The sequence below is a fragment of the Pararhizobium sp. PWRC1-1 genome (genome assembly GCF_049897905.1).
GTDB lineage: Bacteria > Pseudomonadota > Alphaproteobacteria > Rhizobiales > Rhizobiaceae > Pararhizobium.
In genome coordinates this window covers 1-110,880 of the sequence record NZ_JAFCXE010000024.1, presented here as the reverse complement: position 1 = coordinate 110,880, position 110,880 = coordinate 1, and the positions used below count along the sequence as shown (strand labels likewise).

Below are 110,880 nucleotides of genomic sequence, written 5' to 3'. Positions count from 1 at the left end.
CCAGAGCCACGGCCACTAGCGTAGAGATTCGAGAGCGAAAGCAGCGTGCGTCGTGCCCGCCGCTTGTAGAGGAGGATAGGACACCTCTACACCGGCGAGTGCCTCGCACTCGAACACGGAGGTGATCTGTGTGGTATCTGCCCGTTTACATCACGCTGTCATTAAGGAAAGACCGGACTGCCAGGGTGTCGTTCACTAAGGGACGCTAATATCTGGCGCCGCATCGCACCGCCAACGTGGGCACAAAGCTTGCGCGCCCGCTTCTCTGCATCGTTCTTGCTATCGAACGATTTGCAACGGGGCTTCATACCTCGCCTGCGAACTTGTGCTTGCCAGCGGCCTCTGAGCTTTCTGATCGTCGCCATGCGTATCCCCAATTGGCTATTGAAGATCACGCGTAGGATGCCCCCGGAGGGGTGCCAAGGATTATCCCGCACAGACATAGTTGTTGCAACCGAAGCTGGTCACTGTCAGATAATCGCTGCTGATTTGCAGGGGGGGCAACTTGAGTAGCAACCACAGATTTCCGGAAGAGGTTTGCCAGAAGCTGAGCAACTACGTTTATCGGCTGATAGACCCCAGAAACGGCGAGACTTTCTATGTAGGAAAGGGACGCAACAACCGGGTCTTCGATCACGCCGCCGGACTTTCTGACGTTGCAGAGGATGATGATCAGAGACTTGGTCCGAAGCTCGATCGCATCCGCGCAATCAAGAATGCAGGACTTGATGTCCTCCACGTCATCCATCGCCACGAGATACCCGACAGCGCAATCTTTGAAGTCGAAGCTGCAATCATCGATGCCTATCCTGGTCTCACTAACATTCAGGGCGGGCACGCGAGCAGCGACAAGGGGCCAATGAACCACCTGGAGCTGATCGATAAATATAGCCTGCCGGAGTTTCCGTCGAACCCCGAGCATCGTCTAATCCTAATCAACGTCAACAAGCTCGAAGAACGTTTTGACCGGCGCGCCATCTATAACCTTGTCCGATATTGCTGGCGGATCTCGAAGCTGCGGGCCGAAAAGGCAGAGTATGTGCTCGCAGTCGTCCGTGGAGTCGTGGTTGGTGCCTTTCGTCCCCAACGATGGATGGCTGCCACGTCCGAGAACTTCCCAGATATCGCTTACGCTGATGGCACAGAGGCTCATCGTGTGGGATTCATCGGCCAGGAGGCACCGCCAGAGATATGGGACCTGTATGTCGGCGATAGAGGCAAGCGAGTTACGGACGATAGGCTAAGGCATGTCCAAAATCCCATCCGATTTTGGAACTGCTGAGAAATCAGAGAGCACGCGCCCTCCTTGGCTTCCGGATCGTAGCCATGTGAACTCCAACGGTGTTGAAGATCACGCGTAGGACGCTCCTGGAGGGGAGCCACGGACTATCCCGGCACAACCCAGAATAACGACCACGTGCGGAAGCTATCCAGGGTGTTCAATATGGGCCTAGCGGTGGCCAGCAAGCCTGTGCCTGCCAAATGTCCGATGAGGAACGAAGTTGGGTTTTTGGAATTTTGCCGGGCAATCAGCAAATGATCATCATCTAGCAGAACGACTAAACCGAATGATCTCTAAAATTCGGGAAGGCTGCTTCGCATAATGAGTGATGGTGCCCAGAGCCGTCAAAGAGAAGGATCCCTTTTTCTCAGCAAAGTCCCAGGTAACGAAGCACGCCAGAACAAAAGCAGCGATAACGTATCTCATGTTATTATTATATATCGAGATGCTTAAGTTAACGTAAAGGGCGGTTTGAGAGACAGGCCCACTGTTGCCAGCGTCCTCTGAGCTCCCTGATCATCGCCATCGTGATTCTCCAACGGGTGTTGTCGATCACGCGTAGAACGAACTAGGGGCGAGGGATGCCCCTGGGGGGAGCCAAGGACTATCCCGGCGCTCAAGCAAGCAAATGAAACAGGTTCCACAAGCAGCGTCAGCGGAGCGTTGAACAGCAGCTCTGGCTACCTCCTCGTCTTTGGCCTTGCGATGCAAAAGGATAACGCATTTCGATAGATCAGTTTCGTCTTGTTCTCCGCAGCATGTTCTGCGAGACAGGCTAGATAAAAACACGCAGTGAGGGAAAATGGTCCGGCAACACGCAAGTCCACTGATAATCGAGCCCGACGGTAGTCGTGTGGCCGCGGCGCAAGCCTTGACCTTCGGATCTCACGGTTTCAGCGAGAATACCATTCAAGATCTTGTTCATCGATTTCCTCAATGTCTTCCAATCGCAGAGATAGATCCGCAGTTCATTAATCCCGTTCCAATTTGCAGAGAGCTGAACACCCCAGCTGGGCCTATCGACAACTTTTTGGTTACCGCTTCAGGTCTGCCTGTCCTCGTTGAATGCAAGCTCTGGAAGAACCCAGAAAGTCGTCGGGAAGTGGTTGGCCAGATCCTGGACTATTCTAAGGAACTGACGCGTTGGACTTCGTCTGACCTGCAACGCGAAGCCAGCCGTAACCTCAAGAGGGCCGGGAACCCTTTGATCGAATTGGTCATAGCAGCCGGGTATGATGTTGATGAAATTGCATTCAACGACGCGTTGACGTTCAACCTTCGGCGCGGTCGCTTTCTGCTTCTCATCGTTGGCGACGGCATTCGCGAGGGCGTCGAGGCGATTTCTGACTATCTTCAGAGGCATGCAGGCCTCCATTTCACGTTAGGCCTTGTTGAACTTCCGATTTATGAAATGGATAGCGGCCAACGAATTATTGTGCCACGCGTCCTAGCGCGCACACAAAACATCGTCCGCACCGTCGTTGCCGCGCCGGATGGCTACGCGGTGGCAGAGCAAGACCTAGACAATGAGATCTCGGAGCTTGATGTTGATCCTGAGGCAGACAGCATGCGGCAACGCAGACGTGCAAAGCGACTGGCATTCTGGACAGACTTTCTTTCAACACTCCGTCTAGATGATCCAGACCAAATGATACCAGCTGCACCTAAAGCGGCCCACGTGGTTTTCCGATTTGGCCAGCAGCATGGGTTATGCTGGCTGTCTGTCTATCGGGCTGCGGCAAGCAATACGGTCGGAGTGTTCCTGTCATTTACCCCTGGCACAATCGGTGAGCGGGTCGTCCAACTGCTGGCGGAATCTGCTGACGAAATCCGCGCCGAGTTGCCGTCAGCCGCCATCCATTTCGACCATGCGCCTCCTATCCACGAGCGCGACGTCCTATCAGATATCGATGATCCAACATCAAGAAGTCATGCAATATCGTGGCTTCAGGATCGAACGAACGCATTTATAAATGCGCTTCGACCTCGCATAAAATCAGCACTTCACGAGCTCGGCGCAGAATAAAATTTAAAGATCCGAAAATCTTATGCGTCGATTCGACGTCCAAAGGGATTCGTGGATGTGGACTTATATGGAGGATATAATGAAAGCTGAACATCTGCCATTCAAAGGCGCAAGTTATAATCAGGGCATCAACGGCAAAAAGGTCGCAGTAGTTGGATACTCGCATTGGAGCGAAGGCGAATATCCAGACAATGAAAATTTCTCCGCTTTCACACTGGATAAGGTGATGGATGGCTCCTGGAAACCAAGGTTCCATAGCACGATCCGAAATGCTTTTGGCTTCACCAGCCACTCCGATTTTTGGAACCGAGTCCTGTTTTTCAATTATGTGCCGACAATGATCGGGACGAAATCACAACGTTTTGGAACGGCAACTGATGCCGAGGCAAAAATCGCGAATGCTCGTTTTGAGCACATTCTAGACGACCATAAACCCGAGCTGGTTTTTGTTTTTACGAAGAAGACACAGCTTGGTGCGCTTGGGCTAAATTTCGAGCCGCTTTCTGAGCCTTTGCAGGCATTTGTCCACGCTGAGCGCACAGCAAACGGGCATACCTCCAAGATTGTCCGGCTTCGGCATCCCCAGGGGGCGAACGGCCGCGCTCTGAAACAGACTATTGCGCAGGCCCTTGGGAATCCTGATCGCCGCTCGGAGGAAGCAACCTCCCCTCCGTGATCCTGGTTCGTAAGTTTGGGCATATCCTATGGAAGAAATAATCGTATACTACCGGACCAACATCGGGGATCCGGACGCATCCGGAGCGTCATTGTTATACCAGCGCGCGCTCGTAGAAGACGCCTTGGCTGGGGGTAAAAAAATTGTCGTAAAGGAATATATATCGGAGGAGCATCCTGGTGAGGAAGCCGCAGCGTGGAACTACGCAATGGCAATTTTGGAGTCGTGTGCACCAAATCTAACTACGATACTGATCCCCCTGTCATCGGTGATTGGAAATGGCAATTGGCTGGACTTGACTGCCGTTTCTTGCCCGTTCGTGCTCTGGGAACTTCGTGCTCCACCCACGCCTTTCGCTCAAGTAATCCGCGTTCCGGACCTGGCAAGCGAGGGCTTGTTTCTTTTTCAACCGCGGAATTCACCAGGTTCACGTGCCGCGATCTATCTGTGTAACCGATCTCAACACATGCGAGAGATAACGGCAATTTGCCAGTATTATGGTTGTGATTCTGATGAGCCATTAGCTGAAGAGCCCGATGTGACATTCTTCGAGCTTGAGCCGGGCTTTGCCCTACTCGTCAATACCCGCTGCACCGCCGGACCTTCGGACCTAATGGCCGTTTATCGCGTTCGTTGGACCGCAAGCGACGGCGATGAGCAGCGAGCGGTTTTCTCGGAGGAGGACATTTTCGTTCAGTTCTGCGCACGCTAGTGCCGCGGTTGTGGCCCGTCGATCACCAGGATAAGTGGCAACATTTATTGGAGCGTGCGTTTCGGGGGGAGGATGTTGCGAGGAGCGCTGGTAGCCCAGGTTCAGAATGGCGGAGAGGGTGGGATTTGAACCCACGATACCCTTGCAGGTATGCCGCATTTCGAGTGCGGTGCGTTCGACCACTCTGCCACCTCTCCGGATATGCTGGTCGGCGCCGTTAGCGCGAGGCGGTTCATAGCGGCAGTTTTCGGCAATGACAAGAGGGTGGATCAAGGAAAATCAATCGCATCCGCGTCTTTCACCTTGACAGTTTTGCCGTCTTCACGTAATTCGCGAAATCGAAGTGGTGTGGCCAGTCCTCACCGCGCCGGGTTTCTATTGTGCCCGTTCACCGGCAAGGCCGAAACGCCTTGTTATGTCCGACTGAAGAAAAAGACGGCCTCACCCTGAGTGAAGAGCCGGAACGAACATGAAAGGATAAAAAATGTTCGCAGTCATCAAAACCGGCGGTAAACAGTACCGCGTGGCAGCCAACGACGTTCTGACGATTGAAAAATTGGAAGGCGCCGCAGGCGACAAGATTGAATTCACCGAGATCCTGATGGTCGGCGTCGGCGCCGATGCAACCATCGGTGCTCCGTTTGTCGAAGGTGCCGTTGTCAGCGCCGAAGTTGTGGAACATGGCCGCGCCAAGAAGGTCATCGCCTTCAAGAAGCGCCGCCGCCAGAACTCGAAGCGCACCCGCGGTCACCGCCAGCACAACACGACTGTCCGCATTTTGGACATCGCTGCTGTTGCAGGCGCGAAGGCGAAGAAGGCTTCCAAGAAGTCCGACGACGCTGCCGCTGAAGCCGCAAACTGAGATACGGATCCAAGGTTTAAAGGAGAACATCCATGGCACATAAAAAAGCTGGCGGTTCCTCGCGCAACGGTCGCGATTCACAGTCCAAGCGCCTCGGCGTGAAGAAGTTCGGTGGCGAAGTCGTCATTCCGGGCAACATTATTCTGCGTCAGCGCGGAACCCAGTGGCATCCGGGCGCCAATGTTGGCCTCGGCAAGGACCACACCATTTTTGCACTTACGGCCGGCAATGTGAACTACCGTACGAAGGCCAATGGCCGCGTGTACGTGTCTGTAATGCCGAAAGCCGAAGCAGCGGAATAAGCCGGTAGCGCTCTTAAAACAGCCGGCGTCTCATCGACCCGGCTGACGCTTACCGTGTTCAGGCCAAGATCAAAAGGGGAGATGGGGCAATGCCCGATCTCCCCTTTTTCAAGTCTTGGAGGACTGAACATGCAAAGCGAACTGTTGAGGGAGAGCCAATCACGGTCTCCCCGGGAAGATTCCCTGGAATCTTCTCAAGAGCGGCTGCGGCCCCAACGGTCAAGGACCGATTGCCCGATATTGTTATCGCCCAGGCTCGTTTTGCGCGCCCCCCACGAAGACGATATCGACGCCCTTGCCCATCTTGCCAACAACGCCAATATCGCCACCATGGTTTCGCGCATGCCGCACCCGTACACGGTGGCCGATGCTGCGGATTTCGTACGCCGTACGAAAACGGGCACGATTGGCAAGTGCGTCTATGCGATTACCAAAGCGGATAATGGCGCATTTCTGGGTTGCTGCGGTATCGAGCCGCATCCCGACGGCAAGACGGCGGAGCTTGGTTACTGGCTGGGTGAACCGCACTGGAACAAGGGTTTTGCCACAGAAGCAGCGCAGGCGCTGACCGACATGGCCTTCCGCACCCGCGACATCGACCAAATCGATGCGCGCTGCCGGGTCATGAACGTCGCCTCGCGGCGGGTCATCCAGAAGTGCGGCTTTCAGTTCCAGGGCTCCGGCATGGTCGATAGCCTGGCGCTGGGCGGCATGATGGCCGTCGAATGGTACAGGCTCGACCGCAAGACTTGGATGTCGTTGCGCAGCTGGGGAGGTCTGAGATGACCGCTCACCTGCGTGAACGGCCGAAGGTTGCCGTTCGTCCCGATCCCGGCCCCTGCCCGGTCATCGAAACCGCACGGCTGATCTTGCGGCCGCACAAGCTGTCGGATGCCGATGCGGTGGCGCAATCGCTGGCCGACTTTCAGGTCTCGCGCATGCTGGCGCGGGTGCCCGTGCCCTATCACCGGCAGGATGCACACGACTGGCTGGTCCGCCAGGCCTCGGGGCTGATTGCCGGCTGGACGCTGGCGATCACCACCGGCGATGATGTCCATATCGGCTGCGTCGGTATCGAGCTCATGCACGGCCAATGGCATCTCGGCTACTGGCTGAACCGCTATTACTGGAACCGCGGTTACGCCAGCGAGGCGGCGTATGCGGCGATGGAGCGGTTCTTCCAGCGCATGCCCGGCACTGTCCTGCATTCCGGCGTGTTTGCCGACAATGCAGGATCGCTGAAGCTGCAGAAGAAGCTCGGCTTCGAGATCACCGGCTGCAACCAGATCTATGCACTGGCCCGCAACGGCATGGTCAGTCATATCGAGACCGGTATCACGGCGGGTGCCCTGCGCGCTCCATGAATGAAGGAAGGCCCGCGGCAACGAAGCCGTGGGCCTTTTCTCTTGGCCCTATTCCAGCTCGAAGCCGACCGGCAGGTGGTCTGAACCGGCGGCCTCGGTATCGATCCAGGCATGCCGCAATCGCGGCGTAAGACCGGCACTGAGGAAACAATAGTCGAGATGCATGCGCTTCTGATGATCGGCGGGATTGATCCAGCTATAGCTTTCGGGCGTCAGCCGGCCGAGATGCGCCAGCGCATCCACCGGGTTTTCAAGGCGCAGCGAGCGGCCGTAATAGGCGTCGCGCGCGCCGGTCATCGCGCAATATTCCGGTCCTTCCGGCTCCATGTTGAAATCGCCCATCAGCACGAAGTCTTCCGGATGCGGCAGTTCGGCAAAGCCGAAATCGCCGCCGCCGGTCATGGCGCCGCCTTCTCTCGAGTAAGAAAGCGCCTTTTCCTTCAGATAGGCGATCTGGGCGATGCGCTCGGCCGGATAAGCATGGTCGAGATGGACGGAATAGACCCGCAACGGACCGGAAGGGGTGATGATCAGCGCTTCGGTCGCGCCGCGCTGCAGGTTCATCGGCGAGATCGTCCGGGTGCGCGGCAGCGGAATGAGGCGGGTCGCGGCAATGGGGAAGCGCGACAGGATCATGTTGCCGAACTGGAAGCGCCGCTCAACGGCGCGGCCGTTCTCGACTGCCGAACCGGCATCGATCTCGCAGGCCGGCCAGAAGGTGGAAAAGTATTGCGGCATCAGGTCACTGAAAATGGCAGGAAGATCCGCATGGCCGTTGCGATGAAAATTCCGTGTCACTTCCTGCAGCGCGATCACATCGGCGCCCTCAACACTTGCGGCGATGCGTTCCGGATCGAAACTGCCATCCAGACCGACGCCGTACTGGATGTTATAGCTCAAAAACTTCACGATATTCTTTGACCTCCGGAGCACGCGCCTATATCGATGGCGACAATTGTGGCGGCAAATACACCAAACAGATGGCAGTGCGATGAAATTTCTTGACGAAACAAAAGTCTATATCCGGTCCGGCGACGGCGGAGCTGGCGCTGTGTCGTTCCGGCGCGAGAAATTCATCGAGTTCGGCGGCCCGGATGGCGGCGACGGCGGCCGTGGCGGCGACGTCTGGGTGGAGGCCGTCAACGGTCTCAACACGCTGATCGATTTCCGCTTCCAGCAGCATTTCAAAGCCGGCACCGGCATTCACGGCATGGGCCGCAACCGCACGGGCGCCGGCGGCGGTGACGTGACGCTGAAAGTTCCGGTCGGCACGCAGATCTTCGAGGAAGATTCCGAAACGATGATCGTCGACATGATCGCCGAGGGTCAGCGCTTCCGCCTGGCTGCCGGCGGCAATGGCGGTTTCGGCAACACCCATTTCAAATCCTCGACCAATCAGGCCCCGAACTGGGCCAATCCAGGCCTTGAGGGCGAGGAAAAGACCATCTGGCTGCGGCTGAAGCTGATTGCCGATGCCGGTCTGGTCGGACTGCCGAATGCCGGCAAATCGACCTTCCTGGCAACGACGACGCGCGCGCGCCCGAAGATTGCCAACTATCCGTTCACGACGCTGCACCCGAACCTCGGTGTTGCGACGATCGATGGCCGCGAGTTCATTCTGGCCGATATTCCCGGCCTGATCGAAGGCGCCCATGACGGCGTCGGCCTCGGCGACCGGTTCCTCGGCCATGTCGAGCGCACCCGCGTTCTGCTGCATCTCGTGTCCGCGCAGGAAGAAGATGTCGCCAAGGCCTACAAGACCGTCAAGCACGAGCTTGAAGCCTATGGCGGCGAGCTGCTCGACAAGCCTGAAATCGTCGCGCTGTCGCAGATCGATGTGCTTGATCCGACAGAACTGAAGAAGAAGCAGAAGGCACTGGCGAAGGCCAGCGGCCAGACACCGCTGCTGCTGTCGGCCGTGGTCGGCACCGGCATGACTGAAACATTGCGCGCGCTGCGCGATATCATCGTCGCTGCGCAGACCCAGGTGGACGAAGACTGATATGACGCCGCAACGCAAACCGCTGGAAAAATACCGCCGGATTGTGATCAAGATCGGCTCGGCCCTGCTTGTGGATCGCAAGACGGGTTTGAAGAAGCATTGGCTGAATGCCATGTGCGCCGATATCGCGGCGCTCAGAGCCAAAGGTGTCGAGGTTCTCGTCGTCTCCTCCGGGGCCATTGCGCTCGGGCGTTCGGTGCTTGATCTGGCGCCCGGTGCACTTAAGCTGGAGGAAAGCCAGGCAGCGGCGGCCGTTGGCCAGATCGCGCTTGCCCGCGCTTGGTCCGAAAGCCTGTCGGCGGACGAGATCGTTGCCGGTCAGATTCTCTTGACGCTTGGCGATACCGAGGAGCGGCGGCGTTACCTCAACGCCCGCGCCACGATCAGCCAGCTTTTGAAGATGCGGGCCGTGCCGATCATCAACGAGAACGATACCGTCGCCACCACTGAAATCCGCTATGGCGACAATGACCGTCTGGCGGCGCGCGTCGCCACCATGACCGGCGCCGACCTGCTCGTGCTTCTTTCCGATATCGATGGGCTCTACACCGCCCCGCCGCATCTTGATCCGGATGCACGTTTTCTTGAAACGATTGCCGAGATCACCCCGGAGATCGAGGCAATGGCCGGAGGCGCTGCGTCCGAGCTGTCGCGCGGCGGAATGCGTACCAAGATCGATGCCGGCAAGATTGCCACCGGCGCCGGCTGCGCCATGATCATTGCGTCGGGTAAAGTCGATCATCCGCTGTCCGCAATCGGCGAAGGTGCCCGCTCCTCCTGGTTTGCGCCATCCGGTTCGCCGGTCACAGCGCGCAAAACCTGGATTGCCGGGCAGTTGCTGCCGGCGGGCAGCCTTACCATCGATACCGGTGCCGAAACAGCACTTCGCTCCGGCAAAAGCCTGCTTCCGGCCGGTGTTCGCCAGGTGACGGGATCGTTCAGCCGCGGCGATACGATTGCCATCATCGGAGCGGAAGGCCGCGAAATTGCCCGTGGGCTGGCCGGTTACGATGCTGACGAAGCCCGCCAGATCGTTGGCAAGAAATCGGCGGAAATTGCCGTCATTCTCGGTTATGCCGGACGCGCCGCCATGGTGCATCGCGACGATATGGTGATGACCGCATCCGCCAAGCGGGAAACGGATGCAGTGAGGAGCGACGCTCATGCTTGACGATGCGCGAAAGAAAGAAATCCAGGAATTGATGGCGGTGATCGGCCGTCAGGCCCGCGCCGCCAGCCGGCCGCTCGCCACCGCGTCCGCCGAGCGCAAACATGCAGCCCTTATCAGCATGGCCAGCAATATCGTTGCCCACAAGGACGACATTCTCGCCGCCAATGCGCTCGACCTCGAGAACGCCCGCGAAACCGGCGTTGCTGCATCCTTCCTCGACCGGCTGACTTTGTCGGAAATCCGTGTCCTCGACATGGCCAATGCCATCCGCGCTATCGCCGACCTGCCCGATCCCGTCGGTGATGTCATTGCCGAGTGGGATCGCCCCAACGGCCTGCATATTGAGCGCGTGCGCACGCCGCTTGGCGTCATCGGCGTCATCTACGAAAGCCGGCCGAATGTGACGGCCGACGCGGGCGCGCTTTGCCTTAAGGCCGGCAATACCGTGATCCTGCGCGGCGGCTCGGACAGCCTGCATTCATCGCAGGCGATCCATGCCTGCATGGTGCAGGGCTTGAAGGATGCCGGACTTCCAGTGCATGCGATCCAGATGGTTCCGGTGTCTGACCGCTCGGCCGTCGGTGCCATGCTGACCGGTCTTGGCGGCTCGATCGACGTCATCGTTCCGCGTGGCGGCAAAAGCCTTGTCGCCCGAGTCCAGAATGAGGCCCGTGTACCGGTCTTTGCCCATCTGGAAGGCGTTTGCCACGTCTATGTCGATGCTTCTGCCGATCTGGAAATGGCGAAAAACATCGTCGTCAACGCCAAGATGCGCCGCACCGGTATTTGCGGTTCCGCCGAAACGCTGCTGATTGACCGCAAGGCGAAGGACAAATTCGTCGCGCCGCTGATCACTGCCCTTCGCGATGCCGGCTGCGAGGTCCGCGCCAGCGAGGATATCCGCGCCATGGTGCCGGGGTTGATTGCGGCGACCGAAGAAGATTGGGCAACGGAATATCTCGACGCGATCATTTCGGTGACGCTGGTCGATGGTATCGGGGGCGCGGTCGATCACATCTCGTCCTGGTCTTCGGCCCATACGGAAGCCGTCATTGCCGAGGACCCGGCCGTCGTCGAGCGCTTCTTTGCGGAAGTCGATTCGGCCATCCTGCTGCACAATGCTTCCACCCAGTTTGCCGATGGCGGTGAATTCGGCATGGGCGGCGAAATCGGTATCGCCACCGGCAAGATGCATGCGCGCGGGCCGGTCGGCGTCGAGCAGTTGACCTCGTTCAAATACAGGGTGCGCGGCACCGGTCAGGTCCGGCCGTAAGGTGCAGCCGGGCGACGTCGATCCGTTCTATCTGAAAATGCCCCATGTCGAGAACGGCATGACCGTCGGATTGTTCGGCGGCTCATTCAATCCGCCGCATGACGGCCATGTGCTCGTTGCCGATATCGCGCTGCGCAGGCTCGGCCTTAAACAACTCTGGTGGATGGTGACACCCGGCAATCCGCTGAAGAGCCGCAACCATCTGGCCCCGCTTGCCGAACGCATCGCGCTTAGCGAGAAAATCGCCCACGATCCGCGCATCAAGGTGACGGCCTTCGAGCAGTCGCTCGGCCAGAGCTATACGGCGCGCACGCTGGAAAAAATCCGTGAACGAAATCGCGGCATTCATTTCGTCTGGATCATGGGCGCCGACAATCTGAAGAATTTTCATCTCTGGCAGGACTGGCAAAAGATTGCCCGCACCTTCCCGATCGCCGTCATCGACCGCCCCGGCGATACCCTGTCCTATCTGTCCTCAAAGATGGCGAAAACCTTTGATTATGCCCGCGTTGACGAAGCCCATGCCGCAAGCCTCGCCTGGCGCAAGGCTCCGGCCTGGACATTCATTCACGGACCGCGTTCACCGCTGAGTTCCACGGCGCTACGAGCGAAATCTTGAGTGCATATAAGCAATGATTAACCATCATTTACTTCTCGTGTCTTGAAACCGTAGGGCATTGGTGCCTACATTTAGAGTGCGGCTCGACCGACATTCGAATCGCGCCATGCCTGTTCTGTTCACCTGGAAAGGAAAAACCCTGACAACAGTACACGCGAAGGGAAATGTCACCCGCATTTTCCCGCAAAGCCCGGAACGCAGTGACGAAGTCGCTGCCCGTGCTCTTCACCTGGTTCTCGGCAGTCTCGAGGACTCCAAGGCAGAAGATATTGTCACCATCAACATTGCCGGGAAATCGGCGTTGGGAGACTATATGGTCGTGGTCTCCGGGCGATCCAGCCGGCATGTCATGGCGATCGCCGATCACCTGATCACTGATCTCAAGGACGGTGGCCAGGGAAATGCCCGCGTTGAAGGTCTGGAGACCGGCGACTGGGTGCTGATCGACGGCGGCGACATCATCGTTCACGTGTTTCGCCCGGAAATCCGCGAGTTCTACAACATCGAAAAGATGTGGGCCGCGCCGGACATGGAAGACGGTACGTTGCACTGAGCGCACAGCGTCCGCGATTGGACGCTTGAGCAGTAAGTGACACATTTGGAGCCTGCAATGGTCGTGTAGGATAGGTTATCCGATTGCGGCCGTTTGCAGAATGAAGTCCGGCACCAGCGCTCTGCTGGGCGGGGAAGAATGTGCCTCTCGCTGCGGACCAAACGGCGACGCTCTGACCGGCGTGATGAAAATTAGGGAAATGACATGCGGGTTGGCCTCTTTGCCGTCGGGCGCCTCAAGGCTGGCCAGGAAAAGGATCTGGCGGCCCGTTATCTCGACCGTTTCGCCAAAGCCGGCCCCGCAATCGGCCTTGAACTGTCGCGGATTGCCGAAGTCGCCGAAAGCCGGGGATCAAGCGCCGATACGCGCAAGCGCGAAGAGGCGGCCCAACTCGAAAAATCATTGCCCGATGGCGGTCTTCTTATCCTTCTCGACGAACGCGGCAAGGCGCTGGATTCCGAAGGTTTCGCAGCCCTCATTGGCTCCTTCCGCGACAGTGGCAAGCGCGACCTGATGATTGCTATCGGCGGCGCCGACGGGCTTGATCCCGCCCTTCACGCCAAGGCGGACGCTGTTATTTGTCTTGGCAAGATGACCTGGCCGCATCAATTGGTGCGCATCCTGATCGCAGAACAGCTTTATCGCGCCGTCACCATCCTTTCAGGCCATCCCTATCATCGGGTTTGAACAATCGGGGTTGCGCTGCTATCCGGATGCCGCAATTGCCACGAATGGCTGTTGGCTGAACCGGCCAAATCAGCGTAGGGTTTTTTACTTAATTAGACGGCTGACAGCGAATGGCGGAATGACCAGAGGTGCGGCAAAGCAGGCACGGGAAGAGCAGCCGGGAGACGCCGGAAGGCTCTGTCTTCGTGCGAGTCTTCTGGCCATCACTCTCCTTTTCGCCACCGCCGTGCCCGCGCAAATTCCCGAGACACCGGATCGAAACCCGCAAGACGCCGCCCAACAGGCTCCGCCGCAGGCGGATCCCGCCGCAGAGCTTGCCGTAAAACGCGACAGCACCCGTAGCGAATTGGAAGCCCTGTCAAAGACCATCACCCTATCCAACGATCGCGCCGCACAATTGCAGGACGGGATCGCAGAACTGGAGAAAACCAGTGAATCGCTGCGCACAGCGCTTGTTGCCTCGGCCGACAAACGCAAGGCGCTGGAACAGCAGATCATCGACGGTGAAGCGAAGCTGACCACGTTGCGGACAAAGGAAGACGCCGTTCATGCCTCCCTGCGCGCCCGGCGCGGCGTGCTTGCTGAGGTGCTGGCGGCGCTGCAGCGGATGGGGCGCAATCCGCCACCCGCCCTGCTCGTGACGCCGGAAGATGCGCTCGCCTCCGTCCGCAGCGCCATCCTGCTCGGCGCTGTTGTTCCCGGCATTCGTCACGAGACGGAAAACCTTGCCGCTGATCTGAAAGCGCTTGCCGGCGTTCGCAAGGAAATCGTCACCCAGAAGCAGTCGCTTGGCGACGACATGACGGCGCGGCTCGAGGAAGAGCGGCGCATGAACATGCTGATCGTTGAAAAACAGAAACTCAAGCAGCGCAGCGCCACGGAACTTGCCTCCGAACGCCGCAAGGCCGAACAGCTTGCAACGCAGGCAACCAGCCTTGAGGGACTGATCGGCTCGATTGAGAGCGAAATCACTTCCGCACGCGATGCAGCTGCCGCCGCCAAGGCCGAAGAGGAAAACCGTCGGCTGATGTCGGAGGCCCAGCGCAACGAGGCCCGCGAGCTGGCAAACAGCACGACGCCCGACAAAAACCGTATTGCGCCTGCATATGCGTTTTCGGACCTGCAGAAAAAGCTCGCACTTCCGGTTGCCGGATCGATCCTGCGCAAATTCGGCGACGCCGATGGCACAGGGCATTCGCTCCAGGGCATGATGCTTGAGACCAATGCGGGGGCTTTGGTGACTGCGCCATCGGATGGCTGGATCGTTTTTGCCGGTACGTTTCGCAGTTACGGACAGATGATCATTCTCAATCCCGGTGACGGCTATCATGTCGTTCTCTCGGGTTTGGAAGGCGTGACAGTGCAGCAGGGCCAATTCGTCGTCGCAGGTGAACCGCTCGGCACGATGGGTAACAAAAGAGTGGCCAGTGCCACTGCATTGGCGCTGGAAACCGAGCGTCCGACGCTTTACATTGAATTCAGAAAAGACGGAAAACCGGTTGATTCCCGACCATGGTGGACCGCAGCAGACACCGGAAAGGCACGCAATGATTCGTAGAACGTCACTTGTTCTGGTCGGGGCACTCATGGGTGCAGCGGCCACGGGCGTTGTATACTCCTCCATCGTCCCGGCCGTCGCGGCCAACCCGTCGACCTATCGCGAACTGTCGATTTTCGGCGATGTTTTCGAACGTGTGCGTGCGCAGTACGTGACGCCGCCGCAGGACGACAAGCTGATCGAAAATGCCATCAACGGCATGCTCTCATCCCTGGATCCGCATTCGAGCTACATGAATTCGACAGATGCCGAAGACATGCGCACCCAGACCAAGGGTGAATTCGGCGGTCTCGGCATCGAAGTCACCATGGAAGACGATCTCGTCAAGGTGACGAGCCCGATCGATGATACACCGGCCGCCAAGGCTGGCGTTCTCGCTGGTGACTTCATTTCGAAGATCGATGGCGTTGACGTGCGTGGCCTCAAGCTTGAGGAAGCGGTCGATAAGATGCGCGGTGCGGTCGGCAAGCCGATCAAGCTGACGATCCTGCGCAAGGGTGCCGAAAAGCCGATCGAAATCACGATCGTTCGCGACATCATCGCGGTACGCGCCGTCAAGTTCCGCACGGAAGACGATGTCGGTTATGTCCGCGTCATTTCCTTCACGGAAAAGACCTATGACGATCTGAAGAACGCGATTGAAAAGATCAAGGCTCAGGTTCCGGCTGACAAGCTCAAGGGCTACGTGCTCGACCTGCGCCTCAATCCGGGTGGTCTGCTCGACCAGGCGATCAACGTCTCCGACGCTTTCCTGGAACGCGGCGAAGTGGTCTCCACGCGCGGTCGCAATCCCGACGAGACGCGCCGTTTCAACGCGACGCCAGGCGATCTGACCGACGGCAAGCCGGTGATCGTGCTCGTCAACGGCGGTTCGGCTTCCGCATCGGAAATCGTTGCCGGCGCCCTGCAGGACCTGAAGCGCGCCACCGTTCTCGGCACGCGTTCCTTCGGCAAGGGTTCTGTTCAGACGATCATCCCGCTCGGCGAAGCCGGCGCGCTGCGTCTGACCACCGCGCTCTATTACACGCCATCGGGCAAGTCGATCCAGGGCACCGGCATCTCGCCGGACATCAAGGTCGATCAGCCGCTGCCGCCGGAACTGCTCGGCAAGGTCGAAACCACAAGCGAATCCAGCCTGCGTGGCCATATCAAGGGCCAGAACGAAAACGACGAAGGCTCCGGCTCAGTCGCTTACGTCCCGCCGGAAACCAAGGACGACCTGCAGCTGAACTACGCGCTTGACCTTCTGCGCGGCAAGAAGACGGACCCGGCCTTCCCGGCCAATCCGGAAAAAGCTGAACTGAAGCCCTAATATCCGGTGAAAAATGCGGATCGCCTGATACACTTCGCCGCCCGGCTCCAGCTGGGCGGCGGTTTCGATTTTTAAGGGAACGCCCAAGCCAAAGGCTTCCGCCATCGCAACTCAGATCGATAGAGGCCCTCTTGGGAACAGATCTCAACGCTCCTCTTGGTCAGAACCGCAAGACGCGCTCCTCCAAAGCTGAAAAGTCCGGCCTGACATTCGGCCACCTGTCGCTTGGCGTTTGCGCCCTGGCGCTGATTGGCGTTTCCGTCTGGACCGTTCTGAAGCCGACCGGTCTGATCCTACCGCCAGAACCGCAGATCTTGGCGGATGCCGCCCAGCCAGGCGAAAAGGCGGCGACTGAGCCCAACACCACCCAGCTTAAGCAGCAGAAGACAAGCGGTGCACTTTCTGGTGCCCATGTCGAGGAAACGCTGACCGACAACGGTTCCATCGTCACCAAGTTTTCTCCCAAACAGCGCGACGGCGACGGCCCCGCCTTCATCGAGGTCGGCCGCACCAAAGGTCAGGACCCGCGCCTGGCGACCTTCCCGAATGATGACCTTTTGGAAGACAGTCCGGAGGGACGGCTGCCGATCACTGGTCCTGACGGTTTGCGGCCAATGGATCAATATGCGCGGCCATGGTCCGGCGCCCGCGGCATCCGCATCGCAATCGTTGTCGGCGGCCTCGGGCTCAGCCAAACGGGTACGCAGAATGCTCTGCGTCAGCTTTCCCCCGATGTTACGATGGCCTTTGCCGCAACCGGTAACAGCCTGCAGCGCTGGATGCAGGAAGCGCGTCGCACTGGCCATGAAATCCTTTTGCAGGTCCCCTTCGAACCCTTCGATTACCCGGAAAACAATCCCGGCCCGCACACGCTACGCGTCGGGCTGGATGCAAAAAAGAACCTGTCGGAACTGCACACTTCGCTCGCCCAGATCACCAACTATACCGGTGTCATGAATTTTCTCGGCGGGCGTTTTCTGTCGGACGCCGGCGCGCTGGAGCCGGTCATGCGCGACATTGGCAGGCGCGGACTGCTCTTCCTCGACGACTCGACATCGGCGCAGACGCTGACGGGAACGCTGGCCGAAACGATCGGCGTACCACATGGATTTGCCGATATGGTCGTCGATGACCAGATCGACCGCACAGCGATCCTGAAGAAACTCGATGAACTGGAGCGCATCGCCAGGCGCAATGGCGGCGCCATCGGCGTTGCCTCAGCCTTCGATGAAAGCGTCGCAGCCATTTCCCAGTGGATGGACGAAGCGAGTACACGCGGCATCGAATTTGTCGGCGTTTCGGCGCTCGTCAAGGATCCGCAACCACAATAGCGTATGTATTCGTTGAGCCGCGCGGATTTCATTGGTCCGGCGCGCAAGGCAGGCAAAGGGCAAGCGCATGAGCAAGGACAAATCAAAACCGGTAAAGGCGGACGATCTGCCTTATCGCCCGTGTGTCGGGATCATGGTGCTCAACCGGGAGGGTCTCGTCTGGGCCGGGCGGCGCATTCCGATCGGCAATTCCGAATATGACGGCTCGGGCCAGCTCTGGCAGATGCCGCAGGGCGGCATCGACAAGGGGGAAGACCCGGAGAAAGCGGCCTATCGCGAACTCTACGAAGAAACCGGCATGACCACCGTTTCGCTGCTTGCCGAAGCACCCGACTGGATCAACTATGACCTGCCTGCCCACCTGATCGGCATCGGCCTCAAGGGCAAGTATCGCGGCCAGACCCAGCGCTGGTTTGCCTTTCGCTTTGAAGGCGAGGAATCCGAAATCGCCATCAACCCGCCGCCCGGCGGCCACGAGCCGGAGTTCGACGAATGGGCCTGGAAGCCGATGCAGGCGCTGCCAGACCTGATCGTGGCGTTCAAACGCGGGGTCTACGAGGATGTCGTGGCGGCGTTCGAGCATCTGGCCGGCAGTGCATCGCCACGGTAGACAAAGGCGACCATCTCACGCGCAGCCCATTCACATTTCGAAATAGCGTGGCCGGTCGAGATCAGCAATCAGCCCGGGCTGCGCCGCTTGCCAGCCCAGCAATTCCCGTGTTCGCTCGCTTGAGGCCTTGTTGTCGATACCAGCGAAATGCGCAAACCAGCCAAAGTGCGCCGCCGCCGCCTCAGGAGATTGTCCGACGACCGGCACGGCAAGCCGGCGGCCAATGACCCCGGCTATGTCCCGGAACGGGATGCCTTCTTCGGCCACCGCGTGATAGCGGGCGCCGGCTGCCCCTTTTTCCAGCACAAGCCTGTAGAGCCGGGCGGCATCCAACCGGTGCACCGCTGGCCAATGGTTGAGCCCTTCGCCGATATAGGCCGAAACGCCCTTTTCCCGCGCAATGCCGATCAGGAGAGGGACAAAACCGTGATCACCATCGCCGTGCACCGATGGAGGAAGACGCACCACGGACACGCGCAGGCCTGAAGGCAGCAAGGACAATGCAGTCTGTTCGGAAACGCGCGGAACCACTGAACCCGGTGCCGTGTCCTCGGTCGCCAGCGCGCCCGGGGTCAGCAGGCCGGTCCCGGAGGTGACGATCAAGGGACGATTGCTGCCAACCAGCGCGGATCCCAGCGCTTCAATCGCGTGCCGGTCGATCTCGCAGTTCTCCTTGAATTTCGAGAAGTCGTGGATGAACCCAGCATGGATGACCGCATCCGCAGCGGCGGCTCCACTGCGCAGGCTATCCAGATCCTCAAGATGACCGCGATGCACCGCAGCACCAGCGGCTGCAAGAGACGCCGCAGCAGCATCCGAGCGGGCGAGCCCTGTGACCTGATGGCTGGCGCGGATGAGTTCCGTAACGACTGCTGAACCGACAAAGCCTGTGGCACCGGTGACAAAGGCGCGCATGACAATTCTCCTTGGCTTCTCTCGCGGCGACGGCCGCGTCCCAGCCGCGTTGACGACAAGCCAGATCATTGAGAAAATACGATCCATGCTGTAACGTCCAAATAACCTTTGCAATCGTCCCGGACAGGTTATGGATCCACTCTCCAACGTGCTGTCACTGCTAAAACCGCGTAACTATATGTCCGCCGGCTTTGACGCCGCGGGGGGACTGGTCGATCCAGTTTCCGGATCAGCAGGACAGCAGCAAATGCGGGGCGGTGGTGTCCGGTCAATGCTGGCTGTCGGTGGAGGGCGTTCCCGGTGCAGTGCAACTGAAGATGGGAGACGGCTTTCTCCTGCCAAGCGGGCGGCCGTTCCGGCTTGCCAGTGATATCGCCCTGGCGCCGATTGATGCAGCGACGGTTTTCGCGGCTGTTCGTAAGGGTAGGATCGTGACCTACAACGGCGGCGGGGACTTTTCGCTGGTCAGCAGCCGTTTCGCGCTCGCCGGCAACCATGCCGGTATCCTGTTGCAGATGCTGCCGCCCATCATTCACATTCGCGACGAGGAGGGCAGGGCGGCACTGCGCTGGTCGGTGGAACGGATGATGCAGGAACTGCGCGCGCAGCAGCCAGGCGGCTTTCTCGTCGTCCAGCACCTCGCCCATATGATGCTGGTACAGGCGCTTCGGCTACATCTGGCCGAGGGATCGAACCGTACTGTCGGCTGGCTCTTCGCCCTGGCAGACAAGCAGATGAACACCGCGATGACCGCCATGCACGGCAATCCGGCGCATCGCTGGACTTTGCAACAACTGGCAGAGCAAGCGGGCATGTCACGATCGCCTTTGCCCTGAAATTCAAGGAGACCGTCGGCACGTCGCCGATGGAATATCTGACACATTGGCGCATGGCGCTGGCAGGCGACAGGTTGGAGAATTCCAGGGATACGATCTCGGTCATAGCCCCATCGCTTGGATACAGATCGGAAGCCGCCTTCAGCACGGCCTTCAAGAGGCTCATGGGCTGTTCGCCGCGCGAATACAGCCGTCGGAAAAGCCCACTATCACCGTCACAAAGTGAGGCGAATGGCGCAAGCGATTTCCCAGGGCAGCCGCGCGAGAATGCCCAAGCCTGATGCGACGGGCAATGATAGTGACGAACCCTGCGTATCGACTTGCGTTCTTGACCCGTACAACGCCCGCCCCGAAACGCCGGTGTGGGCACCTTTTTCAAAGCCGCCATCCAGCTCAGCCGAGCTGTTTTGTACCGATCAGCGTATCGTTTCCGTCATAGCCGTAGGAGGAAACACTCTGCGCTACGCCGCGTCAAAGTTGCGTTGCTCTGCGGGCTTCGACTCCTTGCACGGTCAAAATGCATAAAAAATGCCCGCCGCGACAGCCGGGCGGGCATTTTTGCGAGTGATGGAGCCTTATTCGGCTTCGTTGGCCGGCGCTGCATTGAGCTGGCCGTATTTCTCGGCGCCAATCTTGTTGAAGAGATCGAGCTGGGTTTCGAGGAAGTCGATATGGCTTTCCTCGTCCATCAGCAGCTCTTCGAACAGCTTCATGGAAACGTAATCGCCCGCGTCATGACAGATGTCGCGGGATTTCTTGTAGGCCTTGCGGGCATCATATTCGCCGGCGAGATCGGCCTCCAGCACTTCCTTCACCGACTGGCCGATGCGAAGGGGGGCAACCGTCTGCAGATTGGGGTGGCCTTCAAGGAAGATGATGCGGGAAACCAGCTTGTCGGCGTGATGCATTTCCTCGATGGATTCGGCACGCTCTTTCTTGGCAAGCAGCGTATAGCCCCAGTCGTCGAGGAGACGATAATGGACCCAATACTGGTTGACAGCCCCGAGCTCGAGATACAGCGCTTCGTTAAGCTGCTCGATGACTTTTTTGTCGCCTTTCAAGATCCGCTCTCCTGTTTTCTTCATGGAATTGTTTGAGGCGGGTCATGAAATCAAACATCTGCTCGCCAGTCGAGGGGCGGCCGGCGTGATATTGCTCGGTGGTGCGGATAGTGATGTCGACGACGTTGGGAAAACAGCCGCAGCAACGGCCGCGTTTTTCCATCGCATGATAGACTTTTGCAGGTACGATCAGCTGCCAACAGTCCTCATCGAGCATCTCGATGATGGTGTCCTGAATGTCCTTATCGGTGATAAAATTGCAGCTACAAACCAGCATTTCCGTCTGCCCGTGATACGCAACGCACTGAATTAAAGTCATAAAGCAAAAGCGGATATTTAGTGTCAACAAAAAATGCCGCTCAACAGCCGTGGTAAATTAGCAACTCAATATTAGATCAATTCTAAACTTGATAAAAAACATCGTCTTTTCATTGGTTTAGTATTAGAGATTTCTGTCCGCTGTGACTTTTCGACCGAATTCAAGTTTTGTTGAGCGGCAAAAATCCCGTACAATTTTTGTTACAATGATGTGGAAATCGGCTTCGATAAATCCAGATCGCCGATGTCGGCTCGACAACGTGCGTCCTCGTACACTTCAATCCTCAGTGAAAATTTCGCCCTTTCGGCATGACGGCTGCGGTCTCGGCACTATCGCGGCGATGAGTCGTGTCTCCTGTCTGCGCGTCACGCGAAAATCCCTCCATCCCGCTTGACCGTCTCTTCTGCCGATGGTCGGCTGTCGGGCGAAGGACTTCGTCTGCACGCTCGCATGCGCCTAAACGGCGGGCCTCACGCTGGAGCAGACCCAGCATTGGCGTCATGTCCTCGATATGATCGGCCACCACATGGATCACCCCGCTCTCGCATTGCAACTTGCCCCTGATTTTCACCAGCCGGGCATTCATGACGACAGACCGGTACCGGTCGAATGTCTTGGTCCAGACAATGGCATTGGCAACGCCCGTTTCGTCTTCCAGCGTCATGAAGATCACGCCTTTGGCCGAGCCCGGTCTTTGGCGGACCAGCACAAGCCCCGCAATGGTGACCTTCTGTCCGTTTGGCACATTCAGAAGATTTCCGTTCGGCAATACATCCATGGTGGCAAATTCATCGCGCAGGAAGGAAACCGGGTGCGCTTTCAGCGAGAGCGAGAGATAGCGATAATCCTCGATAACCTGTTCGCCCGGCAGCATTTCCGGCAAGTGGGTTTCCGGCTCCACCCGAAGGTCGGTGCGGCCCACACGGTCGAACAAAGGCAGGCTTTCCGCCGCACTCTTGGCATCCAACCCCCGCACGGCCCAGAGTGCTTCCCGCCGCGACAACCCGATCGAGCCGAAGGCGTCGGCATCCGCCAACCGCTCGATATCGGACTTTTGCAATCCCGACCGCAGCCAGAGGTCGCGCACGGAGACGTAACGCTGGCCGCGATTGGCGACGAGGTCCTGCATATCGGTATCCGAAAGCCCCTTCACCTGCCGGAAGCCAAGCCGCACGGCTCTCTGCGTCCTGATGATCCCCCGCATCGAACCATGCCTCCGATCGATCGCGCCGGCCTCGAACTCGGCCTCTTCAAGCAGGCAATCCCATTCAGAAATATTGATATCAACCGGTCGCACCTCGACCCCGTGTTCGCGCGCATCACGAACCAGTTGCGACGGCGCATAGAACCCCATCGGTTGCGAGTTCAACAAGGCCGCGCAGAAGACGTCGGGATAATAGGCCTTGACCCAGGAGGATGCGTAGACGAGCAATGCAAAGGAGGCGGCATGACTTTCCGGAAAGCCATATTCGCCAAAACCCTCGATCTGCTTGAAACAGCGCTCCGCAAAGTGCCGCGTATACCCATTGGCCACCATGCCGTTGACCATATCGTCCCGGAATGAGTTGACCTGCCCGGAACGCTTGAACGTTGCCATCGAGCGGCGCAGACGATCCGCCTTTGCCGGCGAAAATTTCGCGGCGGTAATGGCAATCTGCATTGCCTGCTCCTGAAAGAGCGGAACACCATGTGTGCGCTTCAGAATGGGTATCATTTCATCCTTGGGGTAATCGATCTTGAAGCCGGGAAGATGGGCTCGCCCACGATTCTTGAGATAGGGATGCACCATATCTCCCTGGATGGGGCCGGGCCGAACGATCGCGACCTCGATGACTAGGTCATAAAATTCGCGCGGGCGAAGGCGCGGCAGCATGCTCATCTGCGCTCGGCTTTCGATCTGAAATACCCCGATCGTATCAGCCCGGCACATCATGTCGTAGACCGGCTTGCCGTCCTCGTGATCCTTGTTGCCGAGATCGGCGAGCGTCTTCCTCACGTCATAGTGACATTCCAGAAATTCAAAGGCTTTGCGCAGACAAGTGAGCATTCCCAAAGCCAGGATATCGACCTTCAGAATGCGAAGATTATCGAGATCGTCCTTGTCCCATTCGACCATATACCGGCCCGGCATGGCTGTGTTCATGATCGGCACCACCTCGTCGAGCCGGTCCTTGGTAATGACGAATCCGCCGACATGCTGCGTGAGATGCCGGGGAAAGCTCAGAAGCTGGGTCGCATAGTGAAGAACATTCCTGGTGACGGCGTCGGACAGATCGAGACCGGCTGCCTTTGCCTCGCGTTCAGACAGATCCTCCGCCGACCAGCCCCATACCGTGCTGGCAAGAGCCGACTGCACATCTTCCGAAAGCCCGAAGGCCTTGGCTACCTCGCGGCCGGCAGACCGCGCCCGGTAGCTCGTTACTGCCGCCGTCAGACCGGCATGTTCTTTGCGATAGGTCTTGTAGATATACTGGATGACCTCTTCCCGCCTGTCGTGCTCAAAATCCACATCGATATCCGGCGGCTCATCCCGATCCATCGACAGAAACCGGTCGAAGAGAAGCGTGCTTTTCTCCGGGTTGACCTCGGTAATCTCAAGGCAATAGCAGATGACGGAATTTGCCGCTGAACCGCGCCCCTGGCACAGGATCTTCAGTTCATAGCGGGCGTGCTGGATGATCTTGTAAACCGTCAGGAAATAGGGGGCATATTCCTTGTCGCGGATGAGTTTCAACTCGTAACCGATCTGGGTTTTGACTTTATCCGGAATGCCTTCCGGGTAGCGTTTTCGAGCGCCTTCCCAGGTCAAGCGTTCAAGCATGTCGGAAGGCGCTTCTCCTTCATCGCCTTCATCCGGATAGTTGTGTTTCAGTTCATCCAGCGAAAAGGACAGGTTTTTGAAGAACTTTTCCGTGTTGGCGATGGCCTTCGGGTAGGCGCGGAACAACCGCGACATTTCACGTGAATCCTTGAGGTACCGTTCCGCATTGGGGGCGAGCCGGAAACCCGCCTGCGTAATCGGCACGTGCTCGCGAATGGCCGTGACGATGTCTGACAGGGGGCGGCGGGATATGTGGTGATAGAGTGGCTGGTTGCTGGCGATCAGCGGCACGCGGTTTCGGGCGGCGAGCAGAGAGAGCGTGGCAAAAACCTCTGCGTCCCGCCCATCATAGGACGGCGACAGCACCAGATAGAGTTTTTCGCAAAAGCGTTCTCGCAAGCGCTCAAGACATTCCTCCAGTTTTTTTCTTTTGCCAGCATCATCCAGCAAGGACGCGGAGGGAATGAGGGCGAGCATCATCTCGTCCCCCCATTCGATAAGGTCCGCTTCGTTCAGAATGCACGAGCCCTTTTGCGTTCTGAGGTTTCCAGCACTCAGCATGCGGCAGAGATGCGCCCAACCGTTTCTGGTTTGCGGGTAGGCGAGAATATCCGGTGTGCCGTCGGAAAAGACCAGCCGTGCACCCGGCTGAAAGGGAACGGCTTCCAAACATTTCTTTCCCTCTTCTCCCTTTTGACCAAGCTCCTGATTTTCTTGAACCGCCTTTTCGTATTCCTCCCTCATCGCCCTGATCTGCGCATGAGCCCGAACCACGCCTGCGACCGAATTCCGGTCAGCGATCCCCAAGCCGGAGAGCCTCAGGATCGCCGCCTGCCACACCATTTCCCTCGGCTCAGACGCCCCTTCGAGAAAAGAGAAATTCGATCGAGCGCCAATCTCGAAAAATTGGGGTTCCGCACTCATGCGAAAAGCCCATGCATGAACCAGCGCGGTGGCGGCATCTGGCCGTAGAGACCCTCGCGATAGAGCCAGAAGCGATGACCGGTATCATCTTCAAGGCGAAAATAATCCCGAGACTGGGCGTCCGCACCATCGATCCACCATTCCATGGCAAGCCGTTCCGGTCCCTGGCTGCGAGAGACGCGATGCGTCACGCGGCGCCAATAAAAGCTTTGCGGTGGTCCCTCCGGTACTTCGGCCAGGGAGACCTCCACCAGCTCCGGCCGGCGGAAAAGCCTGAGAGGGCGCTCGCTGCGGGACCAGGGGAAAACGCTTGCGACCGGTTTCTTGCCCGGCGCAAGCGTATCGATGGCCGGGATCGCGGCCACCGCCCGTTCCGGCACATGGCTCTCGCACAACTGAAAACTCTGCAGGCAATCGGCACCGAGGCGGGCTGAGACGCGATCGACAAACCCAGCGAGAGAGACATCCTTTTGCCGGGCGCCATCAAAATCCTCCTGCGGTGTATCGAAGGCTTCATACCGCATGACGTTGAGCCGCAGGATTTCAAAACCATAGCCGGCGTCGAGATTATCATGAACGGCTTGAAGGCGTTCGGAAAAGAGCGCGGCGATCCGCTTCGGATCCCGCAATGGCTGCGAAGCGCCAGCCGCGATGCGAAAGACCCGGCCATCGACCCTAAACAGCATGAGTTCGAAAGCCCGCCCGCCCGCCCCGCGCTCTTCCAGGCTTGTTTTCAGCGACAGGGCGATCTGCCCGGTCAGATAGAGGATATCCTCCTCTGCCTGGATGGGCTCAATCAGCCGCCGTTCAGCAGAAAGGCTGGCGACGGGGCGGCGTGGGGAGACGGGCTCTTCATCGCGGCCGAGCGCCTGATCAAGCCGGAGCAGCAGTTGCGCTCCGAAACGCCGCGCCAGGGGTGCTCGCGGTGCCATGATGAGATCGCCGACCTGCTTCAATCCGAGCTTCTGCAGCGCGGCGACAGTTGTTTCCTCCAGCCGCAGCGATGCGACCGGCAAGGGCGACAACACTTCTTCGATCTGCTCGTCCAGGATGACGCCACCATTGCCCAGACGGGAGACGGCCCAGGAGAGGCCCGGCGCGGAGGATACGGCGCCACGGGCATCAATTCCCATCTGGAAAAGCCGCATGAGGATGTCTTGGAGCATGGCCTTTTCGCCACCGAAGAGATGGGAACTGCCGGTGATATCGAGAAACAACCCATCCCGGCCATCAAGCGCCACGAGGGGGGTATAACGATCACACCAGTCGGCGATGCCGTCGAGCAGGCGGCGATCGGCGGCCAGATCTTCTTCCACGACATCGAGCCTGGGACACATGGCTCGCGCTTCCGACGCGCCCTGGTTTTTCCTAAGCCCGATCGCTTCCGCCGCCTCGTCAAGCGCCGTCAACCGCATGGCGTTATTGAGCCGCCCGGAGCAGACGATCGGAGGGGCGTCAGGACGCCCGCTCAAGCGCCAGGACAGACCCCACTTCTTGCGGGCGACCCGGTCGGTTGGCAGGTGCGGGAAGGCGAGAGCCAGAATGCGCTGGGAGCTTGCGCGGAGACCGAGCATATTCTGGCTCGCGGACGGGGGAAAACTGACGGTCATGGGGATTCCACTCCAGAAGCAGGGAGACGGGAGCCGGATTTCGGCTTTTCTCGAGGGTGAGACGGAAAACCGGATTGCCGATGCTGCCGCCAAGCATCGATTGATCCGGCAAAAACCGGCTGGTTGCGGGTGCGGGCTCAACCAGAAAGCGGAAGGGCGCGCTGCTTGCCTCTTCCTCTCCGGACTGACGCAAAAGGAGGAGCGGGCGACCTGCCGCCTTTGCCCGCAGGCCCAGCCGCCGGCTTTCGGTCAGGCCGAAATGGGCGGGATTGCCTTTGACCTCCAATATGCTGACCGAAAAGGCACCACTTTCGACGGCGGTTTCGGCAAGCCAGAGCGCCTCCTCCAGTCTGCGTGGTGCGGCATGCAGGAAGCGCTCCGGCTTCACCCCGAAATCTGCAAGCCCGAGCGCATAGGGAATGCCTGTTTCCATCGATGTGACGGCGTCGCTGATCCACAGAACCGGCGAGCGATCCTCATCCGACCTACGCTGCAGCAGGGCGGCAAGCGCCAATGCAAAACCGGTTGCGGCCGTTGCATCGCGCATCAACTGCGAGCGGATTTCGGTCATGCCATTGAGGGGCAACCCGCCTTCCATGGCATGATCCAGCGCCGCTACCCCCAGCGGAACACGATGGATCTCCCTTTGCTTTGCATGGCCGCTTTCGCCGGCCAAAGCCTCCTGCCTGGCGGCGGCGATGGAATTGCCTTCCAGCCTTGCTATCTCTTCGCGGAGCGCAAAAAGACGCTCGCGCGTCATGGGCGTCTGCACCATGACGTCACTCCAATTCAAGTTGTTCCTGTTATGTTCCTATAGATTCCAGAGCTTCCCGGAAGAGTCAACGGGAATCTCTAAGAATTTATTCCTTGACGGGGACCATACAAATTCAACCCTCGAAAAACGCTGATGAAATGGCTATATCAGGGGGCAAGCAAGGAGTGCCCATGGCCCGCATAGACCAGAGCGACGATTGGCGGGAACGCCACGCGCCGACAATCAGCACATTCGAATCCCTGGCGCTGGAGGCCTACAGCCACCTGCCGGAGGAATTCCGGGCGCTGGCCACCGATCTGACCATCGAAATCAATGATTTTCCAGATGAGGACGTTTTCGAAGACATGGCGCTGGAAACGCCGTTCGATCTGCTTGGATTGTTCGAGGGGCGCGGTATTGGTGAACGCTTCACCATGGAAACCGGCGAGATGCCGAACCGGATCATTCTCTACCGCCGGCCGATCCTCGACTATTGGGCGGAGAACGAAGAGACGCTGGGCGACATCATCACCCATGTGCTGATCCACGAGATCGGCCATCATTTCGGCCTGTCGGACGACGACATGGAGCGGATCGAGGAAAGCGTCGAGCATGTGGGCGGCTGAGACGGTTGAACCGTCCCAGCAGCTTTCAGTCAATCAGGATCAGTGTTCGGACAGCTTGGTATCGGGGGTGTATTCCTTGCCCTCGACATCCTTGACCACGGCCTGGCCGCACATCATCGCCCGGGTTTCCTGGTTCCAGGCATAGGTCGGTGAACCATACAGGTCCCAGCCCTTGTTGAGGGCGGCCGTGACCTTGTGGCAGAAGGTGGCGTCGTCGATGGCGGTCAGCAGGCGGTAAAGTTTCAAGGGGTTTTTCCTTTTGTGTTGATGGCATCGGCCTTGGTGGCGAGCCGCAGGGCTTGATCGAGATGAAGACGCTCGACCATCTGGCCGTTGAGATTGATGACGGCTTTATCGGCATTTTCCGGCAGTGCAAAGGCGTCGATGATCGACCGGGCGTCGTCAAGGGCGGCATCGGCGACACCGAAGGCGCCGTTGGCTGGGCCGATCTGGGCCGGGTGGATCAGCATCTTGCCATCAAAACCCATGTCGCGGCCTTGGGCGCATTCCGCCGCAAAACCCGCATCATCCCGGAAATCGTTGAAGACGGCATCGATGATGTCGAGGCCGCAGCTGCGGGCGGCGAGCAATATCTGCATCAACCAGGCAATCAGGTAGGTGCGGCCGGGCAGGGCGGGCACGCCGGTTTCCTTGCGCAAATCATTCAGCCCCGGCACGAAACAATCAAGCCTGCCGCCGGAGGTGCGGCCGGTTTCGGCAATCGCTGCCGCGTTCAGCACTCCGCGTGGAGTCTCGATCATTGCCCAGAGACGAACGCTATCCGGCGCATCGTTTTCCGAGAGGAAATCCACGACGGCCTGGATATCCTGCGGACTTTCGACCTTGGGAAGCAGGATGGCATCGGGCGACAGCGTCAGGGCGAAGGCCAGGTCTTTCTCGCCGAAGGGGGTCTTCAGATCATTGATGCGGACGATCACTTCGATATCGCGGCGGCGCTGCCGCTGCAGATGATCGAGCAGTGTCCGGCGGGCGGCAACCTTGTTGTCGATGGAGACCGCATCCTCGAGATCGTAGATCACCGCGTCGCAGGCAAGGGTGGCGATCTTGGCAAGGGCGCGGGCATTGTCGGCGGGCACACACAGGACCGAGCGGCGCAGACGGGAAGGGTGGCGATCGTTGGGAAGATTCATGCGGCTTTTGTGCCCGGCTTTCGCCATTTTCGCAAGGCAGACATGTCATACGGAAGTAGGCCTTGCAACGCGGCGCGGGCGAACCCACATTTCAGGCAACGAAAGGTGACGACAATGCAAAGCATACGCTCTCTCCTCCTGACAATCGCAGGCATCGCGTTCACGCTGATGGCCTTCGTGTTTACCGCATCGCTCGGTCTTGCCCTGATCGGCATCGCCTCGGTCGTGATGATCGGTACGACGATTGCGGCACGGCTTGCGCCCAAGCCCGTGCGGGCCACGGTAAACCGCAATTCCACCCGCCAGCAGCGCGAACCGCGCATCTGGAACGACGGCCGCGGCACGATCATCGACCTCTAAGGGCCGCCTTGGGGCTTTCTGGCTATCGGAAACAAGATTCTCCTTCATTTCGGCATGAAATTGCTCTAAACGCTGGGCGGAAATTTTTCCGCCCCGTTGAAATCGAAGGCCATTGCCATGGACAAGTTCGTCAAGCTCACCGGCGTCGCCGCGCCGCTCCCCGTCGTCAATATCGACACGGATATGATCATTCCGAAGGATTACCTGAAGACGATCAAGCGCACCGGGCTCGGCACCGGGCTTTTCGCCGAAGCCCGCTACCATGAAGACGGCTCGGTCAACGAGGATTTCGTCCTCAACAAGCCCGCCTACCAGAATGCCAAGATCCTGGTTGCCGGCGACAATTTCGGCTGCGGCTCGTCGCGCGAACATGCCCCGTGGGCGTTGCTCGACTTCGGCATCCGCTGCGTCATCTCGACCTCGTTTGCCGACATCTTCTACAATAACTGTTTCAAGAACGGCATTCTGCCGGTCGTGGTCTCTCCCGAAGATCTGGAAAAGCTGATGGATGACGCCTCGCGCGGCTCCAACGCCATCCTGACGGTCGATCTGGAAAACCAGGAAATCACCGGTCCGGACGGTGGCAAGATCACCTTCGAACTCGACGCGTTCCGCCGCCACTGCATGCTGAACGGCCTCGACGATATCGGCCTGACGCTGGAAAAGGCAACGGCGATCGACACATTCGAAAAGGCCAATGCCGCCTCGCATCCCTGGGCCTGAAACCCGATGCCCAGCCCGCGAAAACTGATCTCTTCCGGCTCGCCGTTTGAAAAGACGGCGGGTTATTCGCGGGCTGTCGTGCAGGGTGACTGGTGCTTCGTTTCCGGCACGACCGGCTACGATTACCAGACGATGACCATGCCGGAGACGGTGGAAGATCAAACCCGCAACTGCCTGAAGACGATCGAGGCGGCGCTCACCGGCGCCGGTTTCTCGCTCAAGGATGCGGTGCGCAATCACTATTACGTCACCGATGCCGCCTTTGCCGATGTCGTCTTCCCTATCCTCGGCGAGGCCTTCGGTGATATCCGTCCGGCAGCGACGATGCTGGTCTGCGACCTGATCCGCCCGGAAATGCTGATCGAGATCGAAGTCACCGCCTTCAGGGGCTGACACGCTCACCCCTCGACGAAGGGTGGCCCCAACGGCTGGGACAAGCCGGCCCGTGCCAATTCCCGGTGAAAATAGAGAAAGATCTGACGCCGGAATAGGATCATCTCGCGTTCGTCATCCGTCTTGGCTCCGGCAAGCCTTGCGGCCACCAGTTCGGGTGTCGCCAGCTCGAAGGTATTACCGCAAAAATCAAGCATCTCCGTGATTTCGCCGCTTTCCATCGAGGCGACGCAGAAAGGAGCTCCAAACCTGTTCGTTCTTCCGAGGCAACGGCAATCGCGGCGGCAGCGGCGCACCCCGCAAGCGAGATGATTGAGCCAGAACGTTGAAGCGACACGGGCCATCACTTCGGTTGCCGGTGATATTTCGGGTTTGACATAGGGCATAATCGCTCCTTCAGGGGCGGGCAGCAAAAGCATCCCCGCGCGGTGTTCGCCGTGGTTTTGAAAAACATGCACTCAATCGGACGGGGCACTGGAAACCGCCTCTAATGAGTAAATATATTTGACGCTTTCCAGCGCCCCGTTTGGCGTTCTCTCGGGAGCTTTCCTCCCTACAGACCCCGACTGCAGATTCTCTGACCCGGGACGATCGTCGCGACATAGGGTTCCGGCCCGGCATTCAGCATCACGGTTCCGGTACGCCACGCTTCTCATCCCGGCATGCGTGCCACACAGGCACACCCGCCCCAGAAGGACAGGGGGAATCCATTTTCCGGGGGCTCTCCTTCCGGTCCGCCTGACGTTCGCAGCCTCCTCATCGGAGACCACGAGGCTTTACGTGGAGCGCCAGCCCTGCCTCGCCGCAAACGTCTTGCGGTGCATCCGTGACAGAACACCATGATCATCACACGGTTTTTAAGGGCGGGGATTTTGGGGGAAGACAATTGCGATAAAACTGTTCGATTTCAACGCGCAGACATGTAGCATCCCGTTCGAACATCCACGCAAGAAAGGGGAAAAGCGATGCTGTTGAGAATGGAAGCCAAACTCGCCGGCGTCTGCACGCCGGTTTTCACCAGCCATCCGGTCCGTTGGCTGGGGCTCCTGGCACTTTGCTCTATCTATATCCTGAGCGGCATGACCAAGCTCATGGATTTCGGCAGCGCCGTCGCCGAGATGGAGCGATACCAGCTTTTGCCGGCAAGGCCGATCGCCGCCGTGGTCATCCTTTTCCAGCTGAGCGCTTCGGTCATGGTCATCAGCGGTTTCCTGCGGTGGATCGGCGCGCTGTCTCTGGCCGTGTTTACCGTGCTTGCAACATTCATTGCCTTGCGTTTCTGGGAAATGCCGCTGGGGCAGGAACGTTTCATGACGATGAACTTCTTCTTCGAGCATCTCGGGCTGGCCGGAGCCTTTCTTCTCGTCGCCTGGTACGATCTGCACAGATGGCGCCGGGGCGACAGGGACTGGAGCTGATCAGCGATCCCTGCGCAATCGGCTTAAAACGTGTTGCGGCCGGCATGGACGACAGGCATTCTGCCGTCTTGCCTTTCACCCCGCCCCTGACAAGGAACCGCACGAATGAGCAGCATCACCACAAACGACGGAACGGAAATCTTCTACAAGGATTGGGGTGCGCGCGACGCGCAGCCAATCGTTTTCCATCACGGCTGGCCATTGAGCGCAGACGACTGGGACAACCAGATGCTCTATTTTCTGGCGCAAGGATTTCGCGTCATCGCCCATGACCGCCGCGGCCATGGGCGCTCGACGCAGACATCGACCGGCCACGAAATGGATACCTATGCCGCCGACGTTGCAGCACTCACCGACGCGCTGGACCTCAAGAACGCCTTCCATGTCGGCCATTCCACCGGCGGCGGCGAGGTCGTCCATTACGTGGCGCGCGCCAAGCCGGGACGGGTCGGCAAGGCGGTCATCGCCGGTGCCGTGCCGCCGGTCATGGTGAAATCGGACCAAAATCCAGGTGGGCTACCGATCGATGTCTTCGACGGTCTGCGCAGCGCCCTGGTGGCAAACCGCGCCCAATTCTTCATCGATGTGCCGACCGGCCCGTTCTACGGCTTCAACCGGCCCGGCGCCAAGATTTCCCAAGGGCTGATCGACAATTGGTGGCGGCAGGGAATGATGGGTGCCGCCAACGCCCATTACGAGTGTATCAAGGCTTTTTCCGAAACCGATTTTACCGAGGACCTCAAGACGATCGAGGTTCCGGTACTGGTCCTGCACGGAACCGACGACCAGATCGTTCCCTATGACGACTCGGCACCGCTTTCGGCAAAACTGCTGAAGAACGGAACTCTGAAGAGCTACGAAGGACTGCCGCACGGCATGCTCTCGACGCATCCGGAGATTCTCAATCCCGATATGCTGGCTTTTTTCAGGGGTTAACGCCTCCAAAACCCGACTGTCGATAAATCCATTTCTTGTTATCGAAAAGTCATAGGGAAACTCAGCGGCAGCCAAAACCACCGTCACTCCTGTGCTTGTCACAGGAGTCTAGCCAGCCCAAGTCTTTGGGCTGAAAGAGTCTTTTGACCCGACAGACGTCGGGTCTCTGGATCCCCGCCACGAGGGCGAGGATGACGGAGGCTGGGAGTGGCCGTGTAGCAAAGCAACAATTTCAAGGCCCATCAGCAAACCAAAAACCCGGCTGCAGGGACAGCCGGGCTCTCGGGGAGGAAGCCGGAAATGGTGAGCGCTTATTCGCAGACGCGGATCTTCTTGACGATCAGGTTGCCGTCATAATCGTAGGTTCTGACCTTCTTGACGTAGCAATAGGGCTGGCAGTCGTCGTTGTAATAGCCGGCCTGCGACGGGGCTGCGAAAGAACCGGCGGCAATGATGACAACAGCGGCGGTCAGAACGAATTTGCGCATGCGGGGGTCTCTCCTTGAGATCGCGCGGATGAGCCTCCCTCATCCAGTGACCGGACAATCCCACAGGCTAGGTGTCGGCGCTGTTCCAGATGGAACAGGATTTGTTTATTTTCGGGATTTCCATCTGCCCGCAAAGAGAAGCATGTCCAATGTGGCCACAGGATTACGGTCACAGAGCGGATGAGATTGCGCATTGGCCGTTCCATCGGCTGGGCCGGAAGAGATATCCGGCTGATGGAAGGTACTCACGCCTAGGCGGCGCCACCCGTTCCGGCGGGAACTGACGGTGCGCGCACAATTCTTTCCAAAACTGGATTTTCCTTGAACGGAAGTTGCGTTAAGAACGCGCCAACACATGACACGCCCACCCTTCGATATAAGGAATGCCCCATGACAGTGCGCAATCTTTTCCTTCTGCCCGGCGACGGCATCGGCCCGGAAGCTATGGCGGAAGTCCGCAAAATCATCGCCTATATGAACGCCGACATGGCCGGTGGTTTTACCACCGACGAAGGTCTGGTCGGCGGCTGCGCCTACGACGCGCATGGCGCGGCGATTTCCGACGCTGACATGGAAAAGGCAATGGCGGCGGACGCCGTGCTGTTCGGTGCTGTCGGCGGCCCGAAATGGGATGACGTGCCTTACGAGGTGCGCCCGGAAGCAGGCCTCCTGCGCCTGCGCAAGGACATGCAGCTGTTTGCCAACCTGCGCCCGGCGATTTGCTATCCGGCGCTCTCCGATGCTTCTTCGCTGAAGCCGGAACTGGTCGAAGGTCTCGACATCCTGATCGTGCGCGAGCTGACCGGCGGCGTCTATTTCGGCGAGCCGAAGGAGATCATCGATCTCGGCAACGGCCAGAAGCGCGGCATCGATACGCAGGTCTACGACACCTATGAGATCGAGCGCATCGCCGGCGTCGCCTTCGAACTGGCCCGCACCCGCGGCAACCGCGTCTGCTCGATGGAAAAGCGCAACGTCATGAAATCCGGCGTTCTTTGGAACCAGGTGGTGACCGCGACGCACAAGGCAAAGTATTCCGACGTCGCGCTTGACCACATGCTGGCCGATGCCGGCGGTATGCAGCTCGTTCGTGCGCCAAAGCAGTTCGACGTCATCGTCACCGACAACCTGTTCGGCGACATGCTGTCGGACGTTGCCGCGATGCTGACCGGTTCGCTCGGCATGCTGCCGTCGGCGTCGCTTGGCGCACCGGACGCCACCACCGGCAAGCGCAAGGCGCTCTATGAGCCCGTGCACGGCTCGGCCCCGGACATTGCCGGCAAGGGCATTGCCAACCCGATCGCGATGATCGCCTCGTTTGCCATGTGCCTGCGCTACTCCTTCAACCTCGTGACGGAAGCCGACAACCTGGAAAAGGCGATCGCCAACGTTCTCGACAAGGGTATCCGCACCGGCGACATCATGGCCGATGGCGCCCGCAAGGTCGGCACCGTCGACATGGGCGATGCGATCCTGGCCGAATTCAAGGCGCTTTCGGCGTAAATTTTGCCGGAATAATGTTTTGTGCGGCATCCGGGGCATCGGCCCGGATGCCGTTTTTGTTTGGGTGGGGTTGATTCCGCTCTGCAGATTCACAAGTTTCGTCCGATAGCCATTTTAGTCCCCGTCCGTCCTGTGCTTGTCACAGGAATCCAGCGACGCGGCGTCTGCCGCGTCAAGGAGTCTTTAGCGGCGCAGACGCGCCGCTGCTGTATCCCCGCCACAAGGGCGAGGATGACGGAGGAAAGAAGGGCGCCGCGCCAAGAAAGTCCTTCGTTCATGAACCGACCACTCTCCTCGTCTCTCTGGCTGCTTTTGGCGGCCGCCCTGCTGGTTGCGGCATTGCTGCCCTTCGATGGTCTGATCTCGCAGACGGCGCAGGGGCTGCCGGGCGGGGTTGTGGCCTTCAACGAAAAGATCACCGACTTCGGCACGTTCGCCTGGATGATCTACGGCTCCGGCTCGATCGTCATCGTCGCCTATATCCTGCATAGGGTGTCGCGCAGCGAAGGGTTTTCATCGAAAACGAAAACCGGCTGGCGGCTGGCTCTGTATTTTCTCGTGACGATCGGCAGCGCCAGCATCGTGGTGCACCTGGCAAAGCTGGTGATCGGCCGGGCGCGGCCTGAACTGTTCACTGAGTATGGTGCCCATAGCATCTCGTTCTTCTCCGGCCATGACTGGGTGTTCCAGAGTTTTCCGTCCGGCCATTCGGCGGCCGTCGGCTCGTTCTTCGGCGCCTTTTCAATGCTGGCACCAAGGCTGCGCATCGCCTTTGCGCTGGGGGCGCTTGCGATCGGTATCAGCCGCGTTGTCGTCGGCGCCCATTATCCAAGCGATGTGGCCGCTGGATTGCTTGTGGGATTGTGGACAGCGCTGATGACGGCGTTCTTCTTTGCCCGGCGGAACTGGTTGTTTCGGCTGGACGACAAGGGCTGGCCCCGGCCGAAAAACAGCTTCGACGCTGCGACCTGAACGCTGCGAGACTCTTTCCGCCGGCGTGATATGCTGCTCCCAGACGCCTTGCCGCGATCTGCCGGCACGGGGAGGCGGCGTACACAAACCGGCACGGGAGGAGAACATGCCTGCTACCGTTTCTCTACATCCATTGCTCGATAAAGGCGTACCAAAGGCCGCGTCCGGCTTTGCTGGCGGCGTTCTGGTCTGCGCATGTACCGACAAGCCTGTGCGGATCGAGGTCGAGGGTGACGTTGCCCATAACCATGCCTGCGGCTGTACCAAATGCTGGAAACCGGCCGGGGCGCGGTTTTCGGTGGTCGCGGTCGTTCCGCATGACAAGATTACCGTGCTCGAGAATGGCGATAAACTCGAGGTCGTTGACAAGACGGCACTGATCCAGCGGCATGCCTGCATGGGCTGCGGCGTCCATATGTATGGCCCTGTCGTGCGTGAGCATCCTTTTCAGGGGCTGGACTTCATTCATCCCGAACGCTTTGACAAGGATGGCTGGTCGCCGCCGGGTTTCGCCGCCTTCGTGTCCTCGATCATCGAAGCCGGAACGGACCCCGCCGACATGCCGGCCATCCGCGCTCGCCTGAGCGAACTCGGCCTGACACCGTCCGATTGCCTGAACAATGCGCTGATGGACTATATGGCCACCTGGATGGCGAAGAAGAGTGGTATCCTGAAATCCTGATACAGGCTTCTGCAGACGCATAAACAGGCCAGACAGAACGAAAAAGGGCGCAGCGATCGATGTCGCTGCGCCCTTGTCTATTTGGTTGGAACCGTCTGCTTACGCAGCGCCGCGCGACTTTTCGAAACGCTTGCGGTCGTTCGAGTCGAGGTACATCTTGCGCAGGCGTATGTTCTTCGGCGTCACTTCGACCAGTTCGTCGTCCTGGATCCAGGAGAGCGCGCGGTCGAGCGTCATGCGGATCGGCGGGGTCAGCTTGACGGCTTCGTCCTTGCCGGAGGCGCGCATGTTGGTCAGCTTCTTGCCCTTCAGCACGTTGACTTCGAGGTCGTTGTCACGCGTGTGGATGCCGATGATCATGCCGGCATAGACCTTCTCGCCGACGTCGATGATCATCGGGCCGCGGTCTTCCAGGTTGAACATGGCGTAGGCAACGGATTCGCCGGCGTCGTTGGAAAGCAGAACGCCCTGAACGCGGCCGCCGATATCGCCCTTGTAAGGCTGATATTCGTGGAACAAACGGTTCATGATCGCCGTGCCGCGCGTGTCGGTCATCAGTTCCGACTGGTAGCCGATCAGACCGCGGGTCGGAGCGAAGAACTTCAGGCGAACGCGGTTGCCGCCGGAGGGGCGAAGCTCGGCCATTTCAGCCTTGCGCTCGGACATCTTCTGGACGACGACGCCGGAATATTCTTCATCGACGTCGATGACGACTTCTTCGACCGGTTCCAGCATCTGGCCGGTTGCTTCATCCTTGTGCATAACGACGCGCGGACGCGAAACGGCAAGCTCGAAGCCCTCGCGGCGCATGGTTTCAATGAGAACGGCGAGCTGCAATTCGCCACGGCCGGACACGTAGAACGAATCCTTGCCTTCAGCTTCTTCGATCTTCAGCGCGACGTTGCCTTCGGCTTCCTTGAACAGGCGGTCACGAATAACGCGGCTTGTTACCTTGTCGCCTTCAGTGCCGGCAAGCGGGCTGTCGTTGACGATGAAGGACATGGTGACGGTCGGCGGGTCGATCGGCTGGGCATGCAGCGCCTCGGTGACCGACGGATCGCAGAACGTGTCGGCGACCGTGCCCTTGGACAGGCCGGCAATCGCGACGATGTCGCCCGCATGGGCTTCTTCGATCGGCGTACGCTCGATGCCGCGGAAAGCGAGGATCTTCGAGATACGGCCATTTTCGATCAGCTTGCCGTCCTGGCCAAGAACCTTGACGGCCTGGTTCGGCTTGATCGAGCCGGAATGGATGCGGCCGGTGATGATGCGGCCGAGGAAGGGGTTGGCTTCCAGGATCGTGCCGATCATGCGGAACGCGCCGTCTTCTTCGCCGACGCTCGGCTCTGGAACGTGCTTGAGAACGAGGTCGAGAAGCGGGGCAAGACCCTCTTCCTTCGGACCTTCCGGATTGATGTTCATCCAGCCATTGCGGCCCGAACCGTAGAGGATCGGGAAATCGAGCTGCTCGTCGGTCGCGTCAAGGTTTGCGAAGAGGTCGAAGACTTCGTTGATGACTTCTTCGTGGCGGCCGTCCGGACGGTCGATCTTGTTGATCGCGACGATCGGGCGAAGGCCGACCTTCAGCGCCTTGGAGACCACGAACTTGGTCTGCGGCATCGGGCCTTCCGAGCTGTCCACCAGAACGATCGCGCCGTCCACCATCGACAGGATACGCTCGACTTCACCGCCGAAGTCGGCGTGGCCGGGGGTGTCGACGATGTTGATGCGAACGCCCTTCCATTCGATCGAGGTGGCCTTGGCCAGAATGGTGATGCCACGCTCTTTTTCGAGGTCGGTGCTGTCCATCATGCGCTCGGTCGTGCGCTGGTTGTCGCGGAAAGAACCCGACTGCTTCAGAAGTTCGTCGACAAGCGTGGTTTTCCCATGGTCAACGTGTGCGATGATCGCGATGTTGCGCATTTTCATGTGTGAATACTCGGAGGTTTCGGGGCGTATGTGATGAACGCCGCATCTTCAATTGCGCGGCTCATACAGGTTTTTTTGCATTTGCGAAAGGGGGGAGGGCGGCAAAGTCTTGAGAGAGAGTGAATCCGGCGGCTGTTTCATACGGAATTGCCGATTGGGTCGAGCGTGATCTGCCAGAGTTCCTGATCGTCGCGATCCATCAGCCGGACCGTCATCTGCTCGGTCTGGCCGTTGATATCGACAAGACCGAAGAACTGCAGGCCAGCGGATGGTGGCAGGTTCTGGTCGATGCCGCTGCCGGCAGCCTTGATGAAACGCACCTCCGGTCCGAAGGTCATGTCCAGTTCCTTCGGCCCATAGGTGCCGGAATGCAGCGGGCCGGAGACGAATTCCCAGAACGGCAGGAAGTCCCTGAAGGCGGCGCGGGCAGGGTCGTAATGGTGGGCGGCGGTATAGTGCACGTCCGCCGTCAGCCAGACGGTGTTCTGGATGGCGTTGTCGCGGATGAAGGTGAGGATATCGGCGAATTCCTTTTCGCGGCCGGTGGGCTGGCCGTTGTCGCCATTGGCGATTGCATCGGAACCCTGCCTGTTGGCGAAATCGTCCCAGACGACGAGGCCGATCGGCATGTCGCAGGCAATCACCTTCCAGGTGGCTTTCGAGGCCGCCAGTTCCCGCTTCAGCCAGTCCGCCTGCCGCCAGCCGAACAGTTCGTTGCCGCCGCCCTGATTGGCTTCACGGTAGGAGCGCAAATCGACGAAGAACACGTCGAGCAGCCGGCCATAGGGGATCTTGCGGAAGATGCGGCCGGGCTGGGCGGGGATGGCGCGGATCGGCGTCATTTCCTGGAAAGCCTGCATGGCGCGGGCCGCATAGACCGAGACGTCCTTGTCCGGATAGCGATTATCGTCGCGCAGATCGGTCGAGGGCGACCAGTTGTTCAAAACCTCATGATCGTCCCACTGGTAGAAGGTGGGACAAGTAGCATTCAGCGCGCGGACGTGATCGTCGAGAAGATTGTATTTCCACTGGCCGCGATATTCGTCGAGCGTGCGCGCCACTTCGCGCTTTTCCGGCGTGACGATGCGGTTCTTCCAGATGGTGCCGTCCCGCAGCGGAATTTCGTCGGGAATGGGGTTGTCGGCATAGATCGTGTCGCCGGAATGGATGAAGAAATCCGGCTCGTGCAGCTGCATGGTCGAATAGGTCTTCATGCCGGTATCGTCGATGCCCCAGCCTTGGCCGGCGGTGTCGCCCGACCAGACGAAACGCACCGAGCGGCGGCGCAAGGGTGCTGTGCGAAACCGGCCGATGACCGGTTCGGAAACGCTGTTGCTGTCGTAGAGATCGGTTGCGGTGAAGCGGTAGAAGATGTCCTGGTCCGGCAGCAGGTTGTTCAGCGTACATTTCACTGCGTAGTCGCTACCGGGCAGCGCATCGATCGACGGCAGCCGCACCGGCGCTGAAAAGCTTTCGGTGGTCGAATATTCGACCGCGATGCGCGACGGCCGGTCGGCCCGTGTCCAGATCATCCCGGATTTAGTGTCGACATCGCCGGACTGGACACCATGCGTGAAGGATGGCCTGCCGTAGCTTCTGGAGTAAAATGGCGTGGCCAGAACGGATGTGGCGGCAAACCCGGCAGCGCCCGCTGAAAGCAGAAAGGAGCGGCGGGTCAGCGTATCCTGAATATCGACCAAATCGGCCTCCGGTACCGTCTCGGGAATCACGTGAAACCCGAGGGGGACCTTTGGCGAAAGCCATGTCAGTTCGTTTACAGTTGGATGAATCTATTCCAACGGTTTGGCGACAGTTCCGTGACGCGATGTCATTCTGTGCTGTTTATTGACAATATTCAGCACAAGTATCATCCTGACGGGCTGTAATTGGGAGATCGGCATGGCGTCGGAAAGCATTCATGTCCGGGTCACAGGCCCCTTGCAGGACCATCTCCAGCAGCAGATCGGCCAGGATGGCCTCTATGAAAACGCCAGCGAGTACATCCGCGCTCTGATCCGCCGTGATCTGCAAAGCCGGACGGAGGCCTGGGTCTGGCTGCAGAAGAAACTGGAACCTGGCTTGAGGGCTGACGAAAACGAGTTTGTCGCCGTTTCGGCAGAAGACGTCATTCGCCGCAACACAAGCCGATAGGATGGCCGGATATCTGTTTTATCCTCCAGCCGATGCCGCACAGGATCGGATTTGGAGAGATACCGTCGTGCAGTGGGGTGAAGCGCAGGCGGTTACCTATATTACAGGCCTTCACACTCATCTGCAGAAACTATCAAAGACCAAAGCCCTCTGGCGCCGGTTGCCGAGCGATCTTGCTATACCCGCCGACCTGAAAGCCCACGCCTACTTCAGCCGCTACGAGCGGCATTATCTGTTCTTTCGAGAGCTCCCGAGCGGCAAAATCGGGGTGATGGCCATCCTTCACCAGCGGATGGATATCCCCGTGCGGCTGCACGAGGATCTGACCGGTATCGCTGATAAATCCGAAGATTAATAGCGTGCTCAGGCGTCGGAGCCCGAAAGTTCCTCCGTGACCGCCAGCCCTTTCTTGGCCAGCATCGCATCCGGGCTTGGCAGCTTACCGCGGAAGGCCTTGTAGGCGTCTTCCGGATCGAGCGAGCCGCCGACGGAATAGATGTGGTCCTTGAGCTTCTTGGCCATGGCCGTATCGAACGCATCGCCGGTTTCCTCAAACGCAGCGAAGGCATCGGCGTCGAGCACTTCCGACCACATGTAGGAATAGTAGCCGGCCGAATAGCCGCCGGCGAAGATGTGCTGGAAGTGCGGCGAGGCGTGACGCATGACCAGTGATTTCGGGATGCCGAGCTCGGCCAGGATTTCCGCTTGAACCGCCATCGGATCATCGATCGGCCCGCGGGTGTGGAACTCCATGTCGACGATTGCCGAGGAGGTGAATTCCACCGTGTTGAACCCTGCATTGAAGGTGCGTGCGGCCAGAACCTTGTCGAGCAGGGATTGCGGCATCGGTTCGCCGGTTTCGACATGCACGGCATATTGCTTGAGGATATCAGGCACCATCAGCCAGTGTTCGTAGAGCTGCGAGGGCAGTTCGACGAAATCGCGGGACACTGCGGTGCCGGATACCGAAGGATAGGTGACATCCGACAGCATGCCATGCAGCGCGTGGCCGAATTCATGGAACAACGTGCGGGCATCGTCGAGCGACAGAAGCGCCGGCTTTCCTTCCGCCGGTTTGGCGAAGTTGCAGACATTGTAGATGATCGGCATTTCGCCTGTCCTGCCGTTCTTCAGTGGCAGCTTGTGCTGCGACTGGAACGCGCTCATCCAAGCACCGGACCGTTTCGAGCTGCGGGCAAAATAGTCACCGAGGAAAAGGGCGACCAGCTTGTTCTGCGCGTCGCGGATCTCGAAGACGCGCACGTCCGGGTGATAGGCGGTAATGCCTTTCTTCTCGATCGCACGAATGCCGAACAGCCGGTTGGCGACATCGAAGCAGGCCTCGATGATCTTTTCGAGCTGCAGATAGGGCTTCAGTTCGGCTTCGGAGAAATTGAATTTTTGCGCGCGGATGCGCTCGGAGTAGAAGCGCCAGTCCCAGGGCATGACGTCGTGGTTCTTGCCATCCTCGGCAATCATCCCGGCGATATCGGCTTCTTCCTCGCGGGCGCGCTTGACGGCTTTTTCCCAGACGGCGCGCAAGAGATCGTTTACCGCAGCCGGTGTCTTTGCCATGGTGTTATCGAGCTTCATTTCGGCGAAATTGCCGTAACCGAGCAGTTTGGCGACCTCGCTGCGCAGTGCCAGCGTTTCGCGGATGATGCCGCGATTGTCGGTGTCGCCCGGATTTTCGCCGCGGGCCGCCCAGGCCTTGAAAGCCTGTTCGCGCAGATCGCGGCGTTCCGAGAACGTCAGGAAAGGCTCGATGATCGAGCGCGACAGGGTGACGGCATATTTGCCGTCTTCGCCGCGTTCACAGGCGGCTGATGCCATCGCATCTTTCAGGAAATCCGGCAGGCCTTCGAGTTCCTGCCCGTCGGAGAGAATGAGCGACCAGCCCTTTTCGTCAGCCAGCACGTTCTGGCCGAACTGGGTGCTGAGGCCGGCGAGTTTTTCGTTGATCCCCGCAAGCGTTTCCTGCTCGGGCTTCGGCAGCTTGGCGCCGGATTTGACAAAACCCTTCCAGTGGCGCTCGAGAACGCGCGTTTGTTCGAGATCAAGGCCAAGAGCCTCACGTTTCTCCCAAAGCTGATCGATCCGCTGAAACAGCGCCGCATTCATGCCGATCTTCGAATAGTGCCGCGACATCTTTGGCGAGATGTCCCGCTCCAGTGCCTGGATGGCGTCATTGGTGTGGGCGCCAGCCCGGTTCCAGAACAGCGACGAAACCCGTGACAGTGCGTCACCGGCGGTCTCAAGGGCAACGATGGTGTTTTCGAAGGTGGCAGGCTGCGGATTTGCAGCGATGGCGTCGATTTCGGTTTCGTGTCCGGCAAGGGCCGCCTCGAAGGACGCTGCAAAATCGCTGTCGCTGACCGCCTCGAAGCGCGGCAGCCCATCCGGGCCGTTCCAATCGGTGATGGCAGGGTTCAGCGCGGGGTTCGACGTCATAAGGCAGTCCTTTCGCATTCCGGTATGTCCCGCCTAAAGCGGATGCTGCGTCCCGTTGTCGGCAGCGATTGTGGAAATATCAAGATTGTCAGGTGGGCGCTTGCGGGCCGCCGGTCAAGGCTTGCGCAGTCCCAACAGTCCGGGTGTTGCATGCCAGACGGCCTGCACGGCAAAGCCGATGAACAGCACGCCGGACAGCCGCACGATCGCCAGTTCATGGCGGCGGTAGAAGCGCCGCACCACCGATGCGCCGATGATGCCGATGAGAATGATATCGGCGACAAGGAAGCCGAGGAAGGAAACGGCGAGCAGCGCCGGCAGCGCATGGAAATCGAGCGCATTGGAGGAGCCGGCGAGAAGTGCCGTGAAGGTCGCCAGCGCCACCGGATAGCCCTTCGGGTTGGTGAGGCCGAAGATGAGGCCGCGGCGATACGGCCGCTCGACGGCCATCAGTGGCTGGTTTTCGCCACGTGGCTTGGCCCGAAGCGCGTTCCAGCCGATCCAGGCCAGATAAAAGCCGCAGAGCAGGCCGAGAACGTCGAAGACTGTGCTGCCGATGGTCTTTGCACCGACGATCGCGACGAGGGCCAGCGTCGACCAGAGCAGGTCACCGGCCAGATGTCCGCCCATGAACATTGCGCCCGCCTTGCGGCCTTGCCCGGCACCGATGCCGAGAAGGGCGAGAAATGCGGGTCCGGGGATGAGAACGTAAAGGAGGGCGGCCAGAAAGGCGCCGAAAAGCAGGGTCTGCGTCATGGAATCTCCTCGCGCGTGAAGAGCCATTCGACCTTGCGACGATGATTCCGTCAAGATGCAGTTGGGCGGGATGCGGGGCAGGACCAGCCAAGGCCCCGCCCGCGCGAAAAGTGGCAAAGCTTACTTGGCTTGGGTTGCCTTCATGGCGTTGTCGAGATGCATGGAGCAGTCGTCGGTCTTGCCATCTTTCATCGCCATCTTGGCGCTATCGACTTCCTTCATGGCCATCATCATGGAATCCTTCTTCATCGGATCGGTCATGCCCTTGGCCATTGCTTCTGTCTTCATGATGGACGCGTCATCGCAAGTCATCATGCCGGCGGCGAAGGCCGGAGCCGAAAGGCTGGCAATGACGGCTGTGGCGGCGAAAATTGTCTTGAACATGTTGTCTCTCCCAGTGAGGCGGGAGCATGATTGCCCCGCTGCGAACTCTGCGCCCGGGTTATGGACACGTTCAACTCACGCGTACGCGATGCACGCAGTTGTCATAACGCGTGCTTTTCATTGTTACTTTCGTGATCGATTTATTACCAATATTGCATATTTTTCCGAAACTCTTCGCGGAACTTGCCGGTTTACCTCTCGCTTGATAAGTAAAGCTTACGATAACCCAAAGGCGAGTTCCGATGCCGGTCAGATTGGAAACCGATACGATCGGCATGCTGCTCACCGATGTGTCACGGTTGCTGCGCGGCGCGTTCGATCGCCGCATCACCGCGTCGGCTCTGGGGGTGACGCCGGGAGAGGCCCGGGCCCTGATCCAGGTGGCGGCGACCGAGGGCATCAAGCAGGCCGAGATCGCCATCAAGATGGGCATCGAGCCGATGACGCTCTCCACCTATCTCGATCGTCTCGAAGGACTAGGCCTTGTCGAGCGTGTTCCCGATCCCTGCGACCGCCGGGCAAAAAATGTCGTGGTGACCGACAAGGCGGATACGCTGCTTCTCGACATTCGCAAGGAGGTTCGTGACCTGATGGATCAGGTCACGCTCGGCCTCGATGCGGAGGGCCTTGAGGCGCTCAGGGCAAGCCTGAAGGGCCTGCGCGAAAATCTCCACCAACTGGATCGCTGCGCGTCCTCTGACAAGAAAAGTGTCTCCGAATGAGCCTGCGGATGAGCGAACGCCGGACCAGCATGCTGGGCGCATTGCTGGCGACGCTTGGGCCGATCTCCATGTCGATCTACACGCCGGCCATGCCCGAACTGGTTCAGGCCTTCGCGACCACGGAATCGATGATCAAACTGACACTGTCGGTCTATTTCGGCGGTTTCTCGGTGGCGCAGCTGATCGCCGGTCCGATGTCGGACGCGTTCGGCCGCAGGAAGGCAACACTTGCCTTCGTCGGCATCAATCTTCTGGGCAGCCTCGTCTGCGCCTTTGCGCCCACCGTCGATTGGTTGCTGGCCGGGCGGCTGATCCAGGGCATCGGCGCTTCCGTCGGCATTACCGTGGCGCGCGCCATCGTGCGGGATCAGTTCACCGGGGCCGAGGCATCGCGGATCATGAACCTGATCGGCATCATGCTGGCCATCGGCCCGGCCATGGCGCCGACAATCGGCGGGCTGGCGCTGGCGGCCTTGGGCTGGCAGGCGATTTTCTTCTTGCTGGTCGGGTTCGGGCTGATCGCCATTGCCGCCGTCATCCTTTTCATGCGCGAAACCACGGTGCCGGACCGCCGCCGCACCCGGCCGGGTCCGCTCCTGTCGGCCTATGGCGAACTTATCCGCGATTCTCGCTTCGTCGCCGCTGCCATCGTGCTCGGCGGTTCGGTCGGCGCGCTCTATGCACAATCGACCATGCTGTCCTTCATCCTGATCGACAAGGTCGGAATGACACCGACAGCTTTCGGGATCGGCATGCTGATGCAGAGCGGTTGCTATTTTTCAGGTTCGGTCTGTCTCAAGCTGACGGCGGCAAAACTTGGCGGCGAAGGCTCGGTCCGCGTCGGGCTCGCTCTTTGTGCCATTGGCGGGCTGATGATCGCCCTCTCCGTCCATTTCATCGCGCCGACCTATCTCTCGGTGATGCTGCCGATAGCCTTTTCCGCCTTCGGCACCGCCTTCCTGACGCCACATATGACCACGGCGGCGCTGCATTCCTTCCCGCATATTGCCGGTTCGGCCTCAGCGATGATGGGGTTCATCCAGATGGCCGGCGGTTTTCTTGGCGGTCTTGCGGCGGCGTTTCTCGGCACACCCTTTACCGCCTTTGGCGTGATCATCCCGGCCATGCTGTTTGCCTCGGTGGCCAGCTATCTCTGGTTTCAGTATTCGACGCGGAGGCTGGTGCTGGACGTTACTGGCGAATAGCCGGCGTACGCTTCCGAAGGGCCGCGAGCTCTCACCCTCCGTCATGCTCGCCCTCGTGGCGGGCATCCAGCGACCCGACGTCCGTCGGGTCAAAGACTCTTATCGCCCAATGACGTGGGCGGCTGGATTCCTGTGACAGGCAAAGGAATGACGGAGATTTGGGTTGCCGCCCAGTTTCCCTAATGATTTGTCGAAAACAAGAAACGGAAAAGCCCGCCTCCTTGCGGAAGCGGGCTTTAGGATCGAAGGCTTTAGATATTACTTGTCGCGGTTGCGGGCGGCGAGCGTGCGCAGGCGCAGAGCGTTCAGCTTGATGAAGCCGGCGGCGTCCTTCTGGTCGTAGGCGCCCTGGTCGTCCTCGAAGGTGACCAGCTTGTCGGAATAGAGCGACTTGTTGCTTTCGCGGCCGGTGACCATGACATTTCCCTTGTAGAGCTTCAGCGTCACTTCGCCTTCGACATGCTCCTGGCTCTTGTCGATCAGCGCTTGCAGCATCTCGCGTTCCGGCGAGAACCAGAAGCCGTAATAGATCAGCTCGGCGTAGCGCGGCATGATGTCGTCCTTGAGGTGCGCTGCACCCCGGTCGAGCGTGATCGATTCGATGGCGCGGTGAGCAGCCAGAAGAATGGTGCCGCCCGGGGTCTCGTAGACGCCGCGCGACTTCATGCCGACGAAGCGGTTTTCGACGAGATCGAGCCGGCCGATGCCGTTGTCGCGGCCGAGCGCGTTGAGCGCGGTCAGGATCGAGGCCGCGCTCATTTCCTTGCCGTCGATCGAAACGGCGTCACCCTTGCGGAAGCCGACCTTGACGGTGGTCGCCACATCCGGAGCCTCTTCCGGCGAGATGGTGCGCATGTAGACATAGTTCGGGGCTTCGACGGCCGGATCTTCGAGCACCTTGCCCTCGGACGACGAGTGCAGCAGGTTGGCGTCGACCGAGAACGGCGCTTCGCCCATCTTGTCCTTGGCAACCGGGATCTGGTGCTGTTCGGCAAAGGCGAGCAGGTCGGTACGGCTCTTGAACGACCAGTCGCGCCAAGGCGCGATGATCTTGATGTCGGGGTTCAGCGCATAGGCCGAAAGCTCGAAGCGAACCTGGTCGTTGCCCTTGCCGGTAGCGCCATGGGCAATGGCATCGGCGCCGGTTTCGCGGGCGATGTCGATCAGGTGCTTGGAAATCAGCGGGCGGGCGATCGAGGTGCCGAGCAGGTAGACGCCTTCATAGACGGCATTGGCGCGGAACATCGGGAAAACAAAATCCTTGACGAACTCTTCGCGCACATCGCGGATGTAGATATCCTTGATGCCCATCATCTCGGCCTTCTTGCGGGCCGGCTCTAGCTCTTCGCCCTGGCCGAGATCGGCGGTGAAGGTGACGACTTCAGCGCCGAGTTCGGTCTGCAGCCATTTCAGGATGATCGACGTGTCGAGACCGCCGGAATAGGCGAGAACGACCTTTTTCACTTGCTTTGCCATGTTTGTCTGTCCGTCTTGTCAGAGAAAACGCGGGCTTGCCCGAGAAAATGCGGGATCGCGCCCAAGAAAAATTCTGCGGCACTTTTAGCGAGATTGCCGTGCCACGCAACCCTTTCGGCCAGAGAATAGCGCACTTGTCGCCTCGTTGAGGTTTGAGGCTCGGGCAATTCGGAGTGCCTTTCGACAACAAAGCAAAAAGCCCGCCGACCTCATGGGCAGCGGGCTTGATGGCGTTATAGCGGTGTCGAACAGCTATCGCCTAGTTGCACTGGCGGCGTGGTCCGTAATTCGGCTGGTATGTGTTGTCGGACGCCCGGTACGAGCGATACCGCGCATAGCAGGCCTGAGTGTGGGAGTTGCCATTGGAATAGCGTGGCTGCGATGCGATGGCGCCGCCGATGATCGCGCCGGCAGCCAGGCCGCCGATGATTGCAGCGGCATTGTTGTTCCGGTCGCGGCGGCGATAGTCGTCCCGGTAATAGCCACGGCGATCGTCGCGGTGGTTGCGATCCCATCTGTTATTCCGGTCACGGTCCCAGCCGTTGCCCCGGTGGTTCCTGCGAATGATCGTGGGTCCGCGGTGGTCACCCACCTGAAGGATATCGGACTGCGTAGCCTGGAGTTTCATAGGCGTGCCTGGAAAGGCATTTGCAGGGACGAAACTGGTCAGCGCTGTTACGGCTGAAATGAAGAGGACGGCTATTTTTCTCATGAATTCTTCCTTTTGTCGTGGCGGAAACGGCGGAGGCGAACATTCGTTCCGGTTGTATGCCATCACCATTTGGTGATGCGTGTATTCGGGTGTCTTTCGGCACCCGGTGGCTGGCGAAATGTCGAATTGCTTTCAGCCGCCATTTGGGACATTCAATAAGCGTGCATCGAGCGAATGCACGGCTTCACCGTCCCATAGGATTGAAAGATGGATTTCCTGCCGAGCCTGCCGACACTTCTGGCTTTCACCGCAGCGACGCTGCTTTTGGCGGCAACGCCGGGTCCCGACATGACGCTCTCAATCAGCCGGGCGCTGTCGCAGGGAAAATCCGCCGCCTTCTTCATCGTTGTCGGCACCAGCCTTGGCTGCGTCGTGCACACGCTTTTGGTCGCCTTTGGCATCTCGGCGCTGATCACCGCCTCGCCGACCGCCTTCATGATCCTAAAGACCGGCGGTGCCGCTTATCTGTTCTGGCTGGCCGTGCAGGCGATCCGCTATGGATCGACGCTGACCGTCAAGAAGGTCGATGATACGGGCGCCTCGGCACTGGCAAATATTTCGACGGGGCTGGGGGTTAATTTGCTCAATCCGAAGGTCATCATCTTCTTCATGACCTTTCTGCCGCAGTTCGTCACCGCTAACGACCCGGCCGTGACGCAGAAACTGTTGTTCCTCGGCTTCTTCTTCATCGTCGCGTCGATACCCGTCAGCGTGCTGGTCATCCTAACGGCCGACGGTCTGTCCGGCTGGCTGCAGCGGCGCAAGAGCGTCATGCGCGGCATCGACTATACGTTTGCCGGCGTGTTCTCGATTTTTGCAGTGAAGATCCTGTTTACACAGACGCGCTGAGTTAACCGGGATCAGCCAATCAACAGCGCATCGTCATCCAGCGTCTGACCGCGGATACGGCGGAACATGGCGATGAGGTCTTCGACCTGCAGTGTCTTGCGGCTGTCGCCGGAGACGTCGAGTACGACTTCGCCGCCATGCAGCATGATAGTGCGGTGACCGAAATCGAGCGCCTGGCGCATCGAGTGAGTGACCATCAGCGCCGTCAGCTTGCGTTCGGACACGATCTTCTGGGTCAGGTTCATGATGAACTCGGCCATGCCGGGATCGAGCGCTGCCGTATGCTCGTCCAGCAGCAGCACTTCCGAGCCTGCAAGCGTTGCCATCACCAGCGAGACCGCCTGCCGCTGGCCGCCCGAAAGCAGGTCCATGCGGTCCCGCATTCGGTTTTCGAGGCCGAGATTCAGTTCGGCGATGCGCGCGCGAAAATGTTCGCGGCGCTTGGGGCCAAGCGCCGGGGTCAGGCCCCGGCTTTCGCCGCGCCGTGCAGCAAGCGCCAGGTTTTCCTCGATCGACAGGGCGCCGCAGCTTCCGGCCAGCGGATCCTGAAAGACGCGGGCGACGAGGCCGGCACGGGCGGCGGTGCCCTTGCGGGTAACGTCGGTGTTGCCGATGGTTACCTGGCCTGCGGTCGGGATGACATCGCCGGCGAGCACGCCGAGTACGGTGGATTTACCGGCGCCGTTGGACCCGATGACGGTGACGAAGGTGCCTTCCTCGATGGTGAGGCTGACGCCGCTTAGCGCCTGCTTCTGCAGCGGCGTTCCCTTGCCGAAGATCACCTGGATATTGTCGAGCTTGATCATGCGGCACCTCCGCGGCGCAGGCGGGGAAGGACGAGGGCGATCGTCACGAGGGCCGCGGTGACCAGATTGAGGTCGGAGGCCTGCAGGCCGAGCATATCGGTGGAGAGCGCCAGCTGGATGGCGATACGGTAGAGGATCGAGCCCAGCACGCAGCCGATCAGGGCAATGAGGATGCCGCGCGCTCCGAGCAGGGTTTCTCCGATGATGACGGCGGCGAGGCCGACGACGATGGTGCCGACACCGGAGGTAACGTCGGCGAAGCCGTTGGTCTGGGCAAACAGCGCGCCACCAAGGGCGACCAGCGCGTTGGAGAGCGCCATGCCGAGATAGATCTGGCGGCTGGTATCCACCCCTTGAGCCCTTGCCATGCGTGCATTGGCGCCGGTGGCCCGCATCGCAAGGCCGGCGTCGCTCTCAAGGAAGCGCCAGACGGCGATAACCGCGACGACGACGAGAAGCCCAATGAACAGCGGGCGAACGTAAAAATCCCGGAGACCAAGGCCATAGAAGGGCGACAGCATCGTATCTGCATTGATCAGCGCGACATTCGGCTTGCCCATGACGCGCAGGTTGACCGAGAACAGCGCAATCATCGTCAGGATCGACGCGAGAAGATTGAGAATGCGGAAGCGGACGTTGAGGATGGCAGTGACGATGCCCGCGGCAGCGCCGGCGATCATCGCGACGCCCGAGGCGATCCATGGATTGACGCCGGCGATGATCAGCACGGCCGCAACGGCAGCACCAAGCGGAAACGAGCCGTCGACGGTCAGATCCGGGAAATCGAGCACGCGGAAGGCAAGGAATACACCGATGGCGACGAAGGCATAGACGAGCCCAAGCTCGACTGCTCCCCAGAAGGCAATTTGGCTCACCGCGGTCGGTCCTCTTCTCAAATTCGTCAAGCCTGGTCCGGCTCGGCCGGTAAAGCGAGGCTTGTTTTACAGATGAACCGCCCCCGTATGAAAGGAGGGCGGTTCAAAATCAATCAGATTGTGCAAATATAAGGCGGCTTAGTCTTATTCGATGACGCGGGTGGCGCGGCTCAGAACGCTTTCCGGGAAGGTGACGCCCATCTTGACGGCAGAACCCTTATTGATGACCAGATCGGTGCCGGCGGCAACCTTGACGGCGATATCGCCGGGGTTTTCACCCTTCAGGATGCGAACGACGATGTCGCCGGTCTGCTTGCCGACGTCATGATAGTTGAAGCCGAGAGCGGCGACGGCACCACGCGATACGGAATCCGTGTCGGCTGTGAACAGCGGCAGCTTGGCTTCGACGGCCACGGCAACAGCGCCTTCCAGCGCCGAGATGATCGTGTTGTCGGTGGGTACGTAGATGACGTCGGCACGGCCGACCAGCGCGCGGGCTGCGCCCTGCACTTCGGCCGACTTGGTGGCGGCGGATTCAACCACGGTCAGGCCGGCCTTTTCGGCTTCGGTCTTCAGGACGGCGAGCAGCGATACGGAGTTTGCCTCGCCGGAATTGTAGAGGTAGCCGATCGACTTCACGTTGGGCAGGATTTCCTTGATCAGCGCGACATGCTCGGCAACTGGCGACAGGTCGGAAAGACCGGTGACGTTGCCGCCCGGCTTGTCCATGTCCTTGATCAGCTGGGCGCCGAGCGGATCGGAAACAGCGGTGAAGACAATTGGAATGTCACGCGTCGAGGATACGACGGCCTGGGCCGACGGTGTCGAGATCGGGACGATAACATTCGGGGCTTCGCCGGCGAACTGGCGGGCGATCTGGGCTGCCGTTGCCGGGTTGCCCTGTGCGGATTCGTAGAGGAACTTGAGGTTCTCGCCTTCCTTGTAGCCGGCAGCGGCCAAGGTGTCCTTGACACCGTCACGCACGGCATCAAGTGCCGGATGTTCGACGATCGCGGTGACCGCAACCGTGACATCTTCCGCCCGGGCGGGCAGGGTGAGGGCTACGGTTGCCGCCAAGGCAATGAGAAGTGAACGCATGGGTGTCCTCCAAGACTGATTTTTAGGCAGTCTTAGGAAGGCTCGACACGTAAATCAATCCAATTGCAGACCAGCATTCATCAAATTTGCTGATCAATCCTCGCCGTGATTGGCAATCATCATCGCTTCGAACGCCATGCGATCGACCTTGCGCATGCGCTCGGAGTCCGATTTCAGCTGGCCGCAGGCGGCGAGAATGTCGCGGCCGCGCGGCGTGCGGATCGGCGAGGCATAGCCGGCCGCATTGATGAAATCGGCAAATTTCTCGATCTCTTCCCATTTCGAACACTGGTAGTTCGTGCCCGGCCAAGGGTTGAACGGGATCAGGTTGATCTTGGCCGGAATGCCCTTCAAAAGGCGCACCAGTTCCTTGGCGTCTTCCAGCGTGTCGTTGACGCCTTCGAGCATCACATATTCGAAGGTGATGCGACGGGCATTTGACAGGCCGGGATAGTTGCGGCAGGCGTCGAGCAGGTCCTTCAGCGGATACTTTTTATTGATCGGCACCAACATGTCGCGCAGATCGTCCTTCACCGCATGCAGCGAGATCGCCAGCATGACGCCGATTTCCTCGCCGGTGCGGAAGATTTCCGGAACGATGCCGGAGGTCGATAGCGTGACGCGGCGCTTCGACAGCGACAGGCCGTCGCCGTCGGTTGCGATCAGAAGTGCCGTCTTGACGTTCTCGAAATTGTAGAGCGGCTCGCCCATGCCCATCATCACCATGTTGGTGACCTTGCGGCCCTCATTGGGGACGACGGTGCCGACCGGCGTGTCGCGGTCCGGGAAATCGCCCAAGCGATCGCGGGCAAGCAGCAGCTGAGAGAGAATTTCTTCAGCCGTCAGGTTGCGCACCAGCTTCTGCGTGCCTGTATGACAGAAGGAACAGGTGAGCGTGCAGCCGACCTGGCTGGAAACGCAGAGCGTGCCGCGGCCTTCCTCGGGAATATAGACGGTTTCGATTTCGACAGGACGGCCGGCACCGCGCGGCGGGAAGCGGAGCAGCCACTTGCGGGTGCCGTCGGTGGAGATCTGCTCCTCGACGATTTCAGGCCGGGCGATGGTGAAATGCGTCTTCAGCAGCTCGCGCATGTCCTTCGACACATTGGTCATGTGGTCGAAATCGGAAACGCCCCGCACATAGAGCCAGTTCCAGAGCTGGCTGGAGCGCATCTTGACCTGCTTGAGGGGAACGCCGACCTCAGCCAGCGCCTTGCCCATGTCTTCGCGCGAAAGGCCGATCAGCGTCGGCTTTTCTGCCATCATGGCCGGGCGGACGGGCGCCTTGACGGGGCGGTCCAGATCGAGTGCTTCAGTCGCGGCCATTCTCGCCATTTCCCATGTTTGCGATACGCAAGGTCCGTTCAAGCGCTTTTGCCTGCAGCCGGTCGCGTAAATGCTGAGATCAGAGTTCGTTTGCCGCGCATCGGGAACGTCAAAGATCCGCGCAGCTATCGTTGAGCGGGCCTTTAGCACGGTTTTCGCCCGGCGTCACCCTCCGGTGCTTCACGGCAGATCTGCAAAAAGACGAAGGCCTTAACGGCGAAAGGCCGGATGAACCGGCCTTTCGAAACAGGATTGAGGTCGTGTTCTGCTTACTTGCAGTTTTCGATCTGCTTCAGCGCAGCCGAAATGCCCGAGAGCGAATAGGAATATGCCGTCGGCGTGCCCTTGCGCGACTTGGCGGCAACCGACATGGCCTTGCCGGTCTTCATCGCAGCTACGAGTGCTGGCTCTTCAGCGGCGTTCTCAACCCAGGCCGAGTTGCCCTTGGTGAACATCGTGAAGTTCTTAGCGTCAATGGTGACGACGACCTTCGAGCTTTCCTGAAGCGGATAGCCCATCATCGCCTGCGGTTCATAGGAAATGTTCTGGCCGGGGCGCTGCGACACGAGGAAAAAGACATCGCCGTGATCGACATTGGCCGGGCTCTTGTCCTTCGGAACGGAGAGCACATAGCAGACCTTGCCGGCGCCGGCCTGATAGGAATAGGCGCCCCAGGCATTGAACTGCTGAATGCGGGTCGGCGACTGGGCCGAAGCAACGCCGGCAAATGCCAGCACGAGTGCGATTGCGAGGTTGAGCTTTCTTACAAACATCTTGTCCTGCCGGTTTCTTGCTGCCAAAGCCCGATCAGCATCAGCCGGGCAACGCATGGTCATGATTTCATTGATTTTGACTTAATTCAGGTTACCAAACCGTCAACATTCCCCGAATTCGCTACCTTTCCGCTTTAATACGGAACAAAGTACGAAGCAAACTTGGCTCAAGTTTCAGGTCGGCGGTAAAGCGGCCAAATGAAACAAGCGTGGGAACGGTGCCGGCGGATATTGCCGAATTCCGTCTGCCCTGCACGTTTGGCTTGCCAGGCCACCGCCCGATCAGCCGACGCGTGCCCGGCGCCGTTTTATGTCACAAAGAATCAGGCAAGAGTTTGACCTTTGACAAAAGCGCTGTACCTGTTGTGAAATACTGCGAAAATCAGGGCCGGAGGCGATCAAAAGCGGAATGAATGTTGAAGTCAGACAGCATTTCGCCGCCCTTGCCGTGGCCGTCGCACGCAATCGTGACCAGGCCGCTTTTTCGGAGCTCTTCGACTTTTTTGCCCCCCGGCTCAAATCTTTCCTAATGCGGCAGAATGCCAGCGTTGCGGAAGCGGAGGAGGTCGTGCAGGAGGTGATGGTCATCCTTTGGCAGAAGGCCCATCTTTACGACCCGAAAAAATCCTCGCTTTCCACCTGGCTTTTCCGCATCGCTCGCAATCGCCGCATCGATGCAGCCCGCAGGCAGCGTAACGGGACGCTTGACGTGCACGAACCGCTTCTCCTGCCTGCAGCGCCGCCAGCGCCGGATGATTTGATCGAAAGTGAAGATCGCGAACAGATCGTCCGGATTGCGCTGACACAACTGCCTGCCGAACAGGTCACCCTGATCCAGATGGCGTTTTTCTTCGGTCAATCGCACTCGGAGATCTCCGCAGCCACCGGACTGCCGCTTGGAACCGTCAAGTCCCGCATCCGCCTCGCCTTCGGCAAGTTGCGAACGCTGCTCGAAGCAGGCGGTGTGGACAGTGCGTATTGATGTTGATCAGTCTGGGAGCTTGTCGCGCAAGGTCTCGTCCGCCTTAAGATAGTGCATTTCCTTGATCTGACCGCTGATGGCGGCAAAGGCGGCGGTCAAAACGGCGATGTCGTCGGAAAAGCCGACCATGGCCAGGACGTCGGGGATGAAATCGAACGGCATGACGAAATAGGCGAGTGCACCGAGCAGGATACCGCGGGTGCGCAGCGGCGTTGCCGGGTCCATGGCGCAGTAATAGGCGGCAACAACGTCACGGCTGAACGGCACCTGCCGCATCGCCCGTTTCAGGGTCGGCCAGAACCGGCGCTGCACCTTGCGGGCCTTCGCTTCCTGTTCGCTTTCCTCGCCAGGCAGCAAAATCTCGCCGATCTTGATGTCGTCCATCTTGTTTGTCCCATCCGTCATGGAAAATCATATGGTGAGTAGGGCCGGGATTTCAAATGCGCTATTTCAAATGCCCTACTTAAGATGGTCGGGCATCCGGCCCGCCGCTGCCCGGTCCATCTTTGCCGCAAGCTTGAAGTCCAGCTCGGTCAGCCCTTGCGAATCATGGGTGGTGAGCGTCACGTCCACCTTGTTGTAGACATTGAACCATTCGGGGTGATGGTTGAGCTTCTCGGCCGAGATCGCGCTTTCCGTCATGAAGCCGAAGGCTTCGACAAAGCTTTTGAAACGGAAGGCTTTCCAGATCGACAGTCCATCTTCGGCAAGCACCCAGCCCTCCATCTTCGAAAGATTTTCGGCAATGGCCTCCTTGGCGAGCTTTTCCTGTTTCATGGCGCAATCCCCTCCAGTTTTTTGATGGCGGCAACCGATATCCCAGTTCCACAACGCGGCAGCCGCAGATAGGTTCAACCTTTTCCCGGGCCTTTTGAATAGCATGAAATCTGTCAGAATTCTCTTCGTCTGTCTCGGCAATATCTGCCGCTCACCCTTGGCCGAGGGCATTTTGCGGCATGTCGCAGGCGATGGTTTGGTGGATGCCGATTCGGCCGGAACGGGCGGTTGGCATATCGGCGATCCGCCGGATCGCCGCTCGATCGCAGTTGCGCTGAAACACGGGATCGATATTGCCGGTCAGCGCTGCCGCAAGGTCCATACCGGTGATTTCGAGGCCTTCGATCTGATCTTTGCGATGGACCGCAGCAATCTTGCCCATCTGCGTGCGATGGCACCGCCGGAGGCGCAGCATAAACTACACCTCTTTCTTGATTATGCGCTGGGGACCACCCGCGATGTTCCCGACCCCTACTATGAGGGGCCGGAAGGGTTTGAGACCGTCTACAACATGCTCTTTGAGGGATGCACGTCGCTCACCGGCAGGCTCGACGAGCGCTCGTAGAGCGGGAAGACTTCTTCGGTGACATAAGGGCCGCCGCCAACCGAATCGCGCGACGACAGAAGCACGAAGCGGGAGACGGTGAAGGGGTTGGTATAGAAGCCGCCGCGGCCGGAGAGGTAGCTGACCACATCCTCGACCCGCGACGACCGCAACCGGCCAAGCGTTACATGCGGGGTGAATTTGCGCGGGTCGGCGGGCAGGCCGAGCCTTTGGCATATCCGCTCGATTTCGGCCTGGAGGGCATAGAGTTCCGGCGGATTGCTGACACCGGCCCAGACCGAATGCGGTTTCTTCGAGCCGAAGGCGCCGGTGCCGGTCAATTGCAGCTGGAATTCCGGACGTTCGATGCGGTCCAGCCGGTCGACGATCTCGTCGGCAGTGCGGTTTTCGACGTCACCGATGAAGCGAAGAGTGATGTGGTAATTCTCCACATCGATCCAACGGGCACCGGGAAGACCACCACGCAACAATGATAGGCTCATTGCGGCATTACGCGGTATCTCGAGGGCGGTGAAAAGTCTCGGCATAACGAGCTCCCCGAATCTCTTGAAGATAACCCAGCGAATCATGCTTGCCATCTGGAAGCAATTATAATTTCGCACCTGCAATATTTATCCAACGCGATTAACAGACACTGAACAAGCAAATAGTTCTGGATTGGTTAGCGTCAGCCTCCCGTTGAGATTGATTGAAGGAAACGTTCAGCTGATGGCAGCATGCGTTCGACCATGACGCCGATGCCGTCGCCGTTCGGATGCATGCCGTCCTCGATCTTCAGCTTGGCATCTTCGACAACGCCGTCGAGGAAGAACGGATAGAGTTCAAGGCCGTTGGTCTTGGCAAGTTCCGGATAGATCGGGTTGAACCGCGCGGCATAATCGGCGCCCATGTTCGGCGGCGCCATCATGCCGACCAGAAGCACGGCGATGCCGCGCGACTTCAGCTTCTCGATCATGGCGACCAGGTTCTTGCGGCTTTCCTCGGGCGCGATGCCGCGCAGGGCATCGTTGGCGCCAAGTTCGAGAATGACGCCTTTGGTGCCATCCGGAACCGACCAGTCGATCCGCGCCAGACCGCCGGAAGTCGTGTCGCCGGAGACGCCGGCATTGCTGATCGTCACGTCGTGGCCCTTTTCGCGCAGGGCCTTTTCGAGCCGGGCCGGGAAGGCATCTTCGGCCGGCAGCTGGTAGCCGGCCATCAGGCTATCGCCGAAGCCGACGAGGCTGAGCGGCTCGGCGCGGCTGACCGCCGGCATGATCACAATTGCCGTGATCGCCAACAAAAATGTACAGAAACCTTTTATTCGCATGAACGTGCCCTTAAATCGGTAAAAGTCAGCCGTTCCGGCAACCTTCATATTGTACATATAGGACAGTTTCCTTTGGCAAAAACCATGATCGAACTGAAAAATGCGGATCTGACCCTCGGCCAGGCCGCTGCGTCCGTTCATGTGCTCAAGGGTATGGATCTGTCGATCGATGCGGGTGAATCGGTCGGGATCGTCGGTCCGTCCGGATCCGGAAAGTCCACGCTTTTGATGGTTCTGGCCGGGCTGGAGCGTCTCGACAGCGGCGAGATCGTCATCGACGGCACGCCACTGCACGGCTTGAGCGAAGACCGGGTGGCGGAATTCCGTGGCCGCAATATCGGCATCGTCTTCCAGTCGTTCCATCTGATCCCCAACATGACGGCGCTGGAAAACGTTGCCGTGCCGCTTGAGCTGGCCAATGTCCGCGATGCGTTCGAGATCGCCCGGCAGGAACTGATCTCCGTCGGCCTTGGCGAGCGGCTGTCGCATTATCCCGGCCAGTTGTCGGGCGGCGAGCAGCAGCGCGTCGCCATCGCCCGGGCGCTGGCGCCATCGCCAAAACTTCTGATCGCCGACGAACCGACCGGCAATCTCGATGCCGAAACCGGTAAGCAGGTGGCCGATCTGATCTTTTCCAAGCAGGCCGAGCGCGACATGACGCTGGTTCTGGTCACCCATGATACGTCGCTTGCCGCCCGCTGCTCGCGCCAGGTCCGGGTCCGTTCCGGCGAGATCGTGTCCGGCTCCGGTCATGAACCATCGGTTTCCGCTTCGCTATCCAAGGTAGCGTCCGCATGAGGGCCGCTGCTTTCGGCGGCTTCCGTCTTGGCCTCGCTTTCCGTCTGGCGCTCCGCGAAATGCGCGGCGGCTTGCGGGGGTTCTATATTTTCCTGGCCTGCGTGGCGCTTGGAACGGCGGCGATTGCCGGTGTCAATTCCCTGTCGCAGTCGATCACCGGCTCGATCGCCAGTCAGGGGCGCGAGCTTTTGGCGGGCGATATCCGCTTCGAGCTCAACAACCGCGTCGCAACCGACGAGGAAAAAGCATTCATCGACAGCCTCGGTGCGGTCTCTGTCTCGTCTGGCCTCCGCTCGATGGCGCGGCTGCCGGATGGCTCCAACCAGGCCCTGGTCGAGCTGAAAGCCGTTGATGGCGCCTATCCGCTCTACGGTACGTTCGATAGCGAACCGGCGGCACCGCTTGGTGATGCGCTCACCGAAAACAGCGGCGTTTACGACGCACTGGCCGCCCCGCTTTTGCTTGAGCGTCTCGGCATCAAGACTGGCGATGAAATCCTGCTCGGGACCGCCCGCATTCGCGTCGCCGGCACCATCGTGCGCGAACCGGATGCCCTGTCGGACGGTTTCGGTTTTGCGCCACGCCTGCTGATCTCGAAACAGGCGCTTGACGCCTCCGGTCTCGTGCAGACCGGAAGCCTGGTCGAGCATACCTACAAGGTGAAGGTGGCCGATAGTTCCAGCGTGCCGGCCCTGCGCAGGCAGGCGGAGGAAAAGTTTCCGCAGGCCGGATGGTCGGTTCGTACCAGCCAGAACGCCGCTCCGGCGCTAACGGCGAATATTACCCGCTTTTCGCAGTTCCTCACCCTGGTCGGGCTGACGGCGCTGATCGTAGGCGGCGTCGGTGTGGCCAACGCCGTGCGCTCCTATCTCGATTCCAAGCGCGGCGTCATCGCCACGTTCAAATGCGTCGGCGCGCCGGCCTCGATGGTCACCACCATCTATCTCATCCAGATCCTGCTGATTGCCTTTATCGGCATCGGCATCGGGCTGGTGCTCGGCGCGCTCATTCCGTTCATTGCGGCGCAATTCCTTGCGGGTGTCCTGCCGGTTTCGACGGCGTTCCAGCTTTATCCGGGCGCACTCGGCCTTGCCGCCGTGTTCGGCCTTTTGACGTCGCTCGCTTTCGCCATCCTGCCGCTCGGCCATGCCCGTGAAGTGCCGGCGACCGCATTGTTTCGCGAACAGGGGTTCGAGCGGGCGCGTCTGCCGTCCTGGCCTTATCTTGTGGCCGCTGCCCTTTGCCTCGGTGCTCTCGCAGGCCTTGCGATCTTCACGGCCTATGACCGGACGATTTCGCTGACATTCCTCGGAGCCATCGCCTTTTCCTTCGTGGTGCTGCGCGGTGTCGCTATCCTGGTCGCCATGCTTGCCCGCCGGGCGCCGCGCGTCAGTTCGCCGGCACTCAGGCTGGCCATCGGCAACATCCATCGGCCCGGGGCGCTCACGCCCTCGGTGGTCCTGTCGCTCGGCCTTGGCCTGGCGCTTCTGGTGACGCTAGCGCTGATCGACGGCAATCTGCGCCGCGAATTGACCGGCAACCTGCCGGAACGGGCACCGAATTTCTTCTTCGTCGATATCCAGAGCGCCGAGGTCGAGGGTTTCCGTTCCCTGCTGCAAACAAGCCTGCCGGAGGGCAAGGTCATCGAGGTCCCGATGCTGCGTGGCCGCATCCTCGCCTTCAACGGCCAGGACGTCACCAAGATGAACGTTCCCGCTGCCGGTCAATGGGTCCTGCGTGGCGACCGGGGCATCACCTATGCCAAGAACAAGCCGGAGAATTCGACGCTGACAGAGGGGGACTGGTGGGCACCGGATTATACCGGCGAGCCGCTGGTTTCGTTTTCATCCGAGGAGGCCGGTGAACTCGGCCTGAAGATCGGCGATACCGTCACCGTCAACGTGCTCGGCCGCAATCTCACCGCCCGGATCGCCAATTTCCGCAAGGTCGAGTGGGAATCCCTGTCGATCAATTTCGTCATGGTGTTCTCGCCGAATACCTTTGCCGGGGCGCCGCATGCCTGGCTGGCCACCGTGATCGATCCGGGTGCGACGGCTGCGGAGGAGGCTGCCACTCTCAAGGCCGTCACCAATGCCTATCCGACGATCACCAGTGTCCGGGTCAAGGATGCGCTCGACATCATCAATGTGCTGGTCGGCCAGCTGGCAACAGCCATTCGCGCTGCCGCTGCCGTTGCGCTGGTTGCCTCGATCCTGGTGCTGGCCGGGGCGCTTGCGGCGGGCAACCGGGCACGCACCCATGATGCCGTGGTTTTGAAGACGCTGGGCGCCACACGCTCGACGCTGATCCGCGCCTTTTGCTACGAATATGCCATCCTCGGGCTGTCGACGGCGATCTTCGCGCTGTTTGCCGGCGGGGTTGCAGCATGGTTCGTTGTCAGCAAAATCATGAGCTTGCCGTCGTCCTTCCTGCCGGATGTGGCCCTGATCACCATGGCTGTCGCTCTCGTCGTCACGGTCGGTTTCGGCCTGGCCGGCACCTGGCGGGTGCTCGGGCAGAAGGCTGCACCCGTCCTGCGCGAGCTCTGATTGCCCAGTTAACCGTTAACACTAACCCCCGAATGCCCTGAGAATCCGCTTTTCGGCTGATTCTCAGGGCGGCCGGTCTTGTGTAAGTCATATTTCGACATCATATTCAGCACAGGCATGCTGGAGCCCCGCAGCGGCGCCTGGGTTAAGTGGCTGGCACCTTTAAAAGGATGCGCCCTTACCGCCCGACACCGTAAACTTAACCGGGGCTTTTAAAGAGGAAACAATGGCTGATCTTAGAAACTACCAAACCCGAATGTCGCCTGCCGGCGCACAGGCGGGGGCCGTAATCGACGAAGGTCTGCGCACCTATATGCTCAAGGTGTACAACCTGATGGCCCTCGGTCTGGCGATCACCGGTATTGCCGCCTACGTTGCGTTTCAGTTCGCTTTTGCGGACGGACAACTGACAGCGTTCGGCCAGGCGATCTATGTGAGCCCGCTGAAGTGGGTCGTCATGCTCGCGCCGCTGGCTCTGGTGTTCTACATGAGCTTCCGTATCAACTCGATGAGCGTGTCGGCCGCGCAGACGACCTTCTGGGTCTATGCAGGCCTGATGGGCCTCTCGCTGTCGTCGATCTTCCTGATCTATACCGGCCAGAGCATCACCCAGACGTTCTTCGTCACGGCCGCTTCGTTCGGCGCTCTGTCGCTCTACGGCTACACCACCAAGCGTAGCCTGTCCGGCATGGGTTCGTTCCTGATGATGGGTCTGTTCGGCCTCATCATCGCCTCGATCGTCAATATCTTCCTCGCCTCCTCGGCGCTTGATTTTGCGATCTCGGCTATCGGTGTTCTGATCTTCGCAGGCCTCACCGCCTACGATACCCAGAAGATTAAGGAAATGTACTTCGAAGAAGAAGGTGCCGAAGCCACTGGCCGCAAGGCCATCATGGGCGCGCTGACGCTGTATCTCGACTTCATCAACCTGTTCCTGTTCATGCTGCGTTTCCTCGGAAACCGCAATTAATCGGAACCGGATACTTCTGAAAAGGCGGCTTCGGCCGCCTTTTTTGTTGCTTGAGTTTTTGGCAAGGCCGCTCGCTTGAATGGCTGAATGCGATATGGCAGACGAGGGACTACTCTTCCAGACAGGTCTGCCCATGTCCTTTATCCTGCGCGATGCGACCCTATCCGATATCCCGGCCGTCACCGAGATCTATCGGGAATCCGTGCTGAACGGCGTCGCCTCCTATGAAATGACGCCGCCGGACGAAGCCGAAATGGCCTCGCGCTTTTCTGTCATCACCGGCAACGGCTATCCCTATATCGCTGCAGTTGATGCTGACGGCATCCTCTTGGGTTACGCCTACGCCTCGGCGTTCCGGACCCGCACGGCCTACCGCTTCATGGTCGAGGATTCGATCTATCTGGCGCCTCAGGCGCGCGGGCGCGGCGTCGGCAAAGCCTTGCTCGCCGAGCTGATCCGGCTCTGCACGGGGCTGGGCTTCCGCCAGATGGTCGCCGTCATCGGGGGCGCGCATCCGGCTTCGGTCGCCGTCCATCGTGCGGCCGGTTTCGAGCACGGCGGGCTGATGAAGGGCACGGGTTTCAAGCACGGCCGCTGGCTCGATACGATCATCATGCAATTGCCGCTCGGCGAGGGGCTGACGACCGATCCGGAACCGGGCACCTATCCCGATACGCTCTACCGGGGATGATTCAGGTCTTGATGACCTTCAGCATTTTGTCGAAGACTTTGAGCACCTGCTGCAGGTCGTGACCGCGCTTGAGGATCATGCCGTGGGTATTGACGACGCTGAAGGCGCCTTGCTTGGCTGACAGTTTCGGGTTCTTTTCGATCCGGAACAGCGGCATTTCACCCGACCGTTTGAAAACCGAGAAGACGGCCTTGTCGCGCAGATGGTCCATCGCATAGTCCCGCCACTCGCCTTCGCCCACCATGCGGCCGTAGATCCTGAGGATCATATCAAGCTCGCGGCGATGGAAGGTGATGGGGAGTTGGTCCTGGTTGCTGCTGCGATATTCGTGCAGGTTAACAACCACATCGGACGATTTCTGCCTTTCGGAACGGGTCTCGCCTTGCGGCAAATCCGGCTGATCAGTCATCGGTACTCCGGCCTTATATTGTGACAGGACGGTTACAGTTTGCCTGACCTTGGCTGAAATGCAAGCAGCAGGCCGGCCGAAATAGGGGATGACTTTTTTCGCCGTGCCGCATTTCAAACAAACCGACGCCCCATTTGACAAGGAAACTCGCGCTCGCTGGCACAAGGGAGTCCTTCCGAGTGTCGACCTGCATGTCTGTTTGGGATTTTCCTGTCTCGAGCGGTGCAGCAATGGAGCGGCTAGCCAAAGCGTCCTTCGGGCGCGGTTGCTCCGGACGCCATGTCGAGCGGGTGCTGTCTGCGCCTGCGAAATATGGCCGGTTCGGTCCGGCATCTTCGAACCCTCAGCCCCAGCCCCTCGATGCTGCCGGGCCGAACCAGATTATTCGTCAGTTGGCGGTGTTATCCGCCATGACGGTTGTCGCGCCGACGATGGCGCCGGGTGTTTCGCTGTCCTTCATCTTCTGCAGAAGCACGGCGCAGCCACCGTTTTCTCCCTCGTTGAGGATGGAGGCGGGCAGGACGAAACTGGCAGGCTTGCCGTCCCACATGCCGATTGTCTGGATATCGCGGACAGAGTGCCAATAGGAAATCTTCTTGCCGCTGTTTTCGCCCTTCTTGACGTCGACGAGCTGCTCACGATTGAAATAGACCACGACGACATTGGCCTTGCCGTTGCCGCCCCCTATCTTGATGTCGATCTCGTCCTTGCTGACGCTCGCGGAGACCGGAACAGCAAGCCCCTTTCCCGCCGAATTCATCGCCGAAAGGCGATTGTTGATGCCGTCGAGATCAGCGCCATTGATATGGTCGCGGCCGTTGAGCACCGCCTGTGGCGTATAAACGCCGCTGCGGCCGAACATTTTCGCGTAGGCATATTGCCGGGCGGTATTGTCCTTCGAGGCCAGCGTGTCGGCCCAGCCGAGATAGTTCCAGTAATCGACGTGATAGGAGAGCGCCACGACCTTGCCGTCGTCGATCAGCGTCTTCAAGGCAGCGTCCGCCGGCGGGCAGGACGAACAGCCCTGGCTGGTGAACAGTTCCACGACGCCTGCCGGCTTCACCGCATCTTCGGCCACAACCGGCATCGCCATGAGGCCAAGGCCACAGGCGAGCATGATGCGGCGAACGGTGCTTGATCCAGACATCGGGACTTCCATTTCAAGGGTGTGGCATTTCAACGGTGTTGTACAGGTGTACAGCGCTTATCTGCGTCCTTCATACGCTGCTCCCCTTTCAACGGAAAATCACGTTGGAGTGAGGCTCGGTCCTCTGGCGATCACAAAAAAGCCGGGGCTCGTGAAAGCCCCGGCTTCGTTCACGTCAGCTTCAGAGGTGCATCAGGCAGCGAGGTCGCGCAGAACAGTCTGCAGAATGCCGCCATTGTTCATGTAGGTGACCTCATCGAGCGTATCGATGCGGCAGATCAGCGGAACGTCCTTCACCGTGCCATCGGCATAGGTGATCCTGGCGACGCGCTTTTCACGCGGCTGGACATTGGTGAGGCCATCGATCGTGACGCTCTCGTCGCCCTTCAGGCCGAGCGATTCCCAGGTCGTGCCTTCCTCGAAGACGAAGGGCACGATGCCCATGCCGACGAGATTGGAGCGGTGGATACGCTCGAAGGACTGGGCGATCACGGCCTTGACGCCAAGCAGGTTGGTGCCCTTGGCAGCCCAGTCACGCGACGAACCGTTGCCATATTCGACACCGGCGAAGATGACCAGCGGAACGCCTTCAGCCTTGTACTGCATGGCAGCGTCGTAGATCGACATCTCTTCCTTCGAAGGATAGTGGATCGTGTAGCCGCCTTCCTTGCCGTTCGGGCCCATCATGTGATTACGGATGCGGATATTGGCAAACGTGCCGCGCATCATCACTTCATGGTTGCCGCGGCGCGTGCCGTACTGGTTGAAGTCGGCAATGCCGACGCCGTGGTTGATCAGGTAAGCACCGGCAGGCGACGCTGCCTTGATCGATCCGGCCGGCGAGATGTGGTCGGTGGTGATCTTGTCGCCGAACAGGCCAAGGACGCGGGCGCCCTTGATGTCGGAGATGCCCGAACCGGTCTTGCCCATGCCGACGAAGTAGGGCGGGTTCTGCACATAGGTCGAGTTGTCATCCCAAGCGTAGGTCTGGCCTTCCGGAATCTGGACGGCCTGCCAGTTGGCGTCGCCCTTGAACACGTCGGCATATTTCGATGCGTAGAGTGCGCGGGTAACGTATTTCAGGATGTATTCCTGGATTTCCTGCGACGTCGGCCAGACGTCCTTGAGAAACACCGGCTGTCCATCGCTGCCGATGCCGAGCGGCTCGGTGGTCAGGTCCTTCTGGACCGTACCGGCGAGCGCATAGGCGACGACCAGCGGCGGCGAGGCAAGGTAGTTCGCCTGAACGTCCGGCGAAATACGGCCTTCGAAGTTGCGGTTGCCCGAGAGAACGCCGGACATGATCAGGCCCTTCTCGTTGATCGTCTTCGAGATCGGTGCCGGCAGTGGGCCGGAATTGCCGATGCAGGTCGTGCAGCCGAAACCGACGAGATTGAAGCCGAGTGCATCGAGCGAATCCTGCAGTCCGGACTTGGACAGGTACTCACCGACAACCTGGCTTCCAGGTGCGAGCGATGTCTTGACCCAAGGGGCGGTCTTCAAGCCCTTGGCAACGGCGTTGCGAGCCAGCAGGCCGGCAGCGATGAGAACCGAGGGGTTGGACGTGTTGGTGCAGGAGGTGATGGCGGCAATCGCCACGTCGCCGTGACCGATATCGTAATCCGCGCCTTCGACGGCATAGCGCATGTCGAGCTGGCCCGGCTTCTTGTATTCGCCTTCGAGCGAACCGGCAAAACCGGATGCGATGTTTTCGAGCGGAATGCGGCCTTCCGGACGCTTCGGGCCGGCCATGGCCGGGACGACCTGGCCGAGGTCGAGTTCCAGCGTGTCGGTGAAGACGAGGTCGGCACCGTCATTGTCACGCCACATCCCTTGCGCCTTCGAATAGGCTTCGACCAGCGCGATGCGCTGTTCTTCACGGCCGGACATGGTGAGGTAGTTGATGGTTTCCGAATCGACCGGGAAGAAGCCGCAGGTCGCGCCATATTCCGGGCCCATGTTGCCGATCGTTGCGCGGTCGGCTAGCGTCATGTTGTCGAGGCCGGAACCGAAGAATTCGACGAACTTGGACACGACGCCCTTCTTGCGCAGCATCTGCACGACCATTAGCACGAGGTCGGTCGCGGTGACGCCTTCCTTGAGCTTGCCGGTCAGCTTGAAGCCGATGACTTCAGGCAGGAGCATGGAAACGGGCTGGCCGAGCATGGCCGCTTCCGCCTCGATACCGCCAACGCCCCAGCCGAGAACGCCGAGACCATTGATCATGGTCGTGTGGCTGTCGGTTCCGACGCAGGTATCCGGATAGGCGATGATCTCGCCGTCTTCTTCCTTGGTCCAGACGGTCTGGCCGAGATATTCGAGGTTGACCTGGTGACAGATGCCGGTGCCGGGCGGGACAACGCGGAAATTCTTGAACGCCTGTTGGCCCCATTTCAGGAAGCGGTAGCGCTCGCCGTTGCGCTCGTATTCGAGCTCGACATTGCGGGCAAAGGCCGTTGGCGTGCCGAATTCGTCGACGATAACCGAATGGTCGATGACGAGATCGACGGGAACCAGCGGGTTGATCTTTTCCGGGTCGCCACCGAGCGAAACCATGGCGTCGCGCATCGCGGCCAGGTCGACGACGGCGGGAACGCCGGTGAAGTCCTGCATCAGCACGCGGGCCGGGCGGTAGGCGATTTCGTTTTCTTCGCGGCCCTTGTTATCAAGCCACTCGGCGACGGCCAGGATATTCTCCTTGGTGACGGTTCGGCCGTCTTCGAAGCGGAGCAGGTTCTCAAGCAGAACCTTCATCGAGTAGGGGAGCTTTGAAACGCCGGCGAGGCCGTTCGCTTCTGCCTTCGGCAGGCTGTAATAGACATAGTCTACGCCATTGACCGAGAGCGTCGACCGACAATTGAAACTGTCTAGGGATTTGGACACTGGAATACCCCGTTCCGTTAGATCGCCAAAAACGTGACGCACGAACGCCCGAACGCATTTAAAGCGCGATATGGGATGCGGGTACGGCCATTTCCGCTGTCCGTACGTGGAAATCATTCCAAGTTCGGCGCTAGGATGAAATTCACGCCGACCGCTGGCGTGTTGGGGCGGTTATAGATAATTTCTCCGGAACGTGCCAGACCATCCGTCCTCAATTTGAGACAATTTTTTTGCGCTGCGACGAACGTCGTAAAGGGAATGTGAATGCCGATCCGACTGCGTGTCGAAGGCCTCAGTGCGAAACGCGGTGAGGACCTGATTTTCCACGATATTTCGTTCGTTGTTGCGGCTGGAGAAGCCTTGATTGTCACCGGTCCGAACGGCTCGGGCAAGTCGACATTGCTGCGCGTTCTGGCGGGGCTTCTGACGCCCGAATCCGGCAGTGTCCGGCTGGACGATACATCAGCCGATATTGGCCATCCGCGCGAGCTCTGCCACTATCTCGGTCACCGCAACGCGATGAAGCACGAACTGACCGTTGAAGAAAATCTGTCTTTCTGGAAATCCTTCATGGGTGATTCGGCTGACGGTTCCGGCATCGGCATCGAGGAGGCGACGGAAGCACTCGGCCTTGGCGGAATTTCGCATCTTCCCTTCGGCTATCTCTCGGCCGGACAGCAGCGGCGCATGTCAATGGCCAAGCTGCTGGTCGCCTACCGGCCGGTCTGGATCCTCGACGAGCCGACGGCCGCACTCGATGCGGCGGCGGACCGGATGTTTGCGGGACTGGTGGGGCGGCATCTTGCGGCCGGCGGTATTGTTGTTGCGGCGACGCACCAGCCGTTGGGGGTGGCAGCGCGGGAATTGCGGATGACGGGGTTTGCGGGCGCATTTGCGGAGATAGAGCATTGATATCTCTAGCGCTTTGCCGCGTGGTTCCCCCTCATCCGGCCCTTCGGGCCACCTTCTCCCCGTGGGGGAGAAGAGGAAGCGCGCTGCGGCTGCGTCCATCCCAGCCAGCTATCAAGCCATCTATAGAGACTAGAGTTTTCTATGTTGCATTGTGTTCGCCACAAACTGCCTCTTCTCCCCAGCGGGGAGAAGGTGGCCCGAAGGGCCGGATGAGGGGGCCTTCACCCAGCATTCAGGGGATATCCGCATGATCGCCCTCTTCCTCCGCGACCTCAAACTCTCCATGCGCGCTGGTGGTGGGGCCCTGATCGGCGTGCTGTTCTTCATGACGGTCGTTGCCGTCGTGCCCTTTGCCGTCGGTCCCGATCTCAATCTCCTGTCCCGCATCGGCCCGGCAATTCTGTGGATCGGTGCGCTGCTGGCCTCGCTGCTCGGGCTCGACCGGCTTTTCCAGGCGGAGCGCGAAGATGGCTCGCTGGACCTGATGCTGATGCAGGAGGTGCCGCTGGTGCTGACGGTTCTGGTGAAATGCCTGGCGCACTGGACGGCGACCGGGCTGCCGCTAGTGGTTGCCGCACCGCTGCTCGGCCTGTTCATGAATATGAGCGAGGTCGCCATCGGCGCAACCATGCTGACGCTGCTGGTCGGGACCCCTGCCATCACCTTTATCGGCGCGACCGGCGCTGCCGTCGCGGTAACGCTGCCGCGCGGCGGGTTGCTGGTGTCGATCCTGGTTCTGCCGCTGGCGATCCCGGTGCTGATCTTCGGCGTCAGCGCCGCCTATGCCGCCGTTCAGGACCCGGCGCCATTTCTGCCGCCTCTGCTGATCCTGATTGCGATCACGTTGTTCTTTGCGGTCATCGGCCCTCTGGCAGCGGCCTTGGCGCTCCGGTCCGCATCGGACTAAGATGAGACGTCGGAGCGGCTCTATGCGTTGATTGAACGCGCGGCGCTCTGACGCAAATGTGATTGATGCCCCTTTATTGAAGAGAAGCGCGTTGCACGCTAAAGAACCATCATGAGCGAAAACAGTCTGGCCATTCGAAAATTCAGCGATCTTGCCAACCCGACCCGGTTTCTGGCCTTGGCGGCGCGCGTCCTGCCGTGGTTTGCCTGTTTGACGGTGCTGCTGTTTGCCGCCGGGCTCTATCTATCCTTCACCACCGAGGGCGATTACCAGCAGGGCGAGACGGTGCGTATCATGTATGTGCATGTGCCAGCCGCCTGGTTGTCGATGATGTGTTACTCGGTGATGGCGGTTTCGGCGCTCGGCACGCTGGTCTGGCGCCATCCGCTGGCCGATGTCGCGGCCCGGGCTGCCGCTCCGATCGGTGCTTCCTTCACCTTACTCGCGCTGGTCACCGGTTCGCTCTGGGGCAAGCCGATGTGGGGCACCTGGTGGGTCTGGGATGCGCGGCTGACCTCGGTTTTCGTGCTGTTCCTGATGTATCTCGGACTGATGGCGCTCAACCGCGCGATGGACGAGCCCGGCAAGGCGGCCAAGGTTTCGGCCGTTCTGATCCTCGTCGGCTTCGTCAATATCCCGATCATCAAGTTCTCGGTCGAATGGTGGAACACGCTGCATCAGCCGGCAAGCGTTCTGCGGCTTGGGGGCTCGGCGATCGATCCGGAATTCCTGCGGCCACTGCTGGTGATGGCCGTTGCCTTCACCATGTTGTTTTTCACTCTTCACATCGCCGCCATGCGCAACGAGATCTGGTGCCGCCGGGTGACGTCTATGCGCCGTCAGGCTGCCCGCAGTGCTGGTCGGGAGGTTTGAGCCGATGACCCACACCGCCTATGTTCTTGCCAGTTACGGCATGGCCGCGGTCACGGTGCTTGCCCTGGTCCTCTGGGTCTGGACCGATGGACGTGCGCGGCGCCGCGAATTGCAGGCGCTCGAAGCGGCCGGTATCCGCCGCCGCTCAGTTCAGGCCGGAGACGTGCAATGAGCATCGAGACCCCCGCCACGCCCGAGGCCAGCCGGCCGGGCAAGATGCGCATCGTATTTGCGGTGCTGCCGCTTCTGATCTTTGCCGGGCTTGCCGCGATCTTCTGGAGCCAGCTCGATTCCGGCCGAAGTATCAGCGAAATCCCGTCTGCATTGATCGGCACCAAGGCACCGTTACTGGATATGCCGCCGCTCGAAGGTGCGACGTTCAAGGGTGCTCCAATGCCAGCGCTCACCGACGCGGCGATCAAGGGCAAGCTGACGCTGGTCAATGTCTGGGCATCCTGGTGCGTGCCCTGCCGCGATGAAAATCCGATCATCCTTGAGCTTGCCAAGGATTCACGGCTGACGGTGGTCGGGATCAACTACAAGGACCAGACCGAAAATGCGCTGCGATTCCTGGGAGAACTCGGCAATCCCTTTTCCGCCGTCGGCGTCGATCCGCGCGGCAAGGCGGCCATCGACTGGGGCGTCTACGGCATCCCGGAATCCTACCTTGTCGATGCGTCGGGAACGATCGTCTACAAGCGGGTGGGGCCGTTTGACGATCGCAGCCTGAAGGAAGGGCTTTATCCGGCGATCGAAAAGGCCGTGGCCGGGAAGTAGGTTTTCGAGATTATTCCCTCCCGCGGGGAGGCGGCGGCCCGACGGGCGATACCCTCCCCTTTAAGGGGAGGGTGCAGTCTCCTGACAAAGTTATTTTCTCGGCATTTCGCCGGTCATTTGGGAAAATATGCGATTGCCAAATTCACCGTCATTCCTGTGCTTGTCACAGGAATCCAGTCAGCTCAAGTCCTTGAGCTGAAAGAGTATTTGACCCGACGGACGTCGGGTCGCTGGATCCCCACCACAAGGGTGAGGATGACGGAGAGTGGGGTGACTCTCGCCAAACAATCTTGTTCAGGGTTTATCGGCAGACTTACCCTCCCCTTTAAAGGGGAGGGTAAAAGTGTCATTTCCAGTCGCGAATATCGACGAAGTGTCCGGAAACTGCAGCAGCAGCAGCCATCGCCGGCGACACCAGATGGGTGCGGCCCTTGAAACCCTGGCGGCCTTCGAAGTTGCGGTTGGAGGTCGAGGCGCAGCGCTCGCCCGGCTTCAGGCGGTCGTCGTTCATGGCAAGACACATGGAGCAGCCAGGCTCGCGCCAATCGAAGCCGGCTGCCTTGAAGATCACGTCGAGACCTTCGGCTTCCGCCTGTTCCTTGACCAGGCCGGAGCCCGGAACGATCATCGCCGACACGGTCGAAGCAACCGTCCTGCCTTCGACAACCTTGGCGACTTCGCGCAGGTCCTCGATGCGGCCATTGGTGCAGGAGCCGATGAAGACGCGGTCGATATGGATATCGGTGATCTTCGTGCCCGGCTTCAGGCCCATGTAGTCGAGCGCCCGCCATTTGGAGGTGCGCTTGTTCTCGTCGGTGATTTCGTCCGGGTTCGGCACGATGCCCTGAACCGAGATGACGTCTTCCGGCGAGGAACCCCAGGAAACGATCGGCGGCAGGTCGGCGGCATTCAGCACGACGACGCGGTCATAATGCGCGCCTTCATCGGTCTGCAGCGTCTTCCAGTAGGCGATCGCCTTTTCCAGGTCTTCGCCCTTCGGCGCGCGCGGCTTGCCCTTGATATATTCAAAAGTCTTTTCGTCCGGCGCGATCAGGCCGGCGCGGGCGCCGCCTTCGATCGTCATGTTGCAGACGGTCATGCGGCCTTCCATCGACAGCCCGCGGATGGCTTCGCCGGCAAACTCGATGACATGGCCGGTGCCGCCGGCAGTGCCGATCTCGCCGATGATCGCCAGGATGATGTCCTTGGCGGTAACATGCTCCGGCAGAACGCCATCGACACGCACCAGCATGTTCTTGGCCTTCTTCTGGATCAGCGTCTGGGTGGCGAGCACATGCTCGACCTCGGACGTGCCGATGCCGTGCGCCAGCGCACCGAACGCGCCATGGGTCGAGGTGTGGCTGTCGCCGCAGACGATGGTCATGCCCGGAAGGGTAAAGCCCTGTTCCGGCCCGACGATATGGACGATGCCTTGGCGGATATCGCTCGCCGAATAATATTCGACGCCGAAATCGGCAGCGTTCTGGGCAAGCGCCTCGACCTGGATGCGGCTTTCCTCGTTTTTGATGCCGAGATGGCGATCCGGCGAGGTCGGCACGTTGTGGTCGACGACGGCCAGGGTCTTTTGCGGAGCCCGGACCTGACGGTTCGTCAAGCGAAGGCCTTCGAACGCCTGCGGGCTCGTCACTTCGTGAACGAGATGGCGATCGATATAGAGAAGACAGGTTCCGTCATCCTGTTGATCGACCAGATGGTCGTCCCAGATCTTGTCGTAGAGGGTACGCGGTGCGCTCATGGCTGTGCATCCATTTGAAGTTCGGGCGTTGTGAAAAAAGCTTAGGAAAGTCCGGCAAAGGCGCCAGGGACCGGGTCGGGGTCAGGCCCCGACGGTCAGATAAGTCGGCTGCTGAGGGCGCCGGAAACGCACGCAAAAAACCGTGCCGGCAGACGCTTGTGGTCCTGCAGCACGACGACTTTCTGCTCAAAACATCCGAATTTGGATTCCATGGAGGTGGATATAGCAATTTTTTGAAGGTTCGGCAATTGGCGAGATGGGCGGCGATAGCGACGCCGCGACCTCCCTCTTCTCCCCAGCGGGGAGAAGTGCCGAACGGAGTGAGGCGATGAGGGGGTCTTTCCGCGAACCCGAAGCGTACCGCCCCCTCATCCGGCCCTTTGGGCCACCTTCTCCCCGCCGGGGGAGAAGAGGGAGCCGCAGTCAACCTATCCCCTCTGTCCCTGCCGCAATCTTTGCTCCAGCCGCCGCAGACCCAGCGACAGACCGACCGTCAAGATCAGATAGATATAAGCCACGATCGAATAGGTCTCGAAGAACCGGAATGAACCCGACGCATAGATCTTGCCCGCCTGGGTAATATCGGCGACGCCGAGTACCGAGACGAGGGATGAGTCTTTCACCATCGCCACGAAATCATTGCCGAGCGGCGGCAGGATGACGCGGATGGCCTGCGGAAAAACCACCAACCGGAACCGCTGGGTGCGCGACAGGCCAAGCGCCTTGGCCGCCTCGATCTGCCCCTTGTCGACGGAGAGAATGCCGGCGCGAAAAACCTCTGCGATGAAGGCGGAATAGCCGATCGACAGCGCGATGATCGCCCGCCACATCAACGACAGGTCGCGCACCACCATCGGCTCCATGGCGCCTGCCGAAATCAGCGGCGACAGCAGGACGTTGATCGCGACCACCAAGGCCGGCGCGCCGGCAAAGGCGATATAGAACAGTAGAACCAGGATCGGGATGCCGCGGATCACCTCGGTATAGAACCGGGCGATCTGGCGCAGCGCTGCCCGGTCCGACAGCGCCATCAGTGCAATGCCAAGCCCCAAAGCCGTGGCGAAGAAAAAACCGATGAGGGTGACGAAAATGGTGATGCCGATACCGGCCGAAACGATGCTGAAGACCTGACGGTAAACACCATTGGAGATGATCACCGCGGCCAGCGCCACGGCGATCACGGCAAGGGCGACCAGCCACCAGGGGTAGTCGCCCGTTTGAGAAGTTTCGTGCGCAAGCGTCATCGGGCGGCGATCATTCGCCCATCTTGTAATCGACGAACCATTTCTGGTTCAGCTTGTCGAGCGTGCCGTCCGCCTTCAACGCCGCAATGGCGGCATTGACCGGCGCGACCAGGTCCGAGCCCTTCTTGAAGATGAAGCCGAAATCCTCGGTGCCGAGCGGGCCACCGACAACCTTGAGGCCACCGGATGACGAATCGACATAGCCCTGCGCCGCGACGCTATCGGTCAGCACCGTATCGACATCGCCAGCCTTCAAGGCTTGCACTGTCGCGCCAAATGTCTCGAACAATTTTATGCGCGGGTTCTGCTCATTGCCATCGAGTATCTCGTAGACGGCTGTGTAGAATGGCGAGGTACCGATCTGGGCGCCGATCAGACCCTCGGTAAATGCACCAAACGTCTTGGCATCGGTGAAACGGGCCTCGTCGCCACGCACCAGCATGAACTGCTGGGAGCGCATATAGGGATCGGAGAAATCCACCTTTGCCTTACGTTCTTCCTTGATGGTGATGCCGGTCATGCCGATGTCGTACTGGCCGTCGGATACCGCCTGAATCATCGCGTCCCAGCTGGTGTTCTGGTACTCGATCTTGAAATTCAGCCGTTTGGCAATTTCTTCCATCGCATCATATTCCCAGCCGATCGCCTTGCCGCTCTTCGGATCGACGAACTGTACCGGCGGATAGGCATTCTCGGTCACGACAATGACATTGCGCCCGCCCAAATCCGGCAGATCGGCGGCAACAACGCTCAAGGGCGCGAGAACAACGGCGGTCAGGCCGGCGAGAAGGGTGCGGCGGGAAAACATGGGCGGCTCCTGAACTGTGGCGACCGGAACCTGTCACATCTCAAGAGGGGGTGGCAAGCAAGATGTTCTTACTAAAATGGAATTTTGTAGATTTAAAATTATCCCCAATCGCCGATATCATAGTAATTTGACAACCCGAGCGGACATTCTTCTTTCATCATCACAGCAGCTCGCCTTGCGGACGCATCGCTTGTGCCAAAGACCTCGACCGAATGACCACATTTCGTGCAATTTACGCGAATCCCTTCCACAGTGCTGTAGCTGCCATCCAAATCGGCATGCTCGATATCCAATGTCACTTTTGTCATGAAGATATCCGTTAGATTGCGATGGCTTGAGAATTGCATGCGAAATGCGATTCGCCAATGGCGCGAATATGACTGCGCCCAACAAGCAGAATGCGGTCTTCTCTATCGGAACGAAACCTCTCCCCTCGCAACCTTGAATATGCAGCCGGGCGCTCTCTATACCCGGGTACGTGCCATCGTCCGGCATGATCTGAGGAGGAGGACAGACGTTGGTTTCAGAGAAAGCCCTGATCTCGAAAATCACCTGGCGCATGATGCCCTTTCTCGGGCTGCTCTACCTCATCGCCTATATCGACCGCCAGAATGTCAGCTATGCGAAGCTTCAGATGGTCGGTGACCTCGGCATGAGCGAATATGCCTATGGGCTGGGCGCCTCCCTGTTCTTCATCGGCTATTTTCTGTTCGAGATACCGAGCAATCTCTTTCTCAACCGCTTCGGCGCCAGCCGCTGGTTTGCCCGCATCCTGGTATCCTGGGGGATCGTCACGATCGCGCTCGCCTACACCCAGAACCCGACGATGTTTTACGTGCTGCGCTTCCTGCTCGGCGTCTGCGAGGCCGGCTTCTTTCCCGGCGTGCTCTATCTGCTGACGCTGTGGTTTCCCAAGGACTATCGCGGCCGGATGATCGGCCTCTTCATGATCTTCAGCGCATTGGCCAATGCCATCGGCGCGCCGCTCGGCGGCATGCTGCTTGAGCTGGATGGCTTCCTCGGTTATGCCGGTTGGGAATGGGTCTTTCTCGCCACCGGCCTGCCGGCCGTCATTGCCGGCGTCGTCACGTTTTTCTATCTCGACGACACGCCGGAAAAGGCAAAATTCCTCACCGAGGATGAAAAGCGCTGGCTGCAGGACCGGATTGCCGCGGAAAATGCCGGTATGGAAGACCATGCCGATAACGGTTTCAAGGCGCTGACCAATCCGCGCGTGCTGCTGATGTCGCTGTGCTTCGTCGGCTTTCCGCTGGCCGCCTATGGCCTCAGCTACTGGCTGCCGACGATCGTCAAGAGTTTCGGCGTATCCAACATTGCCAACGGCTTCATCAACATCATTCCCTGGGTAATCGTGGCCGTCGCGCTCTATCTAGTGCCGTCCGCCGCCGACAAATCGGAAAACAAGACGCCCTATATCGTCATTCCGGCCTTTGTCGGGGCGCTCTGCCTGCTTCTCTCCGCACTGGTGGCCAACCCGGCGCTGCAGTTCGCCTTCCTGTGCATCGCCGCCGCCGGAATCTTTGCGGGTCAGCCGGTGTTCTGGAGCCTGCCGTCGCGCTTCCTCAAGGGAGCCGGTGCTGCCGCCGGCATTGCCGCCATCAATTCCGTCGGCAATCTCGGCGGCTTCGTCGCCCAGAATGTGGTGCCCGGCATCCGCGATTATACCGGCAGCACGATCGCGCCGATGTTCTTCCTTGCCGCCTGCCTCGCCTTTGCCGGCATCCTGGTGATCGTGGTGCAACGGATGTTTTTGACGCGCCAGACTGCCGAGGCACATTGACCGGCCAGCCGCGCGTACCCTGCAGACTTGACCTTACTCGGGCTTGTGCGCCCCGATCGAAAACGACAGCGGAATGCGCGGCAGCCCCGGTGCCTGTTCGAACTGGTCTTCGCCGGTCTCGATCATGCCGGGATAATGCCGCCAGACGAGGATTTCGTGCTCGTTGAGGAAATCGAGCGTCAGCCCGGCCTTCAACAGGGCGTTGACGGTATCGCTGAGCGGGTGCAGCCATTCGTACATGCGCTGGTGAGTCAGCGGCCGTTCATCGCCGGTATAGGTGTGGGTTTCCTCAAACAAAAGCGGCGCATTGACCGGCGTGCGCCAGCCGTAAGTAAGCGACAGTCGGCCGTTCCCGGTACTTTCGTATTGGTACATCTGCGGATGCCCGTCGAGCAGGTAGAGCCGGCCGCCGGGACGCAGCAGGCTGGCAACAACCTCAGCCCATTTGAAAATATCCTGCAGCCAGTGGATGGCGCCCCAGGTGACGAAGACGATATCGTAGGTCCGCTGCTCCAGCGCCGCTACTGCATCATAGACCGAGGCCTCGACGAAGGTTGACTCGGTTCCGGCTTTTTCAGCAAAAAGCCGCGCAGCAGTGATGGCGACCGGCGAAAAATCGAGCCCGGTGACCGAGCGCGCACCCAGGTGCTTGAGGCTCAGCGTATCCAGCCCGATATGGCATTGCAGATGGATGATGTCCTTGCCGGCGATCTCGCCGATCTCGCCTGCCTCCAGCGCATGCAGCGACGAGCCGCCTGCAAGCACCCGGCCGATCCGGTAGCTGCCCGTCGTGTCGGTCGCATGCAACCCCGCCCGGTCGTCCCAGTTCAGGCGGTTGGTTTCGATATAATCGTTCAACGTGTTCTTCCCCCAAAGAATGCCCCTGCCCAAAACAGAAAAAGGCGGCCCGAAGACCGCCTTTTCAAAACAATCCCGATGGATTGAAGCTTATTCTGCTGCCGGCTCAGCGGCTGCGGCTGCAGCGGCGGCTTCTTCAGCGGCCTTGGCGGCGGCTGCTTCTGCGGCGGCGGCTTCAGCTGCTGCCTTTTCGGCGGCCAGAGCCTGTGCTGCTGCGACCTTTTCAGCTTCCAGACGTGCCTTTTCTTCGGCAACGGCGGCGCGTTCTGCGTCGTTCAGCTTGCGGGCGCGAACGCCGGTGTCTTCAACGATACGAGCCGACTTACCGCGACGATCGCGCAGGTAATAGAGCTTGGCGCGACGAACCTTGCCGCGGCGAACGATCTCGACGCCTTCGACCATCGGCGAGTAAACCGGGAATACGCGCTCGACGCCTTCGCCGTAGGAAATCTTGCGGACCGTGAAGCTTTCGTTGATGCCACCGCCGGAACGGGCAATGCAAACACCTTCATAGGCCTGGATACGGGTACGTGTACCTTCCGTCACGCGAACGTTGACGCGGAGGGTGTCGCCTGCCGAAAATTCCGGAAGCGTGCGCTTGGCGGCAATCTTGGCGGCCTGTTCGGCTTCCAGCTGCTGGATGATGTTCATGGGTCTAACCTTCTCAAGTTCTTCTGCAACAGCCAGAGCGCTCGATCGAACCTGTTGGACCTGACCTCAGATGAGGCGCCTCAAGGTTTTGTTTCTCGTGAAGAGAAACAGGAGCGAATTCACCATTCTTTGTTTTCGGCTGACGGGATTTTTCCCGAACCGGTCGGGCGAATACACCAAAGCGCAGTGTTTGTCATCCCCGGGCGACAAAAATTCTCCCTGCCGCAAGCCGGCGGACGATGATTTCCGCGTCTTGCCGCCGGTGAACCTGCAGGCTATGTCCGATTCTACCGCTGGAGGAGCGTCATGTCCATATCCACTGCCATCATGCTGTTTGTCGCAGGGTTCCTGTCGAGCGCCGTCAATGCGGTGGCCGGCGGCGGCACCTTTCTGACCTTCGGTGCCATGACGCTGGCGGGCCTGCCGCCGATCGTTGCCAATGCCACCTCCTCCATCGTCCAGTTTCCCGGCTACGTGACCTCGGCGCTCGCCTATCGCAAGGAGATCTGGGCGGACCGCCGTGAGGCGGCCATCCTCGGCGCACTCTCCCTGATCGGGGGCCTCGCGGGTGCATTGATCCTGCTGTCGCTGTCCAATCCTTCCTTCCGGGCTATGGTCCCCTGGTTGCTGATTGCGGCGACTGCGATTTTCGCCGCCGGCCCGCTATTGCGGCCGAAATCGGCTAGCGACGACGCGCCGATGGGCCCGCTTGGTCTCATCAGCCAGTTTGCCACCGCTATCTATGGTGGCTTCTTCGGCGCCGGCATGGGCATCATGATGCTGGCCGTACTCGGTATCGCCAAGGGCGGCGATTACCACCGGCTGAACGCGCTGAAGAATTTCCTCGCCATGGTCATTGCCGCCGTCGCCATTGTCGTCTTTGCCGGCGGCAATGTCGTCGGCTGGCTGCATGCCGCCTTCATGATCCCCGGCGGCGCGCTCGGTGGCTATGCCGGCGTCTGGCTCGCCCGCCGCGTACCACAGGCGCTGATCCGCGGGCTTGTGGTCGCGGTCGGCCTATTGCTGGCGGTCTATTATTTCGTCACGGGGTAAGGCGCGCGCCGCCGCGCCTACTTCACCCGCAACCCGTCCAGCAATGTGCGAAACCCCCGAACCGCCCTTCTGGAGGTCTGCTGCGGGTCGTCGGAATTGGCGATCCACAAGGCGGCATTGCTGCTGGCGCCATTGATCAGGCGCGCGGTCACTTCCTCGTCGATGTCGATGATCACGCCATCCTGCTTGAGTTCAATGAGGCTTTGCTTCAGGGCCGCGATACAGCCGTTGGTGGTCGGCCACTGCGAGATGTCGCCAAGCACGGCCGGGCCGTCGCGGAACATGATCCGCTGGATTTCCGGCTCCAGCGCCATCTCGATATAGGTTGAGCACTCATCGACAAACCCCTGCCAACGCGTCGGGGCACCGGCCGAAACCGTGTGCAATCGCACCGTCATCTCTGCATCGATTTCCTGGATGACCGCCTGCAGCAAGCCCTTCTTGTCGCCGAAATGATGGTACAGCGCGCCGCGCGTCAGGCCCGCCGCCGCCGTGAAATCATCCATCGATGACTGTGCGTATCCAACAGTGCCAAAGGCATGGCGCGCAGCGGCCAAAAGCTTGGCGCGCGTTTCGGCGATCATTTCCGGGCGAGGCTTGATTATCCTCATCAAGGGAACTCCTGGTTCACATACGCAGCGTATTTATTTTTACATACGCTGCGTATTTTAATTGACATACGCTGCGTACGCAACCACTTTAAGACATACGCCACGTATGTAGGTGGTTTCTTCGGACGATTGTAGGAGCATCCAATGTCCAACCCATACAAGGAAATATTCAGTGTGCCGGGGGCCAAGAGCTTCTCCGCGGCAGGTTTCCTCGCCCGCCTGCCGATTGCCATGGCACCGATCGGCATTGTCGCCATGCTGTCGCAGACACGCGGCGAGTACTGGATTGCCGGCGCGGTTTCGGCAACGTTTGCACTCACCAACGCGCTCGTCGCACCGCAGGTCTCGCGGCTGGTGGACCGGTTCGGGCAAAGCGCCATTCTCGTGCCGAGCACCATTGTCTCGGTGGTCGCCTTTACCCTCCTCATTCTGTCGGCCAACCAGGACTGGCCGGAATGGACCTTGTTCGCGGCAGCCCTTCTTGCCGCCGCCATGCCCAGCATGCCGGCCATGCTGCGGGCACGCTGGACGGAAATCTTTCGCGGCCGCCCCGAACTGAACACCGCCTTTGCCTTTGAATCCGCAGCCGACGAGCTGGTGTATATCGCCGGCGCCTCACTGTCGGTCGGACTGGCGGTGTCGCTGTTTCCCGAGGCCGGCATGGTGATCTCAACGATTTTCCTTGCTGTCGGAACTGCTACCTTTGCCCTGCAGCGCTCGACCGAGCCGGTGGTGCGTCCGGGTGTAGCCGGAACGGTACGGACATCGGCCATTCGTCTGCGGTCCGTCCAGATCATCACGCTGGCGCTGATCTTCGTCGGCTCGATGTTTGCGACGGCCGAAGTCACCACGGTTGCCATGACCAAGGAGCTTGGCCAACCCGGCTCCGCCAGCTTCGTCATCGGCGTCTACGCGATCGGGTCGTTCGTGCTTGGCCTCGTGCTGGGCGCGCTCAACCTGCGTACACCGCTGCAGAAGCAGCTGCTGATCGCCGTCAGCGTCCTGGCGGTCACGGCCCTGCCGTTGCTGATTGCCGATACGGTACCGTTTCTGGCTCTCGCCGTGTTCGTCAGCGGCATCGCCATCTCGCCAACCTTCATCACGGCCTTTGGCCTGATTGAGCGCCGGGTGCCGGAATCGATGCTGACGGAAGGCATCACCTGGGTGACGACCGGCATCGGCATCGGCATGGCCCTGGGCGCGTTTCTGGCCGGCTGGGTCGTGGATAATTTCGGCGCCCAGAACGGCTTCTGGCTCTCGGTGTCAGCCGGCGTAGCAGTGGTGATCACCATCGCATTGGGCCAGAAGACGCTCGCCGGCGGCAGGCTGGAAGCAGCCGGCGATGCACTACCCCAGGCAGCCGAGTAATACCGGAAAGACGATGGCGCGCCGGACTGGCGCGCCATGCCGTTTCTAGCATGGTCCTTATCCCGGCTGGGCTAACCGTTTCCAGCCCATGAAGGTTCTCTGTCAAGAGATCAGCATGAAAAGATCAGCGCTCAGCGCCGGTGCGGACCAGCCCGTCCCTGAGCGCTTGAACCTTCTCGTTGAGCTCGATCATCTGGGGAATGGTGAATCCGGAACGGCGCAGCAGCGCATCGGTGAGACACCCGGTCTTTGGCTGCAGCTCGGTCCCCTTCGCGGTCAGGAACACCTCGACCAGACGCTCGTCCACCGTGCTTCGCCGTCTTGACAGGAAGCCGGCGACTTCCAGCCGCTTCACCGCCGGCGTAATCGTGCTCGGTTCAAGAGCGAGCCGGTCGGCAATGGCGGATATGCTCAGGCCATCGCGTTCCCAAAGCGCGCTCAGCGCCAGATACTGGGTATAGGTGACGCCAAGATCGTCGAGCATCGGCTTATAGGCCCGGTTGATCGCAATGGCGGCGGAATAGATCGAAAAGCACAATTGGCTATCGAGCGGCAGGGTTGGGGCATCGGCCATGTCTGGTCTCCAAAATTTTCTATGAGCATTTTCAACACCATATCACATAAATCATTATCGCGATAATAAAAACGATGGACAGGGAAGATGTCGTGTCGTAAAAGATGACTATCGCGATAATAATTATCGCGAAATAAACAACCGGAGTACCGCACATGCTCAAGAATGCTCTGCTTGCCGCCGCCGCCTCCATCGTTCTGGCCGCCACCGGCACATCAATCGCATCGGCGCAGGATAACGCTGCCGTCAAGAATATCGTCCTCGTCCATGGCGGCTTCGTCGATGGTGCCGGCTGGAAGGGCGTCTACGATATCCTGAAGAAGGATGGCTACACCGTCAGCATCGTCCAGAACCCGACCACCTCGCTGGCCGATGACGTTGCCGTCACCAAGCGCGCCATCGACCAGCTGGATGGCCCGGTCGTGCTCGTCGGCCATTCCTATGGCGGTGTTGTCGTCAGCGAAGCCGGCACCAACGACAAGGTCAAGTCGGTCGTCTACATCGCCGCTTTTGCGCCCGACAAGGGCGAGTCGGTTTCCTCGCTGATCGCCAACCCGCCGGAAGGTGCCTCGGTTCCGCCGATCCTGCCCCCGGTCGACGGCTTCCTGTTCCTCGACAAGACGAAATTTGCCGCATCCTTCGCCGCTGACGTCGATCCCGAAACCGCCGCTTTCATGGCCGATTCGCAGGTTCCGTGGGGCGTTGAGGCTCTCGCCGGTGCCGTGACCAACCCAGCTTGGAAGGCGAAGCCGAGTTTCTATCTTGTGGCTTCCGACGACCACATGATCCCTCCGGCTGCACAAAGGCTGATGGCCAAGCGCGCCGGCGCCACCGTCACCGAAGTCCCCGGCAGCCATGCGGTGTATGTGTCGAACCCGAAGGCCGTCGCCGACCTGATTGAACAGGCAGCCGCCGCAACCAACTAACCTGCATCAAGGTTTGCCATACATCAGAGCGCAATGGCCGGGGGATGGACCATCCCCCGGCCAAAATGCGTGAGATGTCGAGTACGGCAACCGGCCAATCTTCACCTTTGCCTCCCGTAAAGTTACTGTAACGTACTTGTTTTTCCCGTGAGTAGGGCCAGCATGCTCAGTGCATATGGCAAGGGAGGCCGTCATGAAGGCACTGCGTTGCACCGCCGCACTTTTGCTGGCCTTTGGCTTGGCATTAAACAGCACGCCAGTGCGTGCGCAACAGGTCAGTGATGAAGAGGTAAGCCAGGCTTACATCTATCTTCTCGGCCGTCTGCTGGTGACGCGGCAACAACAGCTCGACTTTCAGGACGGGTTCAAGTGGAACGAGCTGATCCACCGCAAACCCGGCGCCGTCGATTGGCCGAACCCTAATCTGGACGTCGCCTATTCCGAGGCCTGGGTTGCCGTTGACGAGACCAGTTGCACCATCGTCACCGTTCCCGAAATCAAGGACCGGTATTTTACGGTGCAATTCCTCAACGGCTGGGGCGAAACGCTTGCCAACATCAACGAACGGCTGTTTCCGGACAAGCATTCAGGCGACTTTGCCATGTGCCTGCGCGGTGCCAATGTAGACCTGCCCGCCGATGCGACACGCATCGATCTCCCGGTCAAATACTCGCGCGTGCTTGCGCGTGTGGCATTGGGCAGCGATCCGGATAAGGCGGTCGCCCTGCAGCATGAGTTCAAGTTCAAAGCGACTGGCACTCCTCAACTGCCGGACATCCCGAAAACGCCGATCTTCGATCTGGATCGTCTGCCCGGGGCCGAGGCATTCGAGGCAGCGGCAGCCGCCTTGGACAGCGAACCCGACCTGAGCTTGGGCCTGGAGCCGCTCCAGGCGCAAGTCCGCTCGATCGCGGCCGCAATCAAGGACAACGCTGCCGAGCGCCAGCGTGTCGACGGTGTCATCAAATCGATTGCCTTTCCCGAGCTCGCCAAGGCAGGAGCCATTATCGGCCATGGCGTGGCTCACAATGGCTGGGCGCGTCCAAGCGTCGTGGGTGAATACGGCCTGGACTATCTGACCAGGACGCTGGTGAACAACGGTGGCATCTGGGCGAACATCAAACCCGAGGTGCTCTACTACCGCGGCGGAAAAGACGAAAGCGGCGCTGATCTTACCGGCGATCACAGCTACACGCTGACCTTTCCAAAAGACGCGCTGCCATCACGCTTCGCAAAATACTTCTGGTCAGTGATCGCCGTCGATAACACCCATTTCCGCGTCCTGCCCAATCCGATGAACCGCTTCCTGCTCAACGAGCAGACGCATCCAGAGTACGGCGCTGATGGTTCGCTCACGCTCTATTTCGCCACGGAGAAGCCCTCCGGCGCTCCGGACGGAAACTGGCTTCCGATCCCGAAAGGCCAGAAGTATCGCCTGACCTTCCGCTTTTACGGCCCGATCGACGGGGTCGCGAACGGTACCTATTGGCCACCAGCACTGGCGAAGGTGAATTGAGGCAGAGCCTAAGGGACGCACGAACCGTAACCCGGGAGAGACGACATGACACGGATCAGGTTTCTAGCGGTCGGTGCACTCGGAGCCGTTCTGGTTGGTCTGCCACATGGCGCTGCTGCTCAATCCCTGTCGCTTTCGCCCGGATGGCAGCTTTCGCTCCCTGCTGCTCCGGACGGAAAAGTGAAAATCACCGAGCAGTATGCCCGGATGGTGGCGCGCGATGCCTACTTCTGGGCATGGCCGATGACCAACATCTACAATCGGCGCCTGGCATTCGAGAAAGCACCAAAGGCCGGACTGATGAATGGCGTGCTGCCGTTCGCACCCGTCAATACGATGGCGATGCTGCACGATTATATCAAACCGCAACAGCGCTGGGTTGCCTGCCCGAACCAGGATGTCGCCTATGGAGCCGGCGTCGCAGCATTGGAACGGAAGCCGGTCGTCGTCCAGGTGCCCGATTTCGGTGACCGTTTCTGGGTCTACCAGGTTGTCGATATCCGCACCGACAGCTTCGCCCAGATCGGTGCGATGTATGGAACGCAGCCGGGCTTCTACCTGCTTGTGGGGCCGGATTGGAAGGGTGAGGTTCCGAAGGGAATAACCAAGGTTTTCCGCGCCCGCACGAATACAGCCTTTATCGTTCCCCGCGTCTTCATGGACGATACCAGCGAGGACCGCGAGGCAATCCAGAAGGTTATCTCCGGGATCGACATGTATCCGCTTGCCGAATTCGACGGCAAGATGAAGGAACATGACTGGCGCTCCCTGCCGACATTGGGCTCGCCGACGGCGGAAGGCGACGCTACCGAGACGAAATGGGTCTTTCCCGAAACCTTTTTTCAGCAATTGCCGCAGGTCATGAAGGATGCGCCGCCATTGCCCGGCGAAGAGGCGAAGTATGCCCAGATAAAAGCCACCCTCACTGCCGCGGAGCAGGATACCGCCATAATGGCCGGAATGATCGATGAGGCCCGGAAGGCAGAGAAAGAACTGGTGGATCCGCTGCTCCAGTTCCGGAACTGGGGCGTGCAACTCGATGGTCATTGGTCGACCACCACCAACAATGCCGCCTTCGGAACCGACTATTTTACCCGAACGGCGGTCGCGAAATCCAACATACTGGTCAACGCGCCAACGGAGACCAAGTATTTTTATCAGGATCTGGACGCGGAAGGGAAACGGCTCAATGGGGCGGGCAGTTACACTGTGACCTTCCCCAAAGGTGAAACACCGCCCGTGAACGGCTTCTGGTCGCTGACACTCTATGACGCGCAGCACTTCTTCGTTCCGAACACGCTGTCCCGTTTCTCGCTCGGCACGAAGAACAGGACGCTGCGTTACAATGACGATGGATCGTTGACGATCCACATTCAGGAAAAGTCGCCGGGTAAAGACAAGGAACAGAACTGGTTACCCGCGCCCGCGGGAGACTTCTCTCTCTACCTTCGCGCCTATTGGCCAAAGACCGAAATTGTTGATGGCACCTGGACACCGCCCCCTGCCACAAAGCACTGAGCACGCGCAGCGACGAGCGCTTCTGACGCATGGCCGCCGTTCCAACTTTTTTCAAACACGCTTGATGCGCCAAACTGCGATGCAGGCTCGACGTAGAAACACTATTTCTTCAGCAGATCCGGCCTGCGTTCCGCCGTCAACCGCTTCGCCTCAGCCTCACGCCATTTGGCGATGTCGCCGTGATGGCCGGAGGTCAGCACGGCCGGGATTTCCCGCCCTTCGAACACCGGCGGCCGCGTGTAGTGCGGATGCTCAAGCAATCCGCCTTCGAAACTTTCATGAACGCCGGAAAGATCGTTGCCCATGACGCCGGGCAGGATGCGCACGATGGCATCGAGCAGGATCAGCGCCGCAGGCTCCCCGCCGGAGAGAATATAATCGCCGATCGAAACCTCTTCGAGCTTCCGCCCGTCGATCACCCGCTGGTCCACGCCCTCGAACCGGCCGCAGACGATGATGGCGCCGGGGCCGCTGGCGAGTTCGCGCACGCGCGCCTGCGTCAACGGTTTGCCGCGCGGGCTCATCAGCAGCCGGGGACGCTCGTCGCCATCCGACGCGTAATCGATGGCCTTGGCCAGAATATCGGCCCGCAGCACCATGCCGGCGCCGCCGCCGGCCGGCGTGTCATCGACGGTGCGGTGCTTGTCCTCGGCAAAATCGCGGATCTGCAGCGTATCGATTGCCCATTGGCCGCGCTCCAGTGCCTTGCCGGACAGAGATTGACCTAGATGCCCCGGAAACATGTCCGGATAGAGCGTCAGGATGGTGGCGCGGAAGGGCAAGGGGTTACTTCGCCTTCGGCTTGAACTGCTTCGTCGGATCCTCGTCCTTGTCGTCGGTCAAACCGGCGGCAAGCGGATCGACCAGCATGGTGCCGGCTTCCAGGTCGATTTCCAGCACCGACCATTCGGTAAAGGGGATCAGCACCGGCCGCTTGCCGGGGCCTTTCAGCTCCAACAGATCGCCCGCGCCAAAGTCGAATACGCCGGTAACGGTGCCATAGCTCTTGCCGCCGGCATCGAGCGCTTCGAGGCCCTCGAGATCGGCATAGAAAAATTCGTCCTCATCGAGATCGTCGTCCGGCAGGTTGTCGCGCTCGACATAAAGCTCGAGGCCGTTCAGGGCCTCGGCCGAATTGCGGTCGTTGACGCCGCGAAACCGCACGACGACGACGTTCTTCATCTCGCGCACTTCCAGAACCTCGAACGTGCGTCCGTCCTCGGCATGCAGATGACCATAATCGCCGATCGCGGTCGGCTCCTCGGCAAACGACTTGACACGCACTTCGCCGCGCAACCCTTGCGCGCCGCCGATCGTTCCCATCAGGACAGGGTTTTTGAGTTTGCTCATTGCCGGGTCACTCTCCAGATCATGCCACTCGCATAAACGAAAACGGGCGGCATGAAAACGCCGCCCGCTTCAGAAATAGGCTATCCTGGCTTATTCGGCAGCAGCGGCGGCTGCGTCTTCAGCCTTCTGCTTGGCTTCGGCGATACGCTCGACAGCCTTCTTGCCCGGCAGGCCCTTGGTCGGGTTGACGCGTGCTTCGCGGGTTGCAACGCCGGCTTCGTTGAGGAAGCGCAGGACGCGGTCGGTCGGCAGCGCACCGTTCGACATCCAATACTGGATGCGCTCGACGTTCAGTTCAACGCGCTTTGCGTCTTCCTTCTTGAGCATCGGGTTCCACGAGCCGACCTTTTCCAGGAAACGGCCGTCGCGCGGCGAACGCACGTCAGCAATAACGATCTGGTAGAACGGGCGCTTCTTGGAACCACCGCGGGCGAGACGAATTTTCAGTGCCATGTCATGTACTCCTTGAGATATCATACCGTCTGGGACGGCCTTTTTGTTTATATGTAAAGCTGATCAATCCTTGAGATCGGCAGCGATGGCTTCATGATGCCGGATGACTTCGTGGATGATGAAGTTCAAGAACTTCTCCGCAAAATCCGGATCCAGATTGGCATCCCGCGCCAGGTGGCGAAGGCGTTCGATCTGGTATTCCTCGCGCGCCGGGTCGGCCGGCGGCAAATTGTATTTGGCTTTCAGCACGCCCACTGCCTTGGTGCAGCGGAAGCGTTCGGCCAGCATGTGCACGAGCGCCGCGTCGATATTATCGATCGACTGGCGGTAGCCCGAGAGTTCCTGTTTGACTGCTGGATCAATCATACCGGTCCAGTCCTCACTTCTTCTTCGGCAGGCCGGGAAGCCCCGGGAATCCGCCACCGAGACCGGGCAGCTTCAGGCCGCCACCGCCCAAACCGGGCAAACCGCCGCCGCCCCCCATCCCAGGCATGCCGCCCTTGCCGAGGCCAGCGGCCTCCGCCTGCTTCTGCAGGGCTTCGAGCTGCTTGGGATCCATCTTCGACAGATCAGGCATGCCGCCCATTCCGCCGCCCATACCACCAAGGCCCATCTTGCCGGCAAGACCGCCCATCATCTGCTTCATCATGCCGCCCTTGCCCTTGCCGCCCATCATTTTCATCATGTCGGCCATGGAACGGTGCATTTTCAGCAGCTTGTTGATTTCGGCAGCATCGGTGCCGGAACCGGCGGCAATGCGCTTCTTGCGGGAATGCTTGAGAATATCCGGGTTGGCGCGCTCTGCCTTGGTCATCGAGGAGATGATTGCCATCTGGCGGCCAAACATCTTGTCGTCGAGGCCGGCAGACGCCATCTTGTCCTTCATGCCGGCCATGCCGGGCATCATGCCCATGATGCCGCCCATGCCGCCCATCTTCTGCATCTGGCCGAGCTGATCGGCGAGATCGTTGAGATCGAACTTGCCGGTCTTCATCTTGGCGGCCATGGCCGCCGCCTTCTCGGCATCGATGTTTTCGGCAGCCTTCTCGACCAGCGAGACGATATCACCCATGCCGAGGATACGGTCGGCGACGCGGCGTGGGTGGAACTCTTCCAGCTCCGCCATCTTTTCGCCGACACCGATCAGCTTGATCGGCTTGCCGGTGACGGCGCGCATCGAAAGGGCAGCACCGCCGCGGCCGTCGCCGTCCATACGGGTCAGGACGAGGCCGGTAATGCCGACGCGCTCGTCGAAATTGCGGGCGAGATTGACGGCGTCTTGACCGGTCAGCGCATCGGCGACGAGCAGGATTTCATGCGGGTTGGAGCGGCGCTTGATCTCGGCCATCTCGAGCATCAGCGGTTCGTCGATATGGGTGCGGCCGGCGGTGTCGAGGATGACGATGTCATGGCCGCCGAGCTTGGCAGCCTGCACGGCGCGCGCGGCGATATCGGTCGGCGACTGGCCGGCAATGATCGCCAGCGTATCGACGCCGGTCTGAACGCCGAGCTGGCGCAGCTGCTCCTGCGCTGCCGGACGGCGCGTGTCGAGCGACGCCATCAGGACCTTCTTCTTGTCCCGCGTCTTCAAACGAAGGGCGATCTTGCCGGTCGTCGTCGTCTTGCCCGACCCCTGCAGACCGACCATCATGATGACGACGGGGGCAGCGGCATTCAGGTCGATCGGCACGCCCTCGGAGCCGAGCATGGCGATCAGCTCGTCATGGACGATCTTGACGACCATCTGGCCGGGCTTGATCGACTTCAGGATTTCGGCGCCGACAGCCTTTTCGCGCACCTTGTCGGTAAACGAGCGCACGACTTCAAGCGCGACGTCGGCTTCCAGGAGCGCACGGCGAACCTCGCGCAGGGCAGCCGTTACATCGGCTTCCGACAGCGCGCCACGGCCGGTCAATCCATTCAGGATTGACCCAAGGCGGTCCTGGAGACTTTCAAACATCGCTTCATCCTTGTCGTTTCGAGGCGTCTGGTTTTACGCGGATGCCCGAAACGTTGTGCTTTTCCTTGACGAAAACAAGACGCAAAGCCAAAAAGCACCCGAGGGCGCAACGCGCTGTCGGGTGTTGACCTCCGGGATCTCCGCAATGGGTCCGGGTCGGTGGCTACAAGTCTTGTTCTTGTCGCAGATTGCGGGCGGTAAACACGATATGTCCGGGAAAGTCAAGGCGAGGCGGTAATTTCACCGTTTCAACTGGCAATCGGCGGCCTCTCAGGCATCGCGGCCGAAATAAACCTCCACAGAAGCGATGCGGTCGCCATGAAACCGGATGACCTCGACATTGCGAAACGCGCTGCCGTCCTGCTTTTCAGCCCGGTAGCGCACCAGCGCTTCATTGTCCTCCAGCGACACGCGTTCGATATGGATGGCACGGAAAGCAGGCGGCTGCGGCCAGCAACGTTCGAAATAGGCCACCTTGTCGATATGGTCGTCGCGAGGACTTGAAAAGGTGAAATCCTCCGTGAGCATGTCGGAGACCTCGTCCTTCCGGTTGGCGAGATAAGCTGCAAAGAGCCCGCGAACGGTTGCTTCCCTATCCATATCACCCTCCTATAACAGATTGTATGCCGTCGTCGGTTATAGCCCAAACCACGTTCTGGCGCCAGAAAACGGCACGAGCAAATGGGGCCTTAGCCTCGAAACTGGCGTGCGACCGCCGGATTGAAGGGATGAGGGCAGACCCCCATGTTAAGGAGCGCAACCGGTATGATGGAAGAGCCGCGGTGAGTGAGATCCAAAACCCTTATTATACCGGCCCCATCTCCGATCATTTCGACGGCACCTATTTCTTCAATCCCGAAGGCGAAGCGCCGCTCGGTTTTCGCGAACTGATGCGCTGGCAGTTCGGCGGCGGGCGGACGGCCTGGCCAAAGAATGCCCCAAGCCCTTTCCTCCGGGCAAAACCCGATGATCGCGTCGATGGCAACGGCTTGCGCGTCACCATGGTCGGCCATGCGACGCTGCTGATCCAGGTCGCCGGGCTGAACATTCTGACCGACCCCGTCTGGTCGCCACGCACCAGCCCGTTTTCCTTCGCCGGACCAAAGCGCGTCGTCGCACCCGGCATTGCCTTTGACGACCTGCCGCCGATCGATATCGTTGTTGTCACCCACAATCATTATGATCATCTCGACCTTGCCACCCTGAAACGGCTGCACAAGGAGCACGGCCCCCACATCATCACCCCGCTCGGCAACGACACGATCATCCACCGCGCCCTTCCCGAAGCTAAAATTTCCGCCATGGACTGGGGCGAGCAGATTTCCATCCGGGACGGCATCAGCATCGACTGCGAACCCTGCCACCACTGGTCGGCCCGCACGTCCCGCGACCGCCGCATGGCGCTTTGGGCCGCCTTCGTGATCGCGACGCCGGCAGGAAAAATCTACCATATCGGCGACACCGGCTTCCACAACGGCATCAACTATCGCGCAGCCGCGGAAAAACACGGCCCTTTCCGCCTCGCCAACCTGCCGATCGGCGCCTACGAGCCGCGCTGGTTCATGAAGGCCCAGCATCAAAACCCAAAGGAAGCCGTTGAGGGCATGCAGCTCTGCAACACCTCCTATGCAGCAGGCCACCATTTCGGGACGGTGCAACTGACAGATGAGGCGATCGAAGCACCGGTCCGAGCGCTTGAGGTTGCCTTGAAGGATCAGGACGTCGCTCCGGAGCGGTTTCGGGCGTTGCGGGCGGGCGAGGTATTCGACGTGCCTGCGATGTAGCTCACCTTCTCCTCCGTCATTCCCGGCCCACTATGAACAATCCTTTCGCCGCGCCGACGAGCGGCGGCTGGATTCCCGCCACAAAGGCGAGGATGACGGGATTTTGGGGCACCTTCGTGCAAAACAGGCACGCCCATCACCCCTCGGGAAATTCCCGATATTGCGGGAGATCGTCGGTAATCTCGTACCACGGCGCCTTCGAGCCGACGAAAATATGTGTCGTCGGCCGGATCGTCGGTGCATCCACCAGCGTGCCCATGGGGACATGGGCGTAAGTGCCATCGCGCACCACCGAATAGACCAGTGACCCGCAAGTGCCGCAATGCACGTCATGGGTCTCATCGGGGTTGCCGTAGATCAACGCCGCATCCTCACCCTTGACGACCCGCAGCCGCTCCCGCCTGATCCCTGCAATCGGCTTGAAGGCCGATCCGGTGGTGCGCCGGCAATTGGAACAATGGCAGTTCATCGCATATTCGAAGGCATCATCGACCGCATATTCGACAGCGCCACACATGCATTTTCCGGTCAGAGCAGCGGGTGTTTCAAGCATGTCTTGTCTCCGGCAAGGTCTTTGGCGAACCGTCAAGATGCCCCGCGACCGGCAAGTCTGCAATGCTTTGGCCAACAGGTACTGGCGCCTGCCAGCACCGCCCTCAACATTTTTTCATCCCCGCCGATGAAGGCGTCACATAGACAAACTTAGCCCGACGCTTTCCAGCGCCCCGAATGAAAGCAAATCCACGGCGGATTTTCCGGGCGTGGCCGAAGGCCGTTGGGGCTTCCACCTCCCCCTTGAGGGGGGAGGTCGCGACGCAGTCGCGGGTGGGGGTGACTACCGCGAATACGACAGTCGATTGCATATGCCGCAGATCACCCCACCACGGAGCTTCCCCCTCAAGGGGAGGGTGATAGGCCCCACTGGTAATTTCAACCCATTTCGGCCATATACAGCCCAACAAACGATGGAACTGGACGTCATGAACACCACGGTCGATTTTGCGAGAATGAACGGGCTTGGCAACAAGATCCTGGTCGTCGATATGCGCGGCCGCAGGGACAAGGTGACGCCGCAGGCCGCGATTGCGCTCAACGCGCATCAGGAGACCCAGTTCGACCAGATCATGGCCATCCACGATCCGAAGGCCGAGGGCACCGACGCCTGGATCGATATCCTCAATTCCGACGGCTCGAAGGCACAGGCCTGCGGCAACGGCACGCGCTGCGTCGTCCAGGCACTTGCCAACGAAACCGGCAAGAAGGCTTTCACCTTCCAGACCGTCGCCGGCATCCTGAATGCGCAGGAACATGCGGATGGCACCATCTCCGTCGACATGGGTACGCCGGTTTTCGCGTGGGACAAGATCCCGCTATCGGAGGAATTCCACGACACCAGCCGCATCGAGTTGCAGATCGGTCCGATCGACGACCCGATCCTGCATTCGCCCTCCGTCATGTCGATGGGCAATCCGCACGCGATCTTCTGGGTCGATCGTGACGTCATGTCTTTCGATCTCGAACGCTTCGGCCCGCTGCTCGAAAACCATCCGATGTTTCCCGAGCGCGCCAATATCACCCTTGCCCAGGTCACTTCGCCTTCCTCTGTGACCACCCGAACCTGGGAACGCGGCGCCGGGCTGACGCTGGCCTGCGGATCGGCTGCCTGTTCCGCCGCCGTCTCGGCTGCCCGCACCGGCCGGACCGGCCGCAATGTCGCCATCAAGGTCGCCAGCGCCACGCCGCCCGGCATTCTCACCATCGAATGGCGCGAGCGCGACGACCATGTCGTCATGACCGGCCCGGCCGAATGGGAATGGTCCGGAGCCGTCGATCCGGCAACCGGCCTCTGGTCCCGCGAGGACGAACCACAGGCGGAAAGTGCCGCACTTTGAGCGGCGTCGATGTCATAACCTTCGGCTGTCGTCTCAACACCTATGAATCCGAAGTGATGCGGGCGCAGGCCGAGAAGGCGGGGCTGAACAACGCCATTCTCGTCAATACCTGCGCCGTCACCGGCGAGGCCGTGCGCCAGGCCCGCCAGGCGATCCGCCGTGCCCGGCGCGAAAACCCGCATGCCCGCATCATCGTCACCGGCTGTGCCGCCCAGACCGAGAAGCAGACCCTTGCGGCAATGCCCGAGGTCGATGCCGTGCTCGGCAACGAGGAAAAGCTGAAAAGCGCCTCCTACCGGTCGCTGCCCGATTTCGGCGTCTCGGCGGAAGAAAAGCTGCGCGTCAACGACATCATGAGTGTGCGCGAGACAGCACCGCAGATGGTCAGGTTGATTGAGGGCCATGTGCGCGCCTTCATCCAGGTACAGAACGGCTGCGACCACCGCTGTACCTTCTGCATCATCCCCTATGGCCGCGGCAATTCCCGCTCGGTGCCGATGGGCGCCGTTGTCGATCAGGCGCGAAAGCTGGCCGAGAGTGGCTACCGCGAGATCGTGCTGACCGGCGTCGATGCGACCAGTTACGGCGGCGATCTGCCGGGAAACCCGACGCTTGGCCTGCTGGCAAAAACTCTACTGAAGCAGGTCCCGGAAATCCTGCGCCTGCGCCTCTCCTCCATCGACAGCATCGAGGCCGACAGCCATCTGATGGACTTGATCGCCGACGAGCCGCGCTTCATGCCGCATCTGCACCTGTCGCTGCAGCATGGCGACGACTTGATCCTGAAGCGGATGAAACGCCGCCATTCCCGCGCCGATGCCCTGGCGTTCATCAAGGACGTGCGCCGCCTGCGGCCGGAAACGAGCTTTGGCGCCGACATGATCGCCGGTTTCCCAACCGAGACCGAAGAGATGTTTGCAAATGCGATGGGGCTGGCCGAAGAGGCCAACATCGCCCATCTGCACGTCTTCCCCTATTCGCCGCGCGAGGGAACGCCCGCCGCCCGCATGCCGCAGGTCGATCGTGCGCTGGTCAAGGAAAGGGCCGCCCGGCTGCGCGCCACTGGACTTCAGCTGCATCAGGCCCATCTTGACAGCATGATCGGAACGCAGCAAAGCCTGCTCGTCGAGAACAACGGCTTGGCACATACGGAAAATTTCACGCTTGTCGCCGTCCCCGGTCTGATGCCGCGCGCTATCGTGCAGGCTAAGATTACCGGCCACAACGGCAAGTATCTCGACATGCAATTGATGGCCGCAGACGCGGCCTGAATTTACGGAATTCAAATGGCGCTCAGCTTTCTGAAAAAGGTCTTCACCTTCGGCAAGGACAAGCCGGGCGAAGGCGAGCCAACTGCCACCCCAGCGGCCGATGCGGTCATGGACCAGGCGGAATCGACGTTCAGCCCCGAGGAAACCCGGGCGATCGAAGCCGAGCTCGAGCCACATTCCCGCACCGAAGATCTGCCGGTCGCTAAAGATCCCGTCCTGCCGGAAGAAATGGATACCGCCGGGGGGCCGTCTGCTGATACGCACGATGCGCCGGAATTCGTGGATGAGATCTCTGGAGAAAAAGAGGACGAGACACCGGCCATTCTTCCTGCTGTCGAAGAGATCGGCGATATCGGCCTGATCCCGCTGTCTTTGCTGGAGGCGGAAGCCGAAGCGTCTGCGACTGAGGAAAACGTCACACCCCCCTCTGTGCCTTCGGGACATCTTCCCCTCAAGGGGGAAGATCAGATCGAGGCTGATGCTCCTTCAGCGCAATCTCTTTCAGTTGACGAAACGACAGAGGCTGAGGCCAGCATGATCTCCCCCCTTGAGGGGGAGATGCCCGACAGGGCAGAGGGGGGTGCCGAACTCCCCGCGACCATAGAACCCACCGCCGAAATCGCCCTCCCCAAGGGCTTCGCCACCGGCCGCGCTATCGAGCCTGCGCCGGAAGCGCCGAAACAGAAACTCACCTGGTTCCAGCGCCTGCGCCAGGGGCTTTCGCGCACATCCTCGCAGCTGACTGGCCAGATCACCGCTCTCTTCACCAAGCGCAAGCTGGACGACGAGACGCTGCAGGATCTGGAAGACCTGTTGATCCAGGCCGATCTTGGCGTCGAAACGGCGCTGCGCATTACCGATACGCTGGCCTCCGAGCGCTACGGCAAGGATGTGACCGGCCAAGACGTCAGCCGTATCATGGCCGCCGAAATCACCAAGGTGCTGGCGCCGGTTGCCAAGCCGTTGCAGCTTGACCTCAGTCACAAGCCGCACGTCATCCTCGTCGTCGGTGTCAACGGCACCGGCAAGACCACCACCATCGGCAAGCTGGCCGCCAAGCTTTCGGGCGCCGGCCTCAAGGTCATGCTCGCCGCCGGCGACACGTTCCGGGCGGCTGCCATCGAGCAGCTGAAAATCTGGGCCGAGCGTACAAAGTCCGATATCGTTTCCTCGAAACTCGGCGCCGATGCCGCGGGCTTGGCTTACGAGGCCTTCGAACAGGCACGGCTGAAAAAGAGCGACGTGCTGATCATCGACACCGCCGGCCGCCTGCAGAACCGCACCGAACTGATGGCGGAGCTGGAAAAGATCGTCCGCGTGCTCGGCAAGCTCGATCCCGACGCGCCACACACCGTGCTGCAGACGCTCGACGCCACCACCGGCCAGAATGCGCTGAACCAAGTGGAGATCTTCCGCAATGTCGCCGGCGTCAACGGCCTGATCATGACCAAGCTCGACGGCACCGCCCGCGGCGGTATCCTCGTCGCCATCTCCGCCAAGCACAAGCTGCCGGTCTATTTCATCGGCGTCGGCGAAGGCGTGGACGATCTGGAACCGTTCGAAGCGAAGGACTTTGCCGAAGCCATCGCCGGAATTCCCCATTGACCCGGATATCATTTTGCCTTTTTGCTGATGTTATAGGGGCGGATGAACAGCTTCGATGCGGCGTTCCATTTTCTCCGTCATGTCAGCCCTTGTGGCGGGGATACAGCAGCGGCGCGTCTGCGCCGCTAAAGACTCCTTGACGCGGCGGACGCCGCGTCGCTGGATTCCTGTGACAAGCACAGGAATGACGGTGGAAAATTAAGAGTTCGCCGACCGAAAACAAAAATACCTCGCGTGAAAACATCCACGCACACGAAACTTGCAATACGATTGCTCCATCGAGCAGGCACTTAAGGACGACATCATGTCATCGATCGAGGCGGTCAAGCCGCGCAAGGAAATCAGCCCGCTCCTGAAAATGGTGCTGGAGCTTGGTCCTCTGGTGGTCTTCTTCTTTGCCAATTCGCGCGGCGAGTGGCTGGCGCGGGAATTCCCGGCGCTGACGGAACTGGGCGGGCCGATCTTCATCGCCACCGGCCTGTTCATGGCCGCGACCGCGATTGCGCTCACCGCGTCCTGGATTTTGACCCGCACCCTGCCGATGATGCCGCTGATTTCCGGCATTGTCGTCTTCATCATGGGCGCGTTCACTCTCTGGCTACAGAACGACACGTTCATCAAGATCAAGCCGACCATAATCAATACGCTGTTCGGCGTCATTCTGCTCGGCGGCCTGCTGTTCGGGAAATCGCTGCTCGGCTATGTCTTCCATGCCGCCTTCAAGCTCGACGAGGATGGCTGGCGCAAGCTGACCATCCGCTGGGGCATCTTCTTCCTGTTCCTCGCCGTCCTCAACGAAGTGGTCTGGCGCAATTTCTCGACCGATTTCTGGGTCGCCTTCAAGGTCTGGGGCACGATGCCGATCACGGTGCTGTTCACCCTGTCGCAGATGCCGATCATCATGAAGCATTCGCTGGATCAGGATACGCCGAAGTGACGGCACTGGTACCGGCCGAAAACCGCTCGCCGCGTGCCGCCACATTCTGGCTTGCCGCCTGCGCTGGCGTCCTCATCCTGCAGATCATCATCGAATACTGGATGGGCCGAACGCCGATCTGCGAATGCGGCACTATCAAGCTGTTCGAGCCCAATGCCAACGGCCCGGGCAATTCGCAGCATCTGGCCGACTGGTATACCCCGTCGCACATCATCCACGGCTTCCTGTTCTATGGGCTCGCCCATCTGACGCTGCGCGGCAAGCCGCTGGCGGCAAAGCTGCTGTTGGCGCTGGTGATCGAATCCGGCTGGGAGCTCCTCGAAAACTCCCCTGTTATCATCGACCGCTACCGCACCGCGACCATCTCGCTCGACTATTACGGCGACAGTATTCTGAACTCGGCGATGGACACGGTGTTCATGGCGCTCGGCTTCTTCTTCGCACGCCGCGCCCCGGTCGCCGTGACAGTTGCCATTGCCATCATCTTCGAAATTTTCACCGGTTGGCTGATCCGCGACAACCTGACCTTGAACGTGCTGATGCTGGTCTATCCGCTGGATGCGGTGAAGGCGTGGCAGAGCGCGCTTTGAGGCGGAGGTCTGTTCTTCTCCCCCCGCGCGGGAGGATTCCGCAAAGTTCAAAATTTGCCGCACTGTCAAGCGTCCTGCCAGTGCCCCACCCGCAGCGAGAGGACTAAGGCGGAAGGCTGCTTCTTTCGTCGGCGCATGATATTGTCATTTATCACGCCGAAGAAAACAGGGGCACCAGCTGTGTCTAAACGCCGACTTATCCTGTTGCGCCACGCCAAATCCGCCTGGCCTGAAGGTGTGCCGGATCACGAGCGTCCTCTTTCGGATCGAGGCCGCAAGTCGGCCCTTGTCATCGGCGGCTATATGAAACGTGAAAAGCTCTTCCCCGATCTTACTCTCGTTTCACCCGCCCGCCGGGCGCAGGAAACATGGAAGCTTATCCGTGAAGTCTTGCCCGACGGGATCGTGGAGCGCGAGACGCCGGGCATTTACGAGGTTCCAGCTGGCACAATTCTAACGGCGATCCAGTCTGTCGAACCCGGTACCCGCACCTTGCTGATGGTCGGGCACAATCCGGGCATGGAAGACTTGGCGTCGGTGCTCACCAAGGATGGTGATGTGGACGCCATCAGCCGCATGACCGAAAAATTTCCGACGGCCGGTCTTGCTGTGATTGATTTCGACATCGAAGGATGGAACAGCACCGGTAAGGGCAGCGCAACCGGCTATCTTGAACGGTTCGTGACGCCCCGTTTTCTCGGCTGAGTGCGGAGCTGGAGCTATATGACCTTCACAATCGTTCCCCGCCTCATGAACCGCAGCAGCCGTTTCATTGCGGGCAGGCTTACCGCGACGCAGCCTTCCGTCGGCGGATAGCCTGGCTTGGCAAGGTGGAAGAAGATGGCCGAGCCACCATAGCGTTTCCGGCTGCGCAGGTTCCAGTCCATCACCAGGCAGATGTCGTAGAGGCCGTCATCACGGCACATCTTTTCGTGGCTGGGTTTGAAGGGGGCGCTGACAGGGCGGTTATAGAGGGCGTGGCGGGGTTCGTCGCACCAGAGCAGGTCTTTTGGCGTGAAGCGCAGCGGCAGGGTGGTTGGTGACCGGGTTACGCGGTCATGGCGGACATAGCCGCCGATCAGGCGCATGGCGGCGATCGGGGTGGCGCCATCGCCTTCGCGCTTGCGCGCAGTGATGCCGCTACGGCCGATGGCGGCCTCCTCGGTGCGGCCTGCAAAGCTCACCAGAGCGCGGGTGCGGTTGCCCGGCTTTGGCCTTACGGTGATGGTGCGGGCTGGAATGGCAGCCTTGCGGGGTTTCAATCGCATTTTGCTCACAGTTTTTTGCGTTGTGCGTGATCTGAAACATAACAATAGCACTGCACAATATGTAACAACCGGGTGAGTGCTGAACAGCTTGTTTAAGGCAGCGATTGCGTTAGTTTGAGACCGCAAGCAAGGAGAGATTACCATGTCGGCCCGCACCATTCTTCTCGTCGATGACGACAACGACCTGCGTGAAACTCTGGTGGAGCAACTTGCCCTCTATGAGGAGTTCACCATTCTTCAGGAATCGACGGCCGCCAAGGGCATCAACACTGCACGCAATAACCAGATAGCCCTTCTGGTGATGGATGTCGGCCTGCCGGACATGGATGGCCGCGAGGCGGTCAAGCTCCTGCGCAAGGGCGGCTTCAAGCCGCCGATCATCATGCTGACCGGGCATGATACCGATTCGGATACGATCCTAGGTCTTGAGGCCGGCGCCAACGACTATGTGACCAAGCCTTTCCGTTTCGCCGTATTGCTCGCCCGCATCCGGGCGCAGTTGCGCCAGCACGAGCAGAGCGAGGACGCGACCTTCAACGTCGGTCCCTACACGTTCAAGCCGGGCCAGAAGCTCCTGACGCTGGAGAACGGCCAGAAGATCCGGCTCACCGAAAAGGAAGCGGCGATCATCCGATATCTCTACCGCGCCGACCAGAAGGTGGTTACCCGCGATGTTTTGCTGGAAGAGGTCTGGGGCTATAATTCCGGCGTCACCACCCACACGCTCGAGACCCATGTCTACCGGCTGCGCCAGAAAATCGAACGTGACCCTTCCAATGCGGAGATTTTGGTGACAGAGAATGGCGGCTACAAGATAGTTCCATAACGACACTGGGCGTGATCCCATCCGGTGTCATGCCCGCTCAGAGGTATCCCTTTGTCGCTGAACAACGATATCGCCCTTCTGTCCCTCGTGCCGCTGTTTGCGGATATCGATGACGACAAGTTGCGGCTGATCGCGTTCGGTGCAGAGCGGCGGCGATTGAACAGAGGCCAGCAGCTGTTTCGCGAGGGCGCGCCGGCTGATTGCGCCTTTGCCATTGCCAGCGGCTCCGTCACGCTGACGCGCAACCTCGTCGACGGCAGTGTCGAAGTGGTCGATACCGTTGGACGCGGCACGCTTCTGTCCGAACTGGCGATGATCTCCTTCGTCGAGCGCAAGTTTACCGCCACCGCCGAAGAAGACAGCGAAGTCATCCGCATCAACCGGCCGCTGTTCCGCCGCATGCTGGAGGAATATCCGGAAGTGGCGGTCGTGGTCGAAGCCCGGATCAAGAATAATCTGCAGACGATGATCAGCGCGATGCAGAAGCTGGCGCCGAAATTCGGGTAGACGTTTCCTCCTGGAGACAATGTGTTTCGATGGCGCAGCCTTTGCTGCTAGCTCCCGCTCTTTCCTGTGGTGTGCTTCTTCCCCATCTATGCTGCAACACATTGCCATCATCAGGGACAAGATCATGAAAAAAATTGGTTTTCTTTCGTTCGGACATTGGAGCCCTTCGACGCAGTCCGGGACCCGGTCGGCGGGAGACGCGCTTTTGCAGTCGATCGATCTGGCGGTTGCCGCCGAGGAACTCGGTGCCGACGGCGCCTATTTCCGTGTGCATCATTTTGCCAGGCAGCTTGCTGCACCCTTTCCGCTTCTCGCCGCTATTGGCGCCAGAACCAAGAAGATCGAGATCGGTACCGCCGTTATCGACATGCGCTATGAGAACCCGCTCTACATGGCCGAGGATGCCGGGAGTGCCGACCTGATATCGAATGGGCGTCTGCAGCTGGGCATCAGCCGTGGCTCGCCTGAACAGGTGATCGATGGCTGGCGCTATTTCGGTTATGAGCCGCAGGACGGCATAAGCGATGCGGACATGGCGCGCAAGCACACCGAAGTCTTGCTCGAAACTCTAAAGGGCCAGGGCTTTGCCCAGCCGAACCCGCGTCCGATGTTTCCCAATCCGCCGGGCCTGTTGCGGCTTGAGCCGCATTCGGAAGGCTTGCGCGAGCGCATATGGTGGGGTGCGAGCTCCAATGCAACGGCCATTTGGGCGGCAAAGCTCGGCATGAACCTGCAGAGCTCGACGCTGAAGAACGACGAAACCGGCGAACCCTTCCACGTCCAGCAGGCGGCGCAGATCCGGCTCTACCGGGATGCCTGGAAGGAAGCCGGCCATACGCGCACGCCGCGTGTGTCGGTCAGCCGTAGCATCTTCGCGCTCGTGGATGATCGCGACCGCGCCTATTTCGGCGGGGGCAGCAAGGAAAGCGATACGGTCGGCTATATCGACGACCAGACACGGGCGATCTTCGGCCGCTCCTATGCCGCAGAGCCCGACGTCCTCATCCGGCAGCTGGCCGAAGACGAGGCGATCGCCGAGGCGGATACCCTGCTGCTGACCGTCCCGAACCAGCTGGGCGTCGATTACAACGCCCACGTCATCGAGTCGGTCCTGAAGCATGTCGCACCGGCGCTCGGCTGGCGGTAGGATCGGTTATCGCCCCTAAAGATCGAAATGGGCGATGACGGGGACGTGGTCTGAGGGGCGGTCCCAGCCACGGGCTTCCTTGAGGATATCGACGCGGGTAAGGTGCGGCGAGAGGTCGGCGGACGACCAGACATGGTCGAGGCGGCGGCCCTTGTTGGCACCTTCCCAATCCTTGGCGCGGTAGCTCCACCAGGTGTAGAGCTTTTCCGGCGATGGCGTGTGCTGGCGCATCAGGTCCACCCAGGCACCGCCGTTCAGAACGGCCGTCAGGCCTTCCGTCTCAATCGGCGTATGGCTGACGATTTTCAGCAGCTGCTTGTGCGACCAGACGTCGTGTTCCAGCGGCGCGATGTTGAGGTCGCCGACCAGAACCGACGAGATGCCGGCCTCGCTTTCGGCATGGAGCATTTTCATCTCGTCGATAAAATCGAGCTTATGGCCGAATTTCTGGTTGATCGTCCGGTCCGGCTCGTCGCCGCCGGCGGGCACATAGAAATTATGCAGGCGGATTTTCTTGCCGGATTTTTCAAAGACGACCGAGAGATGGCGGGCATCGCCGACGCCACAATAGTCGCGCCGGTCACTCAACTCATGCAGCGGCAGGCGGGAGATGGTGGCGACGCCGTGATAACCCTTCTGGCCATGGATGGCGATGTGTTCGTAACCCAGCGCCTTCAGCGGCGAAAACGGGAAGAGGTCGTTGGCAACCTTGGTTTCCTGCAGGCAGAGAATATCCGGCGCCCAGGTCTTCAAGAGATGCTCGACCAGCGGCATGCGCAGGCGCACCGAGTTGATGTTCCAGGTGGCGATCGACAATGCCATGCAAGGGGTCCTTCGTGAGAATGCTGTGCGGAAACGGACGCTGCCTGCGCGTTTGTCATCTGGGCTTTAGGCAGGCGCCACACTTGGATTGGAGGGTCCATGTTGACAGCCGTTGACGGTGATATCTATTGCCGCTGAGGTTTTCAATCGCCGCGTTTACGCTTCACGATAAGGGTGCCCCATGATCCGCCAGCTTGGCCCAGACGATATGCAAGTGTTTCGCAAGATTCGGCTCGAAGCCCTGCACAGTGAGCCGGCGAACTTTGCCAGCAGCGCTGCGGACTGGGAGGCCTTGCCGGATGCGGAATGGACACGGCGACTGACCGTCAACGCTGTGTTCGTCGATTTTCATGAGGGTGAGCCGATCGCCATGATGGGCCTGATGCCGCAGACTGCCAGCAAGATGGCGCATCGCGGCACCGTCATCATGGTCTATGTACGCAAGGACCGGCGCGGCGGCGGGCATGCGAAGGCAATTATCGATATGCTGGTCGCTCATGCCCTGCAAGCCGGTATCCGGCAGCTGGAGCTTGCCGTCAGCGCCGAAAACCCGGCGGCCTTCCGGTTTTACCAGCGCGAGGGGTTTACGCAGGCCGGCCGTATTCCCGGAGGGACAATTCACGAGGGCAGGGAGATCGACGAGATCCTGATGACGCGCCGCATCGATGGCGGCGCGTTGGCTCAGTGACACGCAACGGCGTTCAATCTGCCGCTGGCGGTCTTACTTGCCACGATTGTTGATGTCGTCGTAGGGGATATTGAAAACCTTGTCGTCCATCGGCACGCCGTTCTTGACGTTGAAGATCATCACCGAGGTGTCTTTCTTCTGGGCGTCGGTGATCGTCCACTGGCGCAGGTCGTAGGTCTTCGGGTCGAACATCAGGGTGATCGTCGCATCGCCGAACACGGTGCGGTCGCCCAGCACGATGGTGGTGAGGTCGGCCTCTTCCTTGACATCGCGGACCATCTTGCCGGTCAGGTCGATATTGTCGGACAAGAGCAGCTTCAGCGGCGTCTTCGACAAAGGATAGATATCCCAGGTCTTCATTTTCTGATTGCCGATGACGACGGACTTTCCGTCGGCGATCACCCGCATCGGTGAGGGCGCCTCGTAGTTGAAGCGGATCTTGCCGGGGCGGCTGATGAAGAACTTGCCGCCGGTCTGTTCGCCGCGTGGGCCGAACTGCACGAACTCGCCGCTCATGGTTTTGACGGAGGCGAAATGGTCGGCGATTTTCTGGGCAATGGCCGTCTGCGCCTGGGCGGGTTCGATGGGCAGGCCGATGAAGGTCAGAGCAGCGAAAACAGCAAGACCGCCGACGAAGGCACGGCGCGACAGGGACGGAAATTTCATGTCCTGTTCAAAATGGCCGGTTTCGGTGTCTGTCATCGTTATCTCCTTCATTTCCAGTCTCATGTGGAGCGCAAGTGCGGCGCCTTCAAGGCCTGTCTTGCGCCCGTCTTCAATTCCCCGTGAAGGGCGCCCGGGCCGTATTCGCCCGGGATTTTCGAGCACGCCGCGAACGGCTTTCTCAAGGGGTTACCTGCCGGTGATGTCGCTTTCGGTCGGCACCAGGATTTCGCGCTTGCCGGCGTGGTTGGCGGCACCAATGATGCCCTCCTGCTCCATGCGCTCGATCAGCGAGGCGGCACGATTGTAGCCGATGCCGAGACGGCGCTGGACATAGGATGTCGATGCCTTGCCGTCGCGCAGCACGATGGCAACAGCCTGGTCGTAAGGGTCGTCGGATTCGGCAAGATTGGAAGTCCCGGCCGGGCCGCTGCCGCCTTCGTCATCCTCGTCATCATCTTCGGTGATGGCATCGAGATATTGCGGCGAGCCCTGGGTCTTCAAATATCTAACGACGTCCTCAACCTCGGTATCCGAGACAAACGGGCCGTGCACACGCTGGATACGGCCACCGCCGGCCATGTAGAGCATGTCGCCCATGCCGAGCAGCTGTTCGGCGCCCTGTTCACCTAGGATGGTGCGGCTGTCGATCTTCGAGGTGACCTGGAAGGAGATACGGGTCGGGAAGTTGGCCTTGATCGTACCGGTGATGACATCGACGGACGGACGCTGCGTTGCCATGATGACGTGGATGCCGGCGGCGCGGGCCATCTGGGCGAGGCGCTGGACGGCACCTTCGATATCCTTGCCGGCCACCATCATCAGGTCGGCCATTTCGTCGATGATGACGACGATATAGGGCATCGGCTGCAGGTCGAACTCTTCCGTCTCGTAGACGGCCTCGCCGGTCTGGCGGTCAAAGCCGGTCTGGACGGTGCGGCTGATCTGCTCGCCCTTGGCCATCGCCTGCTCGACGCGCGAATTGAAGCCGTCGATGTTGCGCACGCCGATCTTCGACATCTTCTTGTAGCGCTCTTCCATCTCGCGCACGGTCCATTTCAGCGCCACGACAGCCTTCTTCGGATCGGTGACGACAGGCGAGAGCAGATGCGGAATGCCGTCATAGACGGAGAGTTCGAGCATCTTCGGGTCGATCATGATCAACCGGCACTGCTCCGGCTTCAGCCGGTAGAGGATCGACAGGATCATGGTATTGATGGCGACCGATTTACCCGAACCGGTGGTGCCCGCGACCAATAGATGCGGCATCTTGGCGATATCGACGATGACCGGTTCGCCGCCGATCGTCTTGCCGAGCGCCATGGCAAGACGGGTCTTGCTGGTCTCGAAATCCCTCGATCCGATCAGTTCACGCAGATAGACGGTTTCACGGCGCTGGTTGGGCAGTTCGATGCCGATGGCGTTGCGGCCGGGCACGACGGCGACGCGGGCGGCGATCGCCGACATCGAGCGGGCAATATCGTCGGCCAGGCCGATGACGCGCGACGATTTGATGCCGGGGGCTGGCTCCAGTTCGTACATGGTGACCACCGGGCCGGGGCGGACATGGATGATCTCACCCTTGACGCCGAAATCCTCCAGCACGCCTTCCAGCATGCGGGCATTCTGCTCCAGCGCATCGGCAGACAATGTCGCGTCACGGGCGACGTTTTTCGGCTCGGCGAGGAAATGCAGCGGCGGCAGGGTAAAATCGTCATCGTCGGACACCAGCGACGTCTGCGCTTCGCGTTCGATGCGCTGGCCGGTCTTCGGACGGGGTGCTGGGGGGACAACGCGTGCCGTGGCCGATGGCAATGCCTGCTTGCGCGGTGCCGGGACCGGCGCCCAGTCGGCAGCGGGGTCGATGTCGTCCTCGTCATCACCGGGCAGAATGTCAGCGGATGCACGGCGGTTGTCGATGGCGGGGAAATCGTCGTCCTCGTCGTCCATCGACATCGATGGCGCGGCGACGGTGCGGCGCTCGCTGCGGTCCAGCGACGGCTCGACCCGCTCGGAGCGGGCAACGGCTTTCGGGCGTGACGGTTCGTTCAGCGTGCCGAATTCATCCCCGTTGAAATCATAGGGTTCGTCATAATCTCGCACTGCCTGCTTGCGGCGGCCGCTGAGGCCAAACAGACGGCGGATACGGGCCTGGGCGGTGAAGCGCATATGGGTGAGTGCACCAGCCATCACCATGATGATACCCTCGGATTCGTCGTCTTCGGATTCGTCGCTGACGGTGCGGGCCTTGCTGGGTGCCGGTACAGGCACGTCGTTCTCGTCCTCAGGGTCGGATACACCGATGAGGCCGGCGCTGTAGATCAGGAAATAGGCGGCGGGAAGCGTGAACAAGACGGCGAGCACGGTGCCGAACGTGCCGCTCGGATAGGTGCCGGTGAACAGGGCTGGAAAGCGCAGGATCATGTCGCCGAAGACGCCGCCAAGGCCGTTGGGCAGCGGCCAGGTGACGGGAGCAGGGATGCAGCTCAGCGCAGCCGAGGCGAGCACGGACCCGAAGAACCAGGCACCGGCGCGCTTGACGATATGATCGAAGGGTTTGCCGATGATCAGCACGAGACCCCAGGCAACGACGGGAAGGAGCGCCACGACACTGGCAATGCCGAAGAACTGCATGAAGATATCGGCGAAGGCGGCGCCTGTGTAGCCGAGCAGGTTGGTCGGGGCATCGGCGGTCGCATAGGAGAAGCTGGGATCGGCGACGTTCCAGCTCGACAATGCAGCTATCGCGAACCCGAGAGCGACGAATACCGCAAATCCCGCCAGGGCCGCGATCTGCTTCCAGACGAATGTGGAAAGCACAAACCGGTTGGAACGGTTGTCGTATACCGCCTGATTGCTTCTGCTCATGATGACCTGCTGCCTGTTATTCCCGAAAAACGCCATGCGCGCATGCGTCGAAGGTAAACAGAGGAGAGTTAAAGCCCTATTAACCTTGATGCTTCGTTTACGGGAAACGCTGCCGCAAGGGCAGTTTTCCCCACCTAAACCCGCTTTTGGGCAACTTCGAGTGTGCGAGAGAGCAAAAAAAGACCCGGACGAGGTCCGGGTCAAATGCGGTTCCGCACGAGGCGAAACCGCGACGGGACTGGATGCGGAGCCGGTTTTCCGGCTCCGCGAATGCCTTACGAGTGGTAGGCGGCTTCGCCGTGTGAAGAGAGGTCGAGACCTTCGCGTTCGGCTTCGACGGGCACACGCAGACCGACGATGACATCGACGATCTTGTAGAGGATTGCCGAACCGATGCCCGACCACAGGATGGTGACGATGACGCCCTTGAACTGTGCCCAGACCTGCGTTGCAGTGCCGGCATAGCCAGCCGCAAAATCGGCCGTCGAGTAATCAACGATGCCAGCGCCACCGAGAGCCGGGTTGACGAAAACGCCGGTCAGAAGCGCGCCGATGATGCCACCGATGCAGTGAACGCCGAAGACGTCAGCCGTATCGTCGTAGCCGAACTTGTTCTTCACCGTGGAGACGAAGAAGTAGCAGGCCGGGGAGACGATGAGACCCATGACGATCGCGCCCATCGGGCCGACGAAGCCGGCGGCAGGCGTGATGACGACGAGGCCTGCGACGGCGCCGGAAGCAGCACCCAGCATGGAAGCCTTGCCGCGCGTGAAGGTTTCAACCAGAGACCAGGAGATGATGGCGGCCGCCGTGGCAACGAAGGTGTTGATCATGGCAAGAACGGCATAGGCGTTGGCTTCGAGGTTGGAACCGGCATTGAAGCCGAACCAGCCAACCCACAGAAGCGAGGCGCCGATCATTGTCATGGTCATCGAATGCGGAGCCATCATGTCCTTGCCGAAGCCGGTACGCTTGCCGACCATGATCGCGCCCACCAAACCGGCAATACCGGCATTGATGTGCACGACGGTGCCGCCGGCGAAATCGATCGCGCCAAAGCCGAAGATCAGGCCGGTCGGGCCGGCATAGGCGCTCGGGCCGCCCCAGAACCAGACCATGTGGGCAATCGGGAAGTAGATGAAGGTGAGCCACAGGATGGTGAACAGGATCACGGCGGAGAACTTGATGCGTTCTGCGAAGGCGCCGATGATCAGGCCGGGGGTGATGGCCGCAAAGGTCATCTGGAAGATGACGAAAACGAGCTCCGGAATGGCAACGCCCTTCGAGAAGCTCTCGGCCATGGTCGATACATCAACGCCGGACAGGAAGACCTTCGAGAAGCCGCCGACGAAACTGTTCAGTGAGCCGCCATCGGTGAAAGCGAGCGAGTAGCCGTAGGTGACCCAGATGATCATCGCGACCGCAGCGATCATCAGCACCTGCATCAGGACGGACAGCATGTTCTTGGTGCGCACGAGGCCGCCGTAGAACAGGGCGAGGCCCGGTACGGTCATCAGCAGAACCAGAATGCTGGACAGCATCATCCAGGTGGTGTCGCCCTTGTCGACGGTCATCGCCGGCGCTGCGGCAACGGCCGCTTCAGTAGCGGCGGGCGCTGCTTCCTGCGCAAAGGCGATGGCCGGTGCGAGGAGGGCTGCAGCTGCAGCGCCCACGCGTCCAAGAGAGGTGGAAAGTTTAAATGAAGACATTGACATGTAGCTCCCTGAACGGCCGTGACTTACAGCGCTTCTGTGTCGGTTTCGCCGGTACGAATGCGCACGGCATGGTCAATCGAGTAGACGAAGATCTTGCCGTCGCCGATCTGGCCGGTCTTGGCTGATGCGGCGATCGCTTCGACGGTTTTGTCTACGATTTCGGTGGCAACGGCGATTTCGATCTTCAGTTTCGGCAGGAAGCTCACGGCATATTCCGTGCCGCGGTAGATTTCCGTATGTCCCTTCTGACGTCCGTAACCCTTTACTTCGGTCACGGTCAGGCCTTGGATGCCAACGGCAGTGAGGGCTTCGCGAACCTCATCGAGCTTGAACGGCTTGATAATGGCCATCACAATTTTCATCTGGTTTTCCATCCTTGTTCATCCCCGGCTCGGGGCCGTCTCTCCTTGCCGCGGAGCACAAATCCCCAACGACCGCTCCTTGCTATTCAAGGGGCGTGCCAGTTTGAGAGTGGATGGGGTAAGCCCATGAAAAAACACGGAAATGCCACATTCCGCCGAGCGCTGTCGGCGGAATGTCAAAAATTTATCAATTTAAACGATGAAAAATTAAGCAGAATCGAAAAAGCGGCGCTTTTTTATTCAGATGCCTTTTTCCGGATCAGGCCTTCCTGGGCAACCGAGGCGATGAGGGTGCCGGAGCGATCAAAAAGGCTGCCACGCGTCATGCCGCGTGCACCGAAGGCGCTGGGGCTGTCCTGCGTGTAGAGCAGCCAGTCATCCATGCGGCATGGACGGTGGAACCACATGGCATGATCGAGGCTCGCCACCTGCAGGTCGCGGTCAAACACCGAGGTACCATGGGCATAAAGTGCTGTGTCGAGCAGGGTCATGTCGGAAATATAGGCCAGCACCGCCGCCTGGATGTGGCGCTCGTCCGGAACAGCGCCGACGGCCTTGACCCAGACATCCTGCGACGGCTCAAGCTTGTCACGCGAGAAATAATGTTTCAGCGAAACCGGGCGGATTTCGATCGGCCGGGGGCGCTCCCAGTAGCGGCGGATCGCTTCCGGTGCATTGACGAGAAACGTGTCCTTGATGTCTTGTTCGCCCATCAGCGTTTCGGGGGCTGCGACATCCGGCATGGTGATCTGGTGGTCGAAGCCCTCTTCGTCGAACTGGAAGGAGGCCGACAGCGAAAAGATCGCCTTGCCGTGCTGGATGGCGACGACGCGGCGGGTGGCAAAGCTCGCGCCGTCACGGATACGATCGACATCGTAGATGATCGGCACGGCGGGATCGCCCGGCCGCATGAAATAGGCGTGCAGCGAATGCACGTAGCGGCCTTCGCTGACGGTGCGCTGGGCTGCCACCAGCGCTTGGCCGATCACCTGTCCGCCGAAGACACGCTGCCAGCCGACCTGCGGCGAGCGGCCGCGAAACAGGTTCTCCTCCAGCTTCTCCAGATCCAGCGTCTGCAACAGAACATCCATCGGGGCGGGGTTTTCAGCGGGGCGCGACATTTCGGCAATCTCCAGAGGTCGAACGCTCAAGCGGTAGGAACGAGCGCATCAATGATCTATATAGGCCACAAGCAATGCTCAAGAGCGACGGGAGAATGAGAGATGATCGATGTGCTGATTGCGGGCGGCGGTTATGTCGGGCTGTCGCTGGCCGTATCCATCAAGAAAGCCGCGCCACACCTTGCCGTAAGCCTGATCGACGGCGCTCCGGACGATGCCTGGAAAAAGGACGAGCGCGCCTCTGCGATCATCGCCGCTGCCTCGCAGATGCTCGACGTGCTTGGCATCTGGAGCGAGATCGAGCCGGAGGCCGAACCGATCAAGCGCATGGTCATCACCGATTCGAAAACTGCCGATCCGGTGCGCCCGGTGTTCCTGACCTTCGAGGATGAAAAGGTTGAGGGGCGGCCGTTTGCCCATATGGTGCCCAATGTCGCGTTGGTCGGCGCGCTGCGCAAGGCAGCACAGGCGCTCGGCGTCGAGATCCGGCAATCGACCGCGGCGGCCGATTTCAAGAGCGGCGATCATTCGGTTTCCGTGGCGTTGGCCAATGGCGAGGCAATCGAGGCGCGGCTGCTGGTCGCCTGCGACGGTGTGCGCTCCAAACTGCGCGATGCCGCCGGCATCAAGACCGTCGATTTCGACTACGGCCAATCGGGCATTGTCACCACAGTCGAGCACGAGCGGCCGCATGACGGCACGGCGGAAGAGCATTTTCTGCCTGCCGGCCCGTTCGCAACGCTGCCACTGAAGAACAATCGCTCCTCACTGGTCTGGACGGAGCGGACGCGGGACGCCGACCGGTTGATCGCCAGCGACGATCTGGTGTTCGAGGAAGAATTGGAGCGCCGCTTCGGCCACAAGCTCGGCACGCTGAAGGTTGTCGGCGGACGCCGCGCCTTTCCGCTGGGGCTGACGCTGGCGCGCGATTTCATCGCGCCGCGTTTCGCGCTGGCCGGCGATGCCGCCCACGGCATCCACCCGATTTCCGGCCAGGGCCTCAATCTCGGCTTCAAGGATGTGGCGGCGCTCGCCGAAACCGTCGTCGATGCCGACCGACTCGGTCTCGATATCGGCTCGCTCGCCGTGCTCGAGCGCTACCAGAGCTGGCGGCGGTTCGACACGTTCCGCATGGGCGTGACCACCGATGTGCTGAACCGGCTGTTTTCCAACGATGTGACGCCGGTCCGGGCACTGCGCGATTTCGGCCTCGGCATCGTCGACCGGATGCCATCGGTGAAGTCGTTCTTCATCCGGCAGGCATCAGGGCTGGGCGGGCAGAGCGAGCCGAAGATGCTGGGTGGGCAGGCGATTTGATTTAAGAGGCCACCGCGCACATGGCGAACTGCATGCCTCCGTCATCCCTGTGCTTGTCACAGGAATCCTGTGTGTCTGAACTGTGCTTTAATGGGGGCGGGCGGAAGGCCGTCGGGATCCCGGTCGTTGGAGACCGTTTGCTGGCTCTGGTCCTCC

The 110,880-nt window shown here is 60.0% G+C and carries 112 protein-coding genes, 1 tRNA gene and 3 pseudogenes; 62 read left to right on the top strand and 54 right to left on the bottom strand.

From position 1 onward, the window contains the following. Positions 1-233: 233 nt before the first annotated feature. A pseudogene (locus ACP7E0_RS28405) lies at positions 234-365 on the bottom strand (site-specific integrase); the annotation flags it as partial. Between the two features lie 140 nt (positions 366-505). On the opposite strand from ACP7E0_RS28405, the gene ACP7E0_RS28400 reads away from it, so the two are divergent. From ACP7E0_RS28400 to ACP7E0_RS28385, 4 genes are all read left to right on the top strand, one after another. Further along, positions 506-1,282 carry an LEM-3-like GIY-YIG domain-containing protein gene (locus ACP7E0_RS28400; RefSeq protein WP_426129892.1) on the top strand — a complete coding sequence of 259 codons (777 nt, stop codon included), beginning with the start codon at positions 506-508 and terminating at the stop codon, positions 1,280-1,282. Positions 1,283-2,153: 871 nt separating this feature from the next. Next, on the top strand, positions 2,154-3,308 hold the full coding sequence (locus ACP7E0_RS28395) for a hypothetical protein (protein WP_426129890.1): 1,155 nt from the start codon (positions 2,154-2,156) through the stop codon (positions 3,306-3,308). Between the two features lie 79 nt (positions 3,309-3,387). Then, positions 3,388-3,984, top strand: a complete 597-nt coding sequence (locus ACP7E0_RS28390) for a hypothetical protein (RefSeq protein ID WP_426129889.1) — start codon at positions 3,388-3,390, stop codon at positions 3,982-3,984. 28 nt (positions 3,985-4,012) lie between these two features. After that, positions 4,013-4,696 (top strand): hypothetical protein, encoded by a 684-nt coding sequence (locus tag ACP7E0_RS28385; RefSeq protein ID WP_426129887.1) that lies wholly within the window; start codon positions 4,013-4,015, stop codon positions 4,694-4,696. Positions 4,697-4,803: 107 nt separating this feature from the next. Here the strand turns inward: ACP7E0_RS28385 and ACP7E0_RS28380 are convergent. Then, positions 4,804-4,893, bottom strand: a tRNA-Ser gene (locus ACP7E0_RS28380). A 287-nt stretch (positions 4,894-5,180) separates the two neighbouring features. On the opposite strand from ACP7E0_RS28380, the pseudogene rplU reads away from it, so the two are divergent. From rplU to ACP7E0_RS28360, 4 genes and pseudogenes are all read left to right on the top strand, one after another. Further along, a pseudogene (gene rplU, locus ACP7E0_RS28375) lies at positions 5,181-5,489 on the top strand (50S ribosomal protein L21); the annotation flags it as partial. A 101-nt stretch (positions 5,490-5,590) separates the two neighbouring features. Further along, a complete protein-coding gene (gene rpmA, locus ACP7E0_RS28370) occupies positions 5,591-5,860 on the top strand; it encodes a 50S ribosomal protein L27 (protein ID WP_037096930.1) in 270 nt (89 codons plus the stop codon). Between the two features lie 129 nt (positions 5,861-5,989). After that, positions 5,990-6,646 (top strand): GNAT family N-acetyltransferase, encoded by a 657-nt coding sequence (locus tag ACP7E0_RS28365; RefSeq protein WP_426129885.1) that lies wholly within the window; start codon positions 5,990-5,992, stop codon positions 6,644-6,646. After that, on the top strand, positions 6,643-7,224 hold the full coding sequence (locus ACP7E0_RS28360; RefSeq protein WP_426129883.1) for a GNAT family N-acetyltransferase: 582 nt from the start codon (positions 6,643-6,645) through the stop codon (positions 7,222-7,224). The genes ACP7E0_RS28365 and ACP7E0_RS28360 overlap by 4 nt, the downstream gene beginning before the upstream one ends. Before the next feature lie 48 nt (positions 7,225-7,272). Here the strand turns inward: ACP7E0_RS28360 and ACP7E0_RS28355 are convergent, their stop codons facing one another. Then, positions 7,273-8,133 (bottom strand): endonuclease/exonuclease/phosphatase family protein, encoded by an 861-nt coding sequence (locus tag ACP7E0_RS28355; RefSeq protein ID WP_426129882.1) that lies wholly within the window; start codon positions 8,131-8,133, stop codon positions 7,273-7,275. Positions 8,134-8,215: 82 nt separating this feature from the next. On the opposite strand from ACP7E0_RS28355, the gene obgE reads away from it, so the two are divergent. The 10 genes from obgE (at position 8,216) to ACP7E0_RS28305 (ending at position 18,340) form a co-directional block, all read left to right on the top strand. Then, on the top strand, positions 8,216-9,226 hold the full coding sequence (gene obgE, locus ACP7E0_RS28350) for a GTPase ObgE (protein ID WP_426129881.1): 1,011 nt from the start codon (positions 8,216-8,218) through the stop codon (positions 9,224-9,226). A gap of 1 nt (position 9,227) precedes the next feature. Beyond that, entirely contained in the window at positions 9,228-10,397 is a 1,170-nt protein-coding gene (proB, locus tag ACP7E0_RS28345; protein WP_426129879.1) for a glutamate 5-kinase, read from the top strand. After that, a complete protein-coding gene (locus ACP7E0_RS28340; RefSeq protein WP_426129877.1) occupies positions 10,390-11,670 on the top strand; it encodes a glutamate-5-semialdehyde dehydrogenase in 1,281 nt (426 codons plus the stop codon). The genes proB and ACP7E0_RS28340 overlap by 8 nt, the downstream gene beginning before the upstream one ends. Before the next feature lie 37 nt (positions 11,671-11,707). Continuing rightward, entirely contained in the window at positions 11,708-12,289 is a 582-nt protein-coding gene (locus tag ACP7E0_RS28335; protein WP_426129916.1) for a nicotinate-nucleotide adenylyltransferase, read from the top strand. Between the two features lie 106 nt (positions 12,290-12,395). After that, positions 12,396-12,842: a ribosome silencing factor gene (rsfS, locus tag ACP7E0_RS28330; RefSeq protein ID WP_426129875.1), complete on the top strand. Its 447-nt coding sequence runs from the start codon at positions 12,396-12,398 to the stop codon at positions 12,840-12,842. Positions 12,843-13,046: 204 nt separating this feature from the next. Then, positions 13,047-13,529, top strand: a complete 483-nt coding sequence (gene rlmH, locus ACP7E0_RS28325) for a 23S rRNA (pseudouridine(1915)-N(3))-methyltransferase RlmH (protein WP_426129873.1) — start codon at positions 13,047-13,049, stop codon at positions 13,527-13,529. A gap of 118 nt (positions 13,530-13,647) precedes the next feature. Next, positions 13,648-15,087: a murein hydrolase activator EnvC family protein gene (locus ACP7E0_RS28320; RefSeq protein ID WP_426129871.1), complete on the top strand. Its 1,440-nt coding sequence runs from the start codon at positions 13,648-13,650 to the stop codon at positions 15,085-15,087. After that, positions 15,077-16,399, top strand: coding sequence for a S41 family peptidase (locus tag ACP7E0_RS28315; protein ID WP_113317363.1), 1,323 nt, complete (start codon positions 15,077-15,079; stop codon positions 16,397-16,399). The genes ACP7E0_RS28320 and ACP7E0_RS28315 overlap by 11 nt, the downstream gene beginning before the upstream one ends. A 131-nt stretch (positions 16,400-16,530) precedes the next feature. After that, complete coding sequence (locus tag ACP7E0_RS28310) at positions 16,531-17,730, top strand: divergent polysaccharide deacetylase family protein (protein WP_426129869.1); 1,200 nt, start codon at positions 16,531-16,533, stop codon at positions 17,728-17,730. Positions 17,731-17,797: 67 nt separating this feature from the next. Beyond that, complete coding sequence (locus ACP7E0_RS28305) at positions 17,798-18,340, top strand: RNA pyrophosphohydrolase (RefSeq protein WP_426129867.1); 543 nt, start codon at positions 17,798-17,800, stop codon at positions 18,338-18,340. A 30-nt stretch (positions 18,341-18,370) separates the two neighbouring features. Here the strand turns inward: ACP7E0_RS28305 and ACP7E0_RS28300 are convergent, their stop codons facing one another. Then, a complete protein-coding gene (locus ACP7E0_RS28300) occupies positions 18,371-19,255 on the bottom strand; it encodes an SDR family oxidoreductase (protein ID WP_426129865.1) in 885 nt (294 codons plus the stop codon). Positions 19,256-19,385: 130 nt separating this feature from the next. Between ACP7E0_RS28300 and ACP7E0_RS28295 the strand changes: the two are divergent. Next, positions 19,386-20,372: pseudogene (locus tag ACP7E0_RS28295) on the top strand (AraC family transcriptional regulator). A 294-nt stretch (positions 20,373-20,666) separates the two neighbouring features. Here ACP7E0_RS28295 and bfr read toward each other — a convergent pair. From bfr to ACP7E0_RS28270, 5 genes are all read right to left on the bottom strand, one after another. Continuing rightward, positions 20,667-21,152 carry a bacterioferritin gene (gene bfr / locus ACP7E0_RS28290; protein ID WP_113317359.1) on the bottom strand — a complete coding sequence of 162 codons (486 nt, stop codon included), beginning with the start codon at positions 21,150-21,152 and terminating at the stop codon, positions 20,667-20,669. After that, positions 21,118-21,471 carry a (2Fe-2S)-binding protein gene (locus ACP7E0_RS28285; RefSeq protein WP_426129915.1) on the bottom strand — a complete coding sequence of 118 codons (354 nt, stop codon included), beginning with the start codon at positions 21,469-21,471 and terminating at the stop codon, positions 21,118-21,120. Before ACP7E0_RS28285 ends, bfr begins: the two co-directional genes overlap by 35 nt. Positions 21,472-21,754: 283 nt before the next feature. Next, on the bottom strand, positions 21,755-25,216 hold the full coding sequence (locus ACP7E0_RS28280; RefSeq protein ID WP_426129863.1) for an error-prone DNA polymerase: 3,462 nt from the start codon (positions 25,214-25,216) through the stop codon (positions 21,755-21,757). Next, positions 25,213-26,790, bottom strand: coding sequence for a Y-family DNA polymerase (locus ACP7E0_RS28275; protein WP_426129861.1), 1,578 nt, complete (start codon positions 26,788-26,790; stop codon positions 25,213-25,215). The genes ACP7E0_RS28280 and ACP7E0_RS28275 overlap by 4 nt, the downstream gene beginning before the upstream one ends. After that, entirely contained in the window at positions 26,672-27,601 is a 930-nt protein-coding gene (locus ACP7E0_RS28270; RefSeq protein ID WP_426129859.1) for an ImuA family protein, read from the bottom strand. Before ACP7E0_RS28270 ends, ACP7E0_RS28275 begins: the two co-directional genes overlap by 119 nt. A 170-nt stretch (positions 27,602-27,771) precedes the next feature. Between ACP7E0_RS28270 and ACP7E0_RS28265 the strand changes: the two genes are divergently transcribed. Further along, positions 27,772-28,206: a metallopeptidase family protein gene (locus tag ACP7E0_RS28265; RefSeq protein ID WP_060638607.1), complete on the top strand. Its 435-nt coding sequence runs from the start codon at positions 27,772-27,774 to the stop codon at positions 28,204-28,206. 39 nt (positions 28,207-28,245) lie between these two features. Here ACP7E0_RS28265 and ACP7E0_RS28260 read toward each other — a convergent pair whose 3' ends face one another. After that, positions 28,246-28,452 (bottom strand): DUF1737 domain-containing protein, encoded by a 207-nt coding sequence (locus ACP7E0_RS28260; protein ID WP_113247132.1) that lies wholly within the window; start codon positions 28,450-28,452, stop codon positions 28,246-28,248. Then, positions 28,449-29,357 carry an HpcH/HpaI aldolase/citrate lyase family protein gene (locus ACP7E0_RS28255; RefSeq protein WP_426129857.1) on the bottom strand — a complete coding sequence of 303 codons (909 nt, stop codon included), beginning with the start codon at positions 29,355-29,357 and terminating at the stop codon, positions 28,449-28,451. The genes ACP7E0_RS28260 and ACP7E0_RS28255 overlap by 4 nt, the downstream gene beginning before the upstream one ends. 114 nt (positions 29,358-29,471) lie before the next feature. Here ACP7E0_RS28255 and ACP7E0_RS28250 point away from each other — a divergent pair, with 114 nt between their 5' ends. From ACP7E0_RS28250 to ACP7E0_RS28240, 3 genes are all read left to right on the top strand, one after another. Continuing rightward, complete coding sequence (locus ACP7E0_RS28250; protein WP_426129855.1) at positions 29,472-29,717, top strand: hypothetical protein; 246 nt, start codon at positions 29,472-29,474, stop codon at positions 29,715-29,717. Positions 29,718-29,834: 117 nt separating this feature from the next. Beyond that, the gene (leuD, locus tag ACP7E0_RS28245) at positions 29,835-30,440 is read left to right on the top strand and encodes a 3-isopropylmalate dehydratase small subunit (protein WP_113317381.1); all 606 of its coding nucleotides are present in this window, start codon (positions 29,835-29,837) and stop codon (positions 30,438-30,440) included. 6 nt (positions 30,441-30,446) lie between these two features. Further along, on the top strand, positions 30,447-30,833 hold the full coding sequence (locus ACP7E0_RS28240) for a RidA family protein (protein WP_426129854.1): 387 nt from the start codon (positions 30,447-30,449) through the stop codon (positions 30,831-30,833). A gap of 5 nt (positions 30,834-30,838) precedes the next feature. Here the strand turns inward: ACP7E0_RS28240 and ACP7E0_RS28235 are convergent, their stop codons facing one another. Then, positions 30,839-31,219: a hypothetical protein gene (locus tag ACP7E0_RS28235; protein ID WP_426129852.1), complete on the bottom strand. Its 381-nt coding sequence runs from the start codon at positions 31,217-31,219 to the stop codon at positions 30,839-30,841. 579 nt (positions 31,220-31,798) lie between these two features. On the opposite strand from ACP7E0_RS28235, the gene ACP7E0_RS28230 reads away from it, so the two are divergent. Both ACP7E0_RS28230 and ACP7E0_RS28225 read left to right on the top strand, forming a co-directional pair. Beyond that, positions 31,799-32,251, top strand: coding sequence for a DoxX family protein (locus tag ACP7E0_RS28230; protein WP_426129851.1), 453 nt, complete (start codon positions 31,799-31,801; stop codon positions 32,249-32,251). A gap of 105 nt (positions 32,252-32,356) precedes the next feature. Continuing rightward, the gene (locus ACP7E0_RS28225; protein ID WP_426129850.1) at positions 32,357-33,187 is read left to right on the top strand and encodes an alpha/beta fold hydrolase; all 831 of its coding nucleotides are present in this window, start codon (positions 32,357-32,359) and stop codon (positions 33,185-33,187) included. A 311-nt stretch (positions 33,188-33,498) separates the two neighbouring features. Here the strand turns inward: ACP7E0_RS28225 and ACP7E0_RS28220 are convergent, their stop codons facing one another. Further along, positions 33,499-33,675, bottom strand: a complete 177-nt coding sequence (locus ACP7E0_RS28220) for a hypothetical protein (RefSeq protein ID WP_426129849.1) — start codon at positions 33,673-33,675, stop codon at positions 33,499-33,501. 390 nt (positions 33,676-34,065) lie between these two features. Here ACP7E0_RS28220 and leuB point away from each other — a divergent pair, with 390 nt between their 5' ends. The 3 genes from leuB to gfa all read left to right on the top strand — a co-directional run bounded on the left by leuB (position 34,066) and on the right by gfa (position 36,832). Continuing rightward, positions 34,066-35,178 carry a 3-isopropylmalate dehydrogenase gene (leuB, locus tag ACP7E0_RS28215; protein WP_426129847.1) on the top strand — a complete coding sequence of 371 codons (1,113 nt, stop codon included), beginning with the start codon at positions 34,066-34,068 and terminating at the stop codon, positions 35,176-35,178. Positions 35,179-35,454: 276 nt separating this feature from the next. Then, positions 35,455-36,150, top strand: coding sequence for a phosphatase PAP2 family protein (locus ACP7E0_RS28210; protein WP_426129845.1), 696 nt, complete (start codon positions 35,455-35,457; stop codon positions 36,148-36,150). 106 nt (positions 36,151-36,256) lie between these two features. Further along, positions 36,257-36,832, top strand: a complete 576-nt coding sequence (gene gfa / locus ACP7E0_RS28205) for an S-(hydroxymethyl)glutathione synthase (protein WP_426129843.1) — start codon at positions 36,257-36,259, stop codon at positions 36,830-36,832. Between the two features lie 99 nt (positions 36,833-36,931). Here the strand turns inward: gfa and typA are convergent, their stop codons facing one another. Next, complete coding sequence (typA, locus tag ACP7E0_RS28200; protein WP_426129841.1) at positions 36,932-38,761, bottom strand: translational GTPase TypA; 1,830 nt, start codon at positions 38,759-38,761, stop codon at positions 36,932-36,934. 137 nt (positions 38,762-38,898) lie between these two features. Further along, positions 38,899-40,461: an alkaline phosphatase D family protein gene (locus ACP7E0_RS28195; RefSeq protein ID WP_426129839.1), complete on the bottom strand. Its 1,563-nt coding sequence runs from the start codon at positions 40,459-40,461 to the stop codon at positions 38,899-38,901. 199 nt (positions 40,462-40,660) lie between these two features. Here ACP7E0_RS28195 and ACP7E0_RS28190 point away from each other — a divergent pair, with 199 nt between their 5' ends. Together ACP7E0_RS28190 and ACP7E0_RS28185 are read left to right on the top strand one after the other, a co-directional pair. Beyond that, on the top strand, positions 40,661-40,912 hold the full coding sequence (locus tag ACP7E0_RS28190; RefSeq protein ID WP_426129837.1) for a ribbon-helix-helix domain-containing protein: 252 nt from the start codon (positions 40,661-40,663) through the stop codon (positions 40,910-40,912). 1 nt (position 40,913) lies between these two features. Then, positions 40,914-41,267 carry a type II toxin-antitoxin system RelE/ParE family toxin gene (locus ACP7E0_RS28185; protein WP_426129835.1) on the top strand — a complete coding sequence of 118 codons (354 nt, stop codon included), beginning with the start codon at positions 40,914-40,916 and terminating at the stop codon, positions 41,265-41,267. A gap of 8 nt (positions 41,268-41,275) precedes the next feature. Here ACP7E0_RS28185 and ACP7E0_RS28180 read toward each other — a convergent pair whose 3' ends face one another. From ACP7E0_RS28180 to ACP7E0_RS28170, 3 genes are all read right to left on the bottom strand, one after another. Continuing rightward, positions 41,276-43,363 carry a M3 family metallopeptidase gene (locus ACP7E0_RS28180; RefSeq protein ID WP_426129833.1) on the bottom strand — a complete coding sequence of 696 codons (2,088 nt, stop codon included), beginning with the start codon at positions 43,361-43,363 and terminating at the stop codon, positions 41,276-41,278. A gap of 114 nt (positions 43,364-43,477) precedes the next feature. Then, entirely contained in the window at positions 43,478-44,119 is a 642-nt protein-coding gene (locus ACP7E0_RS28175; protein WP_426129832.1) for a LysE family translocator, read from the bottom strand. 120 nt (positions 44,120-44,239) lie between these two features. Then, positions 44,240-44,503 (bottom strand): hypothetical protein, encoded by a 264-nt coding sequence (locus tag ACP7E0_RS28170; protein WP_426129830.1) that lies wholly within the window; start codon positions 44,501-44,503, stop codon positions 44,240-44,242. A gap of 242 nt (positions 44,504-44,745) precedes the next feature. Here ACP7E0_RS28170 and ACP7E0_RS28165 point away from each other — a divergent pair, with 242 nt between their 5' ends. Beyond that, positions 44,746-45,225 carry a MarR family winged helix-turn-helix transcriptional regulator gene (locus ACP7E0_RS28165; protein ID WP_426129829.1) on the top strand — a complete coding sequence of 160 codons (480 nt, stop codon included), beginning with the start codon at positions 44,746-44,748 and terminating at the stop codon, positions 45,223-45,225. Between the two features lie 8 nt (positions 45,226-45,233). Next, entirely contained in the window at positions 45,234-46,430 is a 1,197-nt protein-coding gene (locus tag ACP7E0_RS28160) for a multidrug effflux MFS transporter (RefSeq protein ID WP_426129827.1), read from the top strand. A gap of 258 nt (positions 46,431-46,688) precedes the next feature. Here ACP7E0_RS28160 and ACP7E0_RS28155 read toward each other — a convergent pair whose 3' ends face one another. After that, positions 46,689-47,906, bottom strand: coding sequence for an argininosuccinate synthase (locus tag ACP7E0_RS28155; RefSeq protein ID WP_426129825.1), 1,218 nt, complete (start codon positions 47,904-47,906; stop codon positions 46,689-46,691). Positions 47,907-48,165: 259 nt separating this feature from the next. After that, complete coding sequence (locus ACP7E0_RS28150) at positions 48,166-48,618, bottom strand: BA14K family protein (protein WP_426129824.1); 453 nt, start codon at positions 48,616-48,618, stop codon at positions 48,166-48,168. 207 nt (positions 48,619-48,825) lie between these two features. Between ACP7E0_RS28150 and ACP7E0_RS28145 the strand changes: the two genes are divergently transcribed. Then, on the top strand, positions 48,826-49,467 hold the full coding sequence (locus ACP7E0_RS28145; protein WP_426129822.1) for a LysE family translocator: 642 nt from the start codon (positions 48,826-48,828) through the stop codon (positions 49,465-49,467). An 11-nt stretch (positions 49,468-49,478) separates the two neighbouring features. On the opposite strand, the gene ACP7E0_RS28140 is transcribed toward ACP7E0_RS28145, so the two are convergent. The 5 genes from ACP7E0_RS28140 to ACP7E0_RS28120 all read right to left on the bottom strand — a co-directional run bounded on the left by ACP7E0_RS28140 (position 49,479) and on the right by ACP7E0_RS28120 (position 54,345). Continuing rightward, positions 49,479-50,273, bottom strand: a complete 795-nt coding sequence (locus tag ACP7E0_RS28140) for an ABC transporter ATP-binding protein (protein ID WP_426129820.1) — start codon at positions 50,271-50,273, stop codon at positions 49,479-49,481. Next, positions 50,270-51,148, bottom strand: coding sequence for an ABC transporter permease (locus ACP7E0_RS28135; protein WP_426129819.1), 879 nt, complete (start codon positions 51,146-51,148; stop codon positions 50,270-50,272). Before ACP7E0_RS28135 ends, ACP7E0_RS28140 begins: the two co-directional genes overlap by 4 nt. A gap of 144 nt (positions 51,149-51,292) precedes the next feature. Beyond that, positions 51,293-52,246, bottom strand: coding sequence for an ABC transporter substrate-binding protein (locus ACP7E0_RS28130; RefSeq protein ID WP_426129817.1), 954 nt, complete (start codon positions 52,244-52,246; stop codon positions 51,293-51,295). A 93-nt stretch (positions 52,247-52,339) separates the two neighbouring features. Then, complete coding sequence (gene rlmN / locus ACP7E0_RS28125; protein WP_426129815.1) at positions 52,340-53,572, bottom strand: 23S rRNA (adenine(2503)-C(2))-methyltransferase RlmN; 1,233 nt, start codon at positions 53,570-53,572, stop codon at positions 52,340-52,342. Positions 53,573-53,841: 269 nt separating this feature from the next. Further along, complete coding sequence (locus ACP7E0_RS28120; protein WP_113241799.1) at positions 53,842-54,345, bottom strand: invasion associated locus B family protein; 504 nt, start codon at positions 54,343-54,345, stop codon at positions 53,842-53,844. A gap of 409 nt (positions 54,346-54,754) precedes the next feature. Here ACP7E0_RS28120 and ACP7E0_RS28115 point away from each other — a divergent pair, with 409 nt between their 5' ends. After that, positions 54,755-55,327 carry a sigma-70 family RNA polymerase sigma factor gene (locus tag ACP7E0_RS28115; protein WP_426129813.1) on the top strand — a complete coding sequence of 191 codons (573 nt, stop codon included), beginning with the start codon at positions 54,755-54,757 and terminating at the stop codon, positions 55,325-55,327. A gap of 6 nt (positions 55,328-55,333) precedes the next feature. Here the strand turns inward: ACP7E0_RS28115 and ACP7E0_RS28110 are convergent, their stop codons facing one another. Both ACP7E0_RS28110 and ACP7E0_RS28105 read right to left on the bottom strand, forming a co-directional pair. Then, the gene (locus tag ACP7E0_RS28110) at positions 55,334-55,711 is read right to left on the bottom strand and encodes a YkvA family protein (RefSeq protein ID WP_426129913.1); all 378 of its coding nucleotides are present in this window, start codon (positions 55,709-55,711) and stop codon (positions 55,334-55,336) included. 75 nt (positions 55,712-55,786) lie between these two features. Continuing rightward, positions 55,787-56,104, bottom strand: coding sequence for a 4a-hydroxytetrahydrobiopterin dehydratase (locus ACP7E0_RS28105; RefSeq protein WP_426129812.1), 318 nt, complete (start codon positions 56,102-56,104; stop codon positions 55,787-55,789). 103 nt (positions 56,105-56,207) lie between these two features. On the opposite strand from ACP7E0_RS28105, the gene ACP7E0_RS28100 reads away from it, so the two are divergent. After that, positions 56,208-56,669 (top strand): low molecular weight protein-tyrosine-phosphatase, encoded by a 462-nt coding sequence (locus ACP7E0_RS28100; protein ID WP_426129811.1) that lies wholly within the window; start codon positions 56,208-56,210, stop codon positions 56,667-56,669. Here the strand turns inward: ACP7E0_RS28100 and thpR are convergent. Then, entirely contained in the window at positions 56,609-57,196 is a 588-nt protein-coding gene (gene thpR, locus ACP7E0_RS28095) for an RNA 2',3'-cyclic phosphodiesterase (protein ID WP_426129810.1), read from the bottom strand. The genes ACP7E0_RS28100 and thpR overlap by 61 nt on opposite strands. Positions 57,197-57,336: 140 nt before the next feature. Further along, a complete protein-coding gene (locus ACP7E0_RS28090; RefSeq protein WP_426129911.1) occupies positions 57,337-57,978 on the bottom strand; it encodes an arylesterase in 642 nt (213 codons plus the stop codon). Positions 57,979-58,050: 72 nt separating this feature from the next. On the opposite strand from ACP7E0_RS28090, the gene ACP7E0_RS28085 reads away from it, so the two are divergent. The 4 genes from ACP7E0_RS28085 (at position 58,051) to ACP7E0_RS28070 (ending at position 62,986) form a co-directional block, all read left to right on the top strand. Next, positions 58,051-58,776 carry an ABC transporter ATP-binding protein gene (locus tag ACP7E0_RS28085; protein WP_426129808.1) on the top strand — a complete coding sequence of 242 codons (726 nt, stop codon included), beginning with the start codon at positions 58,051-58,053 and terminating at the stop codon, positions 58,774-58,776. Next, positions 58,773-61,325: an ABC transporter permease gene (locus ACP7E0_RS28080; RefSeq protein WP_426129806.1), complete on the top strand. Its 2,553-nt coding sequence runs from the start codon at positions 58,773-58,775 to the stop codon at positions 61,323-61,325. Before ACP7E0_RS28085 ends, ACP7E0_RS28080 begins: the two co-directional genes overlap by 4 nt. Positions 61,326-61,551: 226 nt before the next feature. Beyond that, positions 61,552-62,295: a Bax inhibitor-1/YccA family protein gene (locus ACP7E0_RS28075; protein ID WP_426129804.1), complete on the top strand. Its 744-nt coding sequence runs from the start codon at positions 61,552-61,554 to the stop codon at positions 62,293-62,295. A 133-nt stretch (positions 62,296-62,428) separates the two neighbouring features. Then, the gene (locus ACP7E0_RS28070) at positions 62,429-62,986 is read left to right on the top strand and encodes a GNAT family N-acetyltransferase (RefSeq protein ID WP_426129909.1); all 558 of its coding nucleotides are present in this window, start codon (positions 62,429-62,431) and stop codon (positions 62,984-62,986) included. A gap of 1 nt (position 62,987) precedes the next feature. Here the strand turns inward: ACP7E0_RS28070 and ACP7E0_RS28065 are convergent, their stop codons facing one another. From ACP7E0_RS28065 to acnA, 3 genes are all read right to left on the bottom strand, one after another. Then, the gene (locus ACP7E0_RS28065; RefSeq protein ID WP_426129803.1) at positions 62,988-63,395 is read right to left on the bottom strand and encodes a DUF2794 domain-containing protein; all 408 of its coding nucleotides are present in this window, start codon (positions 63,393-63,395) and stop codon (positions 62,988-62,990) included. Positions 63,396-63,783: 388 nt separating this feature from the next. Beyond that, entirely contained in the window at positions 63,784-64,542 is a 759-nt protein-coding gene (locus ACP7E0_RS28060) for a DUF1223 domain-containing protein (RefSeq protein WP_426129801.1), read from the bottom strand. Positions 64,543-64,734: 192 nt separating this feature from the next. After that, positions 64,735-67,425 (bottom strand): aconitate hydratase AcnA, encoded by a 2,691-nt coding sequence (acnA, locus tag ACP7E0_RS28055; RefSeq protein ID WP_426129799.1) that lies wholly within the window; start codon positions 67,423-67,425, stop codon positions 64,735-64,737. Positions 67,426-67,695: 270 nt separating this feature from the next. Here acnA and ccmA point away from each other — a divergent pair, with 270 nt between their 5' ends. From ccmA to ACP7E0_RS28030, 5 genes are all read left to right on the top strand, one after another. Further along, positions 67,696-68,337 (top strand): heme ABC exporter ATP-binding protein CcmA, encoded by a 642-nt coding sequence (gene ccmA, locus ACP7E0_RS28050; protein ID WP_426129907.1) that lies wholly within the window; start codon positions 67,696-67,698, stop codon positions 68,335-68,337. Positions 68,338-68,584: 247 nt separating this feature from the next. Further along, positions 68,585-69,244, top strand: coding sequence for a heme exporter protein CcmB (gene ccmB, locus ACP7E0_RS28045; RefSeq protein WP_426129797.1), 660 nt, complete (start codon positions 68,585-68,587; stop codon positions 69,242-69,244). Between the two features lie 111 nt (positions 69,245-69,355). Further along, positions 69,356-70,117 carry a heme ABC transporter permease gene (locus tag ACP7E0_RS28040; protein ID WP_426129796.1) on the top strand — a complete coding sequence of 254 codons (762 nt, stop codon included), beginning with the start codon at positions 69,356-69,358 and terminating at the stop codon, positions 70,115-70,117. A 4-nt stretch (positions 70,118-70,121) separates the two neighbouring features. Continuing rightward, complete coding sequence (gene ccmD, locus ACP7E0_RS28035; RefSeq protein WP_426129795.1) at positions 70,122-70,289, top strand: heme exporter protein CcmD; 168 nt, start codon at positions 70,122-70,124, stop codon at positions 70,287-70,289. Then, positions 70,286-70,894, top strand: coding sequence for a DsbE family thiol:disulfide interchange protein (locus tag ACP7E0_RS28030; RefSeq protein ID WP_426129793.1), 609 nt, complete (start codon positions 70,286-70,288; stop codon positions 70,892-70,894). Before ccmD ends, ACP7E0_RS28030 begins: the two co-directional genes overlap by 4 nt. A 346-nt stretch (positions 70,895-71,240) precedes the next feature. On the opposite strand, the gene leuC is transcribed toward ACP7E0_RS28030, so the two are convergent. The 4 genes from leuC to ACP7E0_RS28010 form a co-directional block, all read right to left on the bottom strand. Continuing rightward, positions 71,241-72,650, bottom strand: coding sequence for a 3-isopropylmalate dehydratase large subunit (gene leuC, locus ACP7E0_RS28025; RefSeq protein WP_426129791.1), 1,410 nt, complete (start codon positions 72,648-72,650; stop codon positions 71,241-71,243). Between the two features lie 428 nt (positions 72,651-73,078). Beyond that, complete coding sequence (locus tag ACP7E0_RS28020) at positions 73,079-73,894, bottom strand: amino acid ABC transporter permease (RefSeq protein ID WP_426129789.1); 816 nt, start codon at positions 73,892-73,894, stop codon at positions 73,079-73,081. A gap of 10 nt (positions 73,895-73,904) precedes the next feature. Beyond that, positions 73,905-74,702 (bottom strand): transporter substrate-binding domain-containing protein, encoded by a 798-nt coding sequence (locus ACP7E0_RS28015; RefSeq protein WP_426129787.1) that lies wholly within the window; start codon positions 74,700-74,702, stop codon positions 73,905-73,907. Between the two features lie 98 nt (positions 74,703-74,800). Next, positions 74,801-75,010 carry a hypothetical protein gene (locus tag ACP7E0_RS28010; RefSeq protein ID WP_426129785.1) on the bottom strand — a complete coding sequence of 70 codons (210 nt, stop codon included), beginning with the start codon at positions 75,008-75,010 and terminating at the stop codon, positions 74,801-74,803. 209 nt (positions 75,011-75,219) lie between these two features. On the opposite strand from ACP7E0_RS28010, the gene ACP7E0_RS28005 reads away from it, so the two are divergent. Further along, positions 75,220-76,503: an MFS transporter gene (locus ACP7E0_RS28005; protein WP_426129783.1), complete on the top strand. Its 1,284-nt coding sequence runs from the start codon at positions 75,220-75,222 to the stop codon at positions 76,501-76,503. Positions 76,504-76,536: 33 nt separating this feature from the next. Here ACP7E0_RS28005 and ACP7E0_RS28000 read toward each other — a convergent pair whose 3' ends face one another. Beyond that, the gene (locus tag ACP7E0_RS28000) at positions 76,537-77,361 is read right to left on the bottom strand and encodes a class I SAM-dependent methyltransferase (RefSeq protein ID WP_426129781.1); all 825 of its coding nucleotides are present in this window, start codon (positions 77,359-77,361) and stop codon (positions 76,537-76,539) included. A gap of 90 nt (positions 77,362-77,451) precedes the next feature. Next, positions 77,452-78,012: a 50S ribosomal protein L19 gene (gene rplS / locus ACP7E0_RS27995; protein WP_113315997.1), complete on the bottom strand. Its 561-nt coding sequence runs from the start codon at positions 78,010-78,012 to the stop codon at positions 77,452-77,454. A gap of 306 nt (positions 78,013-78,318) precedes the next feature. Here rplS and ACP7E0_RS27990 point away from each other — a divergent pair, with 306 nt between their 5' ends. Then, positions 78,319-79,065: a sulfite exporter TauE/SafE family protein gene (locus ACP7E0_RS27990; RefSeq protein ID WP_426129779.1), complete on the top strand. Its 747-nt coding sequence runs from the start codon at positions 78,319-78,321 to the stop codon at positions 79,063-79,065. A gap of 17 nt (positions 79,066-79,082) precedes the next feature. On the opposite strand, the gene ACP7E0_RS27985 is transcribed toward ACP7E0_RS27990, so the two are convergent. Beyond that, the gene (locus tag ACP7E0_RS27985; RefSeq protein ID WP_426129906.1) at positions 79,083-79,670 is read right to left on the bottom strand and encodes a TetR/AcrR family transcriptional regulator; all 588 of its coding nucleotides are present in this window, start codon (positions 79,668-79,670) and stop codon (positions 79,083-79,085) included. Positions 79,671-79,820: 150 nt separating this feature from the next. Here ACP7E0_RS27985 and ACP7E0_RS27980 point away from each other — a divergent pair, with 150 nt between their 5' ends. Beyond that, on the top strand, positions 79,821-81,044 hold the full coding sequence (locus tag ACP7E0_RS27980; RefSeq protein WP_426129778.1) for an MFS transporter: 1,224 nt from the start codon (positions 79,821-79,823) through the stop codon (positions 81,042-81,044). A gap of 124 nt (positions 81,045-81,168) precedes the next feature. Here the strand turns inward: ACP7E0_RS27980 and ACP7E0_RS27975 are convergent, their stop codons facing one another. After that, positions 81,169-81,618: a MarR family winged helix-turn-helix transcriptional regulator gene (locus ACP7E0_RS27975; RefSeq protein WP_426129776.1), complete on the bottom strand. Its 450-nt coding sequence runs from the start codon at positions 81,616-81,618 to the stop codon at positions 81,169-81,171. Between the two features lie 155 nt (positions 81,619-81,773). On the opposite strand from ACP7E0_RS27975, the gene ACP7E0_RS27970 reads away from it, so the two are divergent. From ACP7E0_RS27970 to ACP7E0_RS27960, 3 genes are all read left to right on the top strand, one after another. Further along, entirely contained in the window at positions 81,774-82,544 is a 771-nt protein-coding gene (locus ACP7E0_RS27970) for an alpha/beta fold hydrolase (RefSeq protein ID WP_426129774.1), read from the top strand. Positions 82,545-82,737: 193 nt separating this feature from the next. Beyond that, complete coding sequence (locus ACP7E0_RS27965; RefSeq protein WP_426129772.1) at positions 82,738-84,060, top strand: DUF1214 domain-containing protein; 1,323 nt, start codon at positions 82,738-82,740, stop codon at positions 84,058-84,060. 45 nt (positions 84,061-84,105) lie between these two features. Continuing rightward, a complete protein-coding gene (locus ACP7E0_RS27960; RefSeq protein WP_426129771.1) occupies positions 84,106-85,578 on the top strand; it encodes a DUF1254 domain-containing protein in 1,473 nt (490 codons plus the stop codon). A 101-nt stretch (positions 85,579-85,679) separates the two neighbouring features. Here ACP7E0_RS27960 and trmD read toward each other — a convergent pair whose 3' ends face one another. The 6 genes from trmD to ACP7E0_RS27930 all read right to left on the bottom strand — a co-directional run bounded on the left by trmD (position 85,680) and on the right by ACP7E0_RS27930 (position 89,941). Continuing rightward, positions 85,680-86,360, bottom strand: coding sequence for a tRNA (guanosine(37)-N1)-methyltransferase TrmD (gene trmD / locus ACP7E0_RS27955; protein WP_426129770.1), 681 nt, complete (start codon positions 86,358-86,360; stop codon positions 85,680-85,682). A 4-nt stretch (positions 86,361-86,364) separates the two neighbouring features. Further along, the gene (gene rimM / locus ACP7E0_RS27950; RefSeq protein WP_426129768.1) at positions 86,365-86,928 is read right to left on the bottom strand and encodes a ribosome maturation factor RimM; all 564 of its coding nucleotides are present in this window, start codon (positions 86,926-86,928) and stop codon (positions 86,365-86,367) included. Between the two features lie 90 nt (positions 86,929-87,018). After that, positions 87,019-87,381 carry a 30S ribosomal protein S16 gene (gene rpsP, locus ACP7E0_RS27945; RefSeq protein ID WP_113315988.1) on the bottom strand — a complete coding sequence of 121 codons (363 nt, stop codon included), beginning with the start codon at positions 87,379-87,381 and terminating at the stop codon, positions 87,019-87,021. A 63-nt stretch (positions 87,382-87,444) separates the two neighbouring features. Beyond that, positions 87,445-87,747 carry a chorismate mutase gene (locus ACP7E0_RS27940; protein ID WP_037097220.1) on the bottom strand — a complete coding sequence of 101 codons (303 nt, stop codon included), beginning with the start codon at positions 87,745-87,747 and terminating at the stop codon, positions 87,445-87,447. A 13-nt stretch (positions 87,748-87,760) separates the two neighbouring features. Beyond that, positions 87,761-89,341 carry a signal recognition particle protein gene (ffh, locus tag ACP7E0_RS27935; protein WP_426129766.1) on the bottom strand — a complete coding sequence of 527 codons (1,581 nt, stop codon included), beginning with the start codon at positions 89,339-89,341 and terminating at the stop codon, positions 87,761-87,763. A gap of 270 nt (positions 89,342-89,611) precedes the next feature. Next, positions 89,612-89,941, bottom strand: a complete 330-nt coding sequence (locus ACP7E0_RS27930; protein WP_426129764.1) for a nuclear transport factor 2 family protein — start codon at positions 89,939-89,941, stop codon at positions 89,612-89,614. 182 nt (positions 89,942-90,123) lie between these two features. Here ACP7E0_RS27930 and ACP7E0_RS27925 point away from each other — a divergent pair, with 182 nt between their 5' ends. Continuing rightward, positions 90,124-91,125: an MBL fold metallo-hydrolase gene (locus ACP7E0_RS27925; RefSeq protein ID WP_426129763.1), complete on the top strand. Its 1,002-nt coding sequence runs from the start codon at positions 90,124-90,126 to the stop codon at positions 91,123-91,125. Positions 91,126-91,261: 136 nt separating this feature from the next. Here ACP7E0_RS27925 and ACP7E0_RS27920 read toward each other — a convergent pair whose 3' ends face one another. Beyond that, positions 91,262-91,678 (bottom strand): GFA family protein, encoded by a 417-nt coding sequence (locus ACP7E0_RS27920; protein WP_426129761.1) that lies wholly within the window; start codon positions 91,676-91,678, stop codon positions 91,262-91,264. Between the two features lie 427 nt (positions 91,679-92,105). Between ACP7E0_RS27920 and dapF the strand changes: the two genes are divergently transcribed. The 6 genes from dapF to ACP7E0_RS27890 all read left to right on the top strand — a co-directional run bounded on the left by dapF (position 92,106) and on the right by ACP7E0_RS27890 (position 98,125). Further along, positions 92,106-93,017: a diaminopimelate epimerase gene (dapF, locus tag ACP7E0_RS27915; RefSeq protein ID WP_426129759.1), complete on the top strand. Its 912-nt coding sequence runs from the start codon at positions 92,106-92,108 to the stop codon at positions 93,015-93,017. Then, the gene (mtaB, locus tag ACP7E0_RS27910; protein ID WP_426129757.1) at positions 93,014-94,288 is read left to right on the top strand and encodes a tRNA (N(6)-L-threonylcarbamoyladenosine(37)-C(2))-methylthiotransferase MtaB; all 1,275 of its coding nucleotides are present in this window, start codon (positions 93,014-93,016) and stop codon (positions 94,286-94,288) included. The genes dapF and mtaB overlap by 4 nt, the downstream gene beginning before the upstream one ends. A gap of 15 nt (positions 94,289-94,303) precedes the next feature. Further along, complete coding sequence (gene ftsY, locus ACP7E0_RS27905; protein ID WP_426129755.1) at positions 94,304-95,893, top strand: signal recognition particle-docking protein FtsY; 1,590 nt, start codon at positions 94,304-94,306, stop codon at positions 95,891-95,893. A 304-nt stretch (positions 95,894-96,197) separates the two neighbouring features. Beyond that, positions 96,198-96,830, top strand: coding sequence for a septation protein A (locus ACP7E0_RS27900; protein WP_426129753.1), 633 nt, complete (start codon positions 96,198-96,200; stop codon positions 96,828-96,830). Between the two features lie 5 nt (positions 96,831-96,835). Further along, complete coding sequence (locus tag ACP7E0_RS27895) at positions 96,836-97,420, top strand: DUF2585 domain-containing protein (protein WP_426129904.1); 585 nt, start codon at positions 96,836-96,838, stop codon at positions 97,418-97,420. Between the two features lie 135 nt (positions 97,421-97,555). After that, entirely contained in the window at positions 97,556-98,125 is a 570-nt protein-coding gene (locus ACP7E0_RS27890) for a SixA phosphatase family protein (RefSeq protein WP_426129752.1), read from the top strand. Positions 98,126-98,139: 14 nt separating this feature from the next. Here the strand turns inward: ACP7E0_RS27890 and ACP7E0_RS27885 are convergent, their stop codons facing one another. Further along, positions 98,140-98,688: a L,D-transpeptidase family protein gene (locus ACP7E0_RS27885; protein WP_426129751.1), complete on the bottom strand. Its 549-nt coding sequence runs from the start codon at positions 98,686-98,688 to the stop codon at positions 98,140-98,142. Positions 98,689-98,830: 142 nt separating this feature from the next. Between ACP7E0_RS27885 and ACP7E0_RS27880 the strand changes: the two genes are divergently transcribed. The 3 genes from ACP7E0_RS27880 to ACP7E0_RS27870 all read left to right on the top strand — a co-directional run bounded on the left by ACP7E0_RS27880 (position 98,831) and on the right by ACP7E0_RS27870 (position 101,168). After that, a complete protein-coding gene (locus ACP7E0_RS27880) occupies positions 98,831-99,514 on the top strand; it encodes a response regulator transcription factor (RefSeq protein ID WP_426129749.1) in 684 nt (227 codons plus the stop codon). Between the two features lie 51 nt (positions 99,515-99,565). Next, positions 99,566-100,021 carry a cyclic nucleotide-binding domain-containing protein gene (locus ACP7E0_RS27875; protein ID WP_426129747.1) on the top strand — a complete coding sequence of 152 codons (456 nt, stop codon included), beginning with the start codon at positions 99,566-99,568 and terminating at the stop codon, positions 100,019-100,021. Positions 100,022-100,145: 124 nt separating this feature from the next. Beyond that, positions 100,146-101,168 carry an LLM class flavin-dependent oxidoreductase gene (locus tag ACP7E0_RS27870; RefSeq protein WP_426129746.1) on the top strand — a complete coding sequence of 341 codons (1,023 nt, stop codon included), beginning with the start codon at positions 100,146-100,148 and terminating at the stop codon, positions 101,166-101,168. A 15-nt stretch (positions 101,169-101,183) separates the two neighbouring features. On the opposite strand, the gene ACP7E0_RS27865 is transcribed toward ACP7E0_RS27870, so the two are convergent. Then, entirely contained in the window at positions 101,184-101,990 is an 807-nt protein-coding gene (locus ACP7E0_RS27865) for an exodeoxyribonuclease III (RefSeq protein WP_426129744.1), read from the bottom strand. A gap of 208 nt (positions 101,991-102,198) precedes the next feature. On the opposite strand from ACP7E0_RS27865, the gene ACP7E0_RS27860 reads away from it, so the two are divergent. After that, a complete protein-coding gene (locus tag ACP7E0_RS27860) occupies positions 102,199-102,678 on the top strand; it encodes a GNAT family N-acetyltransferase (RefSeq protein WP_426129902.1) in 480 nt (159 codons plus the stop codon). Positions 102,679-102,711: 33 nt separating this feature from the next. Here the strand turns inward: ACP7E0_RS27860 and ACP7E0_RS27855 are convergent, their stop codons facing one another. From ACP7E0_RS27855 to tesB, 5 genes are all read right to left on the bottom strand, one after another. Beyond that, complete coding sequence (locus ACP7E0_RS27855) at positions 102,712-103,380, bottom strand: outer membrane lipoprotein carrier protein LolA (RefSeq protein ID WP_426129742.1); 669 nt, start codon at positions 103,378-103,380, stop codon at positions 102,712-102,714. 150 nt (positions 103,381-103,530) lie between these two features. Next, positions 103,531-106,209, bottom strand: a complete 2,679-nt coding sequence (locus ACP7E0_RS27850; protein ID WP_426129740.1) for a DNA translocase FtsK — start codon at positions 106,207-106,209, stop codon at positions 103,531-103,533. A 275-nt stretch (positions 106,210-106,484) separates the two neighbouring features. After that, positions 106,485-107,918, bottom strand: a complete 1,434-nt coding sequence (locus tag ACP7E0_RS27845; protein WP_426129738.1) for an ammonium transporter — start codon at positions 107,916-107,918, stop codon at positions 106,485-106,487. Between the two features lie 29 nt (positions 107,919-107,947). Beyond that, on the bottom strand, positions 107,948-108,298 hold the full coding sequence (locus tag ACP7E0_RS27840) for a P-II family nitrogen regulator (protein ID WP_162745478.1): 351 nt from the start codon (positions 108,296-108,298) through the stop codon (positions 107,948-107,950). Positions 108,299-108,522: 224 nt separating this feature from the next. Then, entirely contained in the window at positions 108,523-109,407 is an 885-nt protein-coding gene (tesB, locus tag ACP7E0_RS27835) for an acyl-CoA thioesterase II (protein ID WP_113317403.1), read from the bottom strand. Positions 109,408-109,509: 102 nt separating this feature from the next. Between tesB and ACP7E0_RS27830 the strand changes: the two genes are divergently transcribed. Then, entirely contained in the window at positions 109,510-110,724 is a 1,215-nt protein-coding gene (locus ACP7E0_RS27830; protein ID WP_426129736.1) for a ubiquinone biosynthesis hydroxylase, read from the top strand. The last annotated feature ends 156 nt before the right edge of the window (positions 110,725-110,880 follow it).

Bases quoted from the DNA above. Each gene is read 5' to 3' on its own strand.
- ACP7E0_RS28390 (WP_426129889.1), top strand. From the start codon at position 3,388: ATGAAAGCTGAACATCTGCCATTCAAAGGCGCAAGTTATAATCAGGGC.
- ACP7E0_RS28385 (WP_426129887.1), top strand. From the start codon at position 4,013: ATGGAAGAAATAATCGTATACTACCGGACCAACATCGGGGATCCGGAC.
- rpmA (WP_037096930.1), top strand. From the start codon at position 5,591: ATGGCACATAAAAAAGCTGGCGGTTCCTCGCGCAACGGTCGCGATTCA.
- ACP7E0_RS28365 (WP_426129885.1), top strand. From the start codon at position 5,990: ATGCAAAGCGAACTGTTGAGGGAGAGCCAATCACGGTCTCCCCGGGAA.
- ACP7E0_RS28360 (WP_426129883.1), top strand. From the start codon at position 6,643: ATGACCGCTCACCTGCGTGAACGGCCGAAGGTTGCCGTTCGTCCCGAT.
- obgE (WP_426129881.1), top strand. From the start codon at position 8,216: ATGAAATTTCTTGACGAAACAAAAGTCTATATCCGGTCCGGCGACGGC.
- proB (WP_426129879.1), top strand. From the start codon at position 9,228: ATGACGCCGCAACGCAAACCGCTGGAAAAATACCGCCGGATTGTGATC.
- ACP7E0_RS28340 (WP_426129877.1), top strand. From the start codon at position 10,390: ATGCTTGACGATGCGCGAAAGAAAGAAATCCAGGAATTGATGGCGGTG.
- ACP7E0_RS28335 (WP_426129916.1), top strand. From the start codon at position 11,708: ATGCCCCATGTCGAGAACGGCATGACCGTCGGATTGTTCGGCGGCTCA.
- rsfS (WP_426129875.1), top strand. From the start codon at position 12,396: ATGCCTGTTCTGTTCACCTGGAAAGGAAAAACCCTGACAACAGTACAC.
- rlmH (WP_426129873.1), top strand. From the start codon at position 13,047: ATGCGGGTTGGCCTCTTTGCCGTCGGGCGCCTCAAGGCTGGCCAGGAA.
- ACP7E0_RS28320 (WP_426129871.1), top strand. From the start codon at position 13,648: ATGACCAGAGGTGCGGCAAAGCAGGCACGGGAAGAGCAGCCGGGAGAC.
- ACP7E0_RS28315 (WP_113317363.1), top strand. From the start codon at position 15,077: ATGATTCGTAGAACGTCACTTGTTCTGGTCGGGGCACTCATGGGTGCA.
- ACP7E0_RS28305 (WP_426129867.1), top strand. From the start codon at position 17,798: ATGAGCAAGGACAAATCAAAACCGGTAAAGGCGGACGATCTGCCTTAT.
- ACP7E0_RS28300 (WP_426129865.1), bottom strand. From the start codon at position 19,255: ATGCGCGCCTTTGTCACCGGTGCCACAGGCTTTGTCGGTTCAGCAGTC.
- ACP7E0_RS28285 (WP_426129915.1), bottom strand. From the start codon at position 21,471: ATGACTTTAATTCAGTGCGTTGCGTATCACGGGCAGACGGAAATGCTG.
- ACP7E0_RS28280 (WP_426129863.1), bottom strand. From the start codon at position 25,216: ATGAGTGCGGAACCCCAATTTTTCGAGATTGGCGCTCGATCGAATTTC.
- ACP7E0_RS28275 (WP_426129861.1), bottom strand. From the start codon at position 26,790: ATGCTCGGTCTCCGCGCAAGCTCCCAGCGCATTCTGGCTCTCGCCTTC.
- ACP7E0_RS28270 (WP_426129859.1), bottom strand. From the start codon at position 27,601: ATGGTGCAGACGCCCATGACGCGCGAGCGTCTTTTTGCGCTCCGCGAA.
- ACP7E0_RS28265 (WP_060638607.1), top strand. From the start codon at position 27,772: ATGGCCCGCATAGACCAGAGCGACGATTGGCGGGAACGCCACGCGCCG.
- ACP7E0_RS28255 (WP_426129857.1), bottom strand. From the start codon at position 29,357: ATGAATCTTCCCAACGATCGCCACCCTTCCCGTCTGCGCCGCTCGGTC.
- ACP7E0_RS28250 (WP_426129855.1), top strand. From the start codon at position 29,472: ATGCAAAGCATACGCTCTCTCCTCCTGACAATCGCAGGCATCGCGTTC.
- leuD (WP_113317381.1), top strand. From the start codon at position 29,835: ATGGACAAGTTCGTCAAGCTCACCGGCGTCGCCGCGCCGCTCCCCGTC.
- ACP7E0_RS28240 (WP_426129854.1), top strand. From the start codon at position 30,447: ATGCCCAGCCCGCGAAAACTGATCTCTTCCGGCTCGCCGTTTGAAAAG.
- ACP7E0_RS28235 (WP_426129852.1), bottom strand. From the start codon at position 31,219: ATGCCCTATGTCAAACCCGAAATATCACCGGCAACCGAAGTGATGGCC.
- ACP7E0_RS28230 (WP_426129851.1), top strand. From the start codon at position 31,799: ATGCTGTTGAGAATGGAAGCCAAACTCGCCGGCGTCTGCACGCCGGTT.
- ACP7E0_RS28225 (WP_426129850.1), top strand. From the start codon at position 32,357: ATGAGCAGCATCACCACAAACGACGGAACGGAAATCTTCTACAAGGAT.
- ACP7E0_RS28220 (WP_426129849.1), bottom strand. From the start codon at position 33,675: ATGCGCAAATTCGTTCTGACCGCCGCTGTTGTCATCATTGCCGCCGGT.
- leuB (WP_426129847.1), top strand. From the start codon at position 34,066: ATGACAGTGCGCAATCTTTTCCTTCTGCCCGGCGACGGCATCGGCCCG.
- ACP7E0_RS28210 (WP_426129845.1), top strand. From the start codon at position 35,455: ATGAACCGACCACTCTCCTCGTCTCTCTGGCTGCTTTTGGCGGCCGCC.
- gfa (WP_426129843.1), top strand. From the start codon at position 36,257: ATGCCTGCTACCGTTTCTCTACATCCATTGCTCGATAAAGGCGTACCA.
- typA (WP_426129841.1), bottom strand. From the start codon at position 38,761: ATGAAAATGCGCAACATCGCGATCATCGCACACGTTGACCATGGGAAA.
- ACP7E0_RS28190 (WP_426129837.1), top strand. From the start codon at position 40,661: ATGGCGTCGGAAAGCATTCATGTCCGGGTCACAGGCCCCTTGCAGGAC.
- ACP7E0_RS28185 (WP_426129835.1), top strand. From the start codon at position 40,914: ATGGCCGGATATCTGTTTTATCCTCCAGCCGATGCCGCACAGGATCGG.
- ACP7E0_RS28180 (WP_426129833.1), bottom strand. From the start codon at position 43,363: ATGACGTCGAACCCCGCGCTGAACCCTGCCATCACCGATTGGAACGGC.
- ACP7E0_RS28175 (WP_426129832.1), bottom strand. From the start codon at position 44,119: ATGACGCAGACCCTGCTTTTCGGCGCCTTTCTGGCCGCCCTCCTTTAC.
- ACP7E0_RS28170 (WP_426129830.1), bottom strand. From the start codon at position 44,503: ATGTTCAAGACAATTTTCGCCGCCACAGCCGTCATTGCCAGCCTTTCG.
- ACP7E0_RS28165 (WP_426129829.1), top strand. From the start codon at position 44,746: ATGCCGGTCAGATTGGAAACCGATACGATCGGCATGCTGCTCACCGAT.
- ACP7E0_RS28160 (WP_426129827.1), top strand. From the start codon at position 45,234: ATGAGCGAACGCCGGACCAGCATGCTGGGCGCATTGCTGGCGACGCTT.
- ACP7E0_RS28155 (WP_426129825.1), bottom strand. From the start codon at position 47,906: ATGGCAAAGCAAGTGAAAAAGGTCGTTCTCGCCTATTCCGGCGGTCTC.
- ACP7E0_RS28150 (WP_426129824.1), bottom strand. From the start codon at position 48,618: ATGAGAAAAATAGCCGTCCTCTTCATTTCAGCCGTAACAGCGCTGACC.
- ACP7E0_RS28145 (WP_426129822.1), top strand. From the start codon at position 48,826: ATGGATTTCCTGCCGAGCCTGCCGACACTTCTGGCTTTCACCGCAGCG.
- ACP7E0_RS28140 (WP_426129820.1), bottom strand. From the start codon at position 50,273: ATGATCAAGCTCGACAATATCCAGGTGATCTTCGGCAAGGGAACGCCG.
- ACP7E0_RS28130 (WP_426129817.1), bottom strand. From the start codon at position 52,246: ATGCGTTCACTTCTCATTGCCTTGGCGGCAACCGTAGCCCTCACCCTG.
- rlmN (WP_426129815.1), bottom strand. From the start codon at position 53,572: ATGGCCGCGACTGAAGCACTCGATCTGGACCGCCCCGTCAAGGCGCCC.
- ACP7E0_RS28120 (WP_113241799.1), bottom strand. From the start codon at position 54,345: ATGTTTGTAAGAAAGCTCAACCTCGCAATCGCACTCGTGCTGGCATTT.
- ACP7E0_RS28115 (WP_426129813.1), top strand. From the start codon at position 54,755: ATGAATGTTGAAGTCAGACAGCATTTCGCCGCCCTTGCCGTGGCCGTC.
- ACP7E0_RS28110 (WP_426129913.1), bottom strand. From the start codon at position 55,711: ATGGACGACATCAAGATCGGCGAGATTTTGCTGCCTGGCGAGGAAAGC.
- ACP7E0_RS28105 (WP_426129812.1), bottom strand. From the start codon at position 56,104: ATGAAACAGGAAAAGCTCGCCAAGGAGGCCATTGCCGAAAATCTTTCG.
- ACP7E0_RS28100 (WP_426129811.1), top strand. From the start codon at position 56,208: ATGAAATCTGTCAGAATTCTCTTCGTCTGTCTCGGCAATATCTGCCGC.
- thpR (WP_426129810.1), bottom strand. From the start codon at position 57,196: ATGCCGAGACTTTTCACCGCCCTCGAGATACCGCGTAATGCCGCAATG.
- ACP7E0_RS28090 (WP_426129911.1), bottom strand. From the start codon at position 57,978: ATGCGAATAAAAGGTTTCTGTACATTTTTGTTGGCGATCACGGCAATT.
- ACP7E0_RS28080 (WP_426129806.1), top strand. From the start codon at position 58,773: ATGAGGGCCGCTGCTTTCGGCGGCTTCCGTCTTGGCCTCGCTTTCCGT.
- ACP7E0_RS28075 (WP_426129804.1), top strand. From the start codon at position 61,552: ATGGCTGATCTTAGAAACTACCAAACCCGAATGTCGCCTGCCGGCGCA.
- ACP7E0_RS28070 (WP_426129909.1), top strand. From the start codon at position 62,429: ATGTCCTTTATCCTGCGCGATGCGACCCTATCCGATATCCCGGCCGTC.
- ACP7E0_RS28065 (WP_426129803.1), bottom strand. From the start codon at position 63,395: ATGACTGATCAGCCGGATTTGCCGCAAGGCGAGACCCGTTCCGAAAGG.
- ACP7E0_RS28060 (WP_426129801.1), bottom strand. From the start codon at position 64,542: ATGTCTGGATCAAGCACCGTTCGCCGCATCATGCTCGCCTGTGGCCTT.
- ccmB (WP_426129797.1), top strand. From the start codon at position 68,585: ATGATCGCCCTCTTCCTCCGCGACCTCAAACTCTCCATGCGCGCTGGT.
- ACP7E0_RS28040 (WP_426129796.1), top strand. From the start codon at position 69,356: ATGAGCGAAAACAGTCTGGCCATTCGAAAATTCAGCGATCTTGCCAAC.
- ccmD (WP_426129795.1), top strand. From the start codon at position 70,122: ATGACCCACACCGCCTATGTTCTTGCCAGTTACGGCATGGCCGCGGTC.
- ACP7E0_RS28030 (WP_426129793.1), top strand. From the start codon at position 70,286: ATGAGCATCGAGACCCCCGCCACGCCCGAGGCCAGCCGGCCGGGCAAG.
- leuC (WP_426129791.1), bottom strand. From the start codon at position 72,650: ATGAGCGCACCGCGTACCCTCTACGACAAGATCTGGGACGACCATCTG.
- ACP7E0_RS28020 (WP_426129789.1), bottom strand. From the start codon at position 73,894: ATGACGCTTGCGCACGAAACTTCTCAAACGGGCGACTACCCCTGGTGG.
- ACP7E0_RS28015 (WP_426129787.1), bottom strand. From the start codon at position 74,702: ATGTTTTCCCGCCGCACCCTTCTCGCCGGCCTGACCGCCGTTGTTCTC.
- ACP7E0_RS28010 (WP_426129785.1), bottom strand. From the start codon at position 75,010: ATGACAAAAGTGACATTGGATATCGAGCATGCCGATTTGGATGGCAGC.
- rplS (WP_113315997.1), bottom strand. From the start codon at position 78,012: ATGAACATCATCCAGCAGCTGGAAGCCGAACAGGCCGCCAAGATTGCC.
- ACP7E0_RS27990 (WP_426129779.1), top strand. From the start codon at position 78,319: ATGTCCATATCCACTGCCATCATGCTGTTTGTCGCAGGGTTCCTGTCG.
- ACP7E0_RS27980 (WP_426129778.1), top strand. From the start codon at position 79,821: ATGTCCAACCCATACAAGGAAATATTCAGTGTGCCGGGGGCCAAGAGC.
- ACP7E0_RS27975 (WP_426129776.1), bottom strand. From the start codon at position 81,618: ATGGCCGATGCCCCAACCCTGCCGCTCGATAGCCAATTGTGCTTTTCG.
- ACP7E0_RS27970 (WP_426129774.1), top strand. From the start codon at position 81,774: ATGCTCAAGAATGCTCTGCTTGCCGCCGCCGCCTCCATCGTTCTGGCC.
- ACP7E0_RS27965 (WP_426129772.1), top strand. From the start codon at position 82,738: ATGAAGGCACTGCGTTGCACCGCCGCACTTTTGCTGGCCTTTGGCTTG.
- ACP7E0_RS27960 (WP_426129771.1), top strand. From the start codon at position 84,106: ATGACACGGATCAGGTTTCTAGCGGTCGGTGCACTCGGAGCCGTTCTG.
- rimM (WP_426129768.1), bottom strand. From the start codon at position 86,928: ATGAGCAAACTCAAAAACCCTGTCCTGATGGGAACGATCGGCGGCGCG.
- rpsP (WP_113315988.1), bottom strand. From the start codon at position 87,381: ATGGCACTGAAAATTCGTCTCGCCCGCGGTGGTTCCAAGAAGCGCCCG.
- ACP7E0_RS27940 (WP_037097220.1), bottom strand. From the start codon at position 87,747: ATGATTGATCCAGCAGTCAAACAGGAACTCTCGGGCTACCGCCAGTCG.
- ffh (WP_426129766.1), bottom strand. From the start codon at position 89,341: ATGTTTGAAAGTCTCCAGGACCGCCTTGGGTCAATCCTGAATGGATTG.
- ACP7E0_RS27930 (WP_426129764.1), bottom strand. From the start codon at position 89,941: ATGGATAGGGAAGCAACCGTTCGCGGGCTCTTTGCAGCTTATCTCGCC.
- ACP7E0_RS27920 (WP_426129761.1), bottom strand. From the start codon at position 91,678: ATGCTTGAAACACCCGCTGCTCTGACCGGAAAATGCATGTGTGGCGCT.
- dapF (WP_426129759.1), top strand. From the start codon at position 92,106: ATGAACACCACGGTCGATTTTGCGAGAATGAACGGGCTTGGCAACAAG.
- ftsY (WP_426129755.1), top strand. From the start codon at position 94,304: ATGGCGCTCAGCTTTCTGAAAAAGGTCTTCACCTTCGGCAAGGACAAG.
- ACP7E0_RS27900 (WP_426129753.1), top strand. From the start codon at position 96,198: ATGTCATCGATCGAGGCGGTCAAGCCGCGCAAGGAAATCAGCCCGCTC.
- ACP7E0_RS27890 (WP_426129752.1), top strand. From the start codon at position 97,556: ATGATATTGTCATTTATCACGCCGAAGAAAACAGGGGCACCAGCTGTG.
- ACP7E0_RS27885 (WP_426129751.1), bottom strand. From the start codon at position 98,688: ATGCGATTGAAACCCCGCAAGGCTGCCATTCCAGCCCGCACCATCACC.
- ACP7E0_RS27880 (WP_426129749.1), top strand. From the start codon at position 98,831: ATGTCGGCCCGCACCATTCTTCTCGTCGATGACGACAACGACCTGCGT.
- ACP7E0_RS27870 (WP_426129746.1), top strand. From the start codon at position 100,146: ATGAAAAAAATTGGTTTTCTTTCGTTCGGACATTGGAGCCCTTCGACG.
- ACP7E0_RS27865 (WP_426129744.1), bottom strand. From the start codon at position 101,990: ATGGCATTGTCGATCGCCACCTGGAACATCAACTCGGTGCGCCTGCGC.
- ACP7E0_RS27860 (WP_426129902.1), top strand. From the start codon at position 102,199: ATGCAAGTGTTTCGCAAGATTCGGCTCGAAGCCCTGCACAGTGAGCCG.
- ACP7E0_RS27855 (WP_426129742.1), bottom strand. From the start codon at position 103,380: ATGACAGACACCGAAACCGGCCATTTTGAACAGGACATGAAATTTCCG.
- ACP7E0_RS27850 (WP_426129740.1), bottom strand. From the start codon at position 106,209: ATGAGCAGAAGCAATCAGGCGGTATACGACAACCGTTCCAACCGGTTT.
- ACP7E0_RS27845 (WP_426129738.1), bottom strand. From the start codon at position 107,918: ATGTCTTCATTTAAACTTTCCACCTCTCTTGGACGCGTGGGCGCTGCA.
- ACP7E0_RS27840 (WP_162745478.1), bottom strand. From the start codon at position 108,298: ATGGAAAACCAGATGAAAATTGTGATGGCCATTATCAAGCCGTTCAAG.
- tesB (WP_113317403.1), bottom strand. From the start codon at position 109,407: ATGTCGCGCCCCGCTGAAAACCCCGCCCCGATGGATGTTCTGTTGCAG.
- ACP7E0_RS27830 (WP_426129736.1), top strand. From the start codon at position 109,510: ATGATCGATGTGCTGATTGCGGGCGGCGGTTATGTCGGGCTGTCGCTG.